This is a genomic window from Streptomyces jeddahensis, assembly GCF_001642995.1.
GTDB classification, from domain to species: domain Bacteria; phylum Actinomycetota; class Actinomycetes; order Streptomycetales; family Streptomycetaceae; genus Streptomyces; species Streptomyces jeddahensis.
Genome location: NZ_LOHS01000053.1, coordinates 1 through 84,149, shown reverse-complemented (window position 1 = coordinate 84,149; position 84,149 = coordinate 1). Strand labels below are relative to the sequence as shown.

Sequence of the window (84,149 nt, the reverse complement as noted above, 5' to 3'; positions counted from 1 at the left end):
GGAGGGAGGGGGTGGGGGGCGGGGCCCCTCCCCAGGTCGTATGACTGCCGGTCCCGGTCCCTCCCCGCCTTCCCCCAGCCCCAGCCCGCCTTTCGCATCCGTGGCCTAGGCTGGCCCGGTGACCACCCCGGAAGCCGAGACGACCGAGACCGAGCCGCCTGTGCAGGAGCCGCGAGACGAGCGAGCTGCCGCAAGTGAGCGGTCTGGTTCTGATGCGCGGCGGCCCGAGGAGCGGCTCGAGCAGGCCGTGCGCAACGCTGAGCAGGCGCTGATCGAGTACGAGATCGCCGTCGAGACGTTCCGGGTCGAGGTGGAGAATTTCTCCCGGCTGCACCACCAGAAGCTCGGTCCGATGTACGCACGGCTGGATGAGCTCGATGCGCAGATCGCCGAGGCCAGAGCGGCTCGCACCGGTGATCCCGAGGATCTGCGCCGGGCGCAGGAGGCGCGGGCGCGGGTCATGCCGATGCCGGCGGTCGAGGAGCTGTTCCACGACTGGATGGACTCGGAGGGGCTGCGCCCGGAGGCCGCCGCGATGCTCACCGATCAGTCGGTCAGGCCGCCGCAGCGGGTACGCCCGAGCGACGAGGCCCGCAAGCTCTACCGCGAGCTGGCACGCAAGGCGCATCCGGATCTGGCGGACGACGAGCGGGAACGTGACCGGCGCGACGAGTTCATCTCGCGGGTCAACGCCGCGTACGCACATGGTGACGAGGCGTTGCTGCGGGAGCTGGCCGAGGAGTGGGCCGCAGGGCCGGTGCCCGCCGAACGGCGGCCCAGCCCCACCGAAGAGCTGTACGCCCGTCTCGAGTGGCTGGCGCAGCGTAAGGAGCTGCTCACCGTGGTCGCCCGCGAGCTGGAGGAGGGCGCGATCGGCTCGATGCTGCGGCTGGCGCCCGACGACCCCGACCGGCTGCTCGACGAGATCGCCGAGCAGCTGCTGGCCGAGGTCGCGGAGCGCGAGGCGGAGCTGGCGCGGCTGCTGGCCGGTTAGCCGGTCAGGCGGCATCGGCTGCCACGGCGAAGTGCGCAGAGCCTTTCTTCCGCACGAGCTGGCGGCGCGGTCCACTGTGCAGCGGTCCACTGTGCAGCGGTCCGCTGTGCAGCCGTGAATCGGCGAGGCGCGGTCGGGTAGCGTCGGGTTTATGCATTTCGGATCTGGTGTGCCCACGGTCGAGGTCGGCGAGGTGTCGGCCGGCGACTTCCTGCTGGACGTCCGCGAGGATGATGAATGGGAGGCCGGCCACGTCGAGGGGGCGCTGCACATCCCCATCAGTGAGTTCGTGGCCCGGTACGGCGAGCTGACCGAGGCGGCGCCGCAGGACGGCAGGGTTCATGTCATCTGCCGGTCCGGCGGGCGCTCGGCGCAGGTCACGATGTACCTCGTGCAGCAGGGCATCGACGCGGTGAACGTCGATGGCGGTATGCAGGTCTGGGCTGCCGCCGGCCGTCCGGTCGTGGACGCCAAGGGGCAGCCGGGCTTCGTGCTGTAGGGGGCCTGGCGACCACGGCTCAGTCGGTAGGGGCGTAGCGGGCAGGTCAGCTCAGGGCATGGGCGGCGAGCAACTCGCCCAGTGCTTCCTCGTGCGCCGCGGCCGGGCCGAGCGACAGCTCGAGGTGCTTGGCCCAGGCGTGGTAGCGGTGCAGCGGGTAGTCGGTGTCGGCGCCGAAGCCGCCGTGCAGATGCTGGGCGGTCTGCACGACCCGTCGTATGCCGTCCGACGCCCAGATCTTGGCGACCGCCACATCGCCCGACGTGGGCAGCGCGCCCCCAGCGGCCGTGCTGATGCGCCAGGCGGCCTGCCAGAGTGTGGCCTCCATCGCGCGCAGGTCGATGTACCGGTCGGCGGCCTGTACGGCGACGGTCTGGAAGGTGGCGATCGGGAAGCCGAACTGCTCGCGTTTGCCGGTGTACTCGCTGGTCATGGCGAGGACTCGCTCGCCGAGGCCCAGCGCCAGCGCGCAGGTGCCGGTGGCGAGGAGGTTGCGCAGCCTTTCCCAGGCCCCTTCGGCCTCGATGACGTCGCGGGCGCGGATGCGTACCGCGTCCAGGCGAATGTCGCCGAGGCGTTCGCCGCTCGTCGAGACCTGCTCGGCCAGCCCCGTGCCCTCGTGGCCGCGGGAGACGAGCGCCAGGACGGTTCGCCCGTCGCCGGTGTGTGCGGGAACCATGATCAGGTCGGCGCTCTGTGCCCAGGGCACCGCTGTCTGCACGCCGTCCAGCACCCATGCGTCGCCGTCCCGTTCTGCGGTGACGGCGAGTTCGGCCGGGTCGTGGCCGGTACGGCCGTTGGCGGCCACGGTCAGGACGAGATCGCCGCGTGCGGCACGCGGCAGAATGTCACGCTTCAGTTCCTCGCCGCCGTGGGTCTGTACCGCGTATGCCGCGGCGCTGCTCTCCAGCAACGGGACGCGGGCGAGGACCTTCCCGGATTCCCTCAGTACGAGGCAGAGGGCGATGGCGTCCAGGCCGGCGCCGCCGTACTCGGGTCCGAGCAGCAGGCTCAGCAGATCGGCGTCGGCGAGCCTGGCCCACAGCGCCCGGTCGAGGTCTTCGGCGACGGCGCCCGGGGTGAGGGCAGGGCTGGGTACGCCGTCCGGCGTGACTCCCGCGAACACTGCTTGCGCCGCCTCTGCGGCCGCCTGCTGTTCCTCGGTGAAGGTGAAATCCACGGCCTGTCCTCCCGCGATACGGCGACCGATGTGGCACGGGCACGGGCAACTCGGTCGAGCAGTCCAGTGAGCTGGGCAACGTCAACCTGTCTGACGGGGCGTCAAGATAGAACAGGTTCTAAGAGAAGGGAACGGCACGAGCAGATTCCAGAGCCGCACGGTTCTCCGGAGCCGCACCGCTCTCCACCTGCGAACCCTTGACCCTCGGGCGGCCTGTTGCTTCCGTTACGGACGGGACGGGGCTGCGGACTGGCGCCGTAAGGTGTCAACCCTGTGGACAACGTCACGGACCGCTGTGCCCGGCGGGCAGACCTGGGTACCGTCCGGTGCGAAAGTCGGCAATCGGGGATCGGGGCGGAATGGACGCGTACGACGAGGGCTCGAGCGCCCGGGCCGCCCGGCCCGACACGCCCTCCTCCGCCGCTGCACAGCCCGCACCTGCCGAGGCTGAGCCGCCGCCCCTGCCTTTCCAGGCTGAGCCGCCTTTCCAGGCTCAGCCGCCGCCACCCCAAGCACTCCCCGCTCGCCGGGCCGGCATCGCGGCGCTCTCGTTCCGCTACCAGATCGTCGCCGCGCTCGCGCTCGGGACAGTCGCGCTGGCCGCGTGTGCGCACCTCGCGATGGTGTTCCTGCACGTCGCTCCGTCGAACACCGTGACCAAGCAGCACGGGCAGGCGATCGACGACTGGATATATCCGGAGTTCGAGCAGAACTGGAAGCTCTTCGCCCCCAATCCCCTGCAGCAGAACATCTCGGTGCAGGCGAGGGCCGAGGTCCGTACCGCGGACGGAGCCGTCCGGAGGACCGGCTGGTACGACCTCTCCGCGCAGGATGGAGCCGCCATCGACGGCAACCTGCTGCCCAGCCACACCCAGCAGAACGAACTGCGTCGCGCGTGGGACTTCTACGTCTCCTCGCACGACGCCGAGAACCGCCCGGCCGGTCTGCGCGGCGATCTCTCGGAGCGCTACATACGCCGCATCGTCCTGCTGCGTCTCGATCGCGAGAACGCCGGTGGACGAGGCGCTGTCATCGAGCGTGTCCAGGTCCGTTCGAGGACGGCCAATGTGGCGCCGCCCGAGTGGAGCGACGAGAAGATCGACACCCGGCCCGTGTTCCGCGAGCTTCCCTGGTGGCCCGTGACACCGGACGACGTGCCTCTGGCCCGGGACGTGAAGGCTGAGGTGGATGCCCGGTGAACCGTCTCGACCGTCCCGTCGCGTTGCTCTCGCGTGGCATCGCCCGCGTCACCGCGACCGCACTCGGCCCGTACCAGACCGCGGTGATCCGTATCGGCTTCTCCGCCACCTGGCTGCTGTTCCTTCTGCGCGAGCTGCCGAACCGCCATGAGCTGTACGGGCCCGATGGGCCGTGGGACTGGGACATGGCCCAGCAGCTCATAGCGGGCAATCACGCCTTCACGGCGCTGATGTGGTCCGACAGCAGGCTGTGGTTCGAGACGGTCTACGCACTGGCGATGCTCTCCAGCGTCCTGCTGATGCTCGGGTGGCGTACCCGCACCATGTCCGTGCTGTTCATGGTCGGGGTGCTGTCGCTGCAGAACCGCAGCATCTTCATGGGCGACGGCGGCGACAACGTCATTCATCTGATGTCCGTCTATCTGGTGCTCACGCGCTGCGGACAGGTCTGGTCGCTGGACGCACGGCGGCTGCGACGCGCGCAGGCGGCACGCGCGCGTGAGGAGGCACACGCCAGCGAGGAGGCACGCGCGCGTGGCGAGCTTTCCGGTGTGGGCGAGAGAGGGCCTCTGCGGGGCGAGGGCCGGGACCGGATCGGGCCGGTCCTGTGGTGGGTGCTCGGGCTCGCGCTCTCCGTGGTGACGTTCATGGGCGAGCTCCGCTGGGGCTGGCTGCTGATCTTCTGGGGCCTGTGGGCCGTACAGGGACTGTGGTGGGCCGTCGGGCGGCGCGCACCGGGCGGAGAGCCGCGTCTGCTCCTCGATATCGTCGCCAATCTCGTCCACAACGCCGCCCTCTTCGTGATCATGGCCGAGGCCTGTCTGATCTACGCCACGGCCGGCTGGTACAAGATCCAGGGCAGCCGCTGGCAGGACGGCACCGCGGTGTACTACCCGCTCCAGCTCGATTCCTTCTCGCCCTGGCCCGCCCTCTCCGACGCGCTCGCCGCGCACGGCATCCTCGTGATGCTGATGACGTACGGGACGGTCGCGATCCAGGTCGCGTTTCCGTTCACCCTCTTCAACCGGCGCCTCAAGAACGTGCTGCTGGCGGCCATGATCTGCGAGCACGCCGTGATCGCCGTCGTCCTCGGCCTGCCGTTCTTCTCGCTCGCGATGATCACCGCAGACGCCGTCTTCCTGCCGACGTCGTTCCTCAGGCGTGTGGGCCGATGGGCGGCACGCGCGCGTGGAGGGCTGTTTTCGCTGGGGCGCGGTCCCCGGGGGGAACGCAGGATGCCGGGACAGCGCCGGGGCGAGGAGCCGGACCCGGAGGGCGCGGAGCACGCGCGCGTAGGCTTCACGACATGAACGAGCCCCCTGCACCGGTCACCGCGATCTCAACGGACGCGGTACGCACCTGGCGCGGGCTCGCCGGCACGGCCGTACTGCTGGACGGATTCCACGCCCTCAAGCACGCTGTCCGCTTCGGCGCGCAGATTCCCGTCGCCCTGGCCGGCGACCGGGCGGCGGCGCTCCGCCTGGCCGAGGACCTCGCCCCCGACCTGCGGGATCCGCTCGGTGCGCTGCTGGTCGAGGTCACGGACGAGACGCTGCGGGCCCTCGTCCCGCGTATCCACCCCACCGGTGTGGTCGCTCTGGCCATACGCCCCTCGCGTACCGCCAACCTGGAGACGCTGGCGCGTACGCCCCGATCGGCGCCGGTCGTGATGCTCGACAACCCGCGCAATCTCGGCAACGCCGGAGCGGTGATCCGCCTCGCGGCCGGATTCGGGGCGACGGGCGTGGTGACCACCGGCACACTCGACCCCTGGCATCCGACGGTCGTACGCGGCGGCGCAGGACTGCACTTCGCTACGGCGGTGGAGCGACTGGACGTCGCCGATCTGCCGCCGGGGCCGCTGTTCGCGCTCGACGCGGAGGGCGAGGACATCCGCGGTCTGAAGATCCCGGACGACGCGGTCCTCGCCTTCGGCTCTGAGCGGAGCGGGCTGTCCGGCGAAGTCCGCGCGCGGGCGGACCACTTGGTGTCCCTGCCGATGCGTCCTCAGGTCTCCAGCTACAACCTGGCGACCAGCGTGGCCATGGCTCTCTTCCACTGGTCGTCCGCCAGTGGCAGGGAGTTCGGTGGCATGGATGTCCGCGGCACAGACGGCACGGACGACACAGAGCTCGACACGGACCCCCACGTGTGACGAGTAGTGGGTCGCGACGCTGCCGGCAGTGCATCATCGCAACCCACCTCTGAGGGCTCTCAGTTCTCCCGTCGCACCTCCACCACCCGGAACCGGTTCGCCACGAACGCCCCGTCGCACAGAGCCGAGTTCGCCGCCGGGTTGCCGCCCGAGCCGTGGAAGTCGGAGAACGCGGCGGTCTGGTTGACGTATACGCCGCCCGTGAGGTTCAGGGACAGCTGCGCGCACTCCTCCAGACACGCCTCCTCGACCGCCTGGGCGACCTCCTCTGACGTCGTGTACGCACCGACGGTCATCGCTCCCTTGTCGCGCACCGTGCGCCGCAGCAGCTCCACCGCGTCCGCCGCCGAGTCGACCGCCACGGCGAAGGAGACCGGGCCGAAGCACTCGCTCCTATACGCCGCCTCGTCGTCCGGCTTGGCGCCGTCGAGTTTCACGATCAGCGGCGTACGGACCACGGCGTCCGGGAAGTCCGGGTTGCCGATCTCCCGTGACGGCAGGGCGACCTCGCCCAGGCCGGACGCGGCCTCCAGGCGGGCCTTCACATCCGGGTTGACCAGGGCGCCCAGGAGCGCGTTGGCGCGCGCGTCATCGCCCAGCAGGCCGCTCACCGCGGCGGCCAGGTCGGCCACGACCTCGTCGTAGGTCCTGTGGCCTGCGTCCGTGGTGATGCCGTCGCGCGGGATCAGCAGGTTCTGCGGGGTGGTGCACATCTGGCCGCTGTAGAGGGACAGGGAGAAGGCGAGGTTGGCCAGCATGCCCTGGTAGTCGTCGGTGGACTCGACGACGACCGTGTTGACGCCGGCCTTCTCCGTGTAGACCTGCGCCTGGCGGGCGTTGGCCTCGAGCCAGTCGCCGAACGCCGTCGAGCCCGTGTAGTCGATGATCTTGATCTCGGGGCGTACGGCGAGGGTCTTGGCGATGCCCTCGCCCGGGCGCTCGGGGGCCAGGGCCACCAGGTTCGGGTCGAAGCCCGCCTCGGCGAGCACCTCGCGGGCCACCTGCACGGTGAGCGCGAGCGGCAGGACCGCGCGGGGGTGCGGCTTGACCAGCACGGCGTTGCCGGTGGCCAGGGACGCGAAGAGGCCCGGGTAGCCGTTCCAGGTGGGGAAGGTGTTACAGCCGATCACCAGCGCGATGCCGCGCGGCACGGGCGTGAACTGCTTGGTCAGCGCCAGCGGGTCCCGCTTGCCCTGCGGCTTGGTCCACTCCGCGGTGCCCGGCGTCCGGGACTGCTCCGCGTACGCGTACGCCACCGCTTCGAGGCCGCGGTCCTGGGCGTGCGGGCCGCCCGCCTGGAACGCCATCATGAAGGCCTGTCCGCTGGTGTGCATGACGGCGTGCGCGAACTCGTGCGTGCGGGCGCTGATCCGGGCCAGGATCTCCAGACACGTCGCCGCGCGCAGCTCCGCCCCCGCGTCCCGCCACGCGCGCATGCCCGCGCGCATCGCGGTCAGCAGGACGTCGATGTCCGCATGCGGATAGGTGATGCCCAGTGCCGGTCCGTACGGCGAGACCTCGCCGCCGACCCAGTCGTCCGTGCCCGGCTGGCCGAGATCCATACGGCCGCCGAGGAGAGCGTCGAAGGCGGCCTTGCCGTCGGCCGCGCTGAGGCTGCCGTTCTCGCCGTAGGCCTTGGGGTGCTCGGGGTGCGGGGACCAGTACGCGCGCGTGCGGATCGTTTCCAGCGCCTGGTCGAGAGTGGGCCGGTGCTTGTCGATCAGCTGATGCGCGGTGAGTTCGGCGGTCATCGGGGACCAACTCCTCCCCGGCTCCTCGTCGAGCCGGCGGCTGGGCAGGAACGGACGGACAGAGTTAGAGTAACCGAACGATCGGTCGGGACAAGGGGATCCGCCGAGCCTGTGGATAACCCGGTGCGGGAGGATCGCGAACATGACAGGACCCGACGCCGACCGCTCCGGCCCCGGCCGTTCCGGCACCGGCCGCTCCGGCCCCGATCCTGCCGGTCCCAGCCCCGGCACCCCGGTCGGCATAGTCGGCGCCGGCACCATGGGCCAGGGCATAGCCCAGGTGGCGCTGGTCGCCGGACATCCGGTGCGGCTGCACGACGCCGCGCCCGGCCGCGCGAAAGCGGCGGCCGAGGCGATCGACGCCCGGCTCGGCCGGCTGGTGGACAAGGGCAGGCTGACCGGTGCGGAACGCGACGCGGCGACCGCCCGTCTGCAGCCTGTGGAAAGCCTGGCCGAGCTCGCCGGATCCGGCCTCGTCGTCGAGGCGGTCGTCGAGCGGCTCGACGTCAAGCAGCAGCTGTTCCGCGAGCTCGAGGACGTCGTCGGCGACGACTGCCTGCTGGCCACCAACACCTCGTCGCTGTCCGTCACGGCGATCGCCGGCGCCCTGCGCGAACCCGGCCGGTTCGTCGGGCTGCACTTCTTCAATCCGGCACCGCTGATGCCGCTCGTCGAGGTCGTCTCCGGCTTCGCGACGGACACGGCATCGGCCACGCGCGCGTACGAGACGGCCCGCTCCTGGGGCAAGACCCCGGTGGCCTGCGCCGACACCCCCGGTTTCATCGTGAACCGCATCGCGCGCCCCTTCTACGCCGAGGCCTTCACGGTGTACGAGAACCAGGGCGCCGACCCCGCCACGATCGACGCGGTGCTCCGGGAGTCGGGCGGTTTCCGGATGGGCGCGTTCGAGCTGACCGACCTCATCGGGCAGGACGTCAACGAAGCCGTCACGCGCTCCGTGTGGGAGTCCTTCTTCCAGGACGCGCGCTTCGCCCCGTCGCTCGCCCAGCGCCGCCTCGTCGAGGCCGGGATGCTGGGCCGCAAGTCGGGCCGCGGCTGGTACGCGTACGGGGACGGCGCGAAGCGGCCCGAGCCGCACACCGCCGAACCGGCCGAGCCTCCGGCGTACGTCCTCGCCGAGGGCGATCTCGGCCCCGCCCACGACCTGCTCGCGCTGATCCGCGAGGCGGGCATCACGGTGCGCGAGGAGGGCGAGGATCAGGGCACGCGGCTGGTGCTGCCCGGCGGCGGACAACTGGCGCTCGCGGACGGCCGGACGTCCGTCGAGTTCCGCGACGTCGTCTACTTCGACCTGGCGCTCGACTACCGCGCGGCGACCCGGATCGCCCTGTCGGCCTCGCAGGACACCTCCGCGCGGACGGTCGCCGAGGCCACCGGACTCTTCCAGGCGCTCGGCAAGGACGTCAGCATCATCGGCGATGTGCCGGGCATGATCGTCGCCCGCACCGTCGCCCGGCTCATCGACCTGGCCCTCGACGCCGTCGCCAAGGGCGTGGCCACGGCGGAGGACATCGACACGGCGATGCTGCTGGGCGTCAACTACCCGCTGGGTCCCGTCGAATGGAGCCGAAGGCTCGGCAGGAACTGGGCGTACGCCCTGCTGGACGATCTGCACCGGCGTGATCCGTCCGGGCGCTGCGCGCCGTCACTGGCCCTCTACCGTCACGCGTACGCCTCCGAGAAGCGGGAGTCCGCCTCATGACCGCCGCCAAGCGCGACACCTACACCCCCGAGACGCTGCTCTCCGTCGCCGTCGAGGTCTTCATCCAGCGCGGCTACGACGGCACGTCCATGGAGCATCTCTCCAAGGCGGCGGGCATCTCGAAGTCGTCGATCTACCACCATGTCGCGGGCAAGGAGGAGTTGCTGCGGCGGGCCGTCAGCCGGGCGCTCGACGGGCTGTTCGGGATCCTCGACGAGGAGCACGCGCGCGTGGGGCGCGCCGTGGAGCGTCTCGAGTACGTGACGCGCCGCATGGTGGAGGTCCTCATCGCGGAACTGCCGTACGTGACACTGCTGCTGCGTGTGCGCGGCAACACCGGCACCGAGCGATGGGCCCTGGAGCGCCGCCGCGAATTCGACCACAGGGTGGCCGATCTGCTGAAGGCCGCGGCCGCCGACGGCGACGTACGGGGCGACATAGAGGTCCGGCTGGCGACCCGGCTGGTGTTCGGCATGATCAACTCGATCGTGGAGTGGTACCGGCCCGACGTCCGCGGCGCCGGGGTACAGGAAATCGCCGACGCCGTCGTGCAGTTGGTCTTCTCGGGGCTTCGCAAGGAGGGCTGAGGCGCGGCCGCGGCCGCTCAGCTCTCCGCGTCCAGGTCGTCCTCCTCGAAGACCAGCAACGTGCGCGTGCTGAGCACTTCGGGGATGGCCTGGAGCTTGGTGAGCACCACATCGCGCAGCGCCCTGGTGTCCGATGTGTGCACCAGCAGCAAAACGTCGAAGTCACCGCTCACCAGGGCGATGTGCGCGGCCTCCGGCAGGGCCCGCAGCTGTTCGCGGACCGTGCGCCAGGAGTTCTGCACGATCTTGAGGGTGATGTAGGCGGATGCGCCCTGCCCGGCCCGCTCGTGGTCGATGCGGGCGCTGAACCCGCGGATCACTCCGTCCTCGATGAGCCGGTTGATACGGGCATAGGCGTTGGCCCGGGACACATGGACGCGGTCCGCCACCGAACGGATCGACGCCCGGCCGTCCGCCTGGAGCAACTGCAGGATGTCGCGGTCTATGGCGTCCAGGGGCCGGGGCCGGCTCATCTCCGGACGGTCGGCCGGGGCACGGGACGGGCCGTCCGGACGGTCGGACTCCATCCCTTCGGCCATTCGTTCAGATGCCATGTCCCCCCGCCTCTCTACCATGGACGTACTGCCTCTATCCCAGGTTGTGGAAAACCGATTGTCCACAGCCTGGAGCTGCCTGTAGCCAAAATGTGCCGACGACCGAACAATCGGTAGGTGAGGCGCATCACACGCCGCGCCTCTCGGACGCTCCCACGAGGAGACCTCCCCCGGCTCCCCCGAGCCGGGGGCACAGCACGAGGAGGTGCACGCGGTGAAGAGTCGCAGCCTGACGGTCATGGATCAGCGGGGCGCTTACCGGCCCGCTCCGCCCCCGGCCTGGCAGCCCCGTACGGACCCGGCGCCGCTGCTGCCCGACGCGGAGCCGTACCGTGTGCTGGGCACCGAGGCCGCCCGCAAGGCCGAGCCCGGGCTGCTGCGCCGCCTGTACGCGGAGCTGGTGCGCGGTCGCAGGTACAACGCGCAGGCCACGGCCCTGACCAAGCAGGGCCGTCTCGCCGTCTACCCGTCGAGCACCGGCCAGGAGGCCTGCCAGGTCGCGGCCGCGCTGGCCCTGGAGGACCGGGACTGGCTCTTCCCCAGCTACCGCGACACGCTCGCCGCCATAGCCCGCGGCCTCGACCCCGTCCAGGCGCTCTCCTTGCTCCGCGGCGACTGGCACACCGGCTACGACCCGCGCGAACACCGCATCGCCCCCCTCTGCACGCCTCTGGCGACGCAGCTGCCGCACGCCGTGGGCCTCGCCCATGCCGCCCGCCTCAAAGGCGACGACGTGGTCGCGCTGGCCATGGTGGGCGACGGCGGCACCAGCGAGGGCGACTTCCACGAGGCGCTGAACTTCGCCGCGGTGTGGCAGGCGCCAGTTGTCTTCCTCGTCCAGAACAACGGCTTCGCGATCTCCGTGCCCCTCGCCAAGCAGACCGCGGCCCCGTCGCTCGCCCACAAGGCCGTCGGCTACGGCATGCCGGGGCGGCTCGTGGACGGCAACGACGCGGTCGCGCTGCACGAGGTGCTCACCGATGCCGTGCGGCACGCGCGCGCGGGCGGCGGCCCGACTCTCGTCGAGGCGGTGACCTACCGCATCGACGCCCATACGAACGCCGACGACGCCACGCGCTACCGCCACGACGAAGAGGTCGAGGCCTGGCGCCGGCATGACCCGATCGCACTGGTGGAGCGCGAGCTCACCGAGCGCGGGCTGCTCGACGAGGACGCGGTGCGCGAGGCCCGCGAGAACGCCGAGGCGATGGCCGCGGACCTGCGCGCCCGCATGAACCAGGAACCCCGGCTCGACCCCATGGACCTCTTCGCCCACGTGTACGCCGAGCCCACCTCGCAACTGCATGAGCAGGCAGCCCAGTTGCGGGCCGAACTGGCCGCGGAGGCGCCGGACATCCCCGATATCGCGGACACCCCAGATACCGCGGGCACCACCCCCGATATCGCGGACACGACGCTGAAAGGGACCGGACGATGACCACCGTCGCAGCCAAACCGGCCGCCGTCGCCGCCAAGCCCGCCACCATGGCGCAGGCTCTCGGGCGGGCACTGCACGACGCGATGGCCGAGGACCCGGCGGTGCACGTGATGGGCGAGGACGTCGGGACGCTCGGCGGCGTCTTCCGGGTCACCGACGGGCTCGCCAGGGAGTTCGGCGACGACCGCTGCACGGACACCCCGCTCGCGGAGGCCGGCATCCTGGGGACGGCCGTCGGCATGGCGATGTACGGGCTGCGGCCCGTGGTGGAGATGCAGTTCGACGCCTTCGCCTACCCCGCCTTCGAACAGCTCGTCTCCCATGTCGCCCGCATGCGGAACCGCACCAAGGGCAGGATGCCGCTGCCCCTCACCGTGCGCGTGCCCTACGGAGGCGGCATCGGCGGCGTCGAGCACCACAGCGACTCCTCCGAGGCCTACTACATGGCGACGCCCGGTATCCACGTCGTCACGCCTGCCACGGTCGCCGACGCCTATGGGCTGCTGCGGGAATCCATCGCCTCCGACGACCCGGTGGTCTTCCTGGAGCCGAAGCGCCTGTACTGGTCCAAGGCCGACTGGAACCCCGAGCACCCGCTGGCCGTTGAACCGATAGGCCGCGCGGTGGTGCGGCGCCCCGGCCGGAGCGCCACACTCATCACGTACGGCCCGTCGGTGCCCGTCTGCCTGGAGGCGGCCGAGGCGGCGCGGGCCGAGGGCTGGGACCTCGAAGTCGTCGATCTGCGTTCCCTGGTGCCGTTCGACGACGAGACGGTGTGCGCTTCGGTGCGGCGGACCGGGCGCGCGGTCGTCGTCCACGAGTCGGGCGGGTTCGGCGGTCCGGGAGGGGAGATCGCGGCGCGGGTCACCGAGCGCTGCTTCCACCACCTCGAGGCGCCGGTGCTGCGCGTGACCGGGTTCGACATCCCGTATCCGCCGCCTATGCTCGAGCGGCACCACCTGCCTGGCGTCGACCGGGTCCTGGACGCCGTGGCACGGCTGCAGTGGGAGGCGGAGAGCTGATGGCGCAGGCTTCTGAGATGCACAGCCTTGAATTCAGACTGCCTGACCTGGGTGAAGGGCTCACCGAGGCGGAGATCGTCCACTGGCTGGTGGAGGTCGGCGATCTCGTGGCCGTCGACCAGCCGGTCGTCGAGGTGGAGACCGCCAAGGCGATGATCGAAGTCCCGTGCCCGTACGCGGGCGTGGTGACCGCGCGCTTCGGCGAGGAGGGCACGGAACTGCCCGTGGGCGCCCCCCTGCTGACGGTGGCGGTGGGTGCGCCTGCCGCTGGTGCAGCCGGTGCAGCTGGTGATGGAGCAGCCGGGGGCGGTTCGGCCGGGGGCGAGCCGGGAGAATCGGTCCGGGGAGCGGGGTCGGGCGGAACAGCGCCGGTCGGCGCGCGGCCGTCCCCCAGCCCGCGGCCGACGCCGAGCCCGAGCCCGCGGCCGTCCACGAGCCCGAGCCCGTCCGGCTCATCCGGCTTGTCCGGCTCGTCCGGAGGCGATGCGTCGGGCAACGTCCTCGTCGGCTACGGCACGGGCGCGGCACCGGCGCGACGCAGAAGGGTCCGGCCGGCGGCTCCCTCCCCCGAGGTCTCGCCTTCGCTCGAGCAGGGGGTACCGCCATCGGCGGCCGAGGCACAGGCGACCTCCGGAGCACCCGTGCGCGATGAGGGCCCGGTGCCGGTCATGTCGCCCCTCGTACGGAAACTGGCCCGGGAACATGGCCTGGATCTGCATGAATTGGCCGGCTCCGGACCCGATGGGCTGATCACGCGTGCCGACGTCGAGGACGCCGTACGGGCCGCGGGGCGAGCCGGTGAGCGGCCCCGTACAGGGCTCGGCGTCCCGGCACCGGGCGAGACCGAGGCGGTGCGGGCCGGGCGTGGCCTCGCGGAGCCCGCGGAGCCGGCGGTGCTGCAAACGGGACACGCCCCCGCTGCGGAGCCCGTGGCACCGGGGGCCGGGGCAACCGCCTCCGGGATCGCCGATGCCTCCGGCGTCCGCGTTCCGCTGCGCGGCGTCCGTGGCGCGGTCGCCGACAAGCTGTCGCGCAGCCGCCGCGAGATACCCGACGCGACCTGCTGGGTGGACGCGGACGCCACGGAACTGATGCAGGCCCTTGCAGCCATGCGGAGCTACTCGGCGCAAGACGCCCGGCCGCCCGAGACGGGCGGCCAGAAGATCTCGCTCCTCGCCCTGCTCGCCCGCATCTGCACCGCTGCCCTCGCACGCCATCCGGAGCTCAACTCCAAGGTGGACATGGAGGCCCGCGAGATCGTGCAGCTCGACCGGGTACACCTGGGGTTCGCCGCGCAGACCGACCGCGGGCTCGTCGTGCCCGTCGTGCGGGATGCGCACACGCGGAACGCGGAGTCCCTGAGCGCGGAGATCGCCCGGCTGACCGAGTCGGCCCGGGCCGGGACGCTGACCCCGGGGGAGCTCACCGGCGGCACCTTCACGCTGAACAACTACGGCGTCTTCGGGGTCGACGGCTCCACGCCGATCATCAACCACCCGGAGGCCGCCATGCTGGGGGTGGGCCGGATCGCTCCCAAGCCTTGGGTGCACCAAGGCGAGTTGGCGGTGCGGAAGGTCGTACAGCTCTCGCTGACCTTCGACCACCGGGTCTGCGACGGCGGCACGGCGGGAGGCTTCCTGCGCTACGTGGCGGATTGCGTGGAACAGCCGGCGGTGCTGCTGCGCACGCTGTGAGCCCCGGCTGCCAAACGGTGAGCCCGGGCCCTTGAAGGTGCGTCCTGCGACGGCTTCTTACGATGCGGTCGTGGGGGATGGCAATGATCCTCGAGGGGCCCATACTCGGGACATGAGCGCGTACGAGGCCGAGCCGCAGCCCGACCCCGAGCCCCAGGCCGACCCCGACCCCCAGGCCGTACCCATGGCGCACTACGACGCCGTGATCCTCGCCGGGGGCGCCGCGCGGCGGCTCGGCGGCGCCGACAAACCGGCGCTGCGCGTGGGCGGCCGGGCCCTGCTCGACCGGGTGCTGGCGGCCTGCGCAGGTGCCTCCACCACCGTCGTGGTGGCCGGGCGCAGGCCTACCGTGCGGCCTGTGGTGTGGGCGCGAGAGGATCCGCCGGGGGCCGGCCCCCTTGCCGCACTCGACGCGGGACTGCGCCGCACGACGGCTGAGAGCGTGGTCGTCCTCTCCGCGGACCTGCCGTTCCTGGACGAGGACACGGTGCGTCGCCTGCTGACCACCCTCCGGGCGCGAGACGCCGAAGGTGCGGTGCTGACCGACCGCGGCGGCCGGGACCAGCCGCTCGTCGCGGCCTACCGGAGCGAGCCGTTGCGCCGCGAGCTGGCGCTGCTCGCGGCCGAGTACGGCGGGCTGACCGGTCTGCCCCTGCGGCTGCTCACCGCGGAGCTCGAACTCACGCGTATCGCGGACCCCGTCGCGTCGTTCGACTGCGACACCTGGGAGGACGTGGCTGCCGCCCGGGCACGTATCAGGGAGCATGGGCACGTGTTGGATGAATGGATTACCGCAGTCAAGGACGAGCTGGGCATCGACCTGGACGTCGACATCCGCCTGCTGCTCGATCTGGCCCGGGATGCGGCGCACGGCGTCGACCGGCCCGCGGCGCCGCTGACGACGTTCCTCGTCGGGTACGCGGCTGCCCAGGGCAAGGGCGGGCCGGAAGCCGTGGCCGAGGCGGCCCGCAAGGCAGCGGCTCTCGCGGACCGTTGGGCGAACGAGAGCCGGCCCGACGCACCGGACGCCGGATGACCGGGCAGCAGGCCGATCCGACCAAGCTGACCGGGAGGGATCAGGGCGCCTCCCCGCCCGTCGATGCCGACGATCTCGACATGGACGAGGCCATCGCCCTGGCGAGCGGGGCCCTGGCTTCAGCGGCAGGCGACCGCGCGCCCCACTCCGCCCGCGCCACAGCCCATTCCGGAGAGGCCGAACACCACGGTCACCAGGCCCACCAGGCCGCGCACGCCGACCACGAAGGCGAGTCTGCCGGATCCCGCGAAGGCCCATCCGCCGGATCGGAGCAGGCCGGTCGGCCCTCCTCCGATCCGCCCCCGGGCCACACAACGCACACGACCAAGCAGCGGCACGATCGCCACTCCGCCACGCCCTGGCCCGAGGCGCGCGCCATCGCCGCCCGGGCGGCCCGCTCCGTGTCGCCTCCCGCCCCGGTCCCCGTACCGCTCGAGGCCGCGCTCGGGCTGGTTCTCGCCGCGCCCCTCACGGCGCTCACCGACCTGCCGTCCTTCGACTCCTCGGCCATGGACGGCTGGGCCGTGGCGGGGCCCGGTCCCTGGGACGTACGCGCGGACGGGATCCTCGCGGGCCATGAGGAACCGGAGCAGCTCGACGACGGCGAGGCGGTCCGCATCGCCACCGGCGCCCGGGTGCCGGGGGACGCGACCGCCGTCGTCCGCACCGAGCACGGGCGCCTCGACGACAAGGGCCGTCTGCATGCCCAGCGCGAGGTGGTCCCAGGCCAGGACATCCGGCCCCGCGGACAGGAATGCCGCACCGGCGACCAGCTGCTGCCGCCCGGCACGCTGGTGACCCCGGCGGTGCTGGGGCTCGCCGCGGCCGCGGGGTACGACGAGCTGGTTACGGTCCCGAGGCCCCGCGTCGACGTCCTCGTCCTGGGCGACGAGTTGCTGACCGAGGGGCGGCCTCGCGACGGGCTCATCCGGGATGCACTCGGCCCCATGCTCCCGCCCTGGCTGCGCGCGCTCGGCGCGGACGTGGTGTCCAGCCGCCGACTGGGCGACGACGCCGAGGCGCTGTACTCGGCGATCTCGACGTCCGACGCCGACCTGATCCTCACGACCGGTGGAACGGCCGCGGGCCCAGTCGACCATGTCCACCCCACGCTGAGCCGCCTCGGCGCCGAGCTCCTTGTGAACGGCGTGAAGGTGCGTCCCGGTCACCCGATGCTGCTGGCCCGCACCAAGGAGAACCAGCACCTCGTGGGCCTGCCGGGCAATCCCCTGGCGGCCGTCTCCGGGCTGCTGACGCTCGCCGAGCCCCTGCTGCGGGTGCTCGCCGGCCAGGCGCCCCCCGAGCCGTACACGGTGCCGGTGCGTGACGCCGTGCACGGGCACCCGCATGACACGCGGCTGGTGCCCGTCGTGATCCGGGCCGACAGGGCGGTGCCGCTGCACTACTACGGTCCGGCGATGCTGCGCGGTATCGCCGGGGCCGACGCTCTTGCCGTCGTACCGCCGGGCGGCGCGCAGCCGGGGCAGAGCGTCGAAATTCTTGATCTTCCGTGGGCGCTGTCCGGAATCGGGGTGTGTTTCACGTGAAACTTCCGCGCCAGGACGCGATCGCTCGCCAGGCCGACGAACATCTCGTCACGCACCAGGTGAAGCTCCCCCGGGTCGTCGAACGCCCCCTGCGCCAGGTCGCCAAGCGGGTTGCGATGGCCTTGGCGGTGCTGGTCGGGACCGCCTTCATCGTGTACGCGGACAGCGGCGGTTACAACGACAACTCCGACGGCCGAGTCGACCTGCTCGACGCCTTCTACTACGCGACCGTCACCCTCTCCACCACCGGATACGGCGACATCACACCGGTGAGTGATGCGGCCCGGTTCACGAACATCTTCGTCATCACGCCGCTTCGCGTGCTGTTTCTGATCATCCTGGTCGGCACGACTCTCGAGGTTCTCACCGAACGGACCCGGGAGGAGTTCCGGCTGAACCGCTGGAGGTCCAACTTGCGTGACCACACCGTCGTCATCGGCTTCGGGACCAAGGGCCGCTCTGCGATCCAGACCGTGTGCGCGACGGGGCTGAAGCGGGAACAGGTCGTGGTCGTCGACCCCAGTGAGAAAGCCATCGACTCCGCGACGGCCAGCGGATACACGGGCATCGTCGGCGACGCGACCCGCAGTGACGTACTGCTGCGCGCCGAGGCGCAGAAGGCACGCCAGATCATCATCGCCACCCAGCGCGACGACACCGCAGTCCTGGTCACCCTCACCGCCCGGCAGCTCAACCGCGCGGCGAAGATCGTGGCCGCGGTCCGTGAGGAGGAGAACGCCCCGCTGCTGCGCCAGTCCGGGGCGGACGTGGTGATCACGAGCGCCAGTGCCGCCGGTCGCCTGCTCGGCCTGTCCGTCCTGAGTCCCAGCGCTGGCATGGTGCTGGAGGATCTCATCCAGCAGGGCAGCGGTCTCGACATCGTCGAGCGGCCGGTCATAAAGGCCGAGGTGGGACACGGGCCGCGGGAGGTGGAGGACCTGGTGGTCAGCGTGGTACGCGGCCATCGTGTGCTCGGCTACGACGATCCGTCCGTCGGGACGCTGAAGCTGACGGACCGCCTGATCACCATCGTCCGTGCCACTCCGGGCACCCGGGTCATGCCGGACACGCGTCCGCTGCCGCAGGACTGAGCGCGACGAAGCCGGTCGGGGACGCAACGAAGTCGGGCCGCGGCGAAGTCGGCCCGAAGGGCCGGAGCGGGGTCGGGGCCGGAGGTTCGGGCAGGAGGCAGGAGTAGCCTCGCCGCCATGCATGCGATCACGATCCCTGAACCCGGCGGCCCCGAAGCGCTCGTGTGGGCCGAGGTCCCCGATCCCGTACCCGGCGAGGGGGAGGTTCTGGTCGAGGTGGCGGCCAGCGCGGTCAACCGCGCAGACCTGCTGCAGCGGCAGGGCTTCTACGACCCGCCGCCCGGCGCGTCCCCCTACCCCGGGCTCGAGTGTTCCGGCCGCATCGCCGCGCTGGGCCCCGGAGTCTCGGGCTGGGCGGTCGGCGACGAGGTGTGCGGGCTGCTCGCGGGCGGCGGTTACGCCGAGAAGGTGGCTGTTCCCGTGGGGCAGCTGCTGCCCGTGCCCGAAGGCGTCGACCTCGTCACGGCGGCCGCTCTGCCGGAGGTGACGTGCACTGTCTGGTCGAACGTCTTCATGATCGCCCATCTGCGGCCCGGTGAGACGCTGCTCGTGCACGGCGGATCGAGCGGCATCGGCACCATGGCGATCCAGCTCGCGAAGGCGGTCGGTGCCAAGGTCGCGGTCACGGCGGGCGGCAAGGAGAAGCTGCAGCGCTGCGCGGAGCTCGGCGCAGACATCCTCATCGACTACCGCGAGCAGGACTTCGTCGAGGAGGTGCGTGCCGCTACGGACGGCGCGGGAGCCGACGTCATCCTCGACATCATCGGTGCCAAGTACCTGGACCGGAATGTGAAGGCCCTGGCGGTCAACGGCCGGCTCGCGATCATCGGGATGCAGGGCGGTATCAAGGCCGAGCTGAACATCGCGACCCTGCTGAACAAACGCGGCGCCATCACCGCGACCTCGCTGCGCGGGCGCCCGGTGCACGAGAAGGCCGCGATCGTCGCGGCGGTGCGTGAGCACGTGTGGCCACTGATCGGTGGCGGCCATGTGCGTCCGGTCGTTGACCGTACGGTGCCGATGAGCGAGGCCGCCGGGGCCCATCGCGTACTGGAGGAGAGCACGCACACGGGGAAGGTGGTGCTCACCCGCTAGCAGCAGCGGATGAACCCTCCCGGGCGTATCCCTGGCGTACCAGGGAGCCAAACGGGTCAAGCGGCACGCCCGGATTGTCGTGAGATGTGACGATTGCTCCGTCGCGACTAACGCGACTATCGCGACTCATGGCAATCGTGTCTCGCTGGCACCACCGTCTCGCCGAACTGGCACCGGGAGGGGGTCACCGACGTGACTCCACGGCTCCGCACGCATTGCCCTGCCGGGCTTCTGCTGCTCGCGGGGCTGCTGCTCTCTCCTGGCTGGGCCCTGCTCACCCCCGCATGGCATCAGCCGCCGCCGTCCCCTGGCCCGCCCTCGTCTGTCCATGCGTACGCCTCTGCGCGAGCCACCGAGCCCGGCCCCGGCCGTACGGATCCCGCCGACGAGGAGTCGCGGGCGGGGAGCCGCCCCGGCGAAGGGCGGCCCAGGCCGGGGCGGGCGGATCCTCCGCCGCCGGACGACAGCGGCGAGCCGACGGGTACGGCCTCCGGTCCTGCGCCGAGCGGCACCGGCGCCCCGTCCCCGGACGTCCCTTCGTCCGGCGCCTCGGCGTCCTCCGGTTCTGCTGTGCCGCCGTGGCCGCCGGATCCTCCCGTGCACCGCGACGAGGCCGTCGGTCCGACCGCGACGCCCACCGCGACAGCCGACGCCTCGCCCGACCCGGACCGGCAGGCCGCCGGTCCCGCCGGGCCCGTCCTGGGAGTGCTGCCGCTGGGCGCCGGTCTCGTCCTGGTGGGCCTCGGCCTGGCGTTCCTGGCCCTGCGGCTGCGTCGTGGCTGACGGTTTTGATGCCCCCACCCCGCCCCTTCCCGTAACCAGGGCGCTGCCCTGAACCCGCTGGGGGCTCCGCCCCCAGACCCCCGTATCGCCCTGGCGGGCTCGTCCTCAAACGCCGGACGGGCTGAAATGGCGGGCTCGTCCTCAAGCGCCGGACGGGCTGAAATGGCGGGCTCGTCCTCAAGCGCCGGACGCGCTGATTGGTTGCCTGAAAGGCTGATTGGTTGCCAGCCCTCTGACCGGCGCGGATTCGACAGATCGTACGCGCGCGTACACGGTGGATCACGGGCACGCGTGGGCACCACCGAGAAGAGACGTACGCGTGCGAGAGAATGGGCGGCATGGAGATGCCGAGGAACGAAAGGTCGCCGGAGAGCCCCCAGGTCCTGGTCGTGGGCCAGGACGGAATGGCGCTCGGTGGCGTAGGAGACGACGACTCCCGCGAGGTCCCGGTGACGGAGATGGTGGAGCAGCCCGCCAAGGTCATGCGGATCGGCAGCATGATCAAGCAGCTGCTGGAGGAAGTCAGGGCGGCGCCTCTCGACGAGGCGAGCAGGCAGCGGCTCAAGGAGATCCACTCGAGTTCCGTGAAGGAGCTCGAGGACGGGCTCGCGCCGGAACTTGTAGAGGAGCTGGAGCGGCTCTCCCTGCCCTTCACGGACGAAGCGGTCCCCTCGGACGCCGAACTGCGCATCGCCCAGGCCCAGTTGGTGGGCTGGCTGGAGGGCCTCTTTCACGGGATCCAGACGACCCTGTTCGCCCAGCAGATGGCGGCGCGGGCCCAACTGGAACAGATGCGCCGCGCGTTGCCGCCGGGGGTCGGCGTCTCGGACGACGGCCAGGACCCCCGCGCGGCCGGCCGCTCGGGAGGCCCGTACCTGTAGGTCCCGTACCTGCACAGACCGTAGGTCCCGTACCTGCACAGACCGTAGGTCCCGTACCTGCACAGACCAAGAAGGGCCCGGCAGGCGCACCGCGCGCGTGCCGGGCCCTTTCGTGTCGTGTGCGCTCGCGTTGTGCGTGAGTTTGGCCACGGCCCGGTCTTCGCGCCGGAACCGCGTTCCGTGACCGTACGGGCAAGAGGTGTTCGCCGAAGCGTCACAGGGTCCGTACGGGCGGTACACAGACGTGCGCGGCCGGGGCCCCGGATTTGCACGGTGACGGCCTCCGGAGGTTTCATAGCCGGTCCATCTCGGACCGGTGCGTTGCGCGAAGGCTGTAGCGTGGGCCGACGGAAGACCGTAAGAACCACCGCGCGGACGCGGGGCAGAAACGACGGCGAGGACTGATGGCACAGACGCAGCGCGCTCAGGGCCCGTCCGACCCCGAGGCGACTGGCGGCGGTATGTCAGATGCGCCGGAATTGTGGGGGAACGGCGGACTTGTCGGAGACGGACGATACCGGCTGACGCGCAGACTCGGCCGGGGCGGCATGGCCGAGGTCTTCGCGGCCGAGGACGTACGGCTCGGCCGCACCGTCGCCGTCAAGCTGCTCCGCTCCGACCTCGCCGAGGACCCCGTCTCCAAGGCGCGCTTCACGCGCGAGGCGCAGTCGGTCGCCGGCCTTAACCACCATGCCGTGGTGGCGGTCTACGACTCCGGCGAGGACGAGGTCGGCGGCTCCACCGTGCCGTACATCGTCATGGAGCTCGTCGAGGGCCGCACGATCCGCGATCTGCTGATCAACGCGGAGGCCCCGGGCCCCGAGCAGGCGCTGATCATCGTGTCCGGCGTCCTCGAGGCGCTCGCGTACTCGCACCAGCACGGCATCGTGCACCGCGACATCAAGCCCGCGAACGTGATCATCACCAACACCGGTGCGGTGAAGGTGATGGACTTCGGCATCGCGCGTGCCCTGCACGGCGCGCAGTCCACGATGACGCAGACCGGCATGGTCATGGGCACCCCGCAGTACCTCTCGCCCGAGCAGGCCCTGGGCAAGGCCGTCGACCACCGCAGCGACCTGTACGCGACGGGCTGTCTGCTCTACGAACTCCTCGCGCTGCGCCCGCCGTTCACCGGCGAGACCCCGCTGTCCGTCGTCTACCAGCACGTCCAGGACACACCCGTGCCGCCGTCCGAGGCCTCGGACGGGGCGCCGCCGGAGCTCGACGGCCTCGTCATGCGCTCGCTCGCGAAGGATCCGGACGACCGGTTCCAGACGGCCGAGGAGATGCGCGGGCTCGTCCAGTACGGGCTGCAGATGCTCTACGAGAAGGGCGGCCACACCGGTACGTGGAACACCGGCCCCGTGGAGATGCACGAGGGTGGCTCCACGCCGGCGATGGGCGTCGCGGGCACGGCGGCGCTGCCGCACCCTGGGGAGTCCGGCACCGCGCAGATCCCGCAGCCGATGCTGCGGCCGCCGGGCGGTGACGACGGCGGTTTCGACGGCGGCTACCGCGAGGGCGGCGGCAGCGGCCGGGGCAAGCTGTGGCTCCTCGCCGTGCTGGCGGTGATCGCCATCGCGGCGGGCGTCGCGCTGGCGCTCAACAGCGGCGGCGGTGGCGACGGCGGCGGTACGGGGACCACGCAGTCGCCGACGGCCTCCCAGTCCGACAAGGAGAAGACGCCGAGCGAGAGCGCGACCGACGAAGCGACCGAGGAGTCGTCCTACCCGGACGACGGCACGAGCGGCGAGACGGACTACTCGCCGTCGCCGTCGCTGTCCACCGGTGAGGCCACCCCGTCGCCGAGCGAGACCGAGGCGACGGACGAGCCGACGCAGCCGACTCCGTCCGAGACCGAGGCGACGTCCGAGGAGCCCTCGGAGGAGCCGACGGACGAGACGCCCTCGGGCGGGGTGTCGGTCGAACCGACGGACGACTTCGGCGGCGGCACCACCGGGGGCTGACGGCTCCGCCGTCGATGACGGTTCGCTCACGCGCGCGTACAGGCGGATTCGTGCGCTCACGCGCGCGTGCGGGCGGAATCTTCGCTCACGCGCGCGTGCGAGGTCTTCCGGTTTCACGCGCGCGTGCGGTTTCTTTCGCTCACGCGCGCGTGAGGCTGCCGACTCCCAGACGGGCTTGGAACCCTCAAACCCCGGACGGGCTCGAGCCCGGCTTCTCCGCCTGCACCCGCGCCACGAACGCCGCCGCCTGCGAACGCCGTTCCATCCCCAGCTTCGAGAGCAGACCCGAGACATAGTTCTTGATCGTCTTCTCGGCGAGGTGCAGCCGCTCGCCGATGGCCCGGTTGGTCAGGCCCTCGCCGATCAGGTCGAGGATCTTCCGCTCCTGCTCGGTCAGGTTCGCCAGCCGGTCGTCGCCCTTGTCCTCCTGGCCGGCCCGCAGGCGCTCCAGGACCCGGGCGGTCGCCACCGGGTCGAGCAGGGACTTTCCGGCGGCCACGTCGCGCACGGCGCTGAGCAGCTCGTTGCCGCGGATCGCCTTCAGGACGTAGCCGGAGGCACCGGCCATGATCGCGTCGAAGAGCGCCTCGTCGTCGGCGTACGAGGTCAGCATCAGGCACTTGATGTGCTCGTCCGCGGAGCGGATCTCGCGGCAGACCTCGACGCCGCTGCCGTCCGGCAGGCGCACGTCGAGCACCGCCACGTCGGGGCTGGTGGCCGGAATCCGCACCAGCGCCTCGGCGGCCGTGCCGGCCTCGCCGACGACCTCGATGTCGTCCTCACCGGAGAGGAGATCATGGACGCCGCGCCGGACGACCTCATGGTCATCGAGAAGAAATACCCTGATATTTCCGGTTTCCTGCACCCGATAAGTGTCACACACGTACTCTTCCCGCGCCCGGTGTCGCCGGGATAACGTGCCGGTGTTCCGGCCCCCTGCAGGGCCCTTCCAGTGCTGTGACCAGCGGCTGCTCCCAGGAATCTCGATTTACTTGGAAATCCAAGCAAAATCGCAGGTCAGAGGGGTTTCGCAGATGCCATGGGCACTGGGTAACGTGCCTACTGCAGGGCGCTCGCCGGGGCACCTGTCACGCCTGTTCCCGGCCGAGTGCACCCCACCCCGTGCAGCGTACGGACCAGGCGAGCCGCACTGGCTGCCCGGCAAACCCGGGGGGCCGGACCGACGGAGGAGCACACGTGACCGTGGAGAGCACTGCCGCGCGTAAACCGCGCAAGCGCAGCACCGGCGCCCGGAAGGCGTCGCCGAAGGCATCGCCGGGCGCGCCGCAATCGGAGCCTGAACTCGTACAGCTGCTGACCCCGGAGGGCAAGCGGGTAGGACACGCAGAGAACGCCGTGTATGACGAGTACGTCGCGGGCATCACCCCCGAGGAACTGCGCGGGCTGTACCGGGACATGGTGCTGACCCGCCGCTTCGACGCGGAGGCGACGTCCCTGCAGCGCCAGGGCGAGCTGGGCCTGTGGGCCTCGCTCCTTGGCCAGGAGGCCGCCCAGATCGGCTCCGGCCGCGCCACCCGTCCCGACGACTACGTCTTCCCGACCTACCGCGAGCACGGCGTCGCCTGGTGCCGCGGCGTCGACCCGACGAACCTGCTCGGCATGTTCCGTGGTGTCAACCACGGCGGCTGGGACCCGAACAGCAACAACTTCCACCTGTACACGATCGTCATCGGCTCGCAGACGCTGCACGCCACCGGCTACGCGATGGGCCTGGCCAAGGACGGCGCCGACGCGGCCGTGATCGCGTACTTCGGCGACGGCGCGTCCAGCCAGGGCGACGTCGCCGAGTCGTTCACCTTCTCCGCGGTCTACAACGCGCCCGTCGTGTTCTTCTGCCAGAACAACCAGTGGGCGATCTCCGAGCCGACCGAGAAGCAGACCCGCGTGCCGCTCTACCAGCGCGCCCAGGGCTACGGCTTCCCCGGCGTCCGCGTCGACGGCAACGACGTACTCGCCTGCCTGGCCGTGACCCGGTGGGCCCTGGAGCGCGCCCGGCGCGGCGAGGGTCCCACGCTGGTGGAGGCCTTCACCTACCGCATGGGCGCCCACACGACCTCCGACGACCCGACCCGCTACCGCCTCGACGACGAGCGGCTCGCGTGGGAGGCCAAGGACCCGATCCTGCGGCTGCGCACCTATCTGGAGTCCGAAAACCACGCGGACGAGGGATTCTTCGCGGAACTCGAGGCGGAGAGCGAGGCGTTGGGCAAGCGGGTGCGTGAAAGGGTGCGGGCCATGCCGGATCCGGACCACTTCGCCATCTTCGAGAACGTGTACGCGGACGGGCACGCGCTCGTCGACGAGGAGCGCGCCCAGTTCGCCGCCTACCAGGCGTCGTTCGCAGACGGGGAAGGTGCCTGATCATGGCTGTAGAGAAGATGGCCCTGGCCAAGGCGATCAACGAATCGCTGCGCACGGCGCTGGAGACCGACCCCAAGGTCCTGATCATGGGGGAGGACGTCGGCAAGCTCGGCGGCGTCTTCCGCGTCACGGACGGTCTGCAGAAGGACTTCGGCGAGGACCGGGTGATCGACACTCCGCTCGCCGAGTCGGGCATCGTGGGCACGGCGATCGGCCTCGCCCTGCGCGGGTACCGCCCTGTGGTGGAGATCCAGTTCGACGGCTTCGTCTTCCCGGCGTACGACCAGATCGTCACCCAGCTCGCGAAGATGCACGCCCGTTCGCTCGGCAAGGTCAAGCTGCCGGTCGTCATCCGCATTCCCTACGGCGGCGGCATCGGCGCGGTCGAGCACCACTCCGAGTCGCCCGAGGCGCTGTTCGCGCACGTGGCGGGCCTGAAGGTGATCTCCCCTTCGAACTCGTCCGACGCCTACTGGATGATGCAGCAGGCCATCCAGAGCGACGACCCGGTGATCTTCTTCGAGCCGAAGCGGCGCTACTGGGACAAGGGCGAGGTCGACACCGAGGCGATTCCCGGCCAGCTCCACAAGGCCCGCGTCGTGCGCCCGGGATCCGACCTGACGCTCGTGGCGTACGGCCCGATGGTGAAGGTCTGCGTGGAGGCCGCGGCCGCCGCGCAGGAGGAGGGCAAGTCCCTGGAGGTCCTCGACCTGCGCTCCATGTCGCCGATCGACTTCGACAGCGTGCAGACGTCGGTCGAGAAGACCGGGCGCCTGGTCGTGGTCCACGAGGCCCCGGTGTTCCTGGGGACGGGTGCGGAGATCGCCGCGCGTATCACCGAGCGGTGCTTCTACCACCTCGAGGCCCCCGTGCTGAGGGTCGGCGGCTACCACGCCCCGTATCCGCCGGCGCGCCTGGAGGAGGAGTACCTGCCGGGCCTGGACCGGGTGCTCGACGCCGTCGACCGCTCGCTGGCGTACTGAGGAGAGGGTCGTGACGACGATGACAGACGCTTCGCCGACCGCTGTCCGCGAGTTCAAGATGCCCGACGTGGGCGAGGGGCTCACGGAGGCGGAGATCCTCAAGTGGTACGTACAGCCGGGTGACACGGTCACCGACGGGCAGGTGGTGTGCGAGGTCGAGACCGCCAAGGCGGCCGTCGAACTGCCCATCCCCTACGACGGCGTGGTCCGGGAACTGCGGTTCCCTGAGGGCACGACGGTGGACGTCGGAGAGGTGATCATCTCCGTGGAGGTGGCGGGCGGAGCAGCGCCCGACGCCGGGGCGTCCGCCCCCGAGGCTTCCGCCGAGTCCGCCGACGAGGGCAAGGCGGAGGGACGGCAGCCGGTCCTCGTCGGGTACGGGGTCGCGCAGTCCTCGACGAAGAGGCGGCCCCGCAAGGGCACGGGTGTCCCGGGCGGGAGCGTTCCGGCCCCGGGTGTTCCGGCGCAGCAGCCGGAACCGCGGCAGCCTGGGCCGGAGCCGTCGGTACCGGCGGAGCCGTACTTCCCACCGGCGCCCGCCGAGGCCACCGCCGCGCTCCAGACCGAGCTCAACGGCCACGGCGGCGTGACCGCCGAGGCCCGACCGCTCGCCAAGCCCCCGGTCCGTAAGCTCGCCAAGGACCTCGGTGTCGACCTGACGACCGTCACGCCCACCGGGCCCGGCGGGATCATCACGCGCGAGGACGTGCACGCCGCGGCCGCCCCGGCCCCGGAGCCCGCGGTGACCGAGGCCCCAGCCGCGCCTGCCGCCCCCGCGCCGGCCGCCGTGCCCGCGGTCACGTTCGAGGGCGTTCGCGAGACCCGTATCCCCGTCAAGGGCGTCCGCAAGGCCACTGCCCAGGCGATGGTCGGTTCGGCGTTCACCGCGCCGCACGTCACGGAGTTCGTGACGGTCGACGTGACGCGCACGATGAAGCTGGTGGATGAGCTCAAGCAGGACAAGGAGTTCGACGGCCTGCGGGTCAACCCGCTGCTGCTCATCGCCAAGGCGCTCCTCGTCGCGATCCGGCGCAACCCGGAGATCAACGCGTCCTGGGACGAGGCCAACCAGGAGATCGTGCTCAAGCACTATGTGAACCTGGGCATCGCCGCCGCCACGCCCCGCGGTCTGATCGTGCCGAACATCAAGGACGCGCACGCCAAGACCCTGCCGGAGCTGGCCAGGGCGCTGGGCGAGCTGGTGTCCACGGCCAGGGAGGGCAAGACGTCCCCGGCCGCGATGCAGGGCGGCACGGTCACCATCACCAACGTCGGCGTCTTCGGCGTCGACACCGGGACGCCCATCCTCAACCCCGGCGAGTCCGCGATCCTCGCGGTCGGTGCGATCAAGATCCAGCCGTGGGTCCACAAGGGCAAGGTCAAGCCCCGGCAGGTCACCACGCTCGCGTTGTCCTTCGACCACCGTCTGGTCGACGGGGAGCTCGGCTCGAAGGTGCTGGCCGACGTCGCGGCGATCCTGGAGCAGCCGAAGCGGCTGATCACCTGGGCGTAGGCGGCCAGATCAGGACGTATGCGGCCGGATCAGGGGCGGCCGCGGCTCGAGGGGTGTCCGGCGGTGCTGGGCACCCCTCGAGCCGTACATGTCAGTCCTGTTGTGCGCCGCTCGGCAGCGTCCGCAGCTGCATCGTCGACGCGGTGTTCGTACCGAAGCCGTAGTCCAGCAGCTTCGCCGCGTCCGTGAAGCGGTTGGTGTCGTTGAGGACGACCCCGATCAGGGTCCGGTCGCCGCGCGTGGCCGCGAAGACGAGGCACGGGCCGGCCGACGAGCTGGTGCCGGTCTTCACGCCGATCGCACCGGTGTACGAGCCCAGCAGCTTGTTGGTGTTGTACCAGGTGTAGGTGCGAGTGCCGCCGGTGCTGGTCGGCACGTACCGCACGGTCTTCTGGGTCTTCACGATGGTGCGGAACGTCGAGTACTTCATCGCGCTGCGCGCGAGGTTCGCGAGGTCCTTCGGCGTCGTGTAGTTGTTCCCGGTCGTGGAGATGCCGTCGAAGGAGTCGAACTTGGTGTTCGTCAGGCCCAGATCGGCGGCCTTCTTGTTCATCTTGCCGATGAAGGACTTCACGCGCGCCGCGCGCGTGTCGCCGGTGCCGAAGGTGTCGGCCAGGGCGTACGCGGCGTCGCAGCCGGACGGCAGCATCATCGCGTAGAGCAGCTGACGGACGGTCGGCCGGTCGCCGGTCTTGAGGTCGGCCGTGCTGGCGCCCTTCGCGGCGACGTAGTCGCGGTAGGCCTGCCGGATGGTGACCTTGCGGTCCAGGTCGAGGTTCGTCTGGCTGAGCACGACGCGGGCCGTCATGATCTTCGTTGTGCTGGCCATCGGCCGACGGGTGTTCCCGTACTTGCTGTAGATCTGGGTGCCGGACGCGTTGTCCAGCAGATAGGCGCCCTTGGCGCTGTTGGAGGGCGCGGTGGCGGCCTGCGCAGGCGCCGCCAGGGCCCCGCCTGCCAGCACGGCGCCGATGGTGAGGACGACGGCGGCGGCTCTGCGGATACGCCTGCCTCTAAAGCCGGTTATCAAAGTGAACGCTCCGGTTGCGCGGAATCCCCTGAGAAAACGGCACATGAGAATGCCGTCTCCCGCACAGACGATCGACGGCCGAAAAGGGATGTACGGCAAACCGGGTCGAGTCTGTGACGTGGGTTACACAAGCGGGCGTTGAGGGCTTTTCAGTCCGCATCGTGGACGAGGGGCGACCTTGCGTACGTGTTGTATCTATGATGTGCGCATGCCTTCAGGCCCGCTCTCGTCCGCCGCCCCCGCCCCCGCCTCCGCTCCTGCATCCGCCAAGCAGCCGCCCGCCGCCGACCGCGTCTATCACCACGTCAAGAGGTCGGTCCTCGAGCGGGTTTACGAGGGTGGGACGCTGCTCACCGAGGGCGAGCTCGCCGAGGCCGTCGGCGTCTCCCGTACGCCGGTACGCGAGGCTCTGCTCCGGCTGGAGGTCGAAGGGCTCATCAAGCTCTACCCGAAGAAGGGCGCGCTGGTCCTGCCCGTCTCCGCTCAGGAGATCGCGGATGTCGTCGAGACCCGCCTGCTCGTCGAGGAGCATGCCGCGCGCAAGGCGGTGCCCGCGTCCCCGCAACTGATCGCCCGCCTTGAGGAGTTGCTCGAGAAGCAAAAGGAGCAGGCCGCGGCCGGAGACCTGGCCGAGGCGGCGATCACCGACCGCTGCTTCCACGCGGAGATCGTGCGCAGCGGCGGCAACGAGATCCTCTCGCGCCTCTACGACCAACTGCGTGACCGTCAGCTCAGGATGGGAGTCGCCGTGCTGCACTCGCACCCCGACCGGATCGCCAAGACCCTCGTCGAGCACCAGGAGATCCTCGACGCCCTGCGCTCGGGCGACGGCGAGGCGGCCGTCGCCGTCGTCCACCGGCACGTCGACTGGTTCTCCCACCTGGCGCGGGGCGAGGTCCGATGAGCTCCTCCGCGTCCTCGACGTCGTTCCGGGGCTCCCTGCCCGGCGATCCTCCCGGCGGCCGGCGCGCCGTCGCCGTCTGGTCGATCGGCGTCTCCGTCTACTTCGTCGCCGTCATCTTCCGCACCTCGCTCGGCGTCGCGGGCCTGGACGCCGTCGACCGGTTCCACATCAACGCCTCCGCGCTGTCGACCTTCTCGATCCTCCAACTGCTCGTCTACGCGGGCATGCAGATACCCGTCGGCCTGCTCGTCGACCGGCTCGGTACCAGGAAGGTGCTGACCCTGGGCGCCGTGCTGTTCACGGCCGGCCAGCTCGGCTTCGCGCTGTCCCCGTCGTACGGGACGGCGCTGGCCGCACGCGCGCTGCTGGGCTGCGGTGACGCGATGACGTTCATCAGCGTGCTGCGTCTTGGCAGCCGCTGGTTCCCGGCCCGCCGCGGGCCGCTGGTCGGGCAGCTCGCGGGCCTCGCCGGCGTCGCGGGCAACCTCGTCTCCACGATGGTGCTGGCCCAACTGCTCCAGGGGATCGGCTGGACCGCCGCGTTCGGCGGCAGCGCGCTCGCCGGCGTCGTCGTCCTCGTCCTGGTGGTGCTCTTCCTCAAGGACCACCCCGAGGGGCACGAACCGGAGCCGCTGCCGCACCAGGGCGCCGCGTACGTACGCCGCCAGATCGCGGCGGCCTGGCGCGAGCCCGGCACCCGGCTCGGCATGTGGGTGCACTTCACGACGCAGTTCCCGGCGATGGTGTTCCTGCTGCTGTGGGGCCTGCCGTTCCTCGTCGAGGCGCAGGGCCTGTCCCGGGGCTCCGCAGGCGAACTGCTCACCCTGGTCGTCGTGTCCAACCTGGCGATCGGCCTCGTCTACGGGCAGATCGTCCAGCGGCACCACGCCGCTCGGACCCCGCTGGCGATCGGCACGGTCACGGCGACGGCGGTGGCCTGGGCGGCCACGCTCGCCTACCCGGGCGACCACGCCCCGATGTGGCTGCTCATCGTGCTGTGCACGGTGCTCGGCGCCTGCGGACCGGCCTCGATGATCGGCTTCGACTTCGCCCGGCCCGCGAACCTGCCGGAGCGTCAGGGCACGGCGTCCGGCATCGTCAACATCGGCGGCTTCACCGCCTCCATGACGACGCTGTTCGCGGTGGGCGTGCTGCTGGATGCGACCGGCGGGAACTACCGCGTGGCGTTCTCCGTGATCTTCATGCTGCAGGCGGTGGGGCTCAGCCAGGTGCTGCGGCTGCGGAAGCGGGCGGTTCGGCGGGAGCGGGAGCGGTTGGTCGCCTCGCGGGTGGAGGCTGTGCACGTTCCGGCGTAGGTCTGGGGGCTCCGCCCCCAGACCCCCGATCGGACGGGCATGAAGGTTACGGCGTCACCGCGAAGTGCCGCAGGATCGCTGCCGCCAGGTCCTGGTCGCCCTCCGACTTCACCCCGTCCGCGACGTCCAGCGGCTGTACGCGGCCGCAGGCCAGGCGGTAGTACGTCTCCCAGTCCATGCTCAGCGTCACCGCGGGTCCGAGGGACGGGGCGCCGTCGATGGTGCCGCGGCCCTCGGCGTCCACGCGGACCGTGCGCAGGAAGTCCACCGGACCGTTCACGTCGAAGACGACCGCCGAATTCGCCGGCGCCCCCGCGTCCTTGGCGACCACCTTGGGCAGCGCCGCCAGCAGCACGTCACGGGTGACGTAGGCGCCGGGGGAGTCGAGGTTGCCGGGCTGCCCGAGAGCCGCGCGCAGGTCCTGTTCGTGCACCCAGATGTCGAACGCCCGCATCCGCATCGCGTGTTCCAGGGTCTGCTCGGTGCCCAGCGGCCCGCGGACCGTGGCCTCCGGATGCCGGCCCTCGTTGCGCAGCTGCCGCATGCGGCGGATGACCGTGTACTCCAGTTCGGAGGTCATCTCGGGTGCGGTGTGGTGCCGCCGCACATCGACCTGCATCTCCATATAGCGCTGGTGGTCGGTCTTCACGTGGTACAGATCGCGCGGCAGCGTGTGGATCGGCCGCGGGTCGCCCAGCATCTCGCAGTCCAGGCCGATGACATGGGAGACGATGTCCCGCACCGACCAGCCCGGGCAGGGCGTCGCCCTGTTCCACTCGCCCTCGACGAGCGGCTGCACCAGCTCGGTTATCGCTTCCACGGAGTGGGTCCAGGCGTCGGCATAGGTCTGAAGGCTGGGATGGAGGCTCACGGGACCCCTCGGACGGTTGGTGCACGGGCGGAACGGACTGGCTGGGAGGCTTCGCAGCTAAGTTACGCTGCCTGAAGGCACCCCGGCAGTGCTTTCGTGTGACGATCGTAGGCCCGCGTGGACGGGTCGAATGCCAGGACGGTGGTACTGTGCGCGCTTCGCTCATCCAGATCGGCGTAGACGATGACGAATCGATCGATTCCCGACGGGAGCGCGCGGCCTCTCTGGTGAGGGAACAGGCGGGCGCCGATCTCGTCGTGCTGCCCGAGCTGTGGACCACGGGCGCCTTCGCCTACGAGTCGTTCGCCGCCGAGGCCGAGCCCCTGGAGGGCCCCACGTACGAGGTGATGGCGAAGGCCGCGAGCGACGCGGGCGTATGGCTGCATGCCGGCTCGATCCCGGAGAGGGACCCTGACGGCCCCCTCTACAACACCTCGCTCGTCTTCTCGCCCGACGGGCAGCTCGCCGCCGCCTACCGCAAGATCCACCGCTTCGGCTTCGACAAGGGCGAGGCCGTGCTGATGGGCGCGGGCAGCAGCCTGGTCACGGTGCGGCTGCCGGGCACGGCGGCCGGCCTCGCCACCTGCTACGACCTCCGCTTCCCCGAGCTGTTCCGCGGGCTGGTCGACGCGGGAGCCGAACTGCTGGTCATCCCGGCGGGCTGGCCGGAGAGGCGGCGGTCCCACTGGACGCTGCTCGCCCAGGCGCGGGCCGTCGAGAACCAGGCGTACGTGCTGGCGTGCGGGACGGCCGGTACGCATGCGGGGGTGCCCCAGGCGGGGCACAGCATCGTGGTCGACCCGTGGGGCGAGGTGCTCGGCGAGGCCGGGGCGGGCGAGGAGGTCCTCACCGTGGAGCTCGACCCGGGCCGCGTGTCCACGACCCGTGAGCAGTTCCCGGCGCTGAAGGACCGGGTGCTGGGGCTGGACGCGCCGCGCCGGTGACGGGCGCGGCGTTTTAGGGGCTGCGCTCCGTCACCATCGCACGCCTACACCTGTCCCAGCCTCCGTTGCTTGTCCGCCAACTGGATCACACACACCGTGACTGCGATCAGCAATGACGGGTCGGCTTGCTCGTCCAGGATGTCGACTCCGTACGTCTCGCGTACGTGCAGCCAACGGCGCGAGATGCGGGCGAGCTGCCGATGGTCGAGTTCGATCGTGAACTCGCGGTCGAGGATCTTCCCGCTGACGTCCATTTCGGTGCCGTCGGCCAGGGCCACGCGATAGTGGTTGCGCAGAAGCGACAGCCGCTTGCGCTTCACGGTGGCCAGGGACTCGCCGTCCCGCTCGATCACCATGGTGTCGCGCAGCGCGAGCATCTTCTGCCGGACGACGATCAGCACCCGGCCCGTCGGATCCTTCAGTTCGAAGGTGTCCCGCAGACGCATCGCCTTCCCGTCGACGAGAAACGCCTTGCCGCCCTGCTCGTCCTCGATCCAGTAGTCGTCACCGATGCCGAGGATCCGGTCGCGTACGAGGTATCTCATGCGCTCAGGGGTTCCCCGGCAGCCGAGCCGAAACGCCGCCGGTAGCCCGACGGGCTGAGCCCCGTCTCGCGGCGCAGCCGGGCGCGCAGGCTGGCCGCTGTGCCCAGACCGCTGCTCCGGGCGATCACGTCGAGGCGTGGACGCCACGACCGGGCATGCTCTCGCGTGATGGCACCCTTGAGGGATGAACGACGTCTCCTCCGCGCAGCCCCGCCGTGCCCGTGTCCGTGCCCCCGAGCTGATCGGCAAGGGCGGCTGGCTCAACACGGGCGGCCAGCAATACACCCTCGCCGACCTGCGGGGACGCATCGTCGTTTTGGATTTTTGGACCTTTTGCTGCATCAACTGCCTGCACGTCCTGGATGAGCTGCGTGAGCTGGAGGAGAAGCACCGCGACACCGTGGTGATCATCGGTGTGCACTCGCCGAAGTTCGTGCACGAGGCCGAGCACCAGGCTGTCGTGGACGCCGTCGAGCGGTACGGCGTCGAGCACCCGGTGCTCGACGACCCCGAGCTGGCCACCTGGAAGCAGTACGCGGTCCGTGCCTGGCCCACCCTCGTCGTCATCGATCCCGAGGGGTACGTTGTCGCGCAGCACGCCGGTGAGGGCCATGCGCACGCGATCGCGAAGCTTGTGGAGGAGCTGGAGGCCGAGCACGAGGCGAAGGGCACCCTGCGGCGCGGCGACGGACCCTACGTCCCGCCGGAGCCCGTCGCGACCGACCTGCGCTTCCCCGGCAAGGCGCTGCTCCTGCCGTCCGGGAACTTCCTGGTCAGCGACACGACCCGGCATCAGCTGGTCGAGCTGGCCGCCGACGGTGAGAGCGTCGTACGGCGCATCGGCTCGGGCGAGCGCGGCTTCGCCGACGGAGCGGCGGGCGCGGCGGCTTTCAGCGAGCCGCAGGGTCTGGCGCTGATCGAGGACGGGGCGGCGGTCGTCGTCGCCGACACCGTGAACCACGCGCTGCGCCGCCTCGACCTCGCCACCGGCGCGGTCACGACGCTCGCCGGGACCGGCCGCCAGTGGTGGCAGGGCTCGCCGACCAGCGGCCCGGCCCGCGAGGTGGACCTCTCATCCCCCTGGGACGTGGCCGTCTTCGGCGGCAAGGTGTGGATCGCCATGGCGGGTGTGCACCAGCTGTGGACGTACGACCCGGTCGAGCAGGCCGTGGCCGTCGCGGCGGGTACGACGAACGAGGGTCTCGTCGACGGGCCGGGCGCCGAGGCCTGGTTCGCGCAGCCGTCCGGTCTCGCCGTGTCGGCCGACGGGGAGCGGCTGTGGCTGGCCGACTCCGAGACGTCCGCCCTGCGCTGGGTGGACCTCGACGGCTCCGTGCACACCGCCGTCGGCACCGGTCTCTTCGACTTCGGGCACCGTGACGGGGCCGCCGAGCAGGCCCTCTTCCAGCACCCGCTCGGCGTCACCGCCCTCCCCGACGGCTCCGTCGCCGTCAGCGACACGTACAACCACGCACTGCGGCGCTACGACCCGGCGACGGGTGAGGTGACCACGCTCGCCACCGATCTGCGGGAGCCGAGCGATGCCGTGCTGCTCGCCGAGTCCGGCGACATCGTGGTCGTCGAGTCGGCCCGGCACCGGCTGACGCGGCTGCGGCTGCCGGAGGAGGCCGTGCGCGTGGAGTCGGTCGCCCACCGGACGCAGCGGGCCGCGACCGAGGTCGCGCCCGGGAAGCTTCAGCTGGACGTGATCTTCCAGGCGCCGGCCGGGCAGAAGCTGGATACGCGGTATGGGCCGTCGACGAGGCTGCTCGTCTCGTCTACGCCGCCGGAGTTGCTGCTTGGTGGGGACGGTGCGGGGACGGAGCTCGAGCGGGTGCTCGAGCTCAACCCCTCCGTGCCGGAGGGGGTTCTGCACGTGTCCGCTATGGCGGCCTCGTGCGATGACGATCCCGCCAACGAGTACCCGGCCTGCCATGTGCACCAGCAGGACTGGGGGGTGCCGGTTCGCCTTGCGGCGGGCGGGGTGGGGCGGCTGCCGCTCGTGCTGGCCGGGATGGACGAGGGCTGACGTCTGCCCGGGTGGGCACCGTTCGGCGTCGGGTCACCCGCCGTCGTGGGGCTGTGCCCACCCTCCCCCAGCTACCGCTGGGAGGTGCCCCCAGCCCTGCGGAACGATTGCCCACAGCGGTACGGCGGAGCCCACCGCCCCACAGCGGTAGTCACTCGTAGCCGCCGTACCCGCCCCCATGGTGATGGTGCCGTTTCTCCTCCACCACCGGGGAACCCGGTGGCATCAGTACGCGGCGGCGCCTTGCGATGCTGCTGAATGTGGCCACGCCGATGAGGCCGACCGCCATGAGGATCACCCCGACCACGTCGAGGTTGACGCCCTTCATGTCCCAGTCGGTCGCGAACGTGAGGATGGCCCCCGCGGCGATCAGGATGATGCATCCGCCCAGGCCCATAAGTCTCGCCTCCTTGGAGTCCCGTATGGCTGTTCCGGGCCGAGGTCGAGTACCCCGAGCCCGAACAGGCATGCGGTGGCGGAGACTTGAAAGTCCGGATCCGACGGGTGCTCAGCCCTCCAGGAACGCCACCAGCGCGTTCGCCAGCAAGAACGGGTCGTCCGCGCCGCACAGTTCGCGGGCGCTGTGCATCGACAGGATCGCGACGCCGATGTCGACGGTCTTGATGCCGTGCCGGGCGGCGGTGATGGGGCCGATCGTCGTGCCGCACGGCATCGAGTTGTTGGAGACGAAGGACTGGAGGGGGACGCCCGCCCTCTCGCAGGCCGCGGCGAACACGGCGCGGCCCGAACCATCCGTCGCATAGCGGTTGTTGACGTTGACCTTGAGGATCGGTCCGCCGTTCGCGCGCGGGTGGTGCGTCGGGTCGTGCCGCTCCGCGTAGTTGGGGTGCACGGCGTGGCCCGTGTCGGAGGACAGGCACACGGTTCCCGCGAAGGCCCGCGCCCGGTCCTCGTACGAGCCGCCGCGCGCGAACACCGAACGCTCCAGCACACTGCCGAGCAGCGGGCCGTCCGCGCCGGTGTCGGACTGCGACCCGTTCTCCTCGTGGTCGAAGGCGGCGAGGACCGGGATGTACGGGAGGTCGGCGCCCGACACCGCGGAGCCCGCGACTGCCGCGAGCGCCGCCGTGCCCGCGTGCACGGACAGCAGGTTGTCCAGGCGCGGCCCGGCCATCAGCTCGCGGTCGCGGCCCAGGTAGGAGGGGCGCTCGATGGAGTGGACCATCAGGTCCCAGCCGGTGACCTCGCCCGGCTCGATCCCGTTCTCGTCCTCCAGGAAGCGGATCAGGCCGCCCTCGCCGGGCTCGCCCAGGCCCCAGATGGGCTGCAGGTGCTTCTGCTTGTCGAGCTTGAGGCCGTCGGTGTGCACCGAGCGGTCGAGGTGGATCGCCAGCTGCGGGATGCGCAGCAAGGGCCGGTCGACGTTGACCAGCATGCTGGAGCCGTCCCGCAGCGAGAGCCGTCCGGCGATGCCCAGGTCGCGGTCCAGCCAGGAGTTGAGCAGCGGCCCGCCGTAGATCTCCACCGCGATCTGCCGCCAGCCGTGTGCACCGGTGTCGGGCAGGGGCTTGACCCGCAGGTTCGGGGAGTCGGTGTGCGCCCCGATGATCCGGAACGGCGTGTGGGGTGCGGCCTCCTCCGGCACGTACCAGGCGACGATCGCGCCGCCGCGCAGCACGTACTTCCCGCCGGTGGACCCCTCCCAGGCGTCCATCTCCGCGACCTGCCGGAAGCCCGCCTTCTCCAGCCGCTCGGCGGCGCTCGCCACCGCGTGGTACGGCGACGGGCTCGCCGCCAGGAAGGACATGAGGTCGTCGGTGTGGCCGCGGTCGAAGCGGGCGGGAGAGGTCATGGGTTCACCTTAACGACGTACGAGGGCCCGCTCCCGGTGGGAAGCGGGCCCTCGTAAAGGGGGGCGTCTGTAGCCGGGTCGACTAGAAGGCTGCCTCGTCGAGGTCCATCAGGTCCAGCTCGACGGCCTCGGCCAGCTGACGCTGGACGGCGACGCCCGGCAGGATGTTGGCGGCGAAGAACTTCGCGGCCGCGATCTTGCCCGTGTAGAAGGCCTTGTCCTTCGCGGAGGCGGCCGGCAGCTTCTCGGCGGCCACGGCGGCGCCCTTCAGCAGCAGGTAGCCGACGACCACGTCACCCGAGGCGAGCAGCAGACGGGTGGTGTTGAGGCCGACCTTGTAGATGTTCTTGACGTCCTGCTCGGTGGCCGCGAGGTCGGTCAGCATGACGCCGACGATGGCCTCGAGCTCGACGGCCGCCTTGGCGAGCTGGTCGCGGGCCGCGGCCAGCTCGTCGCCGCCGGTGCCGATCGCGAGGAACTTCTTGATCTCCTCGGCGAGCGAGTTCAGCGCGGCGCCCTGGTTGCGGACGATCTTCCGGAAGAAGTAGTCCTGGCCCTGGATCGCGGTGGTGCCCTCGTAGAGGGTGTCGATCTTGGCGTCGCGGATGTACTGCTCGATCGGGTACTCCTGCAGGAAGCCGGAGCCGCCGAAAGTCTGCAGGGACTGCGCGAGCTGCTCGTAGCCCTTCTCGGAGCCGTAGCCCTTGACGATCGGCAGGAGCAGGTCGTTGAGCGCGTGCTCCTGCGAGACGTCCTCGCCCGCGGCCTCCTTGACGGCGATGGCGTCCTGGATGGAGGCGGTGTAGAGGACGAGGGCGCGCATGCCCTCTGCGTACGCCTTCTGCGTCATCAGCGAGCGGCGCACGTCCGGGTGGTGCGTGATGGTGACCTTGGGCGCGGTCTTGTCCATGAAGTTGGCCAGGTCGGGGCCCTGGACGCGCTCCTTGGCGTACTCGAGGGCGTTGAGGTAGCCCGTCGAGAGGGTGGAGATCGCCTTCGTGCCGACCATCATGCGGGCGAACTCGATGATGCGGAACATCTGGCGGATGCCGTCGTGCTTGTCGCCGATCAGCCAGCCCTTGGCGGGGTGCTTGTCGCCGAACGTCATCTCGCAGGTGTTGGACGCCTTCAGGCCCATCTTGTGCTCGACGTTCGTGGCGTAGACGCCGTTGCGCTCGCCCAGCTCGCCGGTCTCGAAGTCGAACAGGTACTTCGGGACGAGGAAGAGGGACAGGCCCTTGGTGCCCGGGCCCGCGCCCTCGGGACGGGCGAGGACGTAGTGGAGGATGTTCTCCTCCATGTCGTGCTCACCGGACGTGATGAAGCGCTTGACGCCCTCGATGTGCCAGGAGCCGTCCTCCTGCTGGATCGCCTTGGTGCGGCCCGCGCCCACGTCCGAACCGGCGTCCGGCTCGGTGAGCACCATGGTGGAGCCCCAGGTCCGCTCGACCGCTATCTGCGCGATCTTCTTCTGGACCTCGTTGCCCTCGTCGAAGAGGATGCCGGCGAACGCGGGGCCGGACGAGTACATCCAGACGGCCGGGTTCGCGCCGAGGATCAGCTCCGCGTACGACCAGATCAGCGACGGCGGGGCGGTGGTGCCGCCGATCTCCTCGGGCAGGCCCAGGCGCCAGTACTCGGAGTCCATGAAGGCCTTGTAGGACTTCTTGAAGGACGCGGGGACCGGAGCGGTGTTGGTCTCCGGGTCGAACACCGGCGGGTTGCGGTCGGCGTCCGCGAAGGACTCGGCCAGCTCGTTCTCGGCGAGCCGGGTCAGCTCATCGAGGATGCTCTTGGCGGTGTCGGTGTCCATCTCCGCGAACGGGCCCGTGCCGTACAGCTTGTCGCGCCCGAGCACCTCGAAGAGGTTGAACTCGATGTCGCGGAGATTCGACTTGTAGTGCCCCATGGCGACGGCTCCGTTAGCAGTTCGGGAGGGTTCCTCGTACACGTACCAGCAAGTAGCTAGGATGATGCTACCCGCCGGTAATAAAAAGCAACCCCTAACGGGCATCTGTGACGCGTTACGCGCTCGGCCGGGGCGGAAGGCCACGGGAGGACGCCGCCCCGGCCGGGCGCGGCCGGTCAGACCGGCACCGTGAGCGTCGCCGTGTAGCCCTTCTCGACGCTGCCTGTCACCGTCGCCATCTGCTGGTCGTAGCCGTCGCTGAAGATGTTGTCGCTCTCCAGCGAGAGCTGGCTGAGGTTCTGCACGCTCTGGCTGTAGCCGTCCGTCGCGTACACCGTGTCGCAGACGTCCTTCGGCAGGGCGAGCTGCGAGGTGTTCGTGATCGACGTGGCCGCCGTGGCGTCCTCCAGGCTGCCGTAGACCTCGAAGTGGATGTGCGGCCAGCGGCCCGAGTAGCAGGCCGGGAAGATCGACGTGAACGTGACCTGGCCCTTGTCGTCCGTCTCCTGGACGCCGCGCAGGTAGTTCTCGTCGGTGACGCCCTCGGAGTACAGGGAGTAGTTGCCGTCCCGGTCGCAGTGCCAGAGGTAGACGGCGGCGCCCTTCTTCGGCGTGCCGCAGCCGGAGGCCGCGTCGACCACCGTGAGCGTGATCGTCAGCGGCACGCCCTCGGCGGTGCCGCCCGCGGAGTCGCCGAAGCTGGAGGTGATGTCGCTGCGGACGACGCCGCTCTCCTTGAGGACGTTCACGCCGTTCGAGCCGTCGCCGGGGTAGGGGCCGGCCGTCTCGTTCGGGATGGTCGCGCACTCGGCGGACGAGGAGGAAGAGGAGGAGTTGCCGGACGAGGCGGCCGAGGAGGAGGAAGAGGAGGACGCCGAAGTCTCCTCCGAACTGCAGCCCACCAGCGGGATCAGGCCCGCCCCCGCCATCAGCCGGATCATCCGGCGGCGGGCCAGGACGGGAAGGTCGTAGGAGAGCCCTCTGTCGTGCTCGTGGTCCTCGCCGTGGTGTCGGTGCATGGTTGTCCCCCTTGCTGTGTGATGCCTTGCTGTGTGATGCCGTTCCGGCACTCGCCTCGATAGGGCAGACGCTATGAGCGGCACCTGTGGGAAACCAGCGCGGTGGCTGTCAACCCGCTGTCGGTTCGCCAGGGCCCGTACCGGCCCACCCGCCCGGCCGCTCTCGGTACGCTGTGCGCCATGTACGGGTACGAGCAGAACCAGGGCGCCCAGCAGCAGTACGCCCCGCCGCCCCAGCAGGGTTACGGCCAGCAGCCGCCGCTCTATCCCGAGCCGTCGCCGCCGTCGCTGGCGGACGCCGTGCGCGCCTTCACCACCGGGTCGATGTCCGCCGAGGACTTCCAGCAGATCTTCGCGACCTCGAAGGTCTACTGCCCGCGCGGCGACAACCCGGGCTTCCTCGCGCTGCACAACACCCAGCAGCCGGTGATCCCGATGTTCACCTCGCTCAAGCAGCTGCGCAGGTACGCCGGCAAGGAGTCCAAGTACTTCGTGATCACCGGCGCCGAGGTGATCGACCTGCTGCCCACCGGCTACGGCTTCGTCCTCGACATGGAGGGCGAGCACCGGATGGTCTTCGACGCCAAGGCGGTCGAGCAGATGGTGGACTTCGCGATGCGCCGCATGTATGGCTAGACGCCCGTTGCCGCATGGCCGGCTGGACGCCCGGAGGGAATTCCCTCCGGGCGTTCGTCGTTGTGGGGTGGCAGAAAGTTTTACATTCAACTAATGTAGAGGTAAAGGAGGTCCCGACATGCCTGCAGTGACGATCGAGAACCCGCTGACCCTGCCCCGTGTGGTGGCGCCCGCGGACGCCGTGGCCCGTCCCGTCCTCGCGGTGACGACGGCGCCGAGCGGTTTCGAGGGCGAGGGCTTCCCGGTGCGCCGTGCGTTCGCCGGGATCAACTACAAGTACCTGGACCCGTTCATCATGATGGACCAGATGGGCGAGGTGGAATATCAGCCTGGGGAGCCGAAGGGGACCCCGTGGCATCCGCACCGCGGCTTTGAGACCGTCACGTACATCATTGACGGGATCTTCGACCACCAGGACTCCAACGGCGGTGGCGGGACCATCACCAACGGCGACACCCAGTGGATGACGGCGGGCGCGGGCCTGCTGCACATCGAGGCGCCGCCGGAGCACCTGGTGATGTCGGGCGGTCTCTTCCATGGCCTGCAGCTGTGGGTGAACCTCCCGGCCAAGGACAAGATGATGGCGCCGCGCTACCAGGACATCCGTGGCGGCAACGTGCAGCTGCTCACCTCTCCCGACGGCGGCGCGCTGCTGCGGGTCATCGCCGGTGAGCTGGACGGCCACGAGGGTCCCGGCGTCACGCACACGCCGATCACGATGATCCACGCGACGCTGGCGCCGGGTGCGGAGATCACGCTGCCGTGGCGTGAGGACTTCAACGGCCTCGCGTACGTCCTCGCCGGTCGCGGCAGCGTCGGTGCCGAGCGCCGTCCGATCCACCTCGGCCAGACCGCCGTCTTCGGCGCCGGTTCCTCGCTGACCGTCCGCGCGGACGAGAAGCAGGACTCGCACACCCCGGACCTCGAGGTCGTGCTGCTCGGCGGCCAGCCGATCCGCGAGCCGATGGCGCACTACGGGCCGTTCGTGATGAACACCCGCGAGGAGCTCCAGCAGGCCTTCGAGGACTTCCAGAAGGGCCGGCTGGGGACGATTCCGGCGGTGCACGGGATGTAATTGAGCCCGTCTGGGGGCACCTCCCAGCGTTAGCTGGGGGAGATTGAGGACGAGCCCGAAGGGCGATAGGGGGTCTGGGGGCGAAGCCCCCAGTGGGGTGCCCGGGCTTACGGCGCGGCCTCCGGCCAGGTTGCTGACTATCCGTCACCCGGCCGGAGGCCTCGCCGCGCAGCCTGGCCGGGCACGTGATCGGCTGGACGCTGTGCAGACCCCCGTACACCCGCCGTCCCTCCTGCCCGAACCCGCGCGCCGCACAGCCGCATGGTGTGTCGTCGTGCTGCTCGCCATGGCCGTGGCCGCTGTCGGGATCTGGCTGTGCATCGTGTTCCGGACGGCCGTCGTCCCGGTGCTGCTCGCGCTGCTCGGGACCGCGCTGCTGAGGCCGCTGTACCGACGGCTGGTGCAGGTGAAGGTGAACCGTTCGGTCGCGGCCGGGATCACCTGCGCCGCGGTCCTCGCCGTCGTCGGCGGGGCGACGTACATCGTGGTCCGTTCGCTGATCGAGACCGGCGACGAGATCATCGCGTCCGTACGGAAGGCCGCCGCCGATCTGGCGAAGTACTTCGGCGCGGCCGGGACGTCGCTCGAGGACATCGCGTCCAACGCCAGGGAACTGCTCGGCAGGTTCGGCGGGACGGCGGCCTCCGGAGTGATCAGCGGCATCAGCGTCGTCGGCGAGGTCCTGGCGATGGCCGTGCTCGCGCTGCTGCTCGTCTTCTTCTTCCTGCGCGACTCCGACCGGGCGTCGGCGGCGCTGCGGTCCCTGGCGCCGGGCGGTACGGGCGAGAGCCTCGAGGCGATGGCGCGCCGCGGCTTCCGCGCCGTCGAGGGCTTCATGCGCGGAACCACCTTCATCGCGCTGATCGACGCCCTGCTCATCACCATCGGGCTGCTGGTGCTGCGCGTGCCGGGGGCCGTCGGGCTCGGTGCGCTCGTCTTCGTCGGCGCCTACATCCCGTATCTCGGGGCGTTCATCTCCGGGGCTGTCGCGATCCTCGTTGCGCTCGCCGACCGGGGCTTCGTGATCGCGCTGTGGGCGCTCGGCGTCGTCCTCGCCGTGCAGGTGCTCGAAGGGCATGTGCTGCAGCCGATCGTGCAGAGCCGGACCGTGCAGATGCACCCGGCGGCCGTGCTGCTGGCGATCACCGCGGGCGCTTCCGTGGCGGGCATCCTCGGCATGCTGCTGGCCGTTCCGCTGACCGCGGCCGTGTTCGGCGTCCTCGGCGAACTGCGCTCGCGTTACGCCAACGGATCGTCGCCGTCCGCGTCCGCGCCGTACCCCGGACCGCCCTCCAAGGCGCCTCCGCCCGGCGCGGCCGACTCGTAGAACTCGAACCAGATGCTCTTGCCCTCGCCCCGCGGGTCGACGCCCCAGCTGCCCGCGAGGACCTCCATCAGCAGCAGACCGCGGCCGGACGACGCCAGTTCGCCGGGCCGGCGCTTGTGGGGGAGGTCGTCGCTGGCGTCCGTCACCTCGATGCGCAGGCGCCGCGTGCCCTCCTCGCCGATGACCTCGGCGACCAGCAGCGCGTGGCTGTCCGTGTGGACGAGGACGTTCGTCAGCAGCTCGGAGACCAGCAGCACGGCGGAGTCGATCTGGTCGGCGTCCGCCCAGTCGTGCAGCATCTCGCGCAGCTGCTGGCGGGCGCCCGCGACCCGCTCGGGCTCCGCCTGCGCGATGGTCAGCACGGTGCGCCGCGATGTCACGACCCGCCCCGGCTCGCTGCTCCGGTGCAGCAGCAGGACCGCGATGTCGTCCTCGCGGCGGTCCGCCAGCGGGCCGGTCGTGTGGTGCGACGACGGGCCGTGCACGGCCTGCACCAGTACGTCGGCGAGCTCCTCGAGGCCCTTGGTGCTCTCCAGCCCCTCGGGGTTCTCGGGCCGGTGCTCCTCCAGGACCGAGCGGATCCGGGACCAGCCGGTCTCCAGGTCGTGGCCGCCGGTCTCGATCAGCCCGTCCGTGCAGATCAGCATGGTCTCGCCGGGTTCGAGGGCGAACTCCGTCGTCGGATAGTCGACGTCCGGGTCGACGCCCAGCGGCAGACCGCCCGCGGTGGGCCGTTTCAGCACGGTGCCGTCGCCCATGCGTATCACCGGGTCGGGGTGGCCGGCCCGGGCGATTTCCAGGACGCCCGTCTTGGGGTCCGCCTCCACGTACAGGCAGGTCGCGAAGCGCGGCTCGGGGTCCTCGGACGGGCCGGGACCGGCGGTGGAGCCGTAGGTCAGGGAGTCCGTGATGCCGTGCAGGAAGCGGTTGGCGCGGGAGAGCACCGCGTCCGGGCGGTGGCCCTCCGATGCGTAGGCGCGCAGAGCGATGCGCAGCTGCCCCATTAGCCCCGCGGCCCGTACGTCATGGCCCTGCACATCGCCGATGACCAGCGCGATCCGGCCGGACGGCAGCGGGATCATGTCGTACCAGTCGCCGCCGACCTGGAGGCCGCCGCCCGTCGGGACGTACCGCGCGGCCACGTTCATCCCCGGGATCTCCGGCCCCAGCGTGGGCAGCATCGAGCGCTGCAGCCCGTCGGTCAGCTCGCGCTCCGACTCGGCGGTCCCGGCCCGCGACAGGGCCTGCGCCAGCATCCGGGCCACGGTCGTCAGCACGGAACGCTCGTCCGGTGTGAACGAGACGGGATACGTGAAGGCCGCCAGCCAGGCGCCTATCGTGCGGCCCGCCACGATCAGCGGAAGGAAGGCCCAGGACTGGCGGTCGAAGCGCTGGGCGAGCGGCCAGGAGACCGGATAGCGGCGCCGGTACTCCTCCGGTGAGGAGAGGTAGACGGCGCGGCCCGTGCGCACCACCTCGGCGGCCGGATAGTCGGTGTCCAGCGACATCGCGGAGAAGGGCCCCTCGTCGCCGGGCTGCTGCCCGTGGTGCCCGATGACCGTCAGCCGGTCGCCCTCCGTGCCGAAGACGGCGAGCCCGTCCGGCGAGAAACCCGGCATGGACAGCCCCGCGGCGACCCGCAGCACCTCCTCCGTGGACCGCGCCTCGGCCAGCGCCCGCCCCGCGTCCAGCAGGAACGCCTCGCGCGAGCGACGCCAGTCGCCGGTGACGGGGGTGCGGGCGGCGGCACCCGGCGCGGGCTCGGTGACCTCCTGGATGCTGCCGATCAGTTCGTACGCGCCCGGGTTGCCGTGCACGACGGGCTTGCAGCGGCTGCGTACCGTACGGATCACCCGGCCCTTGTCGTCCATGATCCGCAGCCGGGCCTCGGCGAGGGTCCCCTCGGCGACGGCGAGCTGGATGACGCCGGAGATCTCGTTCCAGTCGACGGGGTGGAAGCGGGACCGGACGGCCGCCTCGGTCAGCGTCACCTGCTCCCCGGGCAGCCCGAGGAGCCGGGCGGCCTCGGCGTCGAGGGTGACCTTTCCGGCCGCGTTGTCCCAGCGCCACAGGCCGGTCGCGAGGGCGGCCAGGACGTCCCCCACCGGCGGCAGGGGATCTTCGGTACGCATTGCCCCACTCTAAGAAGGACGGGCAGAGCGTCGCCACCGACTGTGTTCACCGGAACGCCACCGTCGGTGTGCACCGGAACGCATCGGGGGCGGCCACGAGCGTGCCGGCGCCGCCGAGCGCATTAATCGGAAGGCGACCGTGACGTGGCCGGTACCCTGGGAAGGCTGGTCCTTCCAGATGGGCATCCGGACGGGTATCCGGTGGGTGTCCGGATGGGCCGGTCCACACGAATCGCAAAGACCATCGCACGGATCGTACAGATCACTGACGCGAAGACTGGATGAACGACGATGCATCGGTACAGGTCCCACACCTGCGGCGAGCTCCGCGCCTCTGACGTCGGCACCGACGTCCGGCTGAGCGGCTGGCTGCACAATCGCCGAGACCTGGGCGGCATCCTCTTCATCGATCTGCGCGACCACTACGGCATCACGCAGCTCGTCGCCCGTCCCGGCACCGCGGCCGCCGAGGCCCTGGACAAGCTCCACAAGGAGACGGTGGTCCGCGTCGACGGCAAGGTCGTCTCGCGCGGCGCCGAGAACGTGAACCCGGACCTGCCGACCGGCGAGATCGAGATCGAGGCCGCCGAGGTCGAGGTGCTCGGCGAGGCCGCCCCGCTGCCGTTCACGATCAACACCGAGGACGGGGTGAACGAGGAGCGGCGCCTGGAGTACCGCTTCCTGGACCTGCGCCGCGAGCGCATGCACCGCAACATCATGCTGCGCACCGCCGTCATCTCCGCCATCCGCCACAAGATGGCCGCGATGGGCTTCAACGAGATGGCGACGCCGATCCTCACGGCGACCTCGCCCGAGGGCGCCCGCGACTTCGTCGTCCCGTCCCGCCTGAACCCGGGCAAGTTCTACGCGCTGCCGCAGGCGCCGCAGCAGTTCAAGCAGCTGCTGATGATCTCCGGCTTCGACCGGTACTTCCAGATCGCGCCCTGCTTCCGCGACGAGGACGCCCGCGCCGACCGCTCGCCCGGCGAGTTCTACCAGCTCGACGTGGAGATGTCCTTCGTCGAGCAGGAGGACATCTTCCGGCCGATCGAGCAGCTGATGACGGAGATCTTCGAGGAGTTCGGCGGCGGCCGCCATGTCACGTCGCCGTTCCCGCGGATCCCGTTCCGCGAGGCGATGCTCAAGTACGGCTCGGACAAGCCGGACCTGCGCGCGCAGCTGGAGCTCGTCGACATCAGCGACGTCTTCGAGGGCTCGGAGTTCAAGGCGTTCGCGGGCAAGCACGTGCGCGCCCTGCCGGTGCCGGACACGGCGTCGCAGCCCCGGAAGTTCTTCGACCAGCTCGGTGAGTACGCGGTCGAGCAGGGCGCGAAGGGCCTGGCCTGGGTGCGCGTCGCCGAGGACGGTTCGCTGACCGGCCCGATCGCGAAGTTCCTCACCGAAGAGAACGTCAAGGTCCTCACCGAGCGCCTCGGCCTGGAGTCCGGCCACGCGGTGTTCTTCGGCGCGGGCGAGTTCGACGAGGTCTCGAAGATCATGGGCGCGGTGCGGGTCGAGGCCGCTCGTAGGGCCGGCCACTTCGAGGAGGGCGTCTTCCGCTTCTGCTGGATCGTCGACTTCCCGATGTTCGAGAAGGACGAGGACACCGGCAAGATCGACTTCTCGCACAACCCGTTCTCGATGCCGCAGGGTGGCATGGAGGCCCTGGAGACCAAGGACCCGCTGGACGTCCTGGCCTGGCAGTACGACATCGTCTGCAACGGCGTCGAGCTGTCCTCCGGCGCCATCCGGAACCACGAGCCGGACATCATGCTCAAGGCCTTCGGCATCGCGGGCTACGACGAGGAGACGGTCGAGCGCGAGTTCGCCGGCATGCTCCGCGCGTTCCGCTTCGGTGCCCCGCCGCACGGTGGCATCGCCCCGGGCATCGACCGCATCGTCATGCTCCTCGCGGACGAGCCGAACATCCGCGAGACCATCGCGTTCCCGCTGAACGGCAACGCGCAGGACCTGATGATGGGCGCGCCGACGGAGCTGGACGAGGCGCGCCTGCGGGAGCTGCACATCTCGGTGCGGAAGCCGGCGGGCGAGAAGAAGTAGCGGGCGAGAAGAAGTAGGCGGTAGCTGCTGGGGCGCCGCGCAGCGAAGGCTGTGCGGCGCCCGTCGTGTTTCTCGAGCGGCACCACGGGCGGCCTGCTCAAGCTGCGTCAATTCCTCGCCGCCCGTGTTCAGATTTCCCCCGGAAGCTCGGGAGAAGCGCGGCGGTCTGGTTCATACCAAGCGCGGCGCCCTTGTTCATGCCGTACGCTCCAGGACTCCCAAGAATCGGCTTGGAATATGCCATTCGAAAATTCTGGAGAATACCTGCCTGTGGACGGCCGCCACGTCGAGTGACTATGTGTCGCGGTATTCGATAACCACTTCGAAACCGTTCGCTGCGCGTGCTGGCGCGCTGCCCTCCCCCGCTGGCCAGGAGAAACGTACGTCTGGTGAAGTGACCACACCGTACTCGCGACCGGCATATGCGAAACCACTCGAAATGTCTTGACAACGTAAAGAGCCGTCAACCATTCTTGCGTTTCGTAAAAGTTTCAACTCTTGGTGCGAGGGGAGCCTGGCCCGGGAATGTCTACGGGGCAGATTGAGTGAGCGACTACATGGCGGTGCCGCGCCGCAATCGAAATGCCCATTCCTTGACGCTTTCTTGACGCGTCGAATGGGACTCCGCCGAACCTCCCCTCCCAACCCCCCACTTCCAAGGAGGTGCCCCGTGCACTCCGACATGCTGCTCGCCTGACCAGAGCGGTCCCGGACCTGACGGAAGCCGCCGCCCATACGGCACACGACACCCATACGGCATACGACACGGCCCAGGCCACGGATCAGGACCGGGAGGGTGCCGAGGAGGGCACCGTTCTCTTCGGCTACGGAGCCTCGAACATCCTGACGCTGTTCGGCTCCCGGCCCGGCTGGACCGTTCACGTGCCCGGACACCCCGACGAGGTGCGCCGCGCGGTCCTGGACTCTGTCGCCCGCGGCGACCGCGCCTACATCCATATGTCACCGCGGTCCAACGCCGAGCCGCGCGGCATCGGCCTCGGCCGCGGCTTCGAGATGGTCCGCGAGGGCCGCTCCGGCGTGGTGCTCGCGATCGGCCCCCTGCTCGACCCGGTCCTGCGCGCCACGGCCGGGCTCGATCTGGCCGTGCTCTACACGGCCACCATCCGCCCCTTCGACTCGGCCGGCCTGCGAGCGGCGGTCCTCGCCGCCGACCGCCCGGACGTGGTGCTGGTCGAACCTTGCGCGCGCGGCACCTCCGCCCACCACGTCGCAGAAACGTTAATTCAAGTGCCTCACCGCCTGCTCGCGCTCGGTGCCAGCCGTGACGACGAAGGGGTCGGCGGCGGCCGTGGCGACTGCTGCCTACGGCCGTCGCCTTCACCTGGGACGTGCCCGTGCCCGAGCCCGCCGCGCTCTCCGTCTGGGCCGGGGGAGTGATCGTCTCGGGCCGGGCGGTGGCACGGTCCGCGGATCCCGCCTCCGCTCGGCACGATGGGACCCGGCGGCTCCCATGTGGTGGCCGTGCTGCGAAGGCCGTGCTGTGGTCGCGCGGCCGAGCAGCGGTCCCCGTCGCCGCCGGGAGGAGGGCCCATGCAGAGCGCGAGCAAGGACCCCGCACGAGCGTTGCGGACACCGCGCGCAGCGGGCGTCACGGGCGTCCTGTTCGCGCTGCTGCTGGCCACTGCTCTGGTGCTGGTCCGTATCGCGACCCCCGTGGACGCGGCCGGCGCAGCCGACTGGCTCGCCGATGACGGTCACCGTGACGCGCTGACCACCGCACTCGGCCTGGTGCCCTTCGCCGGGGTCTTCTTCCTGTGGTTCATGGGCGCCGTACGGGACTACGTCGGGCATGGCGGCGATGACAGGTTCTTCGACACGCTCTTCCTGGGCAGCGGGTTGCTCTTCGTCGCCATGCTGTTCGCACTCGCCGTCGGCGTCGACGGCCTCACGGGAGGGGGCGGTGTCTCCCCTCCGGGCGCCCCTCCGGGCGACGGGCAGCAGCCGTGGGAGCTGGGGCGTCACCTCAGCCTCAGCCTGCTCGGGGACTACGCGATGCGTATGGCAGCGGTGTTCACCGTGTCCACCACGGTGATCGGGAGCCGTCTCGGAGTCTTCCCGCGCTGGCTCGACTGGCTGGGGGCCGCCGCAGGCCTGGTCCTGATGTTCCTCGTCAGCAGCGTCCCCTGGTCCGAACTCGTCTTCCCCGCCTGGGTGATGGCCGTGAGCGGTTACGTGCTCTGGTCCTCCTTCCGCCGCACCGACCGCAGTACGGCGGCTACTTGATCCCCACGTGAGCTGCTGCATTGCCATGAGCTACTGCATTGCCAAGAGCTACTGCATTGCCACGTGACCTGCTGGATCGCTACTTGAGGCCGTCGAAGGCGATGTTCAGATGCCGCGGACCCCTGAGGACCGCGTTCTGGCGGTACACGGGCGGGTCCTCGAGCAGACGGGGATTGTCGAGCCTGCGTACGAGCTCGGTCAGGGCCAGTTGTGCCTCGAGCCGGGCGAGAGGGGCGCCGAAACAACTGTGGATGCCGCTGCCGAGGCCCAGGTGCTGGTTGTCGGGCCGGTTGGGGATGAACCGGTCGGGATCCGGGAAGCGCTGGGGATCCCGGTTGCCGGACGCGAGGACCAGCCACAGCGAGGCGCCCTTGGGGATGACGGTCCCGCCGATCTCGATGTCCGTGAGCGTCGTGCGTTGCGGCAGCAGCTGCACGGGCGGCTCGTACCGCAGCAGCTCCTCCACGAGCGGGACGGCGAGGTCGGGGTCGTCGCGCAGCCGCTTCAGGACGTCCGGGTTGCGCAGCAGCGTGAGCATCCCGTTGGTGATGAGGTTGACGGTGGTCTCGTGGCCCGCGATCAGCAGCAGAGCGGCGGTGCTGATCATCTCCACCGGCGACAGCTGACCGTCCGGACCGTGACCCGCGGCCATGGCGGAGAGCATGTCGTCGCGGGGGGACTTGCGGCGCTCCTCGATCAGCCCCGCGAGGTAGAGGGCGAGGTCGGACCGGGCCTGCCGGGTGGTCTCGGCGCGTGCTTCGCGGTCCTCCGCCGAGACCGGGTCGAGGCTCGCGGCGATCGTGTCGGCCCACTGGTGGAAGTGGGCCTCGTCCTCGCGCGGGACGCCGAGCAGCCGGCAGATCACGGTCACGGGGAAGGGGTACGCGAAGGTGTCCACGAGATCGATCCCGTCCCCTCCCTCCCGGTCCCGGAACCCGTCGATGAGCCCGGACACGATCTCCCCCAGCTCGCTGCGCATGTCGTGCACCCGGCGGGGGGTGTGCGGAGGCCCGAACGGCCGGTTCGCCAGCCCGCGCAGCCGGTCGTGCTCGGGCGGGTCGAGCCTGAGGAAGGTCGGAGGCAGGTTCGGGTCCTCCTCCTGGGCCGGGCCCCTGGGTGCGTCGGGACTCAGGTTCCGGGCGTCCGAGCTGATCCGCGGATCATGGAGCAGTTCCTTGATCTCCCAGTACGTGCTGACCACATAGGGGCCCGCCTCGTCCTGCACGACCGGCGTCTTGCGGAGCTCGGCGTACAGGGGGTACGGGTCGGCCCGGTTGGCGTAGTCGGTGATCCGGTGCAGCAGTGCGACCGACGTCATGGCGGGTTCCTTCCAAGTCGCGGTTCCTTCGGCCCAGGTCGTGCTTCCTCCGGCCGAAGGCCGTCGGTTCGGCGTGCCCGGTCACGCGCGCGGTCCGGCGTGCGCCCTTACGCGCGCATGGGCGTGAACGAGACCCGTCGGTCGGCCGGTGAGTGGCCGCTGAGGGTGACGGTCGGACCGTGGCTGGGCAGGGAGGGGTCGGGGAAGCCGGCCGGTACCGGCCGCATCCCGTCCGGCCGCCGGTCGACGCTGGGGTACGGGGGTGGGAACGGCGCGGCCTGTTCGATTTGCCGTTGGTAGAAATCCAGCCATTTCGCCTGGTCGAAGGTGACGGCGGCGATGACGCGGCCCCGGTAGCCGTAGACCGCGGTGAAGCGGCGGTCGGAGAGCGACCCCTGGGTGACGATGATCTCCTCGCCCATGGGCGGGACGCCGACCGACTTGATGTTCACGCCGAACTGGGCGGACCAGAAGGACGGCGTCCAGACGTGGGGGCGGCGGTCCGCACTGGAGTTGATCATGTTGTGGGCGGCGACCTCTGCCTGCGCGACCGCGTTGCCCCAGTGCTCCAGCGAGAGGAACTGGTATCCGAAGAGCGGGTGCGGGGAGCGGGCGACGTCCCCAGCGACGAACACGTCGTCGGTCACGATGCCCCGTACGTCGAAGGCGCGGCACCCGGCGTCGCAGGCGATCCCGCGCGGCCCGGCGCCCAGACCCGACCCCGCGAGCCACTCGGTGTTACGGGTCGCTCCCAGCGATACGACGGCGATGTCCGCCTCGACCGTGGACCCGTCGGAGAGATGAGCACACCGCAGACGTCCCGCCTGGTCGCCCTCCAGCCCGGTGACCTGCACACCGCACCGCAGGTCGACGCCGTGCTCGCGCTGCAGTTCCGCGGCCACCTCGCCGACCACCGCGCCGAGCGCGCCCACCAGCGGGGCCGCGCCGCGCTCCGCGACCGTGACGGGCAGCTGCTGCTCGCGGCAGGCGGAGGCGATCTCGGACCCGGTGAACCCGGCGCCGATGACCAGGACCCGGCGGGGGCCGGCCTTCAGCCGGTGGTGCAGCCGGGTGGCGTCGTCCACGGTGCGCAGGACGAAGACACCGTCGAGGTCGGCCTCCAGCTCGTTCGGCCACGGACGGGCCCGTACGCCCGTGGTGATCAGCAGCCGGTCGTACTCGACCGAGCTGCCGTCGGAGAGATGCACTCGCTTCGCGTGCAGGTCGAGACCGGTGGCCGCGGTGCCGAGCCGCCACTGCGCGTCGATCGCGCGGCGGCGGGGCAGCGCCGTGTGGTCGGCGGGCACCTTGCCGAGCAGTACCTGTTTGGACAGCGGCGGCCGGTCGTACGGCTCCTGGGGCTCGTCACCGATCATGGTGAGCGTCCCGCTGAAGCCCTCCTCGCGGAGCGTCTCGGCGGCCCTCAGTCCCGCCAGCGATGCACCTACGACGACGATGTGCCCCTCGCGCCTGAGCCGTTGAAGGGACCCGTCAAGCGGCATAGGAGGCACCCGCCCGTGCCTGGGCCGACGCGGCGGCGTCCGCGGCCTCCACGGTGATGGCCTTGACGGGGCACGCCTCCGCCGCCCGCAGCACGTGCTCCCGCTGCGCGTCGTCGGGCCCCGGGTCGTACATCAGTGCCTCGTCACCGTGCATCGTGAACACGTCGGGGGCGAGGAAGGCGCACTGCGCGTACCCCTGACACCGGTTGAGATCAACGACAAGCCTCATGAGGTCTCCGCTGCGTCGGTTCCTACGGCTTCTTCGTTCCTCTGCCCCCGGATTCAGGATGGGAGGGGTGGCGGGGGTGCGCACGCCCGCCGGGCCGGGGGAGTGAGGCGCCCTACGCGCGCCGCGTCCCACACCCCGACGCGCAGGACGCCCCGCGCCCACCGGAGCCGTATGGCCGCGGGCCCCTTGGTATGGCGTAAGGCGTTGCTGACCACAGATCCGCTCTCGTACCGACATGTGCCGATGACGGACGACCAGCCCAGTCGGCGGGCGGTCCACCGCATCCCGGACACTGGCGTGGAAGAGACCGAATCAAAAGACTTCGGACGAACGGGAGAGCCACCGGTGTCGCGCTTCGACGAGAGCAAGTTTCGTGCCGTCACATGGGTCCAGAGGCACATCGCCAACCCGCTCACCAGGCGGCTGCCGTTTCAGACGGTCCTGGAGACCACAGGGCGGAAGTCCGGGCTGCCTCGGCGGACACCGCTCGGCGGCCGCCGTATCGGGGATGAGTTCTGGCTCGTCTCGGAGTACGGCGAGAAGTCGCAGTACGTGCGGAACATCCAGGCCGACCCGCGCGTCCGCGTCCGGATCAGGGGCAAGTGGCACACCGGCACCGCGCACCTGGTGCCCGAGGACGACGCCCGGGCGCGGCTCAAGAGCCTGCCGCGGATGAACAGCGCCGCGGTCCGAGCGGTCGGGACGAACCTGCTGACGGTTCGGGTCGATCTGGCCGACTGAGCCGCCCGACCGTGGGGCCGTTGGGATACTTCGGCCATGGACACGAGCGCGGGGGCGGAGCGAACAGGACCGACCCGGGTGGTGCCCGGGACCGGGTCGGGCCGTCCCCTGGGGTGGTCGCTGCGTTCTGCCGAGCCGTCGGACGTCGAGGTGATCGCGGAGCTGCGGGCGACGGTGATGCGCCCGGACCTGGAGCGGTTGGGACGGTTCGACGAGTGTCGGGTCCGGCAGCGGTTGCGGGATTCCTTCTCCCCGCGACACACGTCGGTCATCGTGGCCGATGGCGCCTTCGCGGGCTGCGTCACGGTGCGGCCGGCCGAGGACGGACGGTGGCTGGAGCACTTCTATCTTGCCCCGCATCTCCAGGGCCGGGGGCTCGGATCGGCTGTCCTGCGGGCACTGCTGCACCGGACCGATGCCGATGGCGTGCCCGTTCGCCTGAACGTCCTGCAGGGCAGTGCCGCCCGGCGGCTGTACGAGCGCTACGGCTTCACGGTGGAGGCTCAGGACCCGATCGACGTCTACATGATGCGACGGCCCGGAGCGGGCACCCCCGGAAGGTGACGAGGGCTATGTGTGCGACGCGGTGTGCGCCGCTCACGGCGTTGCCGGGACGTGCCTGGGAACTGCGCGACAACTGCACGCCGTATGACGCTTCCTACATCGCGCTGGCTGGAGCACTCGACGTCCCTCTGGTGACGGCCGACAGCAAGCTGAAGGGCGTGCCCAGGGCGCGCTGTGTCGTCGAAGTCATCAGCTGAGCGAAGCGTCATCAGTTGGGCGAAGCGGACGCGACGAAGGGGCCCGGGACCTCAACAGGTTCCGGGCCCCTTCGACGTGCGTACGGGCTACGCGGTCGGCTTCTCCTCCAGGCGCGGGAACAGCACCGCGCCCTTCGTCACCGTCATGCCCGCCGGGAGGCGGCCCCACGTGCCCGCGTCCTGGACCCGCTGGTCCGCGAGCGTGCCGAGGGAGGCCTCCGCGCCGAGGGAGTCCCAGAGCTTCTGGGAGGTGTCCGGCATGATCGGGTTGAGGAGGACCGCCACCGCGCGGAGGGACTCCGCGGCCGTGTAGAGGATCGTCGCGAGGCGGGCCTTGCCCTCGTCACTGGTGTCCTTGGCGACCTTCCACGGCTCCTGCTCCGTGATGTAGCCGTTGACCTGCTTGACGAAGTCGAAGATCGCCAGGATGCCGCCCTGGAAGTCCAGGTCCTCGCCGATCTTGCGGTCGGCCTCCGCGACGGCCTTGGCCAGGCCCCCGTGGATCGCCTGCTCGGCCTCGCCGTCGGCCGCCGAGGCCGGCAGCTCACCACCGAAGTACTTGCCGACCATGGCCGCCACGCGCGACGCCAGGTTGCCGTAGTCGTTGGCGAGCTCGCTCGTGTAGCGGGCGGAGAAGTCCTCCCAGGAGAACGAGCCGTCCTGGCCGAAGGCGATCGCGCGCAGGAAGTACCAGCGGTACGCGTCCACGCCGAAGTGCGAGGTCAGGTCCTGCGGCTTGATGCCGGTCAGGTTCGACTTCGACATCTTCTCGCCGCCGACCATCAGCCAGCCGTTGGCCGCGACCTTGCCCGGGAGCGGCAGGCCCTGCGCCATCAGCATCGCGGGCCAGATGATCGCGTGGAAGCGGAGGATGTCCTTGCCCACCAGGTGCACGTTCGCCGGGAAGGTCGACTCGAACTTCGCCGGGTTCTCGTTGTAGCCGACCGCCGTGGCGTAGTTCAGCAGCGCGTCGACCCACACGTAGATGACGTGCTTCTCGTCCCAGGGAACCGGGACGCCCCAGTCGAAGGTGGAGCGGGAGATCGAGAGGTCCTGCAGGCCCTGGCGCACGAAGTTCACGACCTCGTTGCGCGCGGACTCAGGCTGGATGAAGTCCGGGTTGGCCTCGTAGCGGGCGAGGAGCTTGTCGCCGTACTCGCTCAGCTTGAAGAAGTAGTTCTCCTCCTTGAGGATCTCCACCGGCTTCTTGTGGACCGGGCACAGCTTCTGACCTGCGAAGTCGCCCTCGCCGTCCAGCAGCTCGCCGGGGAGCTTGTACTCCTCGCAGCCCACGCAGTACGGGCCTTCGTACCCGCCCTTGTAGATCTCGCCCTTGTCGTACAGGTCCTGGACGAACTCCTGCACACGGTCCGTGTGCCGCTTCTCCGTGGTCCGGATGAAGTCGTCGTTCGCGATCTCCAGATGCTCCCAGAGGGGCTTCCATGCCTCCTCGACGAGCTTGTCGCACCATTCCTGCGGGCTGACGCCGTTGGCGTCGGCGGTGCGCATGATCTTCTGACCGTGCTCGTCCGTGCCGGTGAGGAACCACACCTTCTCGCCGCGCTGACGGTGCCAGCGCGAGAGCACGTCGCCTGCGACGGTCGTGTAGGCGTGGCCCAGGTGAGGAGCGTCGTTGACGTAGTAAATGGGCGTGGAGACGTAGTACTCCTTCTTCGCCCCTGCCGGCTGAGGTCCCGTGGTCTGCATGCCTCTCAAGGCTAGTGCGTCCAGCGGTACGCACGAGCCGGGGAACTTGGTTACCGGGCGAGCTCGGGACTTTCCGGTTAGTGAACAGATATTCATGTACCGAATGTGTGACCTTTTCAGGTGGCGCTCGTTGAGCGAGGTGCCGCAGTTTCGGGTGGAGGGGTAAACGGATGCGCGCACGGCGGAAGCTGGTGACGCCCGTGGTGCTGCCCGGTCCTGCTGGGGTTGCGATCCGAGCTCGACTGAAGGTTTCGGAAGCGGACGCAGCCGTGCTGCGTGAGGTCGGTGCATTTTTGGGCGCTCTCGCAGCTGGCGACGTCGCGATACGGTCCCGGCAGGGGCTGGCTCATGCTGCTGCCTCATGGGCAGCCCGGAAGCAGGAGTTGACGGGAAAGTCATCTGCCCGCTGGGCAGGCAGCATCACCAAGGCCACTCATGATCAGTGGGCGCTGGCGCGGCGCGGTCAGGTGTCCCATCTGGTACGGCTGCGGGGGCAGATCGCGAGCATCGAGGCGCGGCTGGCTCGGCCGCTGGGCGCGAAGGCCGACAAACGCCAGGGAATTCCGCGAGGGTATGCATGCCGTGCCGAGTGGCACGCCAAGTCCCGTCGGCTGAGCGTGCTCGAGGACCGGCTGGCACGGCTGGAGGCGGACTGGGCGGCGGGCCGGGTGCGCGTGGTGCGTGGTGGCAAGCGGCTCGCACGTCTGCGTCATCACCTGGACGAGGCCGGGCTGGATGAGCGGGCGTGGCGGGAGCGCTGGGAGGCGGCCCGGATGTTCCTGGCCGCTGACGGGGAGTCGGGCAAACGCTGCGGCAACGAGACCATCCGCATCACCGACACCGGGCAGGTCTCGATCCGGCTCCCGGCCCCACTCGCTCATCTGGCCAACGCCCCGCACGGCCGGTACGTGCTCGATGCCACCGTGGCCTTCCCGCATCGGGACAGGGAGTGGCTGGACCGGATCACCGCGAACCGGGCGGTGGCGTACCGCATCCACTACGACACGATGCGCGGCCGCTGGTATGTGACCGCCTCCTGGCAGCGCGCCCCTGCCCCCGTGCTGCCGCTGGAAGCGGCCCTCGCCCGGGGCGTGGTCGGGGTGGACATGAACGACGACCACCTCGCTGCCTGGAGCCTGGACCTGCACGGCAACCCCGTCGGCGAGCCCCGACGCTTCTTCTACGACCTGACTGGCCCCACCGCGCACCGGGACGCCCAGATCCGACACGCCCTGACCCGGTTGCTCCACTACGCCCGCCGCTGCGGCGCCGCAGCGATCGCGATCGAGGACCTCGACTTCACCGACGGCAGGACGCGGGAGAAGTCCGGCCGCAACAAGCGCTTCCGCCGCCTGATCTCCCGCTTCCCCACGGCCCTGCTCAAGGCCCGGCTGGTTGCGATGGCCGCCGAGCAGGACATGGCGATCGTCGTGGTCGACCCCGCCTACACCTCCCGGTGGGGTGCCCAGCACTGGCAGAAACCGCTGGCCACCCCCACCCGTAAGACGACACGCCACGACGCGGCAGCCGTGGCGATCGGAAGGCGCGCCCTCGGGCATCCGATCCGGCGACGGACGGCACCGCCCCCACACGACCGGAGAGATCGTGCGGGGCATCGGACCGCCCAGGCCCGACCGGACACCCGGCGGCGTGAGGAAACCCGCCCCCGCATTCCCGGACCACGCACCAGATGCGTGCTGCCCGGATGCGGAGCGAACGCGGGGGACCAGTGTGCCCAACACCGTTCGGGGCACGCGGCTGAGCAGCAGTCCTGGCATCAGGACCCGCTCCCGCTCAGCCTCTAGGAACGGTCGAGACGTAGAACGCCTTGCCGCACCGCTTCTCGGAAGCTAAGTGCCTCTACTCCGCCTCGCCGCCGAAGCGCTGCTTGTACGCCTCCAGATCCTCGTCCGTGAGCTTGGCGAACAGGACCGGCGGGACCGTGAAGGGCGTGCCCGCGGGGACCGAGGACAGGGATCTGGCCTCGTCGGACGTGACCCAGGTCGCCGTGTCGTTGTCCAGATCGAACGCCGTACGCATGGCCCTCGCCGAGGCCGGGATGAAGGGCTCAGAGACGACCGCGTAGAGATGGATCAGGTTCATCGCGGTGCGGAGGGTCAGGGCCGCGCCGTCCTTGTCCGTCTTGATCTCCAGCCAGGGGGCCTTCTCCTCCAGGTAGGAGTTGCCCGCCGACCACAGGGCGCGCAGCGCCGCCGCGGCCTTGCGGAACTGGAGGGCCTCCATCTGCTCCTCGTACTCGGCGAGGAGGCGGGAGATCTCCTCGCCCAGCTTCTGCTCCGCCTCGCCGGCCTCGGCACCCCCCGGGACCTCGTCACCGAAGCGCTTGCGGGAGAAGGAAAGGACGCGGTTGACGAAGTTTCCGAGGGTGTCGGCGAGGTCCTTGTTCACCGTGGCCGTGAAGTGCTCCCACGTGAAAGACGAGTCGTCGGACTCCGGGGCGTTGGCGATCAGGAAGTAGCGCCAGTAGTCGGCGGGCAGGATCTCCAGCGCCTGGTCGGTGAAGACACCGCGCCGCTGAGACGTGGAGAACTTGCCGCCGTAGTAGGTCAGCCAGTTGAACGACTTGAGGTAGTCGACCTTCTTCCAGGGCTCGCGCACGCCGAGCTCGGTGGCCGGGAACATCACCGAGTGGAAGGGGACGTTGTCCTTGGCCATGAACTGCGTGTAGCGGATGGTGTCGTCTGCCTCGTACCACCAGGACTTCCAGTCCCGCTTGGCCGGGTCCTGGTCCGCCCACTCCTTCGTCGCGCCGATGTACTCGATCGGGGCGTCGAACCAGACGTAGAAGACCTTGCCCTCGGCTGCCAGCTCCGGCCAGGTGTCGGCCGGGACCGGGACGCCCCAGTCCAGGTCACGGGTGATCGCGCGGTCGTGCAGCCCCTCGGTCAGCCACTTGCGGGCGATCGACGAGGCGAGCTGCGGCCACTCGTCCGCGACCTCGTCGATCCACGCCTCGACCTCGTGCTGGAGCTTGGACTGCAGCAGGAAGAGGTGCTTGGTCTCGCGGACCTCCAGGTCCGTGGAGCCGGAGATCGCCGAGCGCGGGTTGATCAGGTCGGTCGGGTCGAGTACGCGGGTGCAGTTCTCGCACTGGTCGCCGCGGGCCTTGTCGTAGCCGCAGTGCGGGCAGGTGCCCTCGACGTAGCGGTCGGGAAGGAAACGGCCGTCCGCAGGCGAGTAGACCTGGCGGATCGCGCGCTCCTCGATGAAGCCGTTCTCGTTCAGCTTCCGTGCGAAGTGCTGTGTGATGTCGCGGTTCTCCGGCGAGGAACTGCGACCGAAGTAGTCGAAGGCCAGCTCGAAACCGTCGTACACGACCTTCTGCGCGTCGTGCGCCTGCGCGCAGAACTCGTCCACCGGCAGGCCCTGCTCCTTCGCGGCCAGCTCGGCGGGGGTGCCGTGCTCGTCGGTGGCGCAGATGTAGAGGACGTCATGGCCGCGCTGGCGGAGGTACCGGGAGTACACATCCGCCGGGAGCATGGAGCCCACCATGTTGCCCAGGTGCTTGATCCCGTTGATGTACGGAAGGGCGCTGGTGATGAGGTGTCGAGCCATCGCGGGCTGCTCCAAGGTTGCTACGCGGAGTGACGGAAATCTCTGTCGAACCGTCTACGGAACCTCGAAATCGTAGCTGACCCTGCCAGACCGCCCACGCAGTGCTTTTCGCGCGGGCGGCCTGGTGATCGGTGTACGAGCCTTCGGTGCCCTACGGGCGCCAGGACGCCAGCAGGCCCTCGTACAGTTCCTCGTCCGTGAGCTCGCGGGGCGTCGGGCCCGCGTGGAAGAACGCGGCGTTGTCGGCCTTCAGCTTGCGCAGGTAGTCGAAGCCCTTGGCGTCGTGCTCGCCGAACGCGATGAACTGGAAGAACAGCGGGTGCTTGGCGGCATCGGCCAGGGCCTGCGTCGCCACGCCCTTGGTGTCCGGCGGGCCGTCCGTCTGGAAGATCACCAGGGCGGGGTCCTCGGTGCCGGACTTCTCGTAGTCCGTGACGACCTCTTCCACGGCGCGGTGGTAGCTGGTGCGGCCCATCCGCCCGAGGGACTCGTGCAGCTCGTCGACGCGGCCCTCGTACGCGGCCGGGGTGAGCTCGCCCGTTCCGTCGATCTCCGTCGAGAAGAAGACAACGTGCACCGTGGCGTCGGCGTCCAGGTGTGCGGCCAGGGCCAGCACCTGCTCGCCGAGGCTCTGTGCCGAGCCGTCCTTGTAGTACCCGCGCATGGAACCCGACCGGTCAAGCACGAGGTACACGCGGGCCCGCCTGCCGGCCAGGCCCTTCTCCTTGAGTACGGCGCCTGCGGCCTTGTACGCGGGCACGAGCCCGGGCGCGTTGGCCTTGAGGCGGGCGAGGGAGAGGGCGGGCTTGGGGGCGGGAGTTGCGGGCGCGGGGCTCGCGGGGGCGGGGGTCGCCTCGGCGGAGACCTCCGCCGCGTCGGTGGTGGTCTGCGGCTCGGCCGCGGCCTCCGGCTCGGCCGCGGCCTTCGGCTTGGGGGCGGTTTCCGGCTTGGGGGCCTGTGCGGCCACCACGTCGGAGGCGATATCGGGCTCAGCTGTGGCGTCGGGCTTAGCCGGGGCCTCGGGCTCCTGCTCCGCAGGCGCAGCCGCAGCCTTGGGCTCGGGAGCGGCAGCGGGAGCGACGGGCGCGGGCTGCGGTTCGGCGGGGGCAGCCACCGCCTCAGGGGCGGCGGCCTTGGGCTCGTCGGCGGCCTTGGGCTCGGGCTGCGGGGCGGGCGCCCCGGCAACGGCCTCGGGCTCCGGGGTGGGCGCCTCGGCAAGGGCCCCGGCCTCGGGCTCGGCGGTTGCCGTCTCGGCCTTCGGCTCGGTGGTCACGGCCTCCGCCGGGGCCGGAACCTCGACCACCGGCTCGGGCTCCGACCCCGCAGCCACCGCCTCGGGCTCGGTGGTCGCGCTCTCGACCTTCGCTTCGGCGGCCACGGCCACGGCCTCCGCCTCGGCCGGAACCTCGACCACCGGATCCGCCTCGGGAGCCGAGGTCACGCCCTCGGCCTCCGCAGCCGGAACCTCGGCCTCCCGCTCCGCCTTAGGAGCCGCAGCCACCGGCTCAGGCTCCGCCTCAGCAGTCACAGCCACCGGCTCAGGCTCCGCCTCAGGCGCCGCAGCCACCGGCTCAGGCTCCAGCTCCGCCTCAGGCGCCGAAGGCTCCGGCGTCCGTTCGGGAGCCGAAGACTCCGGCTCGGCGGTCGCCGCGGGGGCGGGCGTCGCCGAGGAAGCCCCCCGCGCACCCGGCACCGTCACATTGTCGAACGCCTGCGACACCAGCTCGTCCACGACCGACGGCTCGGGCTCCGTCGTCGGTGCGGGAACCTTCACCTCCGTCACCGTCGAGGACGCCGTCACCGTAGAAGACGTAGAAGACGTAGAGGACGCCGTCACCGGAGAAGACGGAGAGGACGGAGAAGACTCCGTCGCCGTCGATGGCTCGGCGGCCGGCGCAGACGTCGAGGAGGTCGAGGAGGCCGCCGACGAGGGCCCCTGCTCCCCGACGGCGTCCCCGTCACGCCCCTTGCGCGACCGTCCGAACGCGTTCCGCAGGAGACTCAGAATGCCCATGTGCGCAACCCTTCGCATGAGTTGGTACCCGTAATTCCTGGCCAGGAAGGACACGTAAGGGTAGCCGCCGTATTCGGCGATCTTGGGGAGGGGCGGCCTCCGCGCACCGCCTCCACGAACGGCGGCTTCCGAGGCGCGGGCCACGCGCGGCGCGGGGACCTTGAACTCCCTTCCGTCCGCCGGGGGTTCACTCGGCGTTCATCCGGAGTCCGTCACCCTGCTGGCCTCCGCCCCTAACGTCTCGCGCGAAACAGCCGGAATCAGCCAGATGGGCGCGCGTAGCGTCGGCGGACCCGTTCGCCGCGCACAGCAACGCCGGACCCGGGGTCTCCGGTCCACGTCGGCGCAGGGAGCGCCGGTTCATGTGCACATACGGAGGGGACAGTGCGCAAACTGCTGCCGATCATCACCTCGCACGCGGGTGGTCGTTCCGCGATGACCTGCCGGTTCCGCTGTGGTGACGCCTGCTTTCACGAGGTGCCCAACACCAGCGACAACGAGTACGTCGGCGACGTCATAGCCGGTGCGCTCAGCCGGCGGTCCATGATGCGGGCCGCCGCCGTCGTGACCGTCGCCACGGCCGCCGGGGGAGCGGTCGTCGGCGCGGGTACTCCGCAGGCCGCCGCGGCCCAGGCGGAGGGTGCGGACACGGCGTACCAGACGAAGACGGGCAAGGCAGCGCGTGGCCTGCGCTTCACGCCGGTCGCGCCCAACACGAACGACGCCGTCACCATCCCGGACGGCTACGCGCAGAACGTCGTGATCCGCTGGGGCGAGCCCATCCTGCGCGGCGCCCCCGCCTTCGACCCGGACAAGCAGACCGCCGCCGCCCAGGCGGGCCAGTTCGGCTACAACAACGACTTCCTCAGCCTGCTGCCCCTGCGGGGCGAGCCCGGCCGTCAGGTCCTCGTGGCCAACCACGAGTACACGGACGAGATCCTGATGTTCAAGGGCTACGACGCCGCGAACCCGACCCGCGAGCAGGTCGAGATCGCCTGGGCCGCGCACGGCCTGTCCGTCGTGGTCGTGCAGGAGGAGCGCAGCAGCGGGAAGCTGACCGCCGTCCCGCGCCACCGCCTCAACCGCCGCCTCACCACCACCAGCAAGTTCCGCCTCGCCGGCCCGGTCGCCGGCAGCGAACTCGTCCGTACGAAGGCCGACCCGACGGGCACCACCGTCCTCGGCACGCTGAACAACTGCGCGGGCGGCGAGACCCCGTGGGGCACCACGCTGCACGGCGAGGAGAACTTCAACCAGTACTTCGGCGGCTTCGACAAGGTGACGGACCCGATGACCGTCGCCCGCCTGAAGCGGTACGGCGTCACGACCGCCGTCTCGGAGCGCAAGTGGGAGCGGTTCGACGACCGCTTCGACCTTTCCAAGGAGCCGAACGAGGCCAACCGCTTCGGCTGGGTCGTCGAACTGGACCCGTACGACCCGGAGTCGACCCCGCGCAAGCGCACCGCGCTCGGCCGCTTCAAGCACGAGGCCGCGCAGCCGCGCCTGACCGACGACGGCCGCCCGGTCGTCTACATGGGCGACGACGAGCGCTTCGACTACTTCTACAAGTTCGTCTCCAGCAAGCGGATGGCGAAGGGCGGCTCGCGCGCCGCGCACGAGCACAACCTGACCCTCCTCGACGAGGGCACGCTCTACGTCGCCAAGCTCACCGGCGACTCCCCGGCCACCGAGATCGACGGCACCGGCAAGCTGCCCTCCGACGGCGAGTTCGACGGCAGCGGCGCCTGGATCCCGCTGGCCACGGCCGGTCCCGACGGTGCCGTCTCGCACGTCGAGGGCATGACCGCCGAGGAGGTGTACGTCTTCACGCGTCTCGCCGCCGACAAGGTGGGCGCCACGAAGATGGACCGCCCCGAGGACGTCGAGCCGTCCCCGCAGAGCGGCAAGGTCTACGTCGCCCTGACGAACAACACCAACCGCGGCAAGACCGGTTTCGCCGCGGCCGACGAGGCCAACCCGCGCAACAGCAACAAGCACGGGCAGGTCCTCGAGCTCACCGAGTCCCGCAACCGGCCCGAGTCGACGACCTTCGCCTGGTCGCTGTTCCTCGTCGCCGGCGACCCGAACGACCCGGCCACCTACTTCGCGGGCTTCCCCAAGGACCAGGTGTCCCCGATCTCCTGCCCGGACAACGTCGCCTTCGACCCGTACGGCAACCTGTGGATCTCCACCGACGGCAATGCGCTCGGCACGCACGACGGCCTGTTCGGCGTCGCGACGCGCGGCGAGCGGCGCGGTGAGCTCAAGCAGTTCCTGACGGTGCCGACCGGCGCCGAGACCTGCGGCCCGATCATCCAGGGCCGCCGGGTCCTGGTCGCGGTCCAGCACCCGGGCGAGATCGACGGCGCCTCCGTCGAGAAGCCCGCGTCCACCTGGCCCGACGGGCCCGGCACGCTCGTCCGCCCGTCGGTGGTGGCGGTCTGGCGCAAGGACGGCTGCAACATCGGCGTCTGATCAGCCATACGTCGAGGGGACGCTCCCAGCAGGGGGCGCCCCCTTCCGCGTCACTCCCTGACTTCCCGGCGATGAGCGTCGTCAGCCCTCCGTGCCGTCCCGCCGGTGCAGCGTGAGATCCGCCAGCGCGGCCCGGTGATCGGTGCCGGCCAGGTCCAGGAACCGTACGGACCGCACGGAGAACTCCTGCGACACCAGCACGTGGTCGATCTGCACACCGAACCGCGGTGACGTCCGCGCCGGCCAGGTCGGGGTGCGCGATGCACCGGCGAGGCGGGCGCTGTCGCGGAGACCCGTGTCGAGGATGCGGCGGAAGGCGGCGTGGTCCTGGGATGCGTTGAAGTCGCCGGCCAGGATGGTGGCCTGGCTGCCGCCGCGGGCCGCGAAGTCGCGCAAGGCGCCCAGCTCGCGACGCCACAGGTCCACCTGGTGGGGCAGCGGCGGCATCGGGTGCGCGAGCTGTAGCCGTACCGGGTGGCCCTCCACCTCGGCGACCGCGCCGGGCATGCCCATGGTGCCGGGGACGCCCGCGGCCGACTGGAGCGGGTACCGGCTGAGGATGACCGAGCCGTCCGACCCGTATCCCTCGACGGCCCGGCGATACGGGTAGGAGGTACCGCCGTCGCCGAACTCCTCCGTGAGGGCGGACGCGCAGCCCACCTCGCACTCCTCGACGAAGACGACGTCCGGGCGCTCGCGCTTCACCGCCGCGATCAGCGACGGCGTCGCCCGCCCGAACTCGACGTTGGACGCCATGACGCGCAGCTCGGCGACGGGGGTGCCGCGCGCCTGTGTGGCCTTGCCGTACGGCTCGATGAACCAGGCGAGTGCGCCGAGCACGACGACGCCCCACACCAGTCCCGTACGCCAGCGCGCGAGCACCGCGATGAGCAGGGCGACTCCGGTCGGTACGAGCAGCCAGGGGAGGAAGGCGAGCAGCTGCGGTACGGGCGTGACGCCGTCCGTGTCGGCGGCCCGGCACCCGACGACCGCGCTCACGCCGAGCAGCAACAACCCGGACAGCCATGCACCGAGCCGCCGCCCGCCGCGGCCGCCGCCGCGCTCGGGCACCGCGGGCGCCTCCCTGGCCGTCGTGCTGTCCAAGGCGTCCACGGCTCGCCTTCCGTCGTCCGTCGAGGTTCCGTGCGATGCCCGAATCCTCCCTCAAGGACGGGTCTGTGGGGAGTACGCCGACGTGTGTCAGGCCCCGACCTGCGTCTGGTCTGCCACCGGCTCCGGCGGCTCCGGCGGCTTCGCTGGCTCCGTCTGCGCCTGCGCCTGGGCCTGCGTCGGCTCCGCGGACGCGCGCCGGGCCCCTGCGTACCGGTTGATCAGGGGCGACCGGACCGTCCCCAGCTCCCGAAGGCGCCGGACCGGCTCGACTCCCCCGAACCGACCGCACACCCACCCCACCAGCGTCACGGCCACCCCCACCCCGAGGATGATCCACGCCACCGTGCGCAGTGATGCCGTCAGCGCGTCGTAGACCGCACCCGCGGCCGCGCGGGACACGTCCGGTGGCAGATCGTCCAGGGTGAGGCGTCGGCCCACGGCGATGCCGGCATGCAGGAGCGCCGCGCCCAGCGCCATGCCCAGCGCTGTCGCCGTGATCGCGCGGCGTCTGCGGACGGCCAGCCCGATTCCGGCCGCGGCGAGCGCCAGCGCCGCGACGGGCAGCCAGAAGCCGGTGATCTGCAGCATCCGGAACCCCTTACGCAGCTGGGGCAGGGTGCCCGACGACGTCGAATCCATCACGGTGACCTCGGTGTGCCGCACCGGAATGCGGTCGGCGTACGGCACGTCGTCGGCCATCAGCTGGTGTTTGACCTGTTCGGTGATCGGTGCGATGTCGATGGTGACGCCGCCGACGACGCCGCCGGCTCGGATGCCCGTGCGGCTGTCGTCGCCGGTGCCGTGCGCACCGCTGTCGTGCCCGCCGCTGTCGTGGAGGGCCTGCATCACCGCGCCGTGGGCGGCCCGGTTCGCCGCGTTCCATGCGGCCGGGAAGGCGCTGGTACCGGCGAAGGACTGCACGGCTTCGTGCACGAAGTTCTCGACGGTGTCGGAGGAGCCGAACTCGCTCGTGTCGATCTCCCGCACCACCGCGTCGGCGACCGCGTCGGCGACGGCGGCGTGCACATCGGCGTCGGACGCGAGCGGCGCCATCGCGGCGACGTACGCGTCGGTGTCCCCGATCTCGTATCTCGCCCATGCGGACAGCGCACCCGGCGCGACCAGGGCACACGCGACGATGATCAGCACCGCTGTAAGGACTCTCCGCACCCTTCCATGACCCGCCCGGGCCGCCCGGCGCACGACCGGGGCGACTGCATCCGGCCCCGCGAAGACGCCCTTCCGAAGGATCCGGCGGCTGGTGCGGTCGCGGATCCGCGGCGAGGCGCGCCGTGCGCGGCCCGCGCAGCGCGAGCCCGGTCACGGGAGCCCAACGCGAGCCGGTCACGCTGTGTGATCACTCCGGTGGAGCCTTCACCTGAACGGGTGTTTCCTGGACGAGGGGCAAAGGAGGCGATCATGCGCAGAACTACGGCTTACACGGCTTGCCGAAACCTGGCCGCAGGCCTGTTCGCAGGCGGCGCCCTGACCCTTGCCGCCATGGCTCCCGCGTCCGCGGCAGTCCCGGCGGTCGAGGAGGACATTCAGGGCACGGTGGTGTCCCCCTCCGATCTGAACGTCCGCAAGGACCCGAACAGCACCGCCGCGATCGTGGCCGTGCTGGCCCCGGGCACCCATGACCGCGTCGAGTGCCGTACGACGGGCCCGGCCGTCGCCGGCAACCCGTACTGGTACTGGCTCGAGGGAGCCAAGGGCTGGGCCAACGCCGAGTACCTCGACACCCATGGCCGGACCGTGCCCGACTGCACGGATCCCTGCCCGTACGTGAGGTGCACGGACCCGCTGTCGTACGGCGGAGTGAACCAGCCGTTGCTGCGCCAGCCGCTGCCGACGGCGCAGACGCCCGAACCGAGCCCGAGGTACGGACGGGCATAGCGTCGGCGTCGTACGCGCGGGCATAGCGGTCCGGCCGGACCTTGTCCGGCCGGACCGCGCCGCGTCTGCTGCCTTACTGCTGTCCGGTCTGTGTGGGGTGTGTAGGACCGGCCGTCCGCCTCATGCCGCTGATGTCCGTCTCACCCTCGTTCGAGTAGTAGTGGTAGAAGGCCGCCGCGAAGACGCCCGCCGCCACGCACAGGGCGAGGACCGTGGACCACAGCACGCTGGCTCCGGTCAGACTGAACACATAGCCGATCGCGATGCCCGCGAAGACCGTCCAGGCGAGCGCACGCGTCTCGCGCCGCATACGGGGCCCGGCGATGTGCAGGCCATACGTGATCGCCGCGACGAGGACTCCGGTCAGGATCCCGAAGAAGACGTTGCCCACGGTGATCGGGCCTGCGTCGCGCTGGATGCCGGAGGCCCAGAGGCCGTAGACGACGCCCAGTACCAGGGGTACGGCCCATGCCGCGGTACTGGCCGGCCGGATGCCGGGAGGCAGCTTCTCGAAGAGTCGTTGTATGCCCGAGGTGCCGGTGGTGGGTCCGGATGCGCGTGCCGCGTGAGCCATGACGAGGCTCCTCTCTCTCCTGGCCTCGGTCTTCGCCCCGACTTCCAGGGCACACCTGGGAGCGGCCGGTGGCAAGTCGTACGCGCAGCGGATCGGAGGAGGGCCGCGACGGATGCGACGACGCATACGAGGTCCGGATGCGAGGCCGGTTCGAGCGCCGTTCGAGGTGCGCCGTAGCCTGGCTGTTCATGGAAGGGCGTCGGGCCGAGGCGGCCGAGGGCATGGCGGACGGTGCCGGGGGTTCCGCCGGTGGGCCGGTGGCCACGCGGGTGCCGGTGCTGCTGCGCGGGCAGGGCCCCGTGGTCGCCGCCGTCGCGCTGGGCGGCGCGGCAGGCGCCGCCGCCCGCTACGGCGCCTCGCTGCTCTGGCCGGCCGCGCCGAGCGCCTTCCCCTGGACGATCCTCGTGGTGAACACCGTGGGCTGCGCGGTCATGGGGGTACTCATGGTGGTGATCACGGAGGGCAGGCAGACGCACCGGCTGGTGCGGCCCTTCCTCGGCACCGGTGTCCTCGGCGGCTTCACCACCTTCTCCACGTACGCGGTGGACATCGTGCGGCTGACCGATCTGCGCGAGGTGCGCACCGCCCTCGCGTATCTCGCCCTGACCCCGGTGGCCGCGCTTGCCGCGGTCTGGGCGGGCTCCGCGGCCACCCGCCGTGCGATCGCCGCGGCAACGGCCGTGGCGGCCTCCAGGAGGAGACGATGACGAAACGCCTCACAGGACGTGCGCTGCGCCTGACCGTCTTCGTCGGCGAGAGCGACCAGTACCACCACAAGCCGCTGTACAGCGAGATCGTGCACCGGGCGCACCGGGCGGAACTCGCGGGCGCGAGCGTGTTCAAGGGCATCGAGGGGTTCGGCGCGTCCTCGCTCGTCCACACCCAGCGGCTGCTGTCGCTCAGCGAGGACCTGCCCGTCGCTGTCGTCATCGTCGACACCGAGGAGCGGGTACGCGCGTTCCTGCCCGAGCTCGACGAACTCGTGGAGGAAGGGCTGGTCATGCTCGACGACTGCGAGGTCATCACGTACGCCGGGCGGGAGCGGGACGCGTGAACTGGCTGCTCGTCCTCGTCGGCGCCGCCGTGGGCGCGCCCCTGCGCTACCTCACCGACCGCGCGGTCCAGTCCCGGCACGACACCGTCTTCCCTTGGGGCACCTTCGCGGTCAACATCGCCGGATCCCTGATCCTGGGCGTGGTGACCGGCGCGGTCATGGCCGGCGCGGCATCCTCACACCTCCAACTCCTGCTGGGCACGGGCCTGTGCGGAGCCCTGACGACGTACTCGACGTTCTCGTACGAAACCCTGCGCCTGGCCGAAACGGGCGCCCGCCTGCTCGCCATCGCCAACGTGGCCGCAAGCATCACGGCGTCCTTGGGCGCGGCCTACCTGGGCACGGCCATGTGGTCGTAACCGCTGTGGGCGGGCGCGCCGCTTACCGTTGTGGGCAATCGTTCCGCATGGCTGGGGGCACCTCCCAGCGGTAGCTGGGGGAGGGTGGGCACAACCCACGACGCACGGCGCCCCAAACCCGTCGGGATGCGTCCCGCACCCCACCATGCTTGGCTGGACGCAGTCCGCGCGGCACAACAGGAGCCGTACATGAAGATCGTGTTGCTGGGCGCCACCGGCATGGTCGGCAGCCGCATCGCCGCCGAGGCCCACACCCGAGGCCACCACGTCACCTGCGTCAGCCGCTCCGGACAGGCCCCCGTACCCGGCGTGACCTCGACCGCCGCGGACGCCGCTGACACCCCCCGGATCGCCGCCATCGCCGCCGGGCACGACGCGGCCGCCTCCGCGCTGGTGCCGCCGCGCGACGGCAGCGACCCGAGGGAGCCCTTCCTCGCCGTGAACCGCGCCCTGGTCGACGCCGTACGGGCCGCCGGCGTGTCCCGGCTGGTCGTCGTCGGCGGCGCCGGCAGCCTGGAGGTGGCGCCGGGCGAGGCGCTCGTCGACCAGCCCGGCTTCCCCGCCGACTACCTCGGCGAAGCCCTCGCGCACCGCGACGTCCTCGCCTTCTACCGCACCGTCGGCGACCTCGACTGGACGTACATCTCCCCGGCCGCGGAGATCGGCCCGGGCGAGCGCACCGGCACGTTCCGCATCGGCGGTGACCAGCTCCTCAGCGACGCCGAGGGCCACAGCCGGATCAGCGTCGAGGACTACGCGGCCGCCTTCGTGGAGGAACTCGAGAGCAACGCCCATCCGCGCACCCGGATCTCGGTCGCGTACTGAACCGGCGGGGCAGGCGATGGACAGGTTGGAGGCGCGGCTCTCCCAGTCGTACCTGCGTGTCCGCGGCCACAGCATCGCCTGGGTCCCGCCGCTCCTGCTGCTCGTGGCGATCGTCTTCGTCGACTGGAACACGTCCGGTGAGTTCCGGACCATCTCCTGGCTCGTCGTCGTACCCGCCATCGCCGCGGCGGTCTGCAGTGTGTGGACCACGGCGGCCTATGCCGTCCTCGCCGTGGCCACGTACTTCGTGATCGACAACGGCTGGGCGCGCGAGTACCAGGCGGGTGTGCCGGATTTCATCCTCGTCGCGATGGGCGGCGCCCTGGCCACGGCCGCGTGCTGGGTACGGGTCCGCGAAGAGTCCCGCATGCGGCACATGCGGGACATCATCGAGACGACCCGGCGCACCGTGCTGCGCCCGCTGCCGTCGCGCTGGTACGGGCTCGACCATGCCGCGATCTATCTGACGGCGGAGAGCGAGGCACTGGTCGGCGGCGACTTCTACGACATCCAGCCCAGTCCGCACGGTCCCCGCCTCCTGGTCGGCGACGTGCAGGGCAAGGGCCTGGGCGCGGTGGCCGTGGCATCCGTGCTGCTCGGCAGCTTCCGCGAGTCCGGCTACCACGAGCCGGACCTCGCGACCGTCGCCGAGCGGCTGGAGATCCGCATGCGCCGCCACCGTGCCCATATGGCGCTGATCGAGGCGGCTCGCGGCCGCGTCGGCGCATACGGCGGCGCGCACGACACCGCGTACGACGGCACCTACGACAGCACCTACGACCCTGCGTACGACAGCGCGTACACGGACGACACGATGGGCGGAATCGACGTCGCCGAGCGCGGCGCCGTCGAATCCGGAGGGAACGTCATCGAGACCGACGCCGCACTCGACAGCGAGCGTTTCGCCACCGCGGTCCTGATTGGCTTCCCGCCACCGGACCACGATGCGGACACAGACGCGGACGACGACCGGGACGGCAGCGCGGACGGCGGCAGCGAGGACGGCGGCAGCGAGGACGGCGAGCCCGGCGTGTACATCGACATCGTCAACTTCGGGCACGAACCGCCGCTGGCGGTCGGCCCCGACGGCGTACGCGAACTGCCGGCCGGCGACGGGCTGCCCATCGGACTCGGCGATCTGGCAGGTGGGCCGCCACCCCCGCAGCGGTTCCGTCTCGGGCGCGGCGAGACGCTGCTGCTGGTCACCGACGGGGTGACGGAGGCACGCGACGCGAGCGGCGAGTTCTTCCGGCTGCGTGAGGAGATCGCCGCGGCGCTCGTCGACGACCCCCGCGTGGCGGAGCCGTCACGACTGGTCCGGCTGGTACAGGACGCGACGCTGCGGCACACCGGCGGCTATCTGGCCGACGACACGACGGTGTTCGCGGTCCGCCCCACCACGCCGTGACGACGTCCTGCTTCTCCACGGTCTTCACCCGTCCTTCTCCGGGGTCTTCACCGTCGCCCCGACGGCCTTCACGGCCTGCGCCCGTCCCCGGCCCGCTTCTCCCGGGGCGGCGCCGACGGATTCACTGATCATTTTCCAGACATTGTCCGGTACATGGTCGTCCAAAAAGAACCTTGATCATTCACTTCCGTCACGAGAGTGTCATCCCCGACCAAGTACGAAAAAATCAATGGGGGTTGAAGTGAAGATCACGCGCAGCCTGAAGCTCGCGGCGGCCGCCGGTGTCCTCGTCGTGGCCGGTGCCACTCCGGCGCTGGCGACCGTGGTCAGCGTGGGCGGCGGCACCTGGGACTACGGTGCCGGCACCGCCATCGTGTGGTCGGACTACTACCACAAGGACAAGTGCCACGGTTCGACCTCGGTCGGCGAGTGGATCGACAGTGACGAGGCCGCCAAGGGCTCGTGGTCCATCACGCAGGCCGACGTCGCGCTGTACGGCAACGAGTCCTACTACCGCACCAGCTGCTGACCCGAGGCCGGGCCTCGGGCTCGGCCTCACAGCGATGAGTATCCCGTCCGCGGGGTGAGCCGATGGATCTTCGTTTTCCGTCTCTCCCCCGGGCGGGCCACTCGGCAACTGACCGGTCTCGTGAGCCGCGCTCCAGAAGTGCCCTGACCTAGGCAATCGATGCTGCACCGAGGTATCAAGTTCGTTCACGCCGCACTGCTGGCGTTTTCCGCGGTTCTCGCCTTCCTGTTCCTACGGAGTCTGGACGAGGACTGGGTGCTGGGGCACTCCGCCGTCGTCTGGGTGACGGACTCCGACGGCTCGGCCAGCGGCTCGCAGGTCGCCCGCGAGGTCGCGGAGTTCGCTGAGTCCCACCGGGCGACCATCGCCCGCGAGGTCCCGGACCTCAAGGACCCATACGGCCGCCGGCACCTCTACCTCGCCCCCGGCGGTCCGCGTTCCGGCTGGCTGGGGGACGGCTATCCCGCTTTCAACCGCAGCTACCGCACCGATGTGCACCCCATCGCCGAGCTCGGACAGCGCGATCCGCGCGGCTTCTACTACGTATTCGGTTCGGACCAGGCCGCAGCCTCGCTGACCAGGACGTTCAGCGATCTCGGTCTGCGCGCCGCGGTCCACCATCCGCACTCGGCCGCTGAGCTGGTCCCGGTTTACTCGGGCAGCGCGCTGTACCGTTCGTTCTTCGTCGTCGCGCTCGCCATCGTGACGATGACCGGGGCAGGCGTCCTGCTCAACGCGACGGCCTACGGCGTGCTGCGGCTGCAGGGAATGTCGTTCGGGCGGATCCTGCTGCGGGACATGCGGCAACTGGCGGTGTTCTGGGCGATCGCGTTCGCAGCGGTGGCCGCCGGGACGCTGCTGCTGCTCGGCCTCTACAACGGACTGGCCTGGGTCGGCAGGTTCGCCCTGCTCGCGCTGGGCATCGCCGCCGCGCTCAGTCTCGTCGCCCTCGCCGCGCACGCGGCCATGCTCTGGCTGACGTTCCAGACCGATGTGCTGCGTGCCCTGAAGGGCGAACTGCCCGCCCGGGCAGCGTCGTTGAGCGCCTATCTGGTGAGGATCCCCGCGCTGCTCCTCGCGCTCAGTATCGCTACTGCCGTCGTCCTCGCCGGCCAGGACGTCATGGCCCGGCAGGAGAGCCGCGATGCGTACGCGAAGATCGGCGACACCACCTCGATCGGACTCAACGGCAGTCTGGCAAGCGACACCGCACTGCATGCTCTGGACGTGAAAGTGGGCCGCTGGCTCCGCCAGGCCGACAAGGGCGGGGAGATCATCGTCGCCGGGCACCGGGACCTCCAGCGGTCCGCACCCCGAACAGGCGTGCCGCAGGGCGACCTTCTGATCGTCAACGAGTCCTTCCTCGCCGAACAGCCCGTCCTCGACGCGGCCGGGCGACGCCACAAGCCGACCGCGGCGGCCCCCGACCAGGTACGGCTCCTGATCCCCACGAGCCTGGACCGGTACGCCGACCGCCTCGAGGACCTGGTCCCGGGACTGCTGAATCCGAGCGACCCGGACAAGATCAGTCCCGCACAGGTCGAGACACTGCGGTCGAAGGAGGGCCAGCGCGTCTTCACCTACAACCCCAGAGGCCAGTCGCACGCCGACGAGAACCCCGGCGCGGACGAGTCCTTCGTCACGGACCCCGTCATCATCGTCTTCCCCGACGGATCGCCGTTCCTGAGCGACAAGGGCTACACCGCCTATGCCTCTCAGGCGAGCGTCGTCTTCCACGATCCGGACGACGTCACGGCCGGCATCAAGAAGCATCACCTGGAGACGTACGTGACCGGCATGAGTCCCGTCGGGCAGAACGCCGCGCTCGAACTGCGCGACCTCGTCGGGGACTTCCGGCTGCAGCTGTTCAACCTGGCGGTGGCCGTGGCGGTGCTGCTCATCACCGGAGTCGGCGTCTGCATCGTCCACTCCCGGAAGAACTCGCAGGCGATCTTCGCCCGGCACATCAGCGGCTGGAGGTTCACGGCCACGCACCGCACGGTCCTGGCGCTCGAAGGGCTCCTGGCCGTGCTCCTCGCCGTGTGGGTGCCCTTCCAGGTGTGGCAGCAGAACCGCGACCTCGAGAGGTACGAAGCCCTCGGTATTCCCCCGCCCCGCGCGCCCATCGAGATCACCGGGCTCGACCTCGGCGTCACCGGCGGGCTCGTCGCCATCGAGGTCTCGGCGGTGCTCCTGGCCCTCGTCGCCTTCCACCGCCGGATCGTCAAGGAAGGGGCGACCGAGTCGTGACCCCCCACCGTTCTGCAGGAGCTGCCACGTGATCGAGATCGACCGTCTGTCCAAGTCCTTCGGGATGCGCACCCTCTGGTCGGATCTCGGCTTCACCGTGGCGCGCGGTGACATGCTCGCGCTTACCGGACCGAGCGGATCCGGCAAGTCGACGCTGCTCAACTGCCTCGGCCTGCTCGACGCACCGAGCTCCGGCGCCATCCGCCACGAGGGCCGGGACATCACCGGCTTCGGCCCGCGCGCCGCCCGGCACTACCGGCGCGACGTCCTCGGCTACCTGTTCCAGAACTACGCACTGATCGAGAACGCGACCGTCGCGGCCAACCTTGAGGTCGCCATGAAACCGCGGCGAGCGAGGAAGGACGCTCCGACCGTCGCCGAGGCCCTGGAGCGCGTGGGACTGGCGGGACGGGAGAAGGAACACGTCCACCGGCTCAGCGGCGGGGAGCAGCAGCGCGTCGCTCTGGCCCGCCTCATCGTCAAGCAGCCCGCCCTCGTCCTGGCCGACGAACCGACCGGCGCCCTCGACCACGACAACACCACCATGGTCGTCGACATCCTCCGCACGATGAGCAAGGACGGCTGCGCCGTCGTCATCGCCACGCACGATGACGCGGTCCGCGACCGCTGCGACACCGTCCTGACCGTCGGGAGCGCGACACAACCCGTACCCGTGAAAGAAAGGCAGCCCTCATGAACGCCCGCCTCACCTGGAGCATTGTCGTAGGCGCCCTGATCCTCGCCGTCGCCGTGGTCCTCGTCGTCTACGGCACACACGCCGGCGTCATCCTCGGCCGCCTCGGACTCCGGGTGTTCTGACGGCTCGAGGTGTTCTGACGGTCGCAGGACGGACACCGCTCGCCGGTCACCACGTGACGTGGTCCCCGGCGACGGCCGGTAGCCGGGCGCCCACCACCCCGTCCACAGCAGGTGGTTGACGCCAGCGCCGGTGAGTAGGACCTACAGCACGTTCCGCAGTGCCTCGGCGAACTCCTTGGGCTGCCCGAGGAACCCGCCGTGGTCGCCGGGGAACTCGACCGGCGGCGTGCCGAGCAGCTCGGCCAGCGCCGTGGAGGTCCGGTGGGTGACCAGGCCGCCCGAGGCGACACCGATGCCGACGACGACACGGGCCGGGCCGGCCGTCAACGCGGTGACGTCGGGCTCGTAGCAGCTCGTGCCTCGCATCTCATGGGCGAAGAAGCGCGCGCTGTTGGCAAGGTCCTGCTCCGACGGCTCTCCCGGCGGCGGAGTGGAACCACCGTCGTTGCCGACGTCGAATCCGGCACTGGCCATGAACTTCTTCCAGGCAGCCCCGATCCCTTCCCGGTGGAAGGCTTCCACGATGTCGTCGACCACGACGAGCCGCTCGGCGGCGTCGGGGAGCAGCGCCAGCACGGGAGGCTCGTGCGCGACGAGCGTCCGCACCCGCCCGGGATGCCGCGCGACCAGCGCGAGCCCCGTCACCGCGCCGCCGCTGCTGCCGAACACGTCGGCGGACTCGGCTCCCAGGGCGTCCAGGAGGGCGGCGACGTCGTCCGCGCGCAGCTCGGGGGTGGAGTCCTGCTCGGGGTCCTCGAGGAGGCTGCCCGAGATGCCCCGCGGGTCGTGCGTGACGACGGTGTGGTCGCTCGCGAGCGCGTCGGCCAGCGGTGCGAAGGCCGCGGCGTCCATCGGCGCTCCCATGACCAGCAACAGCGGTCCTGCGCCCCGGACCTCGTAGTGCAGGCGCGCGCCCGGGACGTCGAGGGTGTGGGTGGTGGCCATGGCAGGTCGTCCTTCCCTGGGTGTGGGCAGTCGTCCGCGGTCGCGGTGACGGAGGGAAGACTCTCGGCAGCGGAAATACTCATCGCCCGCCTGCCTCCGTGGGGCCGGTCTTCGCCGCACACTCGAACCACACCGTCTTGCCGTCCCCGCCGGGCCGCGGGACCACGCCCCAGCGGTCGGTGACGGCGCCGAGGAGAAGCAACCCGCGCCCCTGCTCGGCGAGCTCACCGCCCGCTGCTGCCTGTACCTCCTCCGGCAGCCGAGGACAGCCGTCCGCCACCTCCACCCGCACCCCCTCCGGCCGCCGCGTGATCAGCACGGAGCAGCGCCGTCCCGGCACGTGGCGCACGACGTTCGCGACCAGCTCCGTCAGCGCCAGCTCGGCGGCGTCCGTGAGCTCCGCAAGGTCCCAGGCCCGCAGATACGCCCGTACGATCCGGCGCAGATGCCGCGCCGAATGGTCACCGACGGTGAAGCTCATGCCGTACTGCTGGGCGGGCGTCGCCTCGGACTCTTCGAGCTGGTGCACGATAACTCCAGGTTGGGCGGGGCGGGTTGAGCGAAGTTCGCCTCCAGCGTGGAGCGGGGTGGCTACTCTCGGCCACGAGCGGAAACTAACCGTGTGTACCGTTGGGGGTGGCCCGTGGCCCACATCCGGAATCTCGACCCGAGCGCATCTCCACTCGACTACTTCGGCGCCGAGCTGAGGAGACTGCGGGAGGCCGCGGGCCTCAACCAGCAGCCCGCGTGGAAGCTGACGGACGCGACCTGGCGTAAGTCGAGCTACAGCTCCGACACAGGCGGCGAATGCGTCGAATGCGCCCCCCTCGGCGGCGCCGAGTGGCGCAAGTCGTCGTACAGCGGCAGCGGTGGCGGCGACTGCGTGGAGATTGCCGCCCAGCCCCACCGCATCGCCGTCCGCGACTCCAAGAACCCCGACGCCGGGGCCTTCACCGTCGCCCCGACGGCCTTCGCCGCCTTCGTCGCCGCCGCAGCGGACCACCGCATCTAGCCGAGGCGCTCACCACCCTGTGTGCAGCAGGTGGTTGATCAGCAGGGCGAGGACCGCCTGCGCGGCCAGCCACACGCGGTGGTCGCGGAGCGGCAGCAGGGCCGTCGCGGGCAGGAGCCAGAGGGCGAAGGGTAGCCAGATGCGTTCCGTCTCCGCCTTGCTCATGCCGGACAGGTCGGCGACGGCCACCGTGAGGAGCGCGGCGACGGTGAGGGCCGCGAGCCGGTCGGCGGCTGTCGGTTGGCCGTTGCGCAGGCGGCGTACGGCGGCGGGGACCGATCCGAGAACCCGGCCCAGCCCGGCGACGGTGGCGAGACCGACGACGAGCACGGTGCAGGCGGGATTGGCCCAGATGAAGTACCAGTACGGCCTGATGCCGCCCGCGCCCTGGTAGTAGCGCTCGACGAGCAGGTGGTACGCCTCCCACCAGTTGAATCCCACCAGCGTGAAGGCGAGCGGCACGACGGCCGTACCGGCCAGCAGTGGCACGAGCAGTACGAACCAGCGCTTCCCGAAACCCCCGCCGCCTCGATCCCCGCCCCCGCGGCCCCAGTGGCCCACCACCACAACCCCGGCCGCGATCACCGCGAACAACGTCAGGCCGTACGACAGATAACCGGTGAGCCCGAACAGCAGGCCGGAGGCGAGTGTGAAGGCAGCCGTGGGGGCGGTCGGCGTCCGGCGCCGCGCGCGTGTGACCGCGAGCAGCGCCACCGCCCACCCGGCGACCCCGGCGAAGTAGCCGTCCGCGGAGGCGCCGACCCAGACGGCGCCCGGGGCGAGGACGAGGAAGGGCGTGGCCCGGCGGGCGAGGCGCTCGTCGGCCAGGGCGCGGGCGCCGACGAGGACGGCGGCGACGGCGGAGCTGCCGACGGTGATGCACCAGACGCCCGCCCAGCCACCGCCGCCCAGGCCGATGCGGTCGAGGACCACGAAGGTGAGGGTCGCGGCCGGGGGATGCCCGGCGATGTGCGGGGGCCAGTGGTCGGGCGAGCCGAGCAGGATGTGGTGCGTGAAGTCCCGGAGTGCCGCCCCGATGTCGTCGAAGCGGTCGATGACCTGCAGGTACTCGTACTTGGTGGTGAGCCGCCGGGCGATGCCGCGGTGCCAGCCGTCGATCAGGGCGAGGGACCAGGTCCAGGCCATGGCGGTCGCCCAGGCGGCGGGTACCAGGACCCGCCAGGGCACGCGGGCCGCCAGCGGGGGCCCGTATGCGATCACCGCGATGGCCACTGCGAGCGCGGCGGGGGTGCCGGGGCCCACGTGGGGCGACCACCAGGCGTACAGCGGCGGCCAGCCGAGGTGCAGGCTGCCGTCGGACTGCTCGATCGCCCTGCCGACGACGACGGCGGCCGCGACGAGCAGGGCGCCGCAGGCGGCGGCCCACAGGTCCCGGCGCCGTCCGGCACGGTCGCCCGCCACGCCGTCCGCGGTGGTCTCGGCGCTCTCGCCGCTGTCTCTGAGGCTCACGCCAGCACGCTAGGCCGGACAGCGCCGTTCTCTGCGCGCGTGCGGGCTGACGTCAGCGTTTCGTCATGGGTTGCGGGCCCCTCGGCACCGGTCCGGCGGCATACCGTCGGCGCATGGCCGACGACGCCCGACGCGACGACACCTCGCCGCCACCCCGGCGCGACGACACCTCGCCGCCCTCCCCGCGGGACGGCACCTCGCCGCCATCCCGACGCGACAACTGGCCGTCATCGCGCGGCTTCTGGCGCAGCCCGCTGCGCGGCCCCTGGCTGCCGTCCGTGCTCGGTGTGGTCCTGCTCGCCGGGATCACGATCCTCTTCGTGACGGGCCTGGTGTCGTACGCCGCGTACAACCCGGACCTGTCCCCGGTGAACGACAAGACACCCGACAAGGGCCTGCTCGGCTTCTATCTCTTCGCGTGGCCGACCGACCCGCACTGGCTCTACCGGCTCAACCAGGGCGTGCACGTCACGCTCGGCATCGCGCTGATCCCCGTGCTCCTTGCGAAGCTGTGGTCGGTCGTCCCGAAGCTGTTCGCGCTGCCGCCCGCCCGGTCGGTGGGGCATGCCCTGGAGCGCCTTTCGCTGCTGTTCCTCGTCGGCGGGGCGCTGTTCGAGTTCGTGACGGGCGTGCTCAACGTGCAGCTCGACTACATCTTCCCGGGGTCGTTCTATCCGCTGCACTTCTACGGCGCATGGGTGTTCTTCGCCGCCTTCGCCGTCCATGTGGTGCTGCGCGTACCGACCGTCGTACGCACCCTGCGGGGACGCGGCGCACCACGCGAGGAGGACCAGGAGCTGGTGGCGCCCCGGCCCGCCGAGCCGACGGTGTCGCGGCGGGGCGCGCTCGGCATGGTAGGCGCCGGTTCGCTGCTGCTGTTCCTCACGACGGTGGGCCAGAACTTCGACGGGCTGCTGCGGCGCACCGCCGTGCTCGCCCCGCACGGCGGCGGCGATCCCGGGACGGGGCCCAATGGCTTCCAGATCAACAAGACGCCCGCGGCCGTCGGCCTCACGGCCCGGGATCTCGACGCCGGCGCGGACGGAAGCGGTGACGGGACCTGGCGGCTGACGGTCGAGGGTCCGGCCGGTGCCGTCCGCCTCTCCCGCGCCGACCTGCTGCGCATGCCCCAGCACAGCGCGGCCCTGCCCATCGCCTGCGTCGAGGGCTGGTCCACCGCCGACCAGTGGTGGCGCGGCGTACGCCTCCGGGACCTCGCCGAACTCGCCGGATACGACGGCGACGCGGCGCCCGGCGTACTCGTCGAGTCGCTCCAGCGGCGCGGCGCGTTCCGCAGGGCGGCCCTGCGCGACAACCAGGTACGCGACCCGCGCTCCCTGCTCGCCCTGCAGGTCAACGGCGAGGACCTGACACCCGACCACGGCTACCCGGCCCGCGTCATCGTCCCGGCGGCGCCCGGGGTCCACAACACCAAGTGGGTGGCCCGGCTGAGGTTCGGGGAAGCGGGGGAGCTGCGGTGAGGCGGGGCGGTCTCATCGGCAGGCTGACCGGTCGGGTCGGCCGCGCGTGGTCGCGCAGGCACGACCGCACCCGGCGGTACGGAGAGGGGCCGCTGGAGACCCTGCTGCTCCTCGCGTCATTCGCGCTGACCGGCTACGCGGGTGTGCGGCTGCTCGCCGGCGACTGGCTCGCCGTCGCGGCCTGGTTCGTGGGCGCGGCGCTGGTGCACGACTTGGTGCTGGTGCCGCTGTACTCGCTCGCCGACCGGGGGCTGCAGGAGGCCCTGGGCGGTGGCCGGTACCGGCGCAGGGACGGGGCCGGGGACGGGGCCGGGCGGGGCGCGGAGGACGCCGGGCGCGGGGAGCTGATCCCGCGCCAGGAGCTGATCCCACGCCGTGATCTGATCAACCACGTCCGCGTCCCGGGCCTCCTCTCCGGGCTGCTCCTGCTGGTGTGGTTCCCGCTGATCTCGCGCCACGTCGAGAGGCGTTACGCGCTCGGCACCGGACTCTCCGCCGACGTGTTCCTGTCGCGCTGGCTGATCGTCTCGGCCGCGCTGTTCGCGATCTCGGCCCTCTGGCTGGTCACGCGGATGTGGCGTACGGCGCGTGGGCGGGGGACGGCGCGCTGGCGGGGGACGGTGCCGGGGCCGGAGTGGGCGCGCAGCGCCACGAAGGGCCGTCCGCCCGCGGACCACTGAGCGGTGGGCCGCCATCCGAGGCGGCGGGCGCAGCGCAGGAGGGCCTGGCTGCCCAGCCGGGCCCACGGGAAGAGACCGCCCATGGCGCCGTGCCCGTCGTCGACGCGGACCTCCACCCGCTCGTCGACGTCCACCGGTGCGGCCTCGGCGATGAGGAGCCCGCCGGGCGAGAGCACCTGCGCGACGCGGTCGAGCAGCGCTCCCGGATCGCCGCCGATGCCGATGTTGCCGTCGATGAGCAGAGCCGTGCCCCAACTCCCCTCGTCCGGCAGCGGATCGAAGATGGAGCGGCACAGGGCCCTGCCGCCGAGCCGGAGCGTGTGGGCGACCGCGGCCTCGCTGACGTCGATGCCGAGCGCCGGGTGGCCGCGCGCGGCGAGCGCCGCGACGAGGCGGCCGGGGCCGCAGCCGATGTCGAGGACGCTGCCCTCGCAGCGCCGCAGCGCCGACAGATCCGCGGGATCGGCCCGCGCACACCAGCGCTCCACGTCCAGGGGCAGCAGCCACCCGTCGGCACGACGGAGGAAGAGCGGACCGCGCCCGGCCCGCAGGGCGTCGGAGTAGGGGTCGCCGCCGGACCAGGGAGCCGCTGCCTCCAGCTGCTCACCGTGGTGCTCGCCGTGGTGTTTGCCATGGTGCTCGCCGTGGTGCTCACCCTGGTGGGCGGCCGTACCACGCGTCCGCTGCTCCACGGTGTGCCGAGCCCCCGTGCTCATCGGCCCGGGAGCTCCCGTCCTCATCGGCCCGTGCCCGGGAAGCGGCCCGGGTCGCCCGTGCCCCGCGAGAGGCGGGCCAGCGTGGCCGCGAACCGCCCGCGCGGCGCCACGGCCGCGACCACCTCGGCGTCGGACGCCGTATCGACGTCGCGCAACCACGCCAGGTCCCGCACCCGCAGCCCCGCGGCGGCGAGCCGGTCCCGCTGCGCGGCCCCCGTCGCGGCCGTCGACATGGGAACGCCCCGCAGCAACCCGGGATCCGGCTCGGCGAGCCCCAGCGCCCAGAACCCGCCGTCCTCCGCGGGCCCGAACCACGCGTCGCAGTCCCGCCAGGCCCCCGGCTCCAGGGCGGGAGCGAGGAGTCCCGGTGTCACCTGCGGCGTGTCCATTCCGATGAGCAGTGTCGGACCCGTGCACTCCCCGAACGCGGCGGCCAGCCGTTCGTCCAGACCGCCCGCGCTCTGCGGCACCACCTCGATGCCGGACGGCAGCCAGGCCCCCGCCGTCCCGTCGAGGACGAGGACGCGCCGCCGCGCGGGCGCCGCGAGCACCGTGTGCAGCGTGTCGACCAGCGCGGCCTCGGCCAGCTGCGCCGCCTCGGCGGGGGTGAAGGGCGGGGTGAGCCGGGTCTTGACGCGACCGGGAAGCGGTTCCTTGGCGATCACCAGGAGGGACGTGGGCGCGGCGGGGCCGGTGCCTGCGGTCGTCATCAGCTCGACGACTCTCGCCTCGACGGCTCCGTCCCGGAGAGGACGGCCCGCATATCGCGCACCGCCTGCCAGGTGCCCCGCCAAGTCCCGGTGACCTTGGACTTCCCGGTACGCGGCAGATACGGGACGTCGTACTCCTCGATGCGCCACCCTGCGTCGGCGGCGCGGACGACCATCTGCAGCGGGTAGCCGCTGCGGCGGTCGGAGAGGGCTAGACCGAGCAGCGCCTCGCGCCGGGCCGCGCGCAGCGGTCCCAGGTCGTGCAGCCGCACGCCGGTACGGCGGCGCAGCATGCGGGCGAGCACGAGGTTGCCGACGCGGGCGTGCAGGGGCCACGTACGCCGGCCCTGTGGCCGCCGGCGCCCCAGCACCAGATCGGCTTCGCCGCCCGCGACCCGGCGTACGAAGGGGACGAGCAGCCCCGGATCGAGCGAGCCGTCGCAGTCGCAGAAGCACACGATGTCCGCCGAGGCGGCGGTCAGCCCGGCGTGACAGGCGGCCCCGAAGCCGCGCCGCGCCTCGTGCACGACGGTGGCACCGAGGGCACGGGCGACGTCGGCCGAACCGTCGGTGGACCCGTTGTCCACGACGACCGCCCGCCACCCCGCAGGAATCCGCGCCAGCACCCAGGGGAGCGCGGCGGCTTCGTCCAGACAGGGCAGCACGACGTCGACGGCGGCGTCCGCCGGACACACGGAAGAGGAGTTCACGCGCCTCAGCCTACGACCGCAAACCAGACATAAAGGACCGAAGGACCTTACAAAACACGGACGTTGACGGCGGTGACCGCCGCTGACCGTTGTGGGCGGCGCACGCCGTCACCGTTGTGGGCAATCGTTCCGCAGGGCTGGGGGCACCTCCCAGCGGTAGCTGGGGGAGGGTGGGCACAACCCACGACGTACAGCACCCTGGCGCGAGACCTTACGAAAAACGGACAGCGTGCCCACGGCGCCCGAGGAGAACGGCGGCGCACCCCCGAAGGGTGCGACCCTGACCCCATGCAGCAAGCGCCCGCGTCCCACGTCCTGGTCGTGGACGACGACCCCACCGTCGCCGAGGTCGTCACCGGCTACCTCACCCGCGCCGGCCACACCGTCGACCTCGCCCAGGACGGCCCCACCGCCCTGGACAGAGCCGCCGCCCACTGGCCCGACCTCGTCGTCCTCGACCTGATGCTGCCGGGCATGGACGGCCTGGAGGTCTGCCGCCGGATACGCGCGAAGGGCCCCGTACCGGTGATCATGCTGACCGCGCGGGGCGACGAGGACGACCGCATCCTCGGCCTGGAGGTGGGCGCCGACGACTACGTCACCAAGCCGTTCAGCCCCCGCGAACTGGTCCTGCGCGTCGAGTCCGTACTGCGCCGCAGCCGTACCGCCGCATCCGCTTCCGCTGCCGCCGACGCCCGGCCGCCCGCCGGGCTGCTGCGCGCGGCGGGACTGACCGTCGATCCCGTGGCCCGCCGCGCCACGAAGGGCGGAGTCGAACTCGCCCTGACAGTCCGGGAGTTCGACCTCCTCGCCTTCTTCCTGCGCCATCCGGGCCGTGCCTTCGGCCGGGAGGAGCTCATGCGGGAGGTGTGGGGCTGGGACTTCGGCGATCTCTCGACGGTCACCGTCCACGTCCGCCGCCTGCGCAGCAAGATCGAGACCGACCCGGCCAGACCCGGTCTGATCCAGACGGTCTGGGGAGTGGGCTACCGCCTGGATGCCCCGGACCATACGGGTGCCGGGGCCACCCAGGACCCCGCACCGATCGCGGACCCGGAAACCGAGGCCTGACCATGCAAGACCTCCTCCTGATCGCCCTCTTCGCCTTCCTGGGAGCCGCGACCGCCGGCCTCCTCGGCGCCCTGGCGCTCCTGGTCCTGCGGCACCGCTCCCTCGTCGTGTCGCTGACCGTCGTCGCGTCCGTGGCCGTGACCGCGATGCTCGCCGGGACGCTGGCGGTGGCCTGGGCGATGTTCCTGTCCGCACACGACCTCCAGGTCGTGACGACGGTCGTCGCGATGGCCGCGGTCGTCTCGCTCGCGACCGCGCTGCTGCTGGGCCGC

Annotated in this window: 75 protein-coding genes and 2 pseudogenes; 49 read left to right on the top strand and 28 right to left on the bottom strand. The window is 70.9% G+C overall.

What is annotated here, in order from left to right; genetic code table 11:
* Positions 1-118: 118 nt before the first annotated feature.
* Both STSP_RS08720 and STSP_RS08715 read left to right on the top strand, forming a co-directional pair.
* Positions 119-994: a hypothetical protein gene (locus tag STSP_RS08720; RefSeq protein WP_067274292.1), complete on the top strand. Its 876-nt coding sequence runs from the start codon at positions 119-121 to the stop codon at positions 992-994.
* 169 nt (positions 995-1,163) lie between these two features.
* Positions 1,164-1,493, top strand: coding sequence for a rhodanese-like domain-containing protein (locus tag STSP_RS08715; protein ID WP_067274289.1), 330 nt, complete (start codon positions 1,164-1,166; stop codon positions 1,491-1,493).
* A 46-nt stretch (positions 1,494-1,539) separates the two neighbouring features.
* Here STSP_RS08715 and STSP_RS08710 read toward each other — a convergent pair whose 3' ends face one another.
* Complete coding sequence (locus STSP_RS08710; protein WP_067274286.1) at positions 1,540-2,673, bottom strand: acyl-CoA dehydrogenase family protein; 1,134 nt, start codon at positions 2,671-2,673, stop codon at positions 1,540-1,542.
* Positions 2,674-3,032: 359 nt separating this feature from the next.
* Between STSP_RS08710 and STSP_RS08705 the strand changes: the two genes are divergently transcribed.
* The 3 genes from STSP_RS08705 to STSP_RS08695 are packed head-to-tail and all read left to right on the top strand — an operon-like array spanning position 3,033 to position 6,027.
* Positions 3,033-3,872, top strand: coding sequence for a DUF5819 family protein (locus STSP_RS08705; RefSeq protein ID WP_067274283.1), 840 nt, complete (start codon positions 3,033-3,035; stop codon positions 3,870-3,872).
* On the top strand, positions 3,869-5,182 hold the full coding sequence (locus STSP_RS08700; RefSeq protein ID WP_067274280.1) for an HTTM domain-containing protein: 1,314 nt from the start codon (positions 3,869-3,871) through the stop codon (positions 5,180-5,182). The genes STSP_RS08705 and STSP_RS08700 overlap by 4 nt, the downstream gene beginning before the upstream one ends.
* Positions 5,179-6,027: a TrmH family RNA methyltransferase gene (locus tag STSP_RS08695; RefSeq protein ID WP_078067000.1), complete on the top strand. Its 849-nt coding sequence runs from the start codon at positions 5,179-5,181 to the stop codon at positions 6,025-6,027. Before STSP_RS08700 ends, STSP_RS08695 begins: the two co-directional genes overlap by 4 nt.
* 59 nt (positions 6,028-6,086) lie before the next feature.
* On the opposite strand, the gene paaN is transcribed toward STSP_RS08695, so the two are convergent.
* A complete protein-coding gene (paaN, locus tag STSP_RS08690; protein WP_067274278.1) occupies positions 6,087-7,778 on the bottom strand; it encodes a phenylacetic acid degradation protein PaaN in 1,692 nt (563 codons plus the stop codon).
* Between the two features lie 142 nt (positions 7,779-7,920).
* Here paaN and STSP_RS08685 point away from each other — a divergent pair, with 142 nt between their 5' ends.
* Together STSP_RS08685 and STSP_RS08680 are read left to right on the top strand one after the other, a co-directional pair.
* On the top strand, positions 7,921-9,501 hold the full coding sequence (locus STSP_RS08685) for a 3-hydroxyacyl-CoA dehydrogenase (protein ID WP_078066999.1): 1,581 nt from the start codon (positions 7,921-7,923) through the stop codon (positions 9,499-9,501).
* The gene (locus STSP_RS08680; protein WP_067274275.1) at positions 9,498-10,088 is read left to right on the top strand and encodes a TetR/AcrR family transcriptional regulator; all 591 of its coding nucleotides are present in this window, start codon (positions 9,498-9,500) and stop codon (positions 10,086-10,088) included. The genes STSP_RS08685 and STSP_RS08680 overlap by 4 nt, the downstream gene beginning before the upstream one ends.
* 17 nt (positions 10,089-10,105) lie before the next feature.
* On the opposite strand, the gene STSP_RS08675 is transcribed toward STSP_RS08680, so the two are convergent.
* Entirely contained in the window at positions 10,106-10,642 is a 537-nt protein-coding gene (locus STSP_RS08675) for an Lrp/AsnC family transcriptional regulator (protein WP_078066998.1), read from the bottom strand.
* Between the two features lie 229 nt (positions 10,643-10,871).
* On the opposite strand from STSP_RS08675, the gene pdhA (STSP_RS08670) reads away from it, so the two are divergent.
* The 10 genes from pdhA (STSP_RS08670) (at position 10,872) to STSP_RS08625 (ending at position 23,199) form a co-directional block, all read left to right on the top strand.
* Complete coding sequence (gene pdhA, locus STSP_RS08670) at positions 10,872-12,080, top strand: pyruvate dehydrogenase (acetyl-transferring) E1 component subunit alpha (protein WP_232789563.1); 1,209 nt, start codon at positions 10,872-10,874, stop codon at positions 12,078-12,080.
* Complete coding sequence (locus STSP_RS08665) at positions 12,077-13,102, top strand: alpha-ketoacid dehydrogenase subunit beta (RefSeq protein ID WP_067274272.1); 1,026 nt, start codon at positions 12,077-12,079, stop codon at positions 13,100-13,102. The genes pdhA (STSP_RS08670) and STSP_RS08665 overlap by 4 nt, the downstream gene beginning before the upstream one ends.
* Positions 13,102-14,796, top strand: coding sequence for a dihydrolipoamide acetyltransferase family protein (locus STSP_RS08660; RefSeq protein WP_067274269.1), 1,695 nt, complete (start codon positions 13,102-13,104; stop codon positions 14,794-14,796). Before STSP_RS08665 ends, STSP_RS08660 begins: the two co-directional genes overlap by 1 nt.
* A 112-nt stretch (positions 14,797-14,908) precedes the next feature.
* A complete protein-coding gene (locus STSP_RS08655) occupies positions 14,909-15,832 on the top strand; it encodes an NTP transferase domain-containing protein (RefSeq protein WP_067274267.1) in 924 nt (307 codons plus the stop codon).
* An 80-nt stretch (positions 15,833-15,912) separates the two neighbouring features.
* Positions 15,913-17,379, top strand: coding sequence for a molybdopterin molybdotransferase MoeA (locus tag STSP_RS08650; RefSeq protein ID WP_408646247.1), 1,467 nt, complete (start codon positions 15,913-15,915; stop codon positions 17,377-17,379).
* Entirely contained in the window at positions 17,376-18,470 is a 1,095-nt protein-coding gene (locus tag STSP_RS08645) for a potassium channel family protein (RefSeq protein ID WP_067274264.1), read from the top strand. The genes STSP_RS08650 and STSP_RS08645 overlap by 4 nt, the downstream gene beginning before the upstream one ends.
* Before the next feature lie 117 nt (positions 18,471-18,587).
* On the top strand, positions 18,588-19,565 hold the full coding sequence (locus tag STSP_RS08640; protein WP_067274261.1) for an NAD(P)H-quinone oxidoreductase: 978 nt from the start codon (positions 18,588-18,590) through the stop codon (positions 19,563-19,565).
* Between the two features lie 192 nt (positions 19,566-19,757).
* Complete coding sequence (locus tag STSP_RS39060; protein ID WP_157902796.1) at positions 19,758-20,348, top strand: hypothetical protein; 591 nt, start codon at positions 19,758-19,760, stop codon at positions 20,346-20,348.
* A 338-nt stretch (positions 20,349-20,686) separates the two neighbouring features.
* The gene (locus STSP_RS08630; RefSeq protein WP_067274319.1) at positions 20,687-21,229 is read left to right on the top strand and encodes a bacterial proteasome activator family protein; all 543 of its coding nucleotides are present in this window, start codon (positions 20,687-20,689) and stop codon (positions 21,227-21,229) included.
* A gap of 404 nt (positions 21,230-21,633) precedes the next feature.
* Positions 21,634-23,199, top strand: a complete 1,566-nt coding sequence (locus STSP_RS08625; protein ID WP_078066995.1) for a protein kinase domain-containing protein — start codon at positions 21,634-21,636, stop codon at positions 23,197-23,199.
* Between the two features lie 184 nt (positions 23,200-23,383).
* Here the strand turns inward: STSP_RS08625 and STSP_RS08620 are convergent, their stop codons facing one another.
* Positions 23,384-24,064 (bottom strand): response regulator, encoded by a 681-nt coding sequence (locus STSP_RS08620; protein ID WP_067274256.1) that lies wholly within the window; start codon positions 24,062-24,064, stop codon positions 23,384-23,386.
* A gap of 332 nt (positions 24,065-24,396) precedes the next feature.
* On the opposite strand from STSP_RS08620, the gene pdhA (STSP_RS08615) reads away from it, so the two are divergent.
* From pdhA (STSP_RS08615) to STSP_RS08605, 3 genes are read left to right on the top strand one after another with little or no spacing between them, the layout of a single operon-like run.
* Entirely contained in the window at positions 24,397-25,581 is a 1,185-nt protein-coding gene (pdhA, locus tag STSP_RS08615; protein ID WP_067274254.1) for a pyruvate dehydrogenase (acetyl-transferring) E1 component subunit alpha, read from the top strand.
* Between the two features lie 2 nt (positions 25,582-25,583).
* The gene (locus tag STSP_RS08610; RefSeq protein WP_067274252.1) at positions 25,584-26,564 is read left to right on the top strand and encodes an alpha-ketoacid dehydrogenase subunit beta; all 981 of its coding nucleotides are present in this window, start codon (positions 25,584-25,586) and stop codon (positions 26,562-26,564) included.
* Between the two features lie 10 nt (positions 26,565-26,574).
* Entirely contained in the window at positions 26,575-28,077 is a 1,503-nt protein-coding gene (locus tag STSP_RS08605; protein WP_067274249.1) for a dihydrolipoamide acetyltransferase family protein, read from the top strand.
* A 91-nt stretch (positions 28,078-28,168) separates the two neighbouring features.
* Here STSP_RS08605 and STSP_RS08600 read toward each other — a convergent pair whose 3' ends face one another.
* Positions 28,169-29,080 carry a D-alanyl-D-alanine carboxypeptidase family protein gene (locus STSP_RS08600; protein WP_067274314.1) on the bottom strand — a complete coding sequence of 304 codons (912 nt, stop codon included), beginning with the start codon at positions 29,078-29,080 and terminating at the stop codon, positions 28,169-28,171.
* Between the two features lie 235 nt (positions 29,081-29,315).
* Here STSP_RS08600 and STSP_RS08595 point away from each other — a divergent pair, with 235 nt between their 5' ends.
* Together STSP_RS08595 and STSP_RS08590 are read left to right on the top strand one after the other, a co-directional pair.
* Positions 29,316-30,011: a GntR family transcriptional regulator gene (locus STSP_RS08595; RefSeq protein ID WP_067274246.1), complete on the top strand. Its 696-nt coding sequence runs from the start codon at positions 29,316-29,318 to the stop codon at positions 30,009-30,011.
* Positions 30,008-31,327 carry an MFS transporter gene (locus STSP_RS08590; protein WP_067274243.1) on the top strand — a complete coding sequence of 440 codons (1,320 nt, stop codon included), beginning with the start codon at positions 30,008-30,010 and terminating at the stop codon, positions 31,325-31,327. The genes STSP_RS08595 and STSP_RS08590 overlap by 4 nt, the downstream gene beginning before the upstream one ends.
* Positions 31,328-31,373: 46 nt before the next feature.
* Here STSP_RS08590 and STSP_RS08585 read toward each other — a convergent pair whose 3' ends face one another.
* Positions 31,374-32,198: a maleylpyruvate isomerase family mycothiol-dependent enzyme gene (locus tag STSP_RS08585; protein ID WP_067274241.1), complete on the bottom strand. Its 825-nt coding sequence runs from the start codon at positions 32,196-32,198 to the stop codon at positions 31,374-31,376.
* A gap of 149 nt (positions 32,199-32,347) precedes the next feature.
* On the opposite strand from STSP_RS08585, the gene STSP_RS08580 reads away from it, so the two are divergent.
* Entirely contained in the window at positions 32,348-33,142 is a 795-nt protein-coding gene (locus STSP_RS08580; RefSeq protein ID WP_067274238.1) for a carbon-nitrogen family hydrolase, read from the top strand.
* Between the two features lie 44 nt (positions 33,143-33,186).
* Here STSP_RS08580 and STSP_RS08575 read toward each other — a convergent pair whose 3' ends face one another.
* Complete coding sequence (locus STSP_RS08575) at positions 33,187-33,687, bottom strand: LURP-one-related/scramblase family protein (protein ID WP_067274236.1); 501 nt, start codon at positions 33,685-33,687, stop codon at positions 33,187-33,189.
* Positions 33,684-33,824: pseudogene (locus tag STSP_RS40070) on the bottom strand (AraC family transcriptional regulator); the annotation flags it as partial. The pseudogene STSP_RS40070 and the gene STSP_RS08575, both read right to left, overlap by 4 nt.
* Before the next feature lie 47 nt (positions 33,825-33,871).
* Between STSP_RS40070 and STSP_RS08570 the strand changes: the two are divergent.
* Positions 33,872-35,716, top strand: a complete 1,845-nt coding sequence (locus STSP_RS08570; RefSeq protein ID WP_067274233.1) for an NHL domain-containing thioredoxin family protein — start codon at positions 33,872-33,874, stop codon at positions 35,714-35,716.
* 151 nt (positions 35,717-35,867) lie between these two features.
* Here STSP_RS08570 and STSP_RS08565 read toward each other — a convergent pair whose 3' ends face one another.
* From STSP_RS08565 to STSP_RS08550, 4 genes are all read right to left on the bottom strand, one after another.
* On the bottom strand, positions 35,868-36,113 hold the full coding sequence (locus tag STSP_RS08565; protein WP_067274231.1) for a DUF6458 family protein: 246 nt from the start codon (positions 36,111-36,113) through the stop codon (positions 35,868-35,870).
* Between the two features lie 111 nt (positions 36,114-36,224).
* A complete protein-coding gene (locus STSP_RS08560) occupies positions 36,225-37,529 on the bottom strand; it encodes a M18 family aminopeptidase (RefSeq protein WP_067274229.1) in 1,305 nt (434 codons plus the stop codon).
* An 82-nt stretch (positions 37,530-37,611) separates the two neighbouring features.
* Entirely contained in the window at positions 37,612-39,438 is a 1,827-nt protein-coding gene (locus STSP_RS08555; protein ID WP_067274227.1) for an acyl-CoA dehydrogenase, read from the bottom strand.
* A gap of 176 nt (positions 39,439-39,614) precedes the next feature.
* Positions 39,615-40,457 (bottom strand): intradiol ring-cleavage dioxygenase, encoded by an 843-nt coding sequence (locus STSP_RS08550; RefSeq protein ID WP_067274225.1) that lies wholly within the window; start codon positions 40,455-40,457, stop codon positions 39,615-39,617.
* Between the two features lie 180 nt (positions 40,458-40,637).
* On the opposite strand from STSP_RS08550, the gene STSP_RS08545 reads away from it, so the two are divergent.
* The 3 genes from STSP_RS08545 (at position 40,638) to STSP_RS08535 (ending at position 43,495) form a co-directional block, all read left to right on the top strand.
* Positions 40,638-41,093 (top strand): SseB family protein, encoded by a 456-nt coding sequence (locus STSP_RS08545; protein ID WP_067274313.1) that lies wholly within the window; start codon positions 40,638-40,640, stop codon positions 41,091-41,093.
* A 118-nt stretch (positions 41,094-41,211) separates the two neighbouring features.
* Positions 41,212-42,168: a pirin family protein gene (locus STSP_RS08540; protein ID WP_067274223.1), complete on the top strand. Its 957-nt coding sequence runs from the start codon at positions 41,212-41,214 to the stop codon at positions 42,166-42,168.
* 202 nt (positions 42,169-42,370) lie between these two features.
* Positions 42,371-43,495, top strand: a complete 1,125-nt coding sequence (locus STSP_RS08535; protein WP_067274219.1) for an AI-2E family transporter — start codon at positions 42,371-42,373, stop codon at positions 43,493-43,495.
* On the opposite strand, the gene STSP_RS08530 is transcribed toward STSP_RS08535, so the two are convergent.
* Positions 43,408-45,627: a SpoIIE family protein phosphatase gene (locus STSP_RS08530; RefSeq protein WP_067274217.1), complete on the bottom strand. Its 2,220-nt coding sequence runs from the start codon at positions 45,625-45,627 to the stop codon at positions 43,408-43,410. The genes STSP_RS08535 and STSP_RS08530 overlap by 88 nt on opposite strands.
* Positions 45,628-45,918: 291 nt before the next feature.
* Here STSP_RS08530 and aspS point away from each other — a divergent pair, with 291 nt between their 5' ends.
* The 3 genes from aspS to STSP_RS08515 all read left to right on the top strand — a co-directional run bounded on the left by aspS (position 45,919) and on the right by STSP_RS08515 (position 49,932).
* On the top strand, positions 45,919-47,688 hold the full coding sequence (gene aspS / locus STSP_RS08525) for an aspartate--tRNA ligase (RefSeq protein WP_067274214.1): 1,770 nt from the start codon (positions 45,919-45,921) through the stop codon (positions 47,686-47,688).
* 663 nt (positions 47,689-48,351) lie between these two features.
* On the top strand, positions 48,352-49,086 hold the full coding sequence (locus tag STSP_RS39535) for a hypothetical protein (RefSeq protein WP_067274211.1): 735 nt from the start codon (positions 48,352-48,354) through the stop codon (positions 49,084-49,086).
* Positions 49,087-49,239: 153 nt separating this feature from the next.
* On the top strand, positions 49,240-49,932 hold the full coding sequence (locus STSP_RS08515) for a hypothetical protein (protein WP_067274208.1): 693 nt from the start codon (positions 49,240-49,242) through the stop codon (positions 49,930-49,932).
* A 79-nt stretch (positions 49,933-50,011) separates the two neighbouring features.
* On the opposite strand, the gene STSP_RS08510 is transcribed toward STSP_RS08515, so the two are convergent.
* From STSP_RS08510 to STSP_RS08500, 3 genes are all read right to left on the bottom strand, one after another.
* Positions 50,012-51,250 carry a cytochrome P450 gene (locus STSP_RS08510; protein WP_067274206.1) on the bottom strand — a complete coding sequence of 413 codons (1,239 nt, stop codon included), beginning with the start codon at positions 51,248-51,250 and terminating at the stop codon, positions 50,012-50,014.
* Positions 51,251-51,357: 107 nt separating this feature from the next.
* Positions 51,358-52,752, bottom strand: coding sequence for an NAD(P)/FAD-dependent oxidoreductase (locus STSP_RS08505; RefSeq protein ID WP_067274203.1), 1,395 nt, complete (start codon positions 52,750-52,752; stop codon positions 51,358-51,360).
* Complete coding sequence (locus tag STSP_RS08500) at positions 52,742-52,981, bottom strand: ferredoxin (RefSeq protein WP_067274200.1); 240 nt, start codon at positions 52,979-52,981, stop codon at positions 52,742-52,744. Before STSP_RS08500 ends, STSP_RS08505 begins: the two co-directional genes overlap by 11 nt.
* Before the next feature lie 345 nt (positions 52,982-53,326).
* Here STSP_RS08500 and STSP_RS08495 point away from each other — a divergent pair, with 345 nt between their 5' ends.
* From STSP_RS08495 to STSP_RS08485, 3 genes are read left to right on the top strand one after another with little or no spacing between them, the layout of a single operon-like run.
* The gene (locus STSP_RS08495) at positions 53,327-53,722 is read left to right on the top strand and encodes a nitroreductase/quinone reductase family protein (protein ID WP_067274197.1); all 396 of its coding nucleotides are present in this window, start codon (positions 53,327-53,329) and stop codon (positions 53,720-53,722) included.
* 36 nt (positions 53,723-53,758) lie between these two features.
* Positions 53,759-54,286, top strand: coding sequence for a GNAT family N-acetyltransferase (locus STSP_RS08490; RefSeq protein WP_078066991.1), 528 nt, complete (start codon positions 53,759-53,761; stop codon positions 54,284-54,286).
* Positions 54,287-54,294: 8 nt separating this feature from the next.
* On the top strand, positions 54,295-54,483 hold the full coding sequence (locus tag STSP_RS08485; protein WP_067274195.1) for a type II toxin-antitoxin system VapC family toxin: 189 nt from the start codon (positions 54,295-54,297) through the stop codon (positions 54,481-54,483).
* 87 nt (positions 54,484-54,570) lie between these two features.
* On the opposite strand, the gene metG (STSP_RS08480) is transcribed toward STSP_RS08485, so the two are convergent.
* Positions 54,571-56,190, bottom strand: coding sequence for a methionine--tRNA ligase (metG, locus tag STSP_RS08480; RefSeq protein WP_067274192.1), 1,620 nt, complete (start codon positions 56,188-56,190; stop codon positions 54,571-54,573).
* A 170-nt stretch (positions 56,191-56,360) separates the two neighbouring features.
* On the opposite strand from metG (STSP_RS08480), the gene STSP_RS08475 reads away from it, so the two are divergent.
* The gene (locus STSP_RS08475; RefSeq protein ID WP_067274189.1) at positions 56,361-57,995 is read left to right on the top strand and encodes an IS200/IS605 family element transposase accessory protein TnpB; all 1,635 of its coding nucleotides are present in this window, start codon (positions 56,361-56,363) and stop codon (positions 57,993-57,995) included.
* A gap of 55 nt (positions 57,996-58,050) precedes the next feature.
* On the opposite strand, the gene metG (STSP_RS08470) is transcribed toward STSP_RS08475, so the two are convergent.
* Both metG (STSP_RS08470) and STSP_RS08465 read right to left on the bottom strand, forming a co-directional pair.
* The gene (gene metG, locus STSP_RS08470; protein ID WP_067274187.1) at positions 58,051-59,766 is read right to left on the bottom strand and encodes a methionine--tRNA ligase; all 1,716 of its coding nucleotides are present in this window, start codon (positions 59,764-59,766) and stop codon (positions 58,051-58,053) included.
* A gap of 151 nt (positions 59,767-59,917) precedes the next feature.
* Positions 59,918-61,540 (bottom strand): VWA domain-containing protein, encoded by a 1,623-nt coding sequence (locus STSP_RS08465; protein WP_332835354.1) that lies wholly within the window; start codon positions 61,538-61,540, stop codon positions 59,918-59,920.
* Positions 61,541-62,164: 624 nt separating this feature from the next.
* Here STSP_RS08465 and STSP_RS08460 point away from each other — a divergent pair.
* Positions 62,165-64,255 (top strand): PhoX family protein, encoded by a 2,091-nt coding sequence (locus STSP_RS08460; protein WP_067274183.1) that lies wholly within the window; start codon positions 62,165-62,167, stop codon positions 64,253-64,255.
* Positions 64,256-64,336: 81 nt separating this feature from the next.
* On the opposite strand, the gene STSP_RS08455 is transcribed toward STSP_RS08460, so the two are convergent.
* The gene (locus STSP_RS08455) at positions 64,337-65,359 is read right to left on the bottom strand and encodes an endonuclease/exonuclease/phosphatase family protein (protein WP_067274308.1); all 1,023 of its coding nucleotides are present in this window, start codon (positions 65,357-65,359) and stop codon (positions 64,337-64,339) included.
* 96 nt (positions 65,360-65,455) lie between these two features.
* Positions 65,456-66,538, bottom strand: a complete 1,083-nt coding sequence (locus STSP_RS08450; protein WP_198547297.1) for a hypothetical protein — start codon at positions 66,536-66,538, stop codon at positions 65,456-65,458.
* 249 nt (positions 66,539-66,787) lie between these two features.
* Here STSP_RS08450 and STSP_RS08445 point away from each other — a divergent pair, with 249 nt between their 5' ends.
* On the top strand, positions 66,788-67,264 hold the full coding sequence (locus STSP_RS08445; RefSeq protein WP_157902795.1) for an SH3 domain-containing protein: 477 nt from the start codon (positions 66,788-66,790) through the stop codon (positions 67,262-67,264).
* Positions 67,265-67,337: 73 nt separating this feature from the next.
* On the opposite strand, the gene STSP_RS08440 is transcribed toward STSP_RS08445, so the two are convergent.
* Complete coding sequence (locus STSP_RS08440) at positions 67,338-67,838, bottom strand: hypothetical protein (protein WP_067274176.1); 501 nt, start codon at positions 67,836-67,838, stop codon at positions 67,338-67,340.
* A 221-nt stretch (positions 67,839-68,059) separates the two neighbouring features.
* Here STSP_RS08440 and crcB (STSP_RS08435) point away from each other — a divergent pair, with 221 nt between their 5' ends.
* From crcB (STSP_RS08435) to STSP_RS40745, 9 genes are all read left to right on the top strand, one after another.
* A complete protein-coding gene (gene crcB / locus STSP_RS08435; RefSeq protein WP_067274306.1) occupies positions 68,060-68,545 on the top strand; it encodes a fluoride efflux transporter CrcB in 486 nt (161 codons plus the stop codon).
* The gene (locus tag STSP_RS08430; RefSeq protein WP_067274174.1) at positions 68,542-68,892 is read left to right on the top strand and encodes a DUF190 domain-containing protein; all 351 of its coding nucleotides are present in this window, start codon (positions 68,542-68,544) and stop codon (positions 68,890-68,892) included. The genes crcB (STSP_RS08435) and STSP_RS08430 overlap by 4 nt, the downstream gene beginning before the upstream one ends.
* Positions 68,889-69,251 (top strand): fluoride efflux transporter CrcB, encoded by a 363-nt coding sequence (gene crcB / locus STSP_RS08425; protein ID WP_067274172.1) that lies wholly within the window; start codon positions 68,889-68,891, stop codon positions 69,249-69,251. The genes STSP_RS08430 and crcB (STSP_RS08425) overlap by 4 nt, the downstream gene beginning before the upstream one ends.
* Positions 69,252-69,440: 189 nt before the next feature.
* Positions 69,441-70,076, top strand: a complete 636-nt coding sequence (locus STSP_RS08420; RefSeq protein ID WP_067274169.1) for an NAD(P)-dependent oxidoreductase — start codon at positions 69,441-69,443, stop codon at positions 70,074-70,076.
* A 16-nt stretch (positions 70,077-70,092) separates the two neighbouring features.
* Entirely contained in the window at positions 70,093-71,484 is a 1,392-nt protein-coding gene (locus STSP_RS36780; RefSeq protein ID WP_078066990.1) for a PP2C family protein-serine/threonine phosphatase, read from the top strand.
* 229 nt (positions 71,485-71,713) lie between these two features.
* Positions 71,714-72,013: a lactococcin 972 family bacteriocin gene (locus tag STSP_RS08410; protein WP_067274167.1), complete on the top strand. Its 300-nt coding sequence runs from the start codon at positions 71,714-71,716 to the stop codon at positions 72,011-72,013.
* 159 nt (positions 72,014-72,172) lie between these two features.
* The gene (locus STSP_RS08405) at positions 72,173-74,263 is read left to right on the top strand and encodes a hypothetical protein (RefSeq protein ID WP_067274165.1); all 2,091 of its coding nucleotides are present in this window, start codon (positions 72,173-72,175) and stop codon (positions 74,261-74,263) included.
* A gap of 28 nt (positions 74,264-74,291) precedes the next feature.
* Positions 74,292-74,960, top strand: coding sequence for an ABC transporter ATP-binding protein (locus tag STSP_RS08400; RefSeq protein WP_067274163.1), 669 nt, complete (start codon positions 74,292-74,294; stop codon positions 74,958-74,960).
* Positions 74,957-75,082, top strand: a complete 126-nt coding sequence (locus STSP_RS40745; protein ID WP_269801032.1) for a hypothetical protein — start codon at positions 74,957-74,959, stop codon at positions 75,080-75,082. The genes STSP_RS08400 and STSP_RS40745 overlap by 4 nt, the downstream gene beginning before the upstream one ends.
* Positions 75,083-75,223: 141 nt before the next feature.
* Here STSP_RS40745 and STSP_RS08395 read toward each other — a convergent pair whose 3' ends face one another.
* Together STSP_RS08395 and STSP_RS08390 are read right to left on the bottom strand one after the other, a co-directional pair.
* Complete coding sequence (locus STSP_RS08395) at positions 75,224-76,027, bottom strand: alpha/beta fold hydrolase (protein ID WP_067274162.1); 804 nt, start codon at positions 76,025-76,027, stop codon at positions 75,224-75,226.
* 79 nt (positions 76,028-76,106) lie between these two features.
* A complete protein-coding gene (locus tag STSP_RS08390; RefSeq protein WP_067274304.1) occupies positions 76,107-76,508 on the bottom strand; it encodes an ATP-binding protein in 402 nt (133 codons plus the stop codon).
* A gap of 273 nt (positions 76,509-76,781) precedes the next feature.
* On the opposite strand from STSP_RS08390, the gene STSP_RS40740 reads away from it, so the two are divergent.
* Positions 76,782-77,039, top strand: coding sequence for a DUF397 domain-containing protein (locus tag STSP_RS40740; protein ID WP_067274301.1), 258 nt, complete (start codon positions 76,782-76,784; stop codon positions 77,037-77,039).
* A gap of 9 nt (positions 77,040-77,048) precedes the next feature.
* Here the strand turns inward: STSP_RS40740 and STSP_RS08380 are convergent, their stop codons facing one another.
* Positions 77,049-78,509 (bottom strand): hypothetical protein, encoded by a 1,461-nt coding sequence (locus STSP_RS08380; RefSeq protein WP_408646246.1) that lies wholly within the window; start codon positions 78,507-78,509, stop codon positions 77,049-77,051.
* Between the two features lie 113 nt (positions 78,510-78,622).
* On the opposite strand from STSP_RS08380, the gene STSP_RS08375 reads away from it, so the two are divergent.
* Positions 78,623-79,990, top strand: a complete 1,368-nt coding sequence (locus STSP_RS08375; protein ID WP_078066989.1) for a molybdopterin-dependent oxidoreductase — start codon at positions 78,623-78,625, stop codon at positions 79,988-79,990.
* Between the two features lie 469 nt (positions 79,991-80,459).
* On the opposite strand, the gene STSP_RS40940 is transcribed toward STSP_RS08375, so the two are convergent.
* The 3 genes from STSP_RS40940 to STSP_RS08355 are packed head-to-tail and all read right to left on the bottom strand — an operon-like array spanning position 80,460 to position 82,806.
* Positions 80,460-81,386, bottom strand: a complete 927-nt coding sequence (locus STSP_RS40940) for a class I SAM-dependent methyltransferase (protein WP_078066988.1) — start codon at positions 81,384-81,386, stop codon at positions 80,460-80,462.
* Positions 81,387-81,406: 20 nt separating this feature from the next.
* Positions 81,407-82,096: a TIGR04282 family arsenosugar biosynthesis glycosyltransferase gene (locus STSP_RS08360; RefSeq protein ID WP_067274158.1), complete on the bottom strand. Its 690-nt coding sequence runs from the start codon at positions 82,094-82,096 to the stop codon at positions 81,407-81,409.
* Positions 82,096-82,806 (bottom strand): glycosyltransferase family 2 protein, encoded by a 711-nt coding sequence (locus STSP_RS08355; RefSeq protein ID WP_067274155.1) that lies wholly within the window; start codon positions 82,804-82,806, stop codon positions 82,096-82,098. Before STSP_RS08355 ends, STSP_RS08360 begins: the two co-directional genes overlap by 1 nt.
* A gap of 288 nt (positions 82,807-83,094) precedes the next feature.
* On the opposite strand from STSP_RS08355, the gene STSP_RS08350 reads away from it, so the two are divergent.
* Together STSP_RS08350 and STSP_RS08345 are read left to right on the top strand one after the other, a co-directional pair.
* On the top strand, positions 83,095-83,877 hold the full coding sequence (locus STSP_RS08350) for a response regulator transcription factor (protein WP_067274152.1): 783 nt from the start codon (positions 83,095-83,097) through the stop codon (positions 83,875-83,877).
* 2 nt (positions 83,878-83,879) lie between these two features.
* Positions 83,880-84,149, top strand: a pseudogene (locus tag STSP_RS08345) (two-component sensor histidine kinase); the annotation flags it as partial.

What these genes read in the sequence shown, in the direction of transcription:
- STSP_RS08705 (WP_067274283.1), top strand. Translation starts at nt 3,033, where the DNA reads ATGGACGCGTACGACGAGGGCTCGAGCGCCCGGGCCGCCCGGCCCGAC.
- STSP_RS08695 (WP_078067000.1), top strand. Translation starts at nt 5,179, where the DNA reads ATGAACGAGCCCCCTGCACCGGTCACCGCGATCTCAACGGACGCGGTA.
- paaN (WP_067274278.1), bottom strand. Translation starts at nt 7,778, where the DNA reads ATGACCGCCGAACTCACCGCGCATCAGCTGATCGACAAGCACCGGCCC.
- STSP_RS08685 (WP_078066999.1), top strand. Translation starts at nt 7,921, where the DNA reads ATGACAGGACCCGACGCCGACCGCTCCGGCCCCGGCCGTTCCGGCACC.
- STSP_RS08680 (WP_067274275.1), top strand. Translation starts at nt 9,498, where the DNA reads ATGACCGCCGCCAAGCGCGACACCTACACCCCCGAGACGCTGCTCTCC.
- STSP_RS08675 (WP_078066998.1), bottom strand. Translation starts at nt 10,642, where the DNA reads ATGGCATCTGAACGAATGGCCGAAGGGATGGAGTCCGACCGTCCGGAC.
- STSP_RS08665 (WP_067274272.1), top strand. Translation starts at nt 12,077, where the DNA reads ATGACCACCGTCGCAGCCAAACCGGCCGCCGTCGCCGCCAAGCCCGCC.
- STSP_RS08660 (WP_067274269.1), top strand. Translation starts at nt 13,102, where the DNA reads ATGGCGCAGGCTTCTGAGATGCACAGCCTTGAATTCAGACTGCCTGAC.
- STSP_RS08655 (WP_067274267.1), top strand. Translation starts at nt 14,909, where the DNA reads ATGAGCGCGTACGAGGCCGAGCCGCAGCCCGACCCCGAGCCCCAGGCC.
- STSP_RS08650 (WP_408646247.1), top strand. Translation starts at nt 15,913, where the DNA reads ATGGACGAGGCCATCGCCCTGGCGAGCGGGGCCCTGGCTTCAGCGGCA.
- STSP_RS08640 (WP_067274261.1), top strand. Translation starts at nt 18,588, where the DNA reads ATGCATGCGATCACGATCCCTGAACCCGGCGGCCCCGAAGCGCTCGTG.
- STSP_RS08630 (WP_067274319.1), top strand. Translation starts at nt 20,687, where the DNA reads ATGGAGATGCCGAGGAACGAAAGGTCGCCGGAGAGCCCCCAGGTCCTG.
- STSP_RS08625 (WP_078066995.1), top strand. Translation starts at nt 21,634, where the DNA reads ATGGCACAGACGCAGCGCGCTCAGGGCCCGTCCGACCCCGAGGCGACT.
- STSP_RS08610 (WP_067274252.1), top strand. Translation starts at nt 25,584, where the DNA reads ATGGCTGTAGAGAAGATGGCCCTGGCCAAGGCGATCAACGAATCGCTG.
- STSP_RS08595 (WP_067274246.1), top strand. Translation starts at nt 29,316, where the DNA reads ATGCCTTCAGGCCCGCTCTCGTCCGCCGCCCCCGCCCCCGCCTCCGCT.
- STSP_RS08590 (WP_067274243.1), top strand. Translation starts at nt 30,008, where the DNA reads ATGAGCTCCTCCGCGTCCTCGACGTCGTTCCGGGGCTCCCTGCCCGGC.
- STSP_RS08575 (WP_067274236.1), bottom strand. Translation starts at nt 33,687, where the DNA reads ATGAGATACCTCGTACGCGACCGGATCCTCGGCATCGGTGACGACTAC.
- STSP_RS08570 (WP_067274233.1), top strand. Translation starts at nt 33,872, where the DNA reads ATGAACGACGTCTCCTCCGCGCAGCCCCGCCGTGCCCGTGTCCGTGCC.
- STSP_RS08565 (WP_067274231.1), bottom strand. Translation starts at nt 36,113, where the DNA reads ATGGGCCTGGGCGGATGCATCATCCTGATCGCCGCGGGGGCCATCCTC.
- STSP_RS08560 (WP_067274229.1), bottom strand. Translation starts at nt 37,529, where the DNA reads ATGACCTCTCCCGCCCGCTTCGACCGCGGCCACACCGACGACCTCATG.
- STSP_RS08555 (WP_067274227.1), bottom strand. Translation starts at nt 39,438, where the DNA reads ATGGGGCACTACAAGTCGAATCTCCGCGACATCGAGTTCAACCTCTTC.
- STSP_RS08550 (WP_067274225.1), bottom strand. Translation starts at nt 40,457, where the DNA reads ATGCACCGACACCACGGCGAGGACCACGAGCACGACAGAGGGCTCTCC.
- STSP_RS08545 (WP_067274313.1), top strand. Translation starts at nt 40,638, where the DNA reads ATGTACGGGTACGAGCAGAACCAGGGCGCCCAGCAGCAGTACGCCCCG.
- STSP_RS08540 (WP_067274223.1), top strand. Translation starts at nt 41,212, where the DNA reads ATGCCTGCAGTGACGATCGAGAACCCGCTGACCCTGCCCCGTGTGGTG.
- STSP_RS08530 (WP_067274217.1), bottom strand. Translation starts at nt 45,627, where the DNA reads ATGCGTACCGAAGATCCCCTGCCGCCGGTGGGGGACGTCCTGGCCGCC.
- aspS (WP_067274214.1), top strand. Translation starts at nt 45,919, where the DNA reads ATGCATCGGTACAGGTCCCACACCTGCGGCGAGCTCCGCGCCTCTGAC.
- STSP_RS08515 (WP_067274208.1), top strand. Translation starts at nt 49,240, where the DNA reads ATGCAGAGCGCGAGCAAGGACCCCGCACGAGCGTTGCGGACACCGCGC.
- STSP_RS08510 (WP_067274206.1), bottom strand. Translation starts at nt 51,250, where the DNA reads ATGACGTCGGTCGCACTGCTGCACCGGATCACCGACTACGCCAACCGG.
- STSP_RS08505 (WP_067274203.1), bottom strand. Translation starts at nt 52,752, where the DNA reads ATGCCGCTTGACGGGTCCCTTCAACGGCTCAGGCGCGAGGGGCACATC.
- STSP_RS08500 (WP_067274200.1), bottom strand. Translation starts at nt 52,981, where the DNA reads ATGAGGCTTGTCGTTGATCTCAACCGGTGTCAGGGGTACGCGCAGTGC.
- STSP_RS08490 (WP_078066991.1), top strand. Translation starts at nt 53,759, where the DNA reads ATGGACACGAGCGCGGGGGCGGAGCGAACAGGACCGACCCGGGTGGTG.
- STSP_RS08485 (WP_067274195.1), top strand. Translation starts at nt 54,295, where the DNA reads ATGTGTGCGACGCGGTGTGCGCCGCTCACGGCGTTGCCGGGACGTGCC.
- metG (WP_067274192.1), bottom strand. Translation starts at nt 56,190, where the DNA reads ATGCAGACCACGGGACCTCAGCCGGCAGGGGCGAAGAAGGAGTACTAC.
- STSP_RS08475 (WP_067274189.1), top strand. Translation starts at nt 56,361, where the DNA reads ATGCGCGCACGGCGGAAGCTGGTGACGCCCGTGGTGCTGCCCGGTCCT.
- metG (WP_067274187.1), bottom strand. Translation starts at nt 59,766, where the DNA reads ATGGCTCGACACCTCATCACCAGCGCCCTTCCGTACATCAACGGGATC.
- STSP_RS08445 (WP_157902795.1), top strand. Translation starts at nt 66,788, where the DNA reads ATGCGCAGAACTACGGCTTACACGGCTTGCCGAAACCTGGCCGCAGGC.
- STSP_RS08440 (WP_067274176.1), bottom strand. Translation starts at nt 67,838, where the DNA reads ATGGCTCACGCGGCACGCGCATCCGGACCCACCACCGGCACCTCGGGC.
- crcB (WP_067274306.1), top strand. Translation starts at nt 68,060, where the DNA reads ATGGCGGACGGTGCCGGGGGTTCCGCCGGTGGGCCGGTGGCCACGCGG.
- STSP_RS08430 (WP_067274174.1), top strand. Translation starts at nt 68,542, where the DNA reads ATGACGAAACGCCTCACAGGACGTGCGCTGCGCCTGACCGTCTTCGTC.
- STSP_RS08420 (WP_067274169.1), top strand. Translation starts at nt 69,441, where the DNA reads ATGAAGATCGTGTTGCTGGGCGCCACCGGCATGGTCGGCAGCCGCATC.
- STSP_RS36780 (WP_078066990.1), top strand. Translation starts at nt 70,093, where the DNA reads ATGGACAGGTTGGAGGCGCGGCTCTCCCAGTCGTACCTGCGTGTCCGC.
- STSP_RS08410 (WP_067274167.1), top strand. Translation starts at nt 71,714, where the DNA reads ATGGGGGTTGAAGTGAAGATCACGCGCAGCCTGAAGCTCGCGGCGGCC.
- STSP_RS08405 (WP_067274165.1), top strand. Translation starts at nt 72,173, where the DNA reads ATGCTGCACCGAGGTATCAAGTTCGTTCACGCCGCACTGCTGGCGTTT.
- STSP_RS40745 (WP_269801032.1), top strand. Translation starts at nt 74,957, where the DNA reads ATGAACGCCCGCCTCACCTGGAGCATTGTCGTAGGCGCCCTGATCCTC.
- STSP_RS08395 (WP_067274162.1), bottom strand. Translation starts at nt 76,027, where the DNA reads ATGGCCACCACCCACACCCTCGACGTCCCGGGCGCGCGCCTGCACTAC.
- STSP_RS08390 (WP_067274304.1), bottom strand. Translation starts at nt 76,508, where the DNA reads ATGAGCTTCACCGTCGGTGACCATTCGGCGCGGCATCTGCGCCGGATC.
- STSP_RS08375 (WP_078066989.1), top strand. Translation starts at nt 78,623, where the DNA reads ATGGCCGACGACGCCCGACGCGACGACACCTCGCCGCCACCCCGGCGC.
- STSP_RS40940 (WP_078066988.1), bottom strand. Translation starts at nt 81,386, where the DNA reads ATGAGCACGGGGGCTCGGCACACCGTGGAGCAGCGGACGCGTGGTACG.
- STSP_RS08360 (WP_067274158.1), bottom strand. Translation starts at nt 82,096, where the DNA reads ATGACGACCGCAGGCACCGGCCCCGCCGCGCCCACGTCCCTCCTGGTG.
- STSP_RS08350 (WP_067274152.1), top strand. Translation starts at nt 83,095, where the DNA reads ATGCAGCAAGCGCCCGCGTCCCACGTCCTGGTCGTGGACGACGACCCC.